The sequence below is a fragment of the Affinundibacterium fentianense genome (assembly GCF_018139545.1).
GTDB lineage: Bacteria > Pseudomonadota > Gammaproteobacteria > Burkholderiales > Burkholderiaceae_D > Undibacterium > Undibacterium fentianense.
On the sequence record NZ_JAGSPJ010000003.1, the window covers coordinates 173,014 to 288,356 of the forward strand.

Annotated in this window: 92 protein-coding genes and 2 pseudogenes (2 of these 94 only partly in view); 67 read left to right on the top strand and 27 right to left on the bottom strand. The window is 47.1% G+C overall.

Annotation, left to right across the window (positions count from 1 at the left end; translation table 11 throughout):
• Positions 1 to 959 carry the 5' portion of a lipid IV(A) 3-deoxy-D-manno-octulosonic acid transferase gene (gene waaA / locus KDM90_RS08530; RefSeq protein WP_212675181.1) on the bottom strand. 334 nt of this gene lie to the left of the window's left edge, so 959 of the gene's 1,293 nt are visible here — the first part of the coding sequence; it begins with the start codon at positions 957 to 959; the stop codon falls past the left edge of the window.
• Positions 960 to 1,377: 418 nt separating this feature from the next.
• Here waaA and KDM90_RS08535 point away from each other — a divergent pair, with 418 nt between their 5' ends.
• The 8 genes from KDM90_RS08535 to KDM90_RS08570 all read left to right on the top strand — a co-directional run bounded on the left by KDM90_RS08535 (position 1,378) and on the right by KDM90_RS08570 (position 10,042).
• The gene (locus KDM90_RS08535; RefSeq protein WP_212675182.1) at positions 1,378 to 3,036 is read left to right on the top strand and encodes an AMP-binding protein; all 1,659 of its coding nucleotides are present in this window, start codon (positions 1,378 to 1,380) and stop codon (positions 3,034 to 3,036) included.
• Positions 3,037 to 3,038: 2 nt separating this feature from the next.
• Positions 3,039 to 5,432, top strand: coding sequence for a bifunctional salicylyl-CoA 5-hydroxylase/oxidoreductase (locus tag KDM90_RS08540; RefSeq protein ID WP_212675183.1), 2,394 nt, complete (start codon positions 3,039 to 3,041; stop codon positions 5,430 to 5,432).
• 1 nt (position 5,433) lies between these two features.
• Positions 5,434 to 6,219: an SDR family NAD(P)-dependent oxidoreductase gene (locus tag KDM90_RS08545; protein WP_212675184.1), complete on the top strand. Its 786-nt coding sequence runs from the start codon at positions 5,434 to 5,436 to the stop codon at positions 6,217 to 6,219.
• A complete protein-coding gene (locus KDM90_RS08550) occupies positions 6,219 to 6,740 on the top strand; it encodes a MarR family winged helix-turn-helix transcriptional regulator (protein WP_212675185.1) in 522 nt (173 codons plus the stop codon). Before KDM90_RS08545 ends, KDM90_RS08550 begins: the two co-directional genes overlap by 1 nt.
• A 15-nt stretch (positions 6,741 to 6,755) precedes the next feature.
• Complete coding sequence (locus tag KDM90_RS08555; RefSeq protein ID WP_212675186.1) at positions 6,756 to 7,610, top strand: enoyl-CoA hydratase family protein; 855 nt, start codon at positions 6,756 to 6,758, stop codon at positions 7,608 to 7,610.
• 390 nt (positions 7,611 to 8,000) lie between these two features.
• Positions 8,001 to 9,188 (top strand): acyl-CoA dehydrogenase family protein, encoded by a 1,188-nt coding sequence (locus KDM90_RS08560; protein ID WP_212675187.1) that lies wholly within the window; start codon positions 8,001 to 8,003, stop codon positions 9,186 to 9,188.
• Positions 9,185 to 9,604: an acyl-CoA thioesterase gene (locus KDM90_RS08565; RefSeq protein WP_212675188.1), complete on the top strand. Its 420-nt coding sequence runs from the start codon at positions 9,185 to 9,187 to the stop codon at positions 9,602 to 9,604. The genes KDM90_RS08560 and KDM90_RS08565 overlap by 4 nt, the downstream gene beginning before the upstream one ends.
• Before the next feature lie 45 nt (positions 9,605 to 9,649).
• Complete coding sequence (locus KDM90_RS08570; RefSeq protein WP_212675189.1) at positions 9,650 to 10,042, top strand: RidA family protein; 393 nt, start codon at positions 9,650 to 9,652, stop codon at positions 10,040 to 10,042.
• Positions 10,043 to 10,288: 246 nt separating this feature from the next.
• Here KDM90_RS08570 and KDM90_RS08575 read toward each other — a convergent pair whose 3' ends face one another.
• The 3 genes from KDM90_RS08575 to KDM90_RS08585 form a co-directional block, all read right to left on the bottom strand.
• The gene (locus KDM90_RS08575; protein ID WP_212675190.1) at positions 10,289 to 11,761 is read right to left on the bottom strand and encodes a pyridoxal phosphate-dependent decarboxylase family protein; all 1,473 of its coding nucleotides are present in this window, start codon (positions 11,759 to 11,761) and stop codon (positions 10,289 to 10,291) included.
• A gap of 193 nt (positions 11,762 to 11,954) precedes the next feature.
• On the bottom strand, positions 11,955 to 14,195 hold the full coding sequence (locus tag KDM90_RS08580) for a putative bifunctional diguanylate cyclase/phosphodiesterase (RefSeq protein ID WP_212675191.1): 2,241 nt from the start codon (positions 14,193 to 14,195) through the stop codon (positions 11,955 to 11,957).
• A gap of 323 nt (positions 14,196 to 14,518) precedes the next feature.
• Positions 14,519 to 14,782, bottom strand: coding sequence for a DUF2164 domain-containing protein (locus tag KDM90_RS08585; RefSeq protein ID WP_212675192.1), 264 nt, complete (start codon positions 14,780 to 14,782; stop codon positions 14,519 to 14,521).
• Between the two features lie 175 nt (positions 14,783 to 14,957).
• On the opposite strand from KDM90_RS08585, the gene KDM90_RS08590 reads away from it, so the two are divergent.
• Both KDM90_RS08590 and KDM90_RS08595 read left to right on the top strand, forming a co-directional pair.
• Complete coding sequence (locus tag KDM90_RS08590; RefSeq protein ID WP_212675193.1) at positions 14,958 to 17,831, top strand: M16 family metallopeptidase; 2,874 nt, start codon at positions 14,958 to 14,960, stop codon at positions 17,829 to 17,831.
• 17 nt (positions 17,832 to 17,848) lie between these two features.
• Positions 17,849 to 18,781, top strand: coding sequence for a peptidylprolyl isomerase (locus KDM90_RS08595; protein WP_230409698.1), 933 nt, complete (start codon positions 17,849 to 17,851; stop codon positions 18,779 to 18,781).
• A 57-nt stretch (positions 18,782 to 18,838) separates the two neighbouring features.
• Here the strand turns inward: KDM90_RS08595 and KDM90_RS08600 are convergent, their stop codons facing one another.
• On the bottom strand, positions 18,839 to 19,759 hold the full coding sequence (locus KDM90_RS08600; protein WP_212675194.1) for an AAA family ATPase: 921 nt from the start codon (positions 19,757 to 19,759) through the stop codon (positions 18,839 to 18,841).
• A 173-nt stretch (positions 19,760 to 19,932) separates the two neighbouring features.
• Between KDM90_RS08600 and KDM90_RS08605 the strand changes: the two genes are divergently transcribed.
• The 18 genes from KDM90_RS08605 to KDM90_RS08690 all read left to right on the top strand — a co-directional run bounded on the left by KDM90_RS08605 (position 19,933) and on the right by KDM90_RS08690 (position 39,743).
• Positions 19,933 to 21,636, top strand: a complete 1,704-nt coding sequence (locus tag KDM90_RS08605) for a GspE/PulE family protein (RefSeq protein ID WP_212675195.1) — start codon at positions 19,933 to 19,935, stop codon at positions 21,634 to 21,636.
• Positions 21,637 to 21,644: 8 nt separating this feature from the next.
• Positions 21,645 to 22,874, top strand: coding sequence for a type II secretion system F family protein (locus KDM90_RS08610; RefSeq protein WP_212675196.1), 1,230 nt, complete (start codon positions 21,645 to 21,647; stop codon positions 22,872 to 22,874).
• A gap of 138 nt (positions 22,875 to 23,012) precedes the next feature.
• A complete protein-coding gene (locus KDM90_RS18285; protein WP_212675197.1) occupies positions 23,013 to 23,471 on the top strand; it encodes a pilin in 459 nt (152 codons plus the stop codon).
• Between the two features lie 197 nt (positions 23,472 to 23,668).
• Positions 23,669 to 24,184, top strand: coding sequence for a GspH/FimT family pseudopilin (locus KDM90_RS08620; protein ID WP_212675198.1), 516 nt, complete (start codon positions 23,669 to 23,671; stop codon positions 24,182 to 24,184).
• Between the two features lie 37 nt (positions 24,185 to 24,221).
• Positions 24,222 to 24,746, top strand: coding sequence for a type IV pilus modification PilV family protein (locus KDM90_RS08625; RefSeq protein ID WP_212675199.1), 525 nt, complete (start codon positions 24,222 to 24,224; stop codon positions 24,744 to 24,746).
• Positions 24,747 to 24,756: 10 nt separating this feature from the next.
• Positions 24,757 to 25,590: a PulJ/GspJ family protein gene (locus KDM90_RS08630; protein WP_212675200.1), complete on the top strand. Its 834-nt coding sequence runs from the start codon at positions 24,757 to 24,759 to the stop codon at positions 25,588 to 25,590.
• 7 nt (positions 25,591 to 25,597) lie between these two features.
• The gene (locus KDM90_RS08635; RefSeq protein ID WP_212675201.1) at positions 25,598 to 26,095 is read left to right on the top strand and encodes a hypothetical protein; all 498 of its coding nucleotides are present in this window, start codon (positions 25,598 to 25,600) and stop codon (positions 26,093 to 26,095) included.
• A 65-nt stretch (positions 26,096 to 26,160) separates the two neighbouring features.
• Positions 26,161 to 29,235 (top strand): DUF6701 domain-containing protein, encoded by a 3,075-nt coding sequence (locus tag KDM90_RS08640; RefSeq protein WP_212675202.1) that lies wholly within the window; start codon positions 26,161 to 26,163, stop codon positions 29,233 to 29,235.
• Positions 29,236 to 29,368: 133 nt separating this feature from the next.
• Complete coding sequence (locus KDM90_RS08645; RefSeq protein WP_212675203.1) at positions 29,369 to 30,319, top strand: type IV pilus biogenesis protein PilM; 951 nt, start codon at positions 29,369 to 29,371, stop codon at positions 30,317 to 30,319.
• Positions 30,316 to 30,996, top strand: coding sequence for a PilN domain-containing protein (locus KDM90_RS08650; RefSeq protein WP_212675204.1), 681 nt, complete (start codon positions 30,316 to 30,318; stop codon positions 30,994 to 30,996). Before KDM90_RS08645 ends, KDM90_RS08650 begins: the two co-directional genes overlap by 4 nt.
• Complete coding sequence (locus KDM90_RS08655) at positions 30,993 to 31,697, top strand: MSHA biogenesis protein MshJ (RefSeq protein WP_212675205.1); 705 nt, start codon at positions 30,993 to 30,995, stop codon at positions 31,695 to 31,697. The genes KDM90_RS08650 and KDM90_RS08655 overlap by 4 nt, the downstream gene beginning before the upstream one ends.
• Positions 31,682 to 32,056 carry an MSHA biogenesis protein MshK gene (locus KDM90_RS08660; protein ID WP_230409699.1) on the top strand — a complete coding sequence of 125 codons (375 nt, stop codon included), beginning with the start codon at positions 31,682 to 31,684 and terminating at the stop codon, positions 32,054 to 32,056. Before KDM90_RS08655 ends, KDM90_RS08660 begins: the two co-directional genes overlap by 16 nt.
• 91 nt (positions 32,057 to 32,147) lie before the next feature.
• The gene (gene mshL, locus KDM90_RS08665; RefSeq protein WP_212675206.1) at positions 32,148 to 33,884 is read left to right on the top strand and encodes a pilus (MSHA type) biogenesis protein MshL; all 1,737 of its coding nucleotides are present in this window, start codon (positions 32,148 to 32,150) and stop codon (positions 33,882 to 33,884) included.
• 91 nt (positions 33,885 to 33,975) lie between these two features.
• Complete coding sequence (locus KDM90_RS08670) at positions 33,976 to 34,896, top strand: ExeA family protein (RefSeq protein ID WP_212675207.1); 921 nt, start codon at positions 33,976 to 33,978, stop codon at positions 34,894 to 34,896.
• Positions 34,897 to 34,907: 11 nt separating this feature from the next.
• Positions 34,908 to 36,254, top strand: coding sequence for a tetratricopeptide repeat protein (locus KDM90_RS08675; RefSeq protein WP_212675208.1), 1,347 nt, complete (start codon positions 34,908 to 34,910; stop codon positions 36,252 to 36,254).
• Positions 36,255 to 36,479: 225 nt separating this feature from the next.
• Positions 36,480 to 37,415 carry a ribosome biogenesis GTPase YlqF gene (gene ylqF, locus KDM90_RS08680; RefSeq protein WP_212675209.1) on the top strand — a complete coding sequence of 312 codons (936 nt, stop codon included), beginning with the start codon at positions 36,480 to 36,482 and terminating at the stop codon, positions 37,413 to 37,415.
• A gap of 30 nt (positions 37,416 to 37,445) precedes the next feature.
• Positions 37,446 to 37,976 (top strand): BRO-N domain-containing protein, encoded by a 531-nt coding sequence (locus KDM90_RS08685; RefSeq protein WP_212675210.1) that lies wholly within the window; start codon positions 37,446 to 37,448, stop codon positions 37,974 to 37,976.
• A 129-nt stretch (positions 37,977 to 38,105) separates the two neighbouring features.
• Positions 38,106 to 39,743, top strand: coding sequence for a M28 family peptidase (locus tag KDM90_RS08690; protein WP_212675211.1), 1,638 nt, complete (start codon positions 38,106 to 38,108; stop codon positions 39,741 to 39,743).
• Positions 39,744 to 39,983: 240 nt separating this feature from the next.
• Here the strand turns inward: KDM90_RS08690 and KDM90_RS08695 are convergent, their stop codons facing one another.
• Positions 39,984 to 40,646 (bottom strand): GntR family transcriptional regulator, encoded by a 663-nt coding sequence (locus KDM90_RS08695; RefSeq protein WP_212675212.1) that lies wholly within the window; start codon positions 40,644 to 40,646, stop codon positions 39,984 to 39,986.
• 370 nt (positions 40,647 to 41,016) lie between these two features.
• Positions 41,017 to 41,142, bottom strand: coding sequence for a hypothetical protein (locus tag KDM90_RS18145; protein WP_268977738.1), 126 nt, complete (start codon positions 41,140 to 41,142; stop codon positions 41,017 to 41,019).
• Positions 41,143 to 41,391: 249 nt separating this feature from the next.
• Here KDM90_RS18145 and KDM90_RS08700 point away from each other — a divergent pair, with 249 nt between their 5' ends.
• The 4 genes from KDM90_RS08700 (at position 41,392) to KDM90_RS08715 (ending at position 50,244) form a co-directional block, all read left to right on the top strand.
• Positions 41,392 to 42,171 carry an AraC family transcriptional regulator gene (locus KDM90_RS08700; RefSeq protein WP_212675213.1) on the top strand — a complete coding sequence of 260 codons (780 nt, stop codon included), beginning with the start codon at positions 41,392 to 41,394 and terminating at the stop codon, positions 42,169 to 42,171.
• Between the two features lie 283 nt (positions 42,172 to 42,454).
• Complete coding sequence (locus KDM90_RS08705; protein WP_212675214.1) at positions 42,455 to 45,607, top strand: amidohydrolase family protein; 3,153 nt, start codon at positions 42,455 to 42,457, stop codon at positions 45,605 to 45,607.
• 62 nt (positions 45,608 to 45,669) lie between these two features.
• Positions 45,670 to 47,088 (top strand): amidohydrolase family protein, encoded by a 1,419-nt coding sequence (locus tag KDM90_RS08710; protein WP_212675215.1) that lies wholly within the window; start codon positions 45,670 to 45,672, stop codon positions 47,086 to 47,088.
• Between the two features lie 225 nt (positions 47,089 to 47,313).
• Positions 47,314 to 50,244 (top strand): bifunctional diguanylate cyclase/phosphodiesterase, encoded by a 2,931-nt coding sequence (locus KDM90_RS08715; protein ID WP_212675216.1) that lies wholly within the window; start codon positions 47,314 to 47,316, stop codon positions 50,242 to 50,244.
• A gap of 141 nt (positions 50,245 to 50,385) precedes the next feature.
• On the opposite strand, the gene KDM90_RS08720 is transcribed toward KDM90_RS08715, so the two are convergent.
• A complete protein-coding gene (locus tag KDM90_RS08720) occupies positions 50,386 to 50,751 on the bottom strand; it encodes an energy transducer TonB family protein (RefSeq protein WP_212675217.1) in 366 nt (121 codons plus the stop codon).
• A 474-nt stretch (positions 50,752 to 51,225) separates the two neighbouring features.
• On the opposite strand from KDM90_RS08720, the gene KDM90_RS08725 reads away from it, so the two are divergent.
• The 5 genes from KDM90_RS08725 (at position 51,226) to KDM90_RS08745 (ending at position 58,364) form a co-directional block, all read left to right on the top strand.
• On the top strand, positions 51,226 to 51,954 hold the full coding sequence (locus tag KDM90_RS08725) for a hypothetical protein (protein WP_212675218.1): 729 nt from the start codon (positions 51,226 to 51,228) through the stop codon (positions 51,952 to 51,954).
• Between the two features lie 253 nt (positions 51,955 to 52,207).
• A complete protein-coding gene (locus KDM90_RS18290; RefSeq protein WP_212675219.1) occupies positions 52,208 to 55,570 on the top strand; it encodes a S41 family peptidase in 3,363 nt (1,120 codons plus the stop codon).
• 128 nt (positions 55,571 to 55,698) lie between these two features.
• On the top strand, positions 55,699 to 56,772 hold the full coding sequence (locus KDM90_RS08735; protein ID WP_212675220.1) for a glycosyltransferase family 2 protein: 1,074 nt from the start codon (positions 55,699 to 55,701) through the stop codon (positions 56,770 to 56,772).
• Positions 56,773 to 56,792: 20 nt separating this feature from the next.
• Complete coding sequence (locus tag KDM90_RS08740) at positions 56,793 to 57,497, top strand: NAD-dependent epimerase/dehydratase family protein (protein ID WP_212675221.1); 705 nt, start codon at positions 56,793 to 56,795, stop codon at positions 57,495 to 57,497.
• 369 nt (positions 57,498 to 57,866) lie between these two features.
• The gene (locus tag KDM90_RS08745; protein WP_212675222.1) at positions 57,867 to 58,364 is read left to right on the top strand and encodes a hypothetical protein; all 498 of its coding nucleotides are present in this window, start codon (positions 57,867 to 57,869) and stop codon (positions 58,362 to 58,364) included.
• Between the two features lie 124 nt (positions 58,365 to 58,488).
• On the opposite strand, the gene KDM90_RS08750 is transcribed toward KDM90_RS08745, so the two are convergent.
• The 5 genes from KDM90_RS08750 to KDM90_RS08770 all read right to left on the bottom strand — a co-directional run bounded on the left by KDM90_RS08750 (position 58,489) and on the right by KDM90_RS08770 (position 65,848).
• Positions 58,489 to 61,266: a TonB-dependent receptor gene (locus KDM90_RS08750; protein ID WP_212675223.1), complete on the bottom strand. Its 2,778-nt coding sequence runs from the start codon at positions 61,264 to 61,266 to the stop codon at positions 58,489 to 58,491.
• A gap of 569 nt (positions 61,267 to 61,835) precedes the next feature.
• Positions 61,836 to 63,191, bottom strand: a complete 1,356-nt coding sequence (locus KDM90_RS08755; protein ID WP_212675224.1) for an NAD(P)/FAD-dependent oxidoreductase — start codon at positions 63,189 to 63,191, stop codon at positions 61,836 to 61,838.
• Complete coding sequence (locus KDM90_RS08760) at positions 63,188 to 63,442, bottom strand: (2Fe-2S)-binding protein (protein WP_212675225.1); 255 nt, start codon at positions 63,440 to 63,442, stop codon at positions 63,188 to 63,190. The genes KDM90_RS08755 and KDM90_RS08760 overlap by 4 nt, the downstream gene beginning before the upstream one ends.
• A 165-nt stretch (positions 63,443 to 63,607) precedes the next feature.
• The gene (locus KDM90_RS08765) at positions 63,608 to 64,807 is read right to left on the bottom strand and encodes an NAD(P)/FAD-dependent oxidoreductase (RefSeq protein WP_230409700.1); all 1,200 of its coding nucleotides are present in this window, start codon (positions 64,805 to 64,807) and stop codon (positions 63,608 to 63,610) included.
• Between the two features lie 87 nt (positions 64,808 to 64,894).
• A complete protein-coding gene (locus KDM90_RS08770; protein ID WP_230409701.1) occupies positions 64,895 to 65,848 on the bottom strand; it encodes a 4-hydroxyproline epimerase in 954 nt (317 codons plus the stop codon).
• A 384-nt stretch (positions 65,849 to 66,232) separates the two neighbouring features.
• Between KDM90_RS08770 and ltaE the strand changes: the two genes are divergently transcribed.
• Positions 66,233 to 67,246 (top strand): low-specificity L-threonine aldolase, encoded by a 1,014-nt coding sequence (ltaE, locus tag KDM90_RS08775; RefSeq protein ID WP_212675226.1) that lies wholly within the window; start codon positions 66,233 to 66,235, stop codon positions 67,244 to 67,246.
• Positions 67,247 to 67,338: 92 nt separating this feature from the next.
• On the opposite strand, the gene KDM90_RS08780 is transcribed toward ltaE, so the two are convergent.
• Positions 67,339 to 68,484 (bottom strand): hypothetical protein, encoded by a 1,146-nt coding sequence (locus KDM90_RS08780; RefSeq protein ID WP_212675227.1) that lies wholly within the window; start codon positions 68,482 to 68,484, stop codon positions 67,339 to 67,341.
• A 504-nt stretch (positions 68,485 to 68,988) separates the two neighbouring features.
• Here KDM90_RS08780 and KDM90_RS08785 point away from each other — a divergent pair.
• The 5 genes from KDM90_RS08785 to KDM90_RS08805 all read left to right on the top strand — a co-directional run bounded on the left by KDM90_RS08785 (position 68,989) and on the right by KDM90_RS08805 (position 74,361).
• Positions 68,989 to 69,618, top strand: a complete 630-nt coding sequence (locus KDM90_RS08785; protein ID WP_212675228.1) for a glutathione S-transferase family protein — start codon at positions 68,989 to 68,991, stop codon at positions 69,616 to 69,618.
• A gap of 71 nt (positions 69,619 to 69,689) precedes the next feature.
• Positions 69,690 to 70,385, top strand: coding sequence for a LysE family translocator (locus tag KDM90_RS08790; RefSeq protein ID WP_212675229.1), 696 nt, complete (start codon positions 69,690 to 69,692; stop codon positions 70,383 to 70,385).
• 149 nt (positions 70,386 to 70,534) lie between these two features.
• Positions 70,535 to 72,598, top strand: a complete 2,064-nt coding sequence (locus tag KDM90_RS08795; protein ID WP_212675230.1) for a TonB C-terminal domain-containing protein — start codon at positions 70,535 to 70,537, stop codon at positions 72,596 to 72,598.
• Positions 72,599 to 72,740: 142 nt separating this feature from the next.
• The gene (locus KDM90_RS08800; RefSeq protein ID WP_212675231.1) at positions 72,741 to 73,643 is read left to right on the top strand and encodes a TIGR01777 family oxidoreductase; all 903 of its coding nucleotides are present in this window, start codon (positions 72,741 to 72,743) and stop codon (positions 73,641 to 73,643) included.
• 73 nt (positions 73,644 to 73,716) lie between these two features.
• Positions 73,717 to 74,361 (top strand): tRNA-uridine aminocarboxypropyltransferase, encoded by a 645-nt coding sequence (locus KDM90_RS08805; protein ID WP_230409702.1) that lies wholly within the window; start codon positions 73,717 to 73,719, stop codon positions 74,359 to 74,361.
• A 15-nt stretch (positions 74,362 to 74,376) separates the two neighbouring features.
• Here KDM90_RS08805 and KDM90_RS08810 read toward each other — a convergent pair whose 3' ends face one another.
• From KDM90_RS08810 to KDM90_RS08830, 5 genes are all read right to left on the bottom strand, one after another.
• The gene (locus KDM90_RS08810) at positions 74,377 to 76,365 is read right to left on the bottom strand and encodes an OPT family oligopeptide transporter (RefSeq protein ID WP_212675232.1); all 1,989 of its coding nucleotides are present in this window, start codon (positions 76,363 to 76,365) and stop codon (positions 74,377 to 74,379) included.
• Positions 76,366 to 76,474: 109 nt separating this feature from the next.
• Complete coding sequence (locus tag KDM90_RS08815; protein WP_212675233.1) at positions 76,475 to 87,169, bottom strand: tetratricopeptide repeat protein; 10,695 nt, start codon at positions 87,167 to 87,169, stop codon at positions 76,475 to 76,477.
• 307 nt (positions 87,170 to 87,476) lie between these two features.
• Entirely contained in the window at positions 87,477 to 89,123 is a 1,647-nt protein-coding gene (groL, locus tag KDM90_RS08820) for a chaperonin GroEL (protein WP_212675234.1), read from the bottom strand.
• 211 nt (positions 89,124 to 89,334) lie between these two features.
• Positions 89,335 to 89,625, bottom strand: coding sequence for a co-chaperone GroES (gene groES, locus KDM90_RS08825; protein WP_189346449.1), 291 nt, complete (start codon positions 89,623 to 89,625; stop codon positions 89,335 to 89,337).
• Positions 89,626 to 90,004: 379 nt separating this feature from the next.
• The gene (locus KDM90_RS08830) at positions 90,005 to 90,979 is read right to left on the bottom strand and encodes an integron integrase (RefSeq protein ID WP_212675235.1); all 975 of its coding nucleotides are present in this window, start codon (positions 90,977 to 90,979) and stop codon (positions 90,005 to 90,007) included.
• 173 nt (positions 90,980 to 91,152) lie between these two features.
• Here KDM90_RS08830 and KDM90_RS08835 point away from each other — a divergent pair, with 173 nt between their 5' ends.
• The 22 genes and pseudogenes from KDM90_RS08835 (at position 91,153) to KDM90_RS08940 (ending at position 106,134) form a co-directional block, all read left to right on the top strand.
• A complete protein-coding gene (locus tag KDM90_RS08835) occupies positions 91,153 to 91,599 on the top strand; it encodes an SMI1/KNR4 family protein (protein WP_212675236.1) in 447 nt (148 codons plus the stop codon).
• A 119-nt stretch (positions 91,600 to 91,718) separates the two neighbouring features.
• A complete protein-coding gene (locus KDM90_RS08840) occupies positions 91,719 to 92,147 on the top strand; it encodes a hypothetical protein (protein ID WP_212675237.1) in 429 nt (142 codons plus the stop codon).
• Positions 92,148 to 92,235: 88 nt separating this feature from the next.
• On the top strand, positions 92,236 to 92,823 hold the full coding sequence (locus tag KDM90_RS08845) for a hypothetical protein (RefSeq protein WP_212675238.1): 588 nt from the start codon (positions 92,236 to 92,238) through the stop codon (positions 92,821 to 92,823).
• A gap of 73 nt (positions 92,824 to 92,896) precedes the next feature.
• On the top strand, positions 92,897 to 93,241 hold the full coding sequence (locus KDM90_RS08850) for a hypothetical protein (RefSeq protein ID WP_212675239.1): 345 nt from the start codon (positions 92,897 to 92,899) through the stop codon (positions 93,239 to 93,241).
• A gap of 93 nt (positions 93,242 to 93,334) precedes the next feature.
• Positions 93,335 to 93,610 (top strand): DUF6959 family protein, encoded by a 276-nt coding sequence (locus KDM90_RS08855; RefSeq protein WP_212675240.1) that lies wholly within the window; start codon positions 93,335 to 93,337, stop codon positions 93,608 to 93,610.
• Positions 93,611 to 94,070: 460 nt separating this feature from the next.
• Positions 94,071 to 94,460 (top strand): hypothetical protein, encoded by a 390-nt coding sequence (locus tag KDM90_RS08860; RefSeq protein ID WP_212675241.1) that lies wholly within the window; start codon positions 94,071 to 94,073, stop codon positions 94,458 to 94,460.
• A 102-nt stretch (positions 94,461 to 94,562) separates the two neighbouring features.
• Positions 94,563 to 94,973: a hypothetical protein gene (locus KDM90_RS08865; protein ID WP_212675242.1), complete on the top strand. Its 411-nt coding sequence runs from the start codon at positions 94,563 to 94,565 to the stop codon at positions 94,971 to 94,973.
• Between the two features lie 396 nt (positions 94,974 to 95,369).
• Positions 95,370 to 96,068 carry an alpha/beta fold hydrolase gene (locus KDM90_RS08870; RefSeq protein ID WP_212675243.1) on the top strand — a complete coding sequence of 233 codons (699 nt, stop codon included), beginning with the start codon at positions 95,370 to 95,372 and terminating at the stop codon, positions 96,066 to 96,068.
• A 467-nt stretch (positions 96,069 to 96,535) separates the two neighbouring features.
• Positions 96,536 to 96,760, top strand: coding sequence for a transposase (locus tag KDM90_RS08875; protein ID WP_212675244.1), 225 nt, complete (start codon positions 96,536 to 96,538; stop codon positions 96,758 to 96,760).
• Between the two features lie 193 nt (positions 96,761 to 96,953).
• On the top strand, positions 96,954 to 97,325 hold the full coding sequence (locus KDM90_RS08880; protein ID WP_212675245.1) for a VOC family protein: 372 nt from the start codon (positions 96,954 to 96,956) through the stop codon (positions 97,323 to 97,325).
• Between the two features lie 596 nt (positions 97,326 to 97,921).
• Positions 97,922 to 98,017, top strand: a pseudogene (locus tag KDM90_RS18455) (transposase); the annotation flags it as partial.
• 216 nt (positions 98,018 to 98,233) lie between these two features.
• Positions 98,234 to 99,448 carry a radical SAM protein gene (locus tag KDM90_RS08890; RefSeq protein ID WP_212675246.1) on the top strand — a complete coding sequence of 405 codons (1,215 nt, stop codon included), beginning with the start codon at positions 98,234 to 98,236 and terminating at the stop codon, positions 99,446 to 99,448.
• Between the two features lie 639 nt (positions 99,449 to 100,087).
• Positions 100,088 to 100,183 (top strand): annotated as a pseudogene (locus tag KDM90_RS18460) (transposase); the annotation flags it as partial.
• Between the two features lie 212 nt (positions 100,184 to 100,395).
• The gene (locus KDM90_RS08900; RefSeq protein WP_438947430.1) at positions 100,396 to 100,914 is read left to right on the top strand and encodes an NMCC_0638 family (lipo)protein; all 519 of its coding nucleotides are present in this window, start codon (positions 100,396 to 100,398) and stop codon (positions 100,912 to 100,914) included.
• A gap of 93 nt (positions 100,915 to 101,007) precedes the next feature.
• The gene (locus tag KDM90_RS08905; RefSeq protein WP_212675248.1) at positions 101,008 to 101,436 is read left to right on the top strand and encodes a WapI family immunity protein; all 429 of its coding nucleotides are present in this window, start codon (positions 101,008 to 101,010) and stop codon (positions 101,434 to 101,436) included.
• A 78-nt stretch (positions 101,437 to 101,514) separates the two neighbouring features.
• Positions 101,515 to 102,129 (top strand): DUF6988 family protein, encoded by a 615-nt coding sequence (locus tag KDM90_RS08910; protein ID WP_212675249.1) that lies wholly within the window; start codon positions 101,515 to 101,517, stop codon positions 102,127 to 102,129.
• A gap of 84 nt (positions 102,130 to 102,213) precedes the next feature.
• Positions 102,214 to 102,978, top strand: coding sequence for a lysozyme inhibitor LprI family protein (locus KDM90_RS08915; RefSeq protein WP_212675250.1), 765 nt, complete (start codon positions 102,214 to 102,216; stop codon positions 102,976 to 102,978).
• A gap of 122 nt (positions 102,979 to 103,100) precedes the next feature.
• Positions 103,101 to 103,646 (top strand): YcxB family protein, encoded by a 546-nt coding sequence (locus KDM90_RS08920; protein ID WP_212675251.1) that lies wholly within the window; start codon positions 103,101 to 103,103, stop codon positions 103,644 to 103,646.
• 58 nt (positions 103,647 to 103,704) lie between these two features.
• Positions 103,705 to 104,034, top strand: a complete 330-nt coding sequence (locus KDM90_RS08925) for a hypothetical protein (RefSeq protein WP_212675252.1) — start codon at positions 103,705 to 103,707, stop codon at positions 104,032 to 104,034.
• Positions 104,035 to 104,199: 165 nt separating this feature from the next.
• Complete coding sequence (locus tag KDM90_RS08930) at positions 104,200 to 104,415, top strand: DUF4287 domain-containing protein (RefSeq protein WP_212675253.1); 216 nt, start codon at positions 104,200 to 104,202, stop codon at positions 104,413 to 104,415.
• A 223-nt stretch (positions 104,416 to 104,638) separates the two neighbouring features.
• Complete coding sequence (locus tag KDM90_RS08935; RefSeq protein ID WP_212675254.1) at positions 104,639 to 105,616, top strand: DUF2750 domain-containing protein; 978 nt, start codon at positions 104,639 to 104,641, stop codon at positions 105,614 to 105,616.
• 11 nt (positions 105,617 to 105,627) lie between these two features.
• Complete coding sequence (locus KDM90_RS08940) at positions 105,628 to 106,134, top strand: GNAT family N-acetyltransferase (RefSeq protein WP_212675255.1); 507 nt, start codon at positions 105,628 to 105,630, stop codon at positions 106,132 to 106,134.
• 106 nt (positions 106,135 to 106,240) lie between these two features.
• Here KDM90_RS08940 and KDM90_RS08945 read toward each other — a convergent pair whose 3' ends face one another.
• A complete protein-coding gene (locus KDM90_RS08945; protein ID WP_212675256.1) occupies positions 106,241 to 106,504 on the bottom strand; it encodes a DUF2249 domain-containing protein in 264 nt (87 codons plus the stop codon).
• A 307-nt stretch (positions 106,505 to 106,811) separates the two neighbouring features.
• Here KDM90_RS08945 and KDM90_RS08950 point away from each other — a divergent pair, with 307 nt between their 5' ends.
• Positions 106,812 to 107,222: a diacylglycerol kinase gene (locus KDM90_RS08950; protein WP_212675257.1), complete on the top strand. Its 411-nt coding sequence runs from the start codon at positions 106,812 to 106,814 to the stop codon at positions 107,220 to 107,222.
• Between the two features lie 242 nt (positions 107,223 to 107,464).
• On the top strand, positions 107,465 to 108,301 hold the full coding sequence (locus KDM90_RS08955) for a hypothetical protein (protein ID WP_212675258.1): 837 nt from the start codon (positions 107,465 to 107,467) through the stop codon (positions 108,299 to 108,301).
• An 85-nt stretch (positions 108,302 to 108,386) separates the two neighbouring features.
• On the opposite strand, the gene amaB is transcribed toward KDM90_RS08955, so the two are convergent.
• The 7 genes from amaB to ubiV form a co-directional block, all read right to left on the bottom strand.
• Entirely contained in the window at positions 108,387 to 109,925 is a 1,539-nt protein-coding gene (gene amaB / locus KDM90_RS08960) for an L-piperidine-6-carboxylate dehydrogenase (protein ID WP_212675259.1), read from the bottom strand.
• Positions 109,926 to 110,000: 75 nt separating this feature from the next.
• On the bottom strand, positions 110,001 to 110,468 hold the full coding sequence (locus KDM90_RS08965) for a GNAT family N-acetyltransferase (RefSeq protein ID WP_212675260.1): 468 nt from the start codon (positions 110,466 to 110,468) through the stop codon (positions 110,001 to 110,003).
• A gap of 53 nt (positions 110,469 to 110,521) precedes the next feature.
• Positions 110,522 to 111,427: a 5'-nucleotidase gene (locus KDM90_RS08970; RefSeq protein WP_212675261.1), complete on the bottom strand. Its 906-nt coding sequence runs from the start codon at positions 111,425 to 111,427 to the stop codon at positions 110,522 to 110,524.
• Between the two features lie 91 nt (positions 111,428 to 111,518).
• Complete coding sequence (locus tag KDM90_RS08975; protein WP_212675262.1) at positions 111,519 to 112,790, bottom strand: cysteine desulfurase-like protein; 1,272 nt, start codon at positions 112,788 to 112,790, stop codon at positions 111,519 to 111,521.
• A 202-nt stretch (positions 112,791 to 112,992) separates the two neighbouring features.
• Positions 112,993 to 114,138: an NnrS family protein gene (locus KDM90_RS08980; protein WP_212675263.1), complete on the bottom strand. Its 1,146-nt coding sequence runs from the start codon at positions 114,136 to 114,138 to the stop codon at positions 112,993 to 112,995.
• 204 nt (positions 114,139 to 114,342) lie between these two features.
• On the bottom strand, positions 114,343 to 114,786 hold the full coding sequence (gene ubiT, locus KDM90_RS08985) for a ubiquinone anaerobic biosynthesis accessory factor UbiT (protein WP_212675264.1): 444 nt from the start codon (positions 114,784 to 114,786) through the stop codon (positions 114,343 to 114,345).
• A gap of 103 nt (positions 114,787 to 114,889) precedes the next feature.
• Positions 114,890 to 115,343, bottom strand: partial view of a ubiquinone anaerobic biosynthesis protein UbiV gene (gene ubiV, locus KDM90_RS08990; protein ID WP_212675265.1) — the 3' portion only. Its footprint extends 455 nt past the window's final position; 454 of the gene's 909 nt are visible here — the last part of the coding sequence; the start codon falls outside the window, past its right edge — the gene reads right to left on this strand; the stop codon is at positions 114,890 to 114,892.

The following is a 115,343-nucleotide window of genomic DNA, read 5'->3' on the forward strand; positions in this document are numbered from 1 at the left end:
TACATTTCACCCATGCTGTCGCCCAATAAGACCTGGGTGTCAGCCGCAATCGGCGAACTAGCTTCATTCAAGTTAAGCGATGAACGGCGCACAAAACGCAATTGATAGTCGGTCAATAGCGCGGCCACCTGATCAAATCGCTGTGGATGCCTAGGAGTAATAATGAGCAAGGCACGCGGTAGCTGAAGTTGGGTGAACGCATCCAGAATTAATGCTTCTTCGCCTTCGCGTGTGCTAGCGCAAATGAATACCGGCCGATCTGCAAAAGATGCACGAAGCTTTGCCCCGCGCTCGGCCATGAGTGGGGGAGGGCTTACGTCAAATTTCATATTTCCCGTCACGCACAATGCTCGGACACCAAGTGAACTTAGCCGTTCCGCATCTGGGCCCGATTGCGCCGCAACAAAGTCGATTGACTTTGCCGCTGGGACCATTAATGACGATAAACGTTGTGCTTTGCGCAGAGATTTTTCAGATAGGCGCGCATTGACCAAGGTGACAGGAACTTGCGCAGCCTTACATTGCGCAATCAGATTTGGCCAAACTTCTGTCTCGATCAAAATGCAGATGCAGGGGGAAAAGTGACGCAAAAAACGCCGAATCATCCAATTGATGTCGTAAGGGATAAATGCTTGTGTTAGACGCGTATCGATATTTGCAAACAAACTTTGCCCTGTACTGCGACCGATTGGCGTCATGTGGGTCAATAAGATGCGATGTTGCGGATACTTGTTGAGCAGGGCTCTGACGATGGGCTCTGCCGCCCGAGTTTCACCCGCAGATACAGCGTGTACCCATATAAATGGCCGTGCAATCGGATCACGTTCAATATCTTGGTACCAGCCTAATCGTTCTGCAACATGTTGGCGATAGCCGGGTTCTTGTTTGCCACGTAACCATAAACGCAAGAGAATGATAGGTAAGGCAAGCGTCCAAACCAAAGAGTAAAAGAGGCGCATTAATTTTTTATACAGAAAACGGGATTCTCTGCTGAATGGTGAAATAGGTGCTGAATATACCCTAATTTCTGTATGGAATTGCATGATTTCCGCGCATATCTTCGCCATGTTTCGATTTTGGATTCCATGCGCTTGGTCGAATTTGTCTTGTCTCGAGAATTTAGTCGATTCAGCAAAATGGCCTTCTGTTTGTTTTTCCTTAGTCAAAGTATCGACACCGTTGAACAAGACGGCGCCGGTATTTGTTCGCACAACAGCGTTTCAGTGTGTAAATTTATTACTTTACCTTTAAATAGTTTAGGTTTAAAGTAATTATTCACTATTGCAATCAAGTTAACACAGCTTTATTCCTTACAAGAATGGCGATGTGCGATTAGGTAATAGGGAAGGTCACTTTAAATCATGTATGGAGCGTTTAATGCCTCTTCATTTTCCGCAATCTGCACACATCGATACGTTCACTTTTCAACACTTGCCACCGCCGGAACAGTGGCCGGAACTGCTATTCGACTTGCCTGAATTGCAGTATCCAGAGCGTTTGAATTGCGCGAATGCTTTTTTAGAAGATATCGCCGCTCAAGGATTTGCCGACAAAATTGCAATCCGCAGTGCTAGTGCTCATGCTAGTTTGAAATGGACCTATGCCGAGCTATGCGCCAAAGTGAATCAAATTGCGCATGTCATCGTGGATGAGATGCGTCTAGCACCAGGCAATCGCGTGTTATTGCGTGGTGCAAATAATCCCATGATGGCAGCTTGTATTTTGGCGGTGTGGAAAGTCGGTTGTGTCGCAGTACCGACCATGCCTTTGCTGCGTGCGAAAGAGTTGAGTGTGATTATCGATAAGGCGCAAATTTCCGCTGCGCTGTGTTCTGCTGCCTTGCATGAAGAATTAGAGGTAGCGCAGAAATTGAGTCCGGTTTTGCAACAGATCAAATGCTTTAATTCTGAGGAAGTGGGTTCTGTCGAACAATTGATGCAGTCTAAACCGACGAGTTTTGCCGCAGTCGATACGCACGCCGAAGATGTATGTTTGATTAGCTTTACTTCAGGCACGACCGGTATGCCGAAAGGAACTATGCATTTTCATCGCGATGTGTTGGCGATTTGTGATTGCTTTCCGCGTTCGATCTTGCAATCGCAGACTAGCGATATCTTCATTGGTACGCCACCATTAGCATTTACGTTTGGTCTGGGCGGCTTGTTGCTGTTCCCTTTGCGGATTGGCGCGACAGCGGTGTTATTAGAAAAACTCACGCCAGAAACACTGCTCAAATCTATCGATGAATATCAAGCGACGGTTTGTTTTACGGCACCTACTTTCTATCGTCAAATGTTGCCGATGGTGCCGAATTTTTCCTTAAAGTCGCTGCAAAAAACCGTGTCAGCGGGAGAGACTTTGCCAGCCGCCACGCGTGAAGCTTGGCAAGCTGCGACTGGACTCATCATGATAGACGGCATAGGAGCTACCGAGATGTTGCATATCTTTATTTCCGCAGCAGGCGAGCATGCGCGTTCTGGTGCTACGGGCAAAGCGGTGCCTGGTTATCAAGCTTGTGTGCTGGATGAACAGGGAAATCCAGCGCCCGTAGGTGTGACAGGCAGATTGGCAGTCAAGGGGCCGACCGGTTGTCGCTATTTGGCTGACGACAGACAAAAGAATTATGTCTTGAATGGATGGAATCTAACCGGTGATGCGTATGAAATGGATGCCGAAGGCTACTTCCATTATCGCGCGCGTACCGACGACATGATTATTACCGCGGGTTACAACGTCGCAGGTCCCGAAGTCGAAGAAATCATTTTAAAGCATCCCGCGGTCGCTGAATGCGCGGTGGTAGGTTTGCCTGACGAAGAGCGTGGGCAAATCGTCAAGGCTTTTGTGGTCTTGCGTGACGCCAGTAAGGTCAGTGACCCTTTGGCCAGTGAGGCCTTGGTTAGCGAGATTCAACAATTCGTCAAAGCGAATGTCGCCCCGTATAAATATCCCCGCTGCATAGAATTCAAAGATGCTTTGCCGCGCACGGAGACCGGTAAAGTGCAGCGCTTTAAATTAAAAACGACTACGGCAAAATAATTATGAACATACTTTGCATAGGCGGCGGTCCCGCTGGTTTGTACTTTGCTTTGCTGATGAAGAAGCAAAATTCCGCACATCGTATCGTAGTGGTTGAGCGCAATCGTCCTTACGATACTTTTGGTTGGGGCGTGGTGTTTTCGGATCAGACTCTGGGTAATTTGGTGAAAGCAGATGAACCCACTGCCAAGACCATACTGCAAGCCTTTAATCACTGGGATGACATCGATGTGCATTTCAAAGGGCAGGTCGTCACATCGGGTGGACATGGTTTTTGCGGCATTGGTCGCAAACGTTTACTGAATATTCTGCAAGAGCGCTGCGAACAATTAGGTGTGGAATTGGTCTTTGAAACCGACGTACAAGATGACCAAGCTTTAGCGCAAACCTTTGACGCTGATCTGGTGATCGCCAGCGATGGATTGAATAGTCGAATTCGCACGCGCTATGAATCGACCTATCAACCCGATATTGATACGCGCAAATGCCGTTTTGTTTGGCTAGGTACCAAAAAATTATTCTCAGCCTTCACTTTTGCATTTGAAGAAACCGAACATGGCTGGTTTCAAGCACACGCCTATCAATACGATGGTGACACAGCGACCTTCATCGTCGAGACACCGGAAGAGGTGTGGTTGAAAGCGGGTCTCGATCAAATGGATCAGGCGCAAGCGATCGCATTTTGCGAAAAATTATTCGCCAAGTATTTGGATGGCAATGCCTTGATGAGCAATGCCAGCCATTTGCGGGGCTCAGCGAGTTGGATCAAATTTCCTCGGATAATTTGTCAGCGTTGGGTGCATCAGAATCAGATTAATGGCAAAGACGTTCCTGTGGTCTTAATGGGTGACGCGGCACATACCGCGCATTTTTCTATCGGCTCGGGAACCAAGCTGGCACTGGAAGACGCGATAGAGCTCGCTAACTGTTTCGCGCAACATGGAGAGCATGGTATGCAAGCGGTGATGGACGCGTATCAAGACCTACGTGCAATAGAAGTGTTGAAAATACAAAGTGCAGCGCGTAACTCGATGGAGTGGTTCGAAAACGTGCAGCGATACACTGCGATGCAAGCACCGCAATTTGCCTACTCGATGTTGACGCGCAGTCAGCGTTTATCACACGAGAATTTGCGTCTGCGCGATGCAAATTATGTGCGTAGTTTTGAATCCTGGATTGCGGAACAAGCTTTTGCTAAAGCTGGTATTGACATGCCTAAAATCAAGCAAACGATTCCACCGATGTTCACACCATTCAAGGTACGCGACGTGGTTTTAAAAAATCGTATCGTGGTGTCACCGATGGCGCAATATTCAGCGGTCGATGGCATCGCTGGCGATTACCACTTAGTGCATCTCGGCAGCCGTGCGATGGGTGGAGCAGGATTGGTATTTGCCGAAATGACTTGTGTCTCGGCAGAAGGCCGAATTACACCGGCTTGCCCCGGCTTATATGCACCAGAACACACGCAGGCATGGAAACGCATCGTTGATTTCGTGCACGTCAATAGCGACGCCAAGATTGCTGTGCAACTTGGACATGCAGGTGCCAAAGGTTCTACCAAGCGCGCTTGGGATGGTATTGATCAGCCTTTAGATGTTGGTAATTGGCCCTTGATTTCAGCGTCTGAACAACAATATTTACGAGGTGTGTCGCAAGTCGCCAAAGCTGCGACGATAGCGCAAATGAGGCAAGTATTGAATGAATTCGTCGCAGCGACCATTGCCGCCAATCAAGCGGGTTTTGATTGGTTGGAATTGCATTGTGCGCACGGTTATTTTCTATCGAGTTTCATTTCTCCATTATCCAATCAGCGCAGTGATGAATACGGCGGTAGTTTGGAAAATCGTTGCCGATATCCATTAGAAGTATTTGCTGCTATGCGCGCCGTTTGGCCAGTGCATAAGCCGATGTCCGTGCGTATTTCCGCCCACGATTGGGTGGAGGGAGGCATTACGCCAGATGATGCTGTGGTAATTGCTAAGCTGTTCAAACAGGCGGGTGCCGACATGATCGATTGCTCGTCGGGTCAAGTCAGTAAACAAGAAAAGCCAGTGTATGGTCGTATGTTCCAAACGCCGTTTTCGGATCGTATTCGGAATGAAGCGCAGATTGCAACGATTGCAGTGGGTGCGATTTTTGAAGCCGATCATGTGAATAGCATTATCGCCGCGGGTCGTGCTGATTTGTGTGCGATTGCTAGACCGCATTTAGCTGATCCAGCGTGGACTTTGCACGAAGCAGCCAAGCTTGGTTTCACCGACATCAGTTGGCCTAAACCCTACATCGCTGGCAAGTTGCAATTGGAGCGCAATCTCGAACGCGAGCGTCAAGTGGCAGCGGCAAGTCGTGGCATGAGCCCACAAGAAATTGCAGCAAAATTATTGGAAGGCTGATATGAACTTCTTTCATCCAGCATTAGTTGGAAAACACGCCGTCGTCACTGGCGGTGCGATCGGCATCGGTTACGCGATTGCGCAGGCACTCTTAGCGCAAGGTGTGAAAGTCACCATCACCGGACGTACAGAAGCAAATCTACACACCGCGCAGCAGCAGTTAAACGATGCTGGCTTGATGCAGACCATAGTGATGGATGTCAGTGACAGCGCGTCTGTCAGCGCGGGTTTTGCGCAGACTGTCGAGCGCTTTGGCACGGTCGACATCTTGATCAATAATGCGGGACAAGCCAGCTCTGCTGCATTTTTAAAAACCAGCGAAGCGCAATGGCAGCAGATGTTGGCTGTCAATTTGACTGGGACTTTTTTGTGTACACAACAAGTCTTGCCCGCGATGCTGGCGCAATCTTGGGGACGTATCGTGAATGTGGCGAGTACGGCAGGGCTGAAGGGTTATGCGTATGTCGCAGCCTATGCTGCCGCAAAACATGGCGTGATTGGTTTAACCAAATCCCTCGCTTTAGAAGTGGCACAAAAAGGTGTGACGGTGAACGCGGTGTGTCCGGGCTATACCGAAACAGACATCGTGCGCGATGCGATAGCTAATATCATGGCAAAGACGGGTCGCAGCGAAGAACAAGCGCGTGCCGAACTCGCAGCGGCTAATCCGCAACGGCGTTTGATTCAACCTGAAGAAGTTGCTGATGCCGTGTTGTGGCTGTGTTCGCCAGCGAGCGCATCGCAAAATGGTCAATCGATTGCAATCGCTGGTGGTGAGGTGATGTGATGCGTCAGCACGAAATCGCAAACGACACGATCGATCTGGAAACCCGCTTAACCCAAGATCATCATCAATCTTTAAAATTATGGCTGCGGATGTTATCGACCACAGTCATGATAGAAAACGAAATTCGCAATCGCTTGCGTGCCGAATTTGATATTACCTTACCGCGCTTTGATTTGATGGCACAGCTTGAGCGTCATCCAGACGGTTTGCGCATGGGTGAATTATCTAAACGCATGATGGTCACCGGCGGCAATATCACGGGTATTACTGATCAGTTAGAGCAAGAAGGCCTGGTGATGCGCGTGACGGATAAACAAGATCGCCGCGCTTACAGCGTAAAACTCACGCCAGCCGGACGCAAAGCATTTAAAACCATGGCGAGCGTGCACGAAGCTTGGGTTGCTGAGCTATTTTCTGGATTAGATGCAGAGCAAAAAAGCCAAATGATTGGTTTGTTATCGAGCGTGAAATCAGATTTGAGTGGGAACTTTGGTGCTGGTAAACAGAATGAGCATGAATGAGAGAATAAAATTACTATGAATTACCTTACAGGAAAAACCAGCGACTTACCTGGCAATCATTTATCACTAGCAAATTATCAATCCACACATTTTGCCTATCAAGTCAAAGATAAAGTCGCGACAATTACGCTGAATCGGCCCGAGCGTAAGAATCCTCTGACCTTTGATTCTTATGCAGAATTACGCGATCTGTTTCGTGCGATGTGCTATGCCGACGATATTAAAGCCATCGTGATGACAGGTGCAGGTGAGAATTTTTGTTCGGGTGGTGATGTGCATGAAATCATTGGACCACTCACTCAACTCGATATGCCCGGCTTACTCCGCTTCACCCAAATGACGGGCGATTTAGTCAAAGCTATGCGCGCTTGTCCTCAACCGATTATCGCTGCTGTCGATGGGATTTGCGCAGGCGCAGGCGCAATCATTGCGATGGCATCAGATATTCGGATTGCGACTAGTCGTAGCAAAACGGCGTTTTTGTTCACCCGTGTCGGACTCGCCGGTTGCGATATGGGAGCCTGTGCGATCTTGCCGCGTATCATTGGGCAAGGCCGCGCCTCCGATTTGCTGTACAGCGGACGCAGCATGTCAGGCGAAGAGGGCGAGCGTTGGGGATTTTTTAATCAATTAGCGGAACCAGAACACGTGATCAGCGCCGCGCAATCCTACGCCAGCAATCTCGCAAATGGTCCCACATTTGCGCATGCGATGACCAAAAAAATGCTGCATGAAGAATGGGACATGAGTGTCGATCAAGCTATCGATGTAGAAGCCAAGGCGCAAGCGATTTGCATGATGACCAATGATTTCCATCGGGCTTATCATGCGTTTGTGAAAAAAGAGAAGCCAAAGTTTGAGGGTAATTAAACATAAATCCAATTGCAGGGCGCATTACAGCGTTGCAAATCCTTGGAATTGAATTTCTCTGCGTAGGTTGATGATGAACTTAAGATGTAGGGCGGGTGCAACCCGCGCCGCTAAAGCATAGAGCGCCTCTGACCGATCTATGGAATACGTTTTAAACTCCCTCTCCCGCAAGCGGGAGAGGGTTGGGGTGAGGGTAGTTCAGAGTTGTGAATAGCGCATTACGAATTAAAAAATGGATTGTTGGAATTGAATGAACTTTGCGAGTAACTGAAGCACCCTCATCCCCGCCCCTTCTCCCGCTTGCGGGAGAAGGGAGATTAAAGTCAGAAACAGAATGCATGCGTAAATGATGTGCAGTCATTGTTCGCTTAAACAAATAACAGGAAACACATGTCAGACATTGCATACCTAAGCTGGCCCTTCTTCAATGAAGAACACCGCCAATTACAAACAAAATTAGACAACTGGGCGAGCCAGAATTTGCAACAAACTCATGGCAGCGATGTAGATCAAGCCTGTCGCGATTTAGTCAAACAACTAGGTGACGCTGGCTGGCTCAAACATGCAATCGGCGGTAAAGCCTACGGAGCAAATCAAGACGTCATTGACACTCGAGCGATTTGCCTCTTGCGTGAAACCTTAGCACGCTATTCTGGCTTAGCCGATTTTGCGTTTGCGATGCAGGGATTGGGAACGGGTGCAATTAGCTTATTCGGAACCGAGCAACAAAAATCGCACTATTTAGAAAAAGTCGGACAAGGCAAATTAATCTCCGCCTTTGCTTTATCCGAACCGAACGCGGGTTCGGATGTCGCCGCGATGCAATGTAGCGCTAATTTAGTACACGATGCGCAAGGTGATTACTATGTGCTGGAAGGTGAAAAGACTTGGATCTCAAACGGTGGCATCGCCGATTTTTATGTGGTGTTTGCGCGTACAGGCGAAGCGGAAGCTTCACGCGGTATCTCAGCTTTCATCGTTGACGCGAACATCGAAGGATTTGAAATTGCTGAGCGTATTGATGTGATCGCACCGCATCCTTTAGCACGTTTGAAATTCAATCAATGTCGCGTGCCAGTCAGTCAGCGCATAGGTGACGGCGGGCAAGGATTTAAAGTCGCGATGGCGACGCTTGATGTGTTCCGTACCTCGGTTGCCGCGGCAGCTTTAGGTTTTGCACGTCGCGCTTTAGACGAAGCGATGGCACGCGCTACCAGTCGTCCAATGTTTGGACAAACGCTGGCGGATTTTCAATTGACACAAGCTAAGTTGGCACAGATGGCAACCACGATTGATAGCGCGGCTTTGCTTGTGTATCGCGCAGCGTGGCAACGGGATCAAGGGCAGCGTGTCACCAAAGAAGCTGCGATGGCGAAGATGGTCGCGACTGAAGGCGCGCAACAGGTGATTGACGCCGCAGTACAAATGTTTGGCGGCATGGGCGTGATGAGCGAAGTACCAGTCGAAAGACTGTATCGTGAAATTCGCGCACTACGGATTTACGAAGGCGCGACCGAAGTGCAGCAATTAATTATCGCCCGTGAAATGCTGAAAGAACATAAGGATGCCAAGCTATGAGCTTAGTGTTTCGCACACCGATCAGCATACGATTCGCGCATTGTGATCCTGCCGGTATCGTGTTTTATCCACGCTATTTTGAATTGATCAATGGCGTGGTCGAAGATTGGTGTGCGCAAGACTTGGCAATGAGCTTTCATGAAATGCATATGGTGCAAGGCATAGGATTGCCGACCGTGCATATAGAAACCGATTTTGTGAAAACCAGCGTGATGGGTGACGAACTGCTTGCGGAGTTACGCGTCATCAAACTAGGACGCGCATCTGCGACGGTAGAAATCCGCATGCTGGGGCAAGACCAAGATCTACGACTCACAGCTCGACTGGTATTGGTGATGGCGCAGGTACAAGAGCGCAAGGCGATTGCCTTACCTAGCGCATTACGTGAACAAATGCGGAAATATTTAGTATCGTAAGCGCGCTAGTGCCAGCGCAAAGAATTTATTTTGAAAGGAAAGACGATGGACTTCTTACAACCACCTGGCTGGGTTCGACCTCGCGGCTATTCGAACGGTGTTGCTGCCAAAGGTCGTACGATTTGCGTGGGTGGCATGATAGGTTGGGATGGACAAGAGCAATTTCATTGTGACGATATCGCAGGACAAACACGCCAAGCATTGCAAAATATTGTCGAAGTCTTGGCTGAAGGTGGCGCCAAACCTGAGCATATCGTGCGCATGACGTGGTATGTGATTGATAAAAAGGAATATGTCGCCGCGTATAAAGAAATCGGTGCCGCCTACCGTGATGTGATAGGCAAACATTTCCCCGCGATGGCGGCGGTACAAGTGGCGGGATTGATAGAGGATAGGGCGCGAGTTGAAATTGAAGTGACTGCAATCGTTCCGGAATAATTTCAGTCTAATTATTTGAGAATCGCAAATAGACTTGGGTCGTGGGAAAAGTGAAATGATGTCGATTTGTTTTGAACGAGATGTCAAAAAAAGATGCAGCAAAAAAGCGAATGCAAGGCGTTGACTGATTTTATGGCGACCTTGTCGGCACTACTTAGTTGAGTCATCCCTCAATACGTGCTTGGCTCAGTGAAAAGAAAAGGGGGAAACTTGCCCCCTTTGCTTGATCAATTGGGATTCTTGATTTTAATCCGCGTGTTGCGAAGCTGACGCCCTTAGGTGCTGTGCAACATCACGAATGACTTCGAGTAAATAATCGATTGATGCCCGTGTTTTTCGATGATTGATGATGCAAGCGCGTAGAACAAACTCCCCTCGCAGACGTGTACCTGTAATGAAAATTCTGCCATCTTTTTCTAAGGCGGCAATCAGATCTTGATTCACCTGCTTGATTTGATTTTCGTCGAGACCTTGGCCGATATAGCGGAAGCAGGCAATTGCTAAGTCGCTACGTGATTTCAATTCAAAATCTGGCGAGTCGAGAATTTGCTGTTCCAAATAGCGCGTCAAATCCAAGTCTTTTTGCATCATGGCTTGAATTTTCTGGAATCCGTACGCTTTTAAGGAAAGCCAAACTTTGAAGGCTTTGGCATTGCGTGAGAGTTGAAAATAATGTTCGTTGAATTCTAATCGATCACTTTTCGCTTCTAAGGAGGTGTCTAGATAGTCCGCTTGCTTGAAGTAAGATTCGCGCAGTAAGTCCCAATTTCTGACCAATGTGCAGCCAATTTCAAATGGTTGGTATAGCCACTTGTGAAAATCGAGAGCGATCGAGTCGGCTAGTTCCATTCCCTTATATTGTTCTTGTAGAGAGGGCAGTGATGATACCAAGCCGCCATAGGCACCATCGACGTGAAACCACATGCCATGTCGCTTCGCGATGCTTGCGAGTTGGGTAAGATCGTCGATTGCACCTGTATTGACTGTGCCAGCATTTCCCACGATACAGAATGGTTCCAGCCCATCTTTGATGTCCTGCTCAATTTGGCGTTGTAGCGCGCCAAGATCGATCTTGAATTGGTCGTCAGTTGGAATTTTTCTCAAATACTGTGTGCCAATTCCTAACAAAGCAACGCTTTTGTCGGTGCTACTATGCGTTTCGGTGCTGCAATAAATGGTCAGAGGGCGGAGCCCAAATAAGCCGTGTTTATTCACATTGTGTTGACGTAAGAAGACATTACGCCCGACCGTAAGACCGGTTAACGTTGCAGCAGAACCACCACTGACCATTACACCGCCAGCGTCGGGCGTATAACCTAGCATTTCTGCTGTCCACTGGATAACTCGCTTCTCAATTTCAGTCATGGCAGGACCGAGATGCCATTTAGTCGCATTTTGATTGATGGTAGACGTTAAGAAATCGGCGATTGTCGATATTTGATTTCCGCCTGCCATCACATACGCATACATATTCGGACCAAGATTTCCCGTCGCGCTATCCAATACTTGTTGCTTGACCTGTTCTAGCAAGGTGATAGGATCGTGCCCCAGCAAAGGAAGCGGTTCGTCAAACCAAGCCGCGACATCCTTTTGCGAAATCGCATGAAATCCTGCTTGTTGATCGACCTTCGCATACTGCTCAAGAACAAGGTCGATCGTTTTCTGCAAAATGTTAGCGAATTCTTGCTCTTGGAAATCGAGGCTTTGATGTTGATTCATAGTCGTGGTCCTAATAGTATGCCTTTATGATGGATGGCGATTCATAGCAATGATGTTGATACTCTTTAACTCTCTATGTTGGTCTGGCTGGCTGCGAATTTGATCTACCAAATCAATCTATCAAATCAATCTATCAGTTCGATCTACCAATTCGATTTGCTATTTACGTCGACAAATCACGAAACCTTCTTTATCAATTGATCTGATCGAGCAACAATTGATCCGCAGGAACCGGCATGCCGAGGCCGAAGCCTTGTGCATAATGTACGCCTATACCTTGCAACAATGCGAGAATTTCGCGGTTCTCGACGAATTCAGCGACAGTTTTCTTACCCATTAAACAAGCAATTTCGTGAATCGATTTCACCATCGCCAAATTGATAGGATTGGTCTCGATATCTCTTACGAACTGGCCATCAATCTTGAGAATATTCACATCCAGATTTCGCAAATAGGCAAAAGAAGACAGTCCGCTGCCAAAATCGTCGAGAGAAAATCGACAGCCCTTGGCGCTGAGTTGTTGCATAAAATTTTTTGCCATGGTGATGTTGGCGATCGCAGAAGTCTCGGTGATTTCAAAACATATTTTTTCGCAAGCGAGTCCTGAACTCTCGATTGCTAAACTCACGAATTCAAGGAAATGTGGATCGCCAAGACTCTGTCCCGATAAATTGATGGAACATAATTCAATCTGATCCTCATGCTTCTTCATCCAAGCAAGCGCATGTTTCACGACCCAAGTATCGACACGTGCGGAAAGATGGTAGCGTTCGACTGCTGGCATGAATGCGCCGGGCGGAATGATGCCACCATGATGGTCCTTCATTCGCAATAAAAATTCGCAATGCAAGCCCTGATGTCCCTCTGGTTTGGTGTCAACAATTGCTTGTGCATACAGCACAAATAAATCCTCTGCCAAGGCTTTTTCAATTCTACTAACCCATTCCATCACGCCGTAACGCTGTGCTAGAGCGGGATCATCGCTGGCATACACATGGATGCGACCGCGTCCTGCATCTTTAGCGACGTAGCATGCACTATCCGCCGATTGCAACAAAGCACCCACACTCTCACTATGCTCATTGAGTACAACCATACCGATACTGACGCCAATGGCGAAGGATCGATCCTGCCACTGAAAGCGGAAATGGTGTAGCTGCTGTTGTAAGCGTTCAGCGATTAAGAGCGCTTGCTCAATCGATTGATGATGCAAAATGATCCCAAATTCATCGCCGCCTATCCTGCATAGATGGTCATCTGCACGCAGGACGCTACTAAATTTATTTGCAATTTGACGTAATAATTCGTCTCCTGCAGCATGACCGCAAGTATCGTTAATGACTTTGAACTCGTCGAGATCAAGATAGCAAAGTACATGTTGATGCGGCGCGTAGCGGGTCGCGTCAAATAGTTGGTTTAGGATGTGTTCAAATGCGCGGCGATTGCCTAAACCTGTTAATTCATCATGGGTGGCTTGAAATTTGATAATGTCTTCTACCGCCTTACGTTCTGAAATATCTTTGACTGTCGCAATATAATTAATTATTTCGCCTGCTTTATTGCGTATGACAGAGGGATTAATCGTGACCGGAAAACGTTCGCCGTTTTTGCGCACGAAATTGAATTCATATTCTCTGAAATGCCCTTGTAGCATGTCGTTCAGGGCGGCTTGAATACGATCGGTCTCTTCGACAGGCCAATAGGGGAACGGTGGCATGCAATGTAGAAGTTCTTCTTTGCGAAATCCCGTCATTTTGCAAAAGGCTGGGTTGACATCGGTTTGCTTTCCGGTGCTGTCTAGCACCGAGAAACCGTCTTGCATCGCATGTATTAAACTATTCGCAAATTCAACCGAAGCATGCAATGCATCTTCGGCTTTTTGTCTGGCGTTAATGAATTGGACGCGATCAATCGCCACGGCAATGTGGCTTGCCATAGCCTGCATAAACTCGAGCTGCCAAGCTTGAGGCGGGCGGACGCCTTCGTCATCGCCAATCGTACCCATACCGAGTGAGCCGATTTTTTGATCCACTAAAACCAGAGGTACATTAATAATGGTGCGATTGTGGATTAATGCAACCATTTCTTTGTTGGTACGTGGGTCAATCCGTGCATCGTCGACCACCACCACGTTTTGTGCCCGCATGATTTCTTCGATCATCAAATCGCCAGCCATCGGGATTTCGATATTTTGGATCATGCGTGTCGTGTCCGACTCTTGGCCATTTGTTCGAAAATTAATGACAGAGACAAAACCAGGTCGCTCATTAAAAATCGATAGCCAAGCATGGGGGTAGCCAAGAATTTCGGTGGCAACTGGCGCATAGGCGTTGAGAATATCATCGATTTTCCAAGCGCTTTCTAGGCGTTTACAAAGCTGTAAAAGCGCTTTTATTAACTGATCACCGTCAGTATTTTTATGGGTGCCTGACATGTTGTTTAGTTGATGCAAAAAATTGATTAAATTACTGTCTCGAGAAAGACGATCCACTCACTTTGTTTGTGGGGATGGCTTTGACAATATAGGCACGTTTAGAGTATCGGCCAGACTTGAGCGAACGTCAAGGTAAGTGCAGAGTCGAGGGCGATGCCCTGCAATTAATTACGTGATTGTTTGATAATTTACAAAAAGTCCTTTTGAATCTGGGCTTTGAGCTCGATCTTCGGCCTTCAAGCTTTACCCCTTCTCAGCAATTGCACTAATCAAATGAGCGATATGCTGATGATGCCGTCCTCGCTCATTGTTTGAACAAAAAATTAGCGACGTTTTTTTTGCTTACTCCAATAGCCGAATTCTTCAGCATGAACATCAATGTCGAGGTCTTGAACTCTAGCAGTCAAGTGGAGTTGTGCATCTGCGATCGCCTGATTGTAGATACTTGGGCCGATTTCTTCGACGAGAAAATCGAGTAGGGCATTGGCCTGAAGATTGCCTAACGACTCTTCCATTTCGCTCGTGAAATAGCGTTGCAGGGATTCTAATGCTTGTTGCCTGATCTCAGGTTTGAGTTTGATGTCCACGGTGTTCCTATAGTCGATAATTGAGTGAGATGGATAATGAGTGAGATAGATAGGAGTGTAATGGATTGTTACTGGTTTGCGCTGCTTGAATAGGTTTGTCGATTGAATAATTTATTTGTTATTTTTACCTAGATCAGGTAAGTTGATCGCTCGATTCTTAACTCAAGCTAAAGCGATGCGGCAACTTATAAAATCATTCCTACTTGTGCATGGCTTGGCTCTGTTACTTTGCGTTGAGGCATCAGCGCGCGTTGACTTTCCTTTGCATGAGCGTATTCCCTATTCACCTAGTTTGGCAAAAGGACAATTGCCAAATGGCCTTACCTATTACATTCAAAAAAATGGCAAGCCTGAACAAAAACTTGAATTAAGATTAGTCGTTAAAGCTGGCTCCATATTGGAGGATGCAGATCAGCTTGGACTTGCCCATTTTGTCGAGCATATGGCATTTAACGGTAGTGCGCATTTTAAGAAAAATGAATTGGTATCTTTCCTCGAATCCATCGGTGTCAAATTTGGCGCTGACCTGAATGCTTATACGGGATTTGATGAAACGGTCTATATTTTGCCAATTCCAACAGATCGACCAGAAAATGTTGAGAAAGGTATGATGGTTTTGGCCGATTGGGCATACGGTTTGCGCTTTGATCCCACTGAAATCGACCGTGAACGCGGAGTCGTTCTGGAGGAGGCAAGACTAGGAAAGGGCGCAGCGGATCGACTTCAAAAAATTATCTTGCCCAAAGTTTTGCATGGTTCACGATATGCGGAACGTTTGCCAATTGGCAAAGAAGAAAATTTGAAATCGTTCCGTCACGCTGCGCTAAAGCGGTTTTATCAAGATTGGTACCGTCCCGATCTCATGGCAATTGTCGTCGTCGGTGATCTTGAAGTGCCGGTGATTCAAGCCTTACTCGAGAAATATTTTTCAACAATGAAAAATCCTCAGAAGCCACGAAAACGCTTGCGAGCGAGCGTGCCTTTGGAGAATCAAGAGTCGGTCGTGATCGCAACCGATAAGGAGGCAAATCTCGCCAGCGTGAGTATTAGTCAAGGGCGCATGCATCAAGTGAATGACGGTCGATTTGCTAGTTATCGTCAACGTAGAATTCAAAGTTTTTTTAATGCAATGCTGAATCAACGTCTACATGAATTGACGCAGGTGCAGGAACCTCCTTTTTTAGCGGCAAGTAGTGGTATCTCCTCACTCGTCGCTGAATATAATGAATTCAATTCTTCGGTTGTGATTGGCAAAGCAGGCGTACAAGCGGCAGTTCAAGCGCTGGTCGCGGAGAATCAACGGCTTGCGCAGTATGGATTCAGTCAAGTGGAGCTCGAACGGGTTAAGTTAAGCACATTACGTTACATGGAAAATGCTTTTAACGAGCGAGACAAAAGCCAATCCGCAGAGTTTGCGGCGGAATTTGTTCGAAATTTTTTGACAGGCGAGGCTATTCCGGGAATTGAAGCAGAGTATATTTTTCACCGTGAATTTGTTCGAGGAATTTCTTTAGAAGAAGTCAATCGATTCGCCCAATCTGTGCTCTTAGCGCGTTCGCCTAAACTGATTGTTTACCAAGGTGGAACCCAACAGGGACAGCGGACTCCTTCGAAATCTGAACTGGCGTCGTGGATACGTCAGGCTGAACAAAGTAAGTTGGGAGTGTATCGAGAACAGACGGTGACGCGTGCGTTGATCGATACCAAGCCTACGATTGGGTCGATCCTTCAAGAGTCGCGCAACGCTGTCTTGGGCACCATAGAATGGACATTGAGTAATGGAGTGCGGGTCGTACTTAAGCCTACGGATTTTAAAAATAAACAAATTTTATTGAGTGCAAGCCGACCGGGCGGCTTGGGTATGATTGACGCCTCGGATTATTCACAAGCGATGTACGCAACATCCGTTGTCGGCGCGATGGGAATTAAAGATATTACGCCAATTGAGTTAGGTAAGTATTTAGCCGGTAAGAGTTCCAGCATGTCGACAAATTTTAGCGACGTTGCGGAGGGAATCTCAGGCTCATCGACACCGGAAGATTTTGAAACCACACTTCAGATCCTCTATTTGTTGATGACATCGCCACGTCGAGACCCAGATTTGTTTCGATCATACGTCACTAAGCAACAAGATGTATTACGAAATCAGATGGCGACGCCATCTGCGATCTTTCAGAAGGCTTATTTGCAAACCAGTTATCAGGACCATCCCCGTCAACCCAAACTAGCGACTCCCGAAGATTTACAGGCGCTCGATATGGATCGGCTGATAGCCATTTATCAGTCGCGTTTTTCAAGTGCAGATAAGCTGACTTTTTTTATAGTCGGTAGTTTCGAGCCAGAGAAGATTAAGACTGTGTTGTTGACCTATTTGGCCAATTTGCCAGTGCACCCAATTGAATCCGGCTTGCCCGATCATGGACTGCGACTCGTAAAGGGGATCGTTCACAAGGAGGTCTATGCTGGAAAGGAGCAACGCAGTTTAGTGACTTTGCAGTTACACGGTGAACGTCCAGTCGGTGCCAGTGATGAATTGCGCTTTTCTGCACTGACCGAGATTTTGCAATTACGTTTGACTGCGAAGATGCGTGAAGAATTAGGAGCGGTTTATAGTCCACGGGTAACAGCACAAATCAAGAAAATTCCTTTTGGCTCGTATTCCATCGTCCTGGTTCTTCCTAGCGGTCCAGAGCACGTGGAAAAGCTGCTACAAACCAGTCGCGCTTTGTTGGAAGAGATGAAAAGGCATGCTGTCACCGAAGAAGAATTGCATAAAGTAAAAGAAAACTGGTTGAAGAACAGAAAAGAAGAAGTCAAAACCAATGAGTTTTGGATCGGTGTATTGAGCGACGCGAATTTCTTACAAGAAGATGCTGCCAAAGTATTTGATTATGAAAATCAAATTCAACAATTAAAACCCGAAGATATACAGCAAGCAGCACGAATTTATTTTGATCTGAGCAATCAAATACAAATTGTGATGTATCCAGAAAAAACAGTGTTACCTACGTCGATATCCATACCAACACCTATTCCCAAAGGACGATGATGAAGTTGAAGAAAAATATGATAACCGCAGTGTTACTCGCATTAAGTTGTGGAACGTCCTTTCCAGTCATTGCATCGGCGGAAAAAGGCAAGATTGAAAGAAAAGAGCCTAGCCAAAAAGTGATGCACACGTATCGCAGTATGGGCGATATTTTGAATCAATCAAAAGCGGAAGATTGGCGAGCACTTGATCCAGCGAATACGCTTTATTTGGAAACGGAGAAAGGTCGGGTAGTGATCGAATTGGCGCCGGAGTTTGCGCCCAAAAATGTTGCAAATATACGGGCTTTGGTGAAAGAAGGATATTTTGATGGTTTGGCGATGATACGATCGCACGACAACTATGTGGCGCAATGGGGCGATCCAAATGAGAAACGCGAGTTCAAAAAAGCAGCAAAAAAAGTGGATGGCGAATTTACAGTGAAATTCAAGAGCGATGCATCGTTTACACGACTGCCAGATAGCGATGGTTACGCACCACAAGTGGGACATGTCAACGGTTTCCCTGTCGCCCGTGATCCAAAAACGCAAACGACTTGGCTTACTCATTGCTATGGGGCGGTTGGCGTGGCGCGTGGGAATGAGACGGATAGTGGAAATGGCAGTTCACTGTATGCCGTGATTGGTCACGCACCTCGTCATCTCGATAGAAACATCACCGTTGTGGGACGGGTGATGTTTGGGATCGAATTGCTCGCTAGTTTGCCTCGGGGGAAAGCACCTTTGGGTTTTTATGAGACCGAAGAGGAACGCACGCCGATTAAGTCTGTACGACTGGCTGCGGATGTGCTTGAGTCTGATCGGACCAAGTTAGTGGTCTTTAGGACGGATACAGCGAACTTTCAAGCCTTGATTGAAGCGCAAAGAAATCGTGGTGGGGAGTGGTATAAATTTGCCGCGAATCATATTGAATTATGTAATGTTCCAATTCCTGTGCGATTGATACCGTAAAAGGCAGGCCTAAGCGAACTTCGCGGTGACCTGCTCCTATGACGTCGACCCATCCAATCATACCGGAATTTTTCGCATTAATTGGGTGAGTAGGTCAGCGCTAGCGCTGGCTTTGCTGTGAACCGCGTTGATGGGGCGTAAACGATGGGCAATCACTGGCACGAGAACGGCTTGCACATCCTCAGGAATGACATGATCACGGCCTTCCAATGCGGCCCAAGCGCGAGCTGCTTGTAGTAGCGCGAGTGCCGCGCGTGGGCTCATTCCTTCGGCAAAGAGACTCGCGTCGCGTGTGCTTTGTGCGAGCTTTTGAATGTAATCGATCAGTGCGGGGGAAGCGTGAATTTGTCGCACTGCCGTTTGCACCGCCAGTAACTCCTCCGCGCGCATCAGAGCAGGTAAGGTCTTAAGCAAGTTCCTGCGGTCTTCACCCATTAATAGTGCGCGTTCTGCGGCAGCGTCAGGATAGCCAAGTGAAAGACACATCAAGAATCGATCTAATTGTGATTCTGGGAGACTAAACGTTCCAACCTGATGAGTCGGGTTTTGCGTTGCGATGACAAAAAAAGGCTGAGGCAGCGCGCGGGTTTGACCTTCTGCGCTCACTTGCTGTTCTTCCATTGCTTCGAGTAGCGCAGACTGGGTTTTCGGGGTGGCGCGATTGATCTCGTCAGCGAGCAAAACTTGTGTGAAGATGGGACCTTGATGAAAAACAAATTGACTTTTCTCGCGCTCAAAGATGGAGACACCGATTACATCCGTCGGTAAAAGGTCGGAAGTAAATTGTAAGCGATTGAATTGCAGTCCCAAGGAAATGGCTAAGGCGTGGGCGAGCGTGGTTTTGCCGACACCCGGAACGTCTTCAATCAGCAAGTGCCCACCTGCGAGGAGGCAGACGAGAGATTGTTGAATTTGACGTTCTTTACCAATAATCACTTGGTTCAGTTGTTTTGCGACCTCATGGACTTTTAAAAACATGTGTATTTCCCATAGAATCAAGTCAAGTTAGCTTGCTTTGTGTTGTAAGTGTGCAAGACTAGCACAGACCGCTGCTTCTCTGCAGTAGTCCCCGTGAATCTGATATAGTGAATCGGCTCTGCCGTGGGTATTAGCACGCAATAATGGAAGTAATTGAGGAGTAGAGGATAGGCATGGCACGACCAGAAAAAATTCGATTGGGCGAAATTCTTTTGCAGCAAAAGCTCATGACCGATGAGCAATTGCAGTTTGCCTTGGCAGAACAAAAGCGCACTGGGCGTAAATTAGGTCGCCTGTTTGTGGAAAATCGCTTTGTGACTGAGGACCAGATTTCAGAGGCGATGGCGCGCCAATTGAATATTAGTTTCGTCAATTTGAAGCAATACAATATCAAGCCTGATCTTGTAAAAAAATTACCTGAGTTGCAAGCGCGACGTTTTCGCGCGATTGTTTTGGAACAAAGAGACAATGGGTATTTGGTGGCGATGGTCGATCCGACCGATTTGTTTGCCTATGATGAAATTTGCCGAATCCTCAAAAGTGCCATCCATTTGGCGGTGGTCAATGAAAACGATCTTTTGGCAGCGATTGATAATCTTTACCGGCATACTGAAGCGATAACCGACCTCGCACGTGAACTCGAACAGGAGTTGACGGATGCGAATATCGACTTTGGTAATTTAGTGAGTACAGCGGGCTCTGAAGACGCGCCAGTCGTGAAGTTATTGCAGTCAGTATTTGATGATGCGACCCAAGTACGCGCCTCAGATATTCATATCGAACCACAAGAAAAACGCTTGCAAATTCGTTTTCGTATCGATGGCATGCTGCATTTGCAGACGGAAGCCGATATGAAAATTGCCAGTGCCTTGGCTTTGCGTTTGAAATTGATTTCTGAAATGGATATTTCTGAGAAACGTCTTCCGCAAGATGGACGGTTCATTATTAAAGTTCGTCAACAACAAATCGACGTGCGGATATCGACCATGCCGACTCAGTATGGTGAGTCGATTGTGATGCGTCTATTGAATCAGAGCGGCGGCATTTTGAATCTCGATAAAATTGGCATGCCACCAGAGATGTTGGCACGCTTCCGGGCTATTATTCAGCGCCCAAATGGACTTGTTTTGGTCACTGGCCCAACGGGAAGCGGTAAAACCACGACTTTGTATGGCGCTCTCTCGGAACTGAATCGAGAAGATAGAAAGTTAATTACGGTCGAAGATCCGGTCGAGTACCGTTTGCCGGGTATTAATCAAGTGCAGGTCAATGAAAAGATCGATTTAAGTTTCGCGAAAGTCTTGCGCGCATCCTTAAGGCAAGATCCAGATATCTTATTGTTGGGCGAAATGCGAGATCAAGAAACAGCGCAAATCGGAATGCGGGCAGCCATGACGGGGCATTTGGTCTTGTCAACTTTGCATACGAATGATGCAATTAGTACGCCAATTCGTTTGCTTGATATGGGGGTGCCGCGTTATATGATGGGTAGTTCTCTCCAAGCAGTATTAGCGCAACGTTTGGTTCGGGTGGTTTGCGAGAGCTGCCATTCGGAACATCGTTTGAGTCCGGCAGAACGGGAATGGCTCGGTCAGGATATGGGGGAGACGATAGACTTACATCGTTATCATAGCGGTAAAGGATGTGGACATTGTAACGGCACAGGCTATCGCGGACGCATTGGTGTTTATGAATTGTTAGAGATGACAAAGCCTGTGATTGATGCAGCCCATAGTGAGGATAATGCCTATTTCATGGACGTCGCGAAGCGCCAAATGGGAGGAAAGACACTGCGCCAATATGCGATTGAGTTGGTCTTGAGTGGTGTGACGACGGTCAGTGAAGCGATGCGTATCAGCAATCAGATGGATGATTAGGAACGAATATGCCTTTTTTTGCATATAAAGCGAGAAATTCGCGTGGCGATTTAGTGGAAGGTGTATTGGAAGGGGCCGATCGAGACGCCGTTGCAGGTCAATTGTTTGGACAAGGGATTTCACCCATTCAGATAGAGATCACGCAAAGCGCCTCGGGTGATCAAGAACTCAATTGGTGGCAGCGGATTTGGGAGCGAAAAGTCCAAGCTTTGGATGTGCAACTATTTAGTCGCCAACTGCATACTTTGATCAGGGCGGGGGTGCCCATTATGCGCGGCCTCACAAGCTTACAAGAATCTGCGATTAGTCGTAGTTTTAGGAATGTGATCCGTGATTTGCGTGAGTCACTTGATTCCGGCCGTGAATTGTCCGCATCAATGCGACGTCACCCAGCGGTTTTTAGTCTGTTTTACGTCAGTATGATTAAAGTGGGCGAGATGACAGGGCGCTTAGATGCGATCTTTTTGCGTTTGTCCGAGCATTTGGAATTTGAGAGGGAAATGCGCAATCGCGTCAAAACGGCGCTGCGTTATCCGATGTTTGTGATTATTGTGATGTTTTTCGCCATCGTCATTGTGAATATTTGGGTCATTCCCATGTTTGCCAAAGTGTTTGCGGGGTTCAATGCTGAACTTCCCTTGATGACACGCGTGCTGTTGAACACCTCGAATTTTTTTGTGGCGTATTGGTGGGTCATGCTGTCGCTTGGAGTTGGGGCTGCAAGTTTGTTTCGTTCGTATATCAAAACAAAAGATGGTCGCTTTTGGTGGAATCGTCAGATTTTGCAATTTCCGATTTTTGGTCGCATTGTTTTAAAAGCGACCCTTGCTCGTTTTGCTCGAAGTTTTGCGATTTCCAGTAAAAGTGGCGTACCGATAGTGCAGGCTTTGAGCGTGGTGGCAAGCACGGTGGATAATGCGTTTATTGCGAGCAGGATTGAGCAAATGCGCGATGGAGTGGAGCGCGGCGAGAGCATCCTGCGTACGGCAAGCACGGCGAATGTATTCACGCCTGTTGTTCTGCAAATGATTGCGGTGGGCGAGGAGACCGGTGCAATCGACGAATTGATGGATGAAATCGCGATTATGTATGAAGGGGAAGTGGAATATGAGCTGAAAAACTTATCGGCGAATATTGAACCCATCTTGATTATTGCACTGGGCTTTATGGTTTTGATTTTGGCACTTGGAATTTTCTTACCGATTTGGGATTTGGGACGAGTTGCACTGAGAAAATAAAAGATGTTGTATTTCTCTAGGGGCAAAGCGCAAGTTTACCGGGTTTTTCGACGATATTTGCTATGATGCAAGTAATTGGAAGATTTTTGTGCCTACGCTGTTGGTGTATTGGAATTATTAACTTTTTTTGGAATCGCTATGAAAAAGAATCAAACTGGCTTTACCCTGATTGAATTGATTGTCGTGATCACGATTTTGGGCTTGTTATCCGCGTATGCGTTGCCTCGCTTCGCGGCATTGCAAACTGAAGCGCGCATCGCTAAGATGAATGGTGCTTTGGCCTCATTAAAGTCGGGTGCCGCCTTGGCGCGATCAATTCAATTAACCCAGCAACTTGCGGCGAATACCTCAATTGTCATGGAAGGCGCGACGATACCCATGGCGAACGGTTACCCAACGACTGCATTGACGGGCATTCCAGTGGCGGCGGGTTTGGCGACACCGGATTTTGTATTGACTGTGACCTCAGCAACGGTGTTTACGGTCTCCTCCGATGCGAATCATCCTAATTGTTCAGTGACTTACACCGTTCCTGTTGCGGCGGGTTCTCCCCCAACTTATAGCAATACTGGCTTAACAGCCGCAAACTGTGCTTGATTGGCGAGTTAGTCGGAACCTTTTAATCGAGCAGATTGAGAGGGCAGTACTTGTTTGCTTGAGATGGCATGTAAGTCACGCTTGATTTGCAGTGGAGCCTGTTGCGGAGCAATACGCAGCAGGCTCTGATCGCTTTTGCTAGCCTATGCCTTGCTGTGCACAGAGTCTCTCAATGTATCGAATCGGCGTGGAATATTATGCAAAGTCAAGGAATCTCACTGCGGCATTTTCAGATTAGTCAAACGCAGTCCCATGGTTTCACGATGGTCGAGCTGATTTTGGTCATTTTGCTTTTCGGCATATTGTCGGCGATTGCTATACCAAAGTTCACCGCAAAGACCGATTTTGATGCGCGCGGTTTCTACGATCAAACCCAAAGTATGCTCCGCTTTGCGCACAAAACAGCGATTGCACAACGCCGCCCTGTTTGGGTGCAAATTAGTCAGGCTGCGGGGATCATGTGCTTGACTTATGTTCAAGTAAATGTCAATTGTCAATCGGATGGCGGCGCACCCGTGTATGCATCAGGTGAATCGAATTGGTATGTACAAACGGCACCCACCGATTTGCGCTTTGGCAGCTCGCCCAATTTCTCCTTTGACGCATTAGGACGAATCAGTACAGGCACAACCATCAATCTTTCGATTTTTCAAAATTCGAGTACCTTAGTAGGAACCATCATCATCGAAGCTGAGACGGGTTATGTGCATTGATACCTTGAAACTCACTAAAACGAGACCTCTTCTCGGTATGCAAACTGGAGTTACTTTAGTCGAATTGATCATGTTCATGGTGATCATCGGCATTGCCGTGGTTGGAATAATGCGAATTATGAGTTTAACCAGTCTTGCTAGCACCGATCCCCTGCGCGAGAAGCAAGCACTCGCAGTAGCGGAGTCGTTACTAGAGGAAATTCAATTGCAATCGTTCACGTACTGTGATCCAGATGATGCGAATGCGATGACTGCACTCAATCCAGGCGCTTGTGCGAGTGGGCCGCAAGGCTTAGGGCCCACTGCTGGCGAAACACGGTATGGTGTTCCACGCTTTGATCATGTTGCGGATTATCATAATTTTGAAATGAATCCTGCAGATCCGGTGAAGGATATGCAAGGAAACGTCATTGCTGGGCTAGAAGCTTATACGGTCAAAGTAACTGAAACCGAGGACTTAGGTGGAGATAGACTACAGATAGACATCAATGTGAGCATCGATAATATTACAGTCAAATTAACTGGTTATCGGTATCGATACGCGCCAAGGGCAATTCCTTAACATGAGCTATATGTCGAAATATCATCTTCAAGGTTTTACTTTAGTCGAGGCGATCATTGTGATTGTCTTGACTGGAATTTTGTCGGTGATCACCGCGAAGTTTATCACTCGGCCGATCGAGCAATATGGCGATTTGACGCGACGTGCCGAGTTGACTGATGCGGCGAATTCCGCCGTGCGTCGAATGTCCCGTGATTTGCATTTGGCCTTGCCAAATAGTTTGCGGCAGCCGGGAGGTGCGTGTGTTGAGTTTTTAATGACCAAAGACGGAGGCCGATATCGTGCTGGCAGTCCAGGCAATGTAATGAGTTTTGACGCAACATCAGGAACGCAGTTTGATGTGATCGGTGGACTGAATGCGATTCCCGATAACGGTGATTTTATTGTTGTTTATAACTTGGGAATTCCTGGTGCAGATGCTTATGTCGCAAGTTATCGCGGTGTGGTCGACGGTAGTGCCAGCACACTTAACAGTATCAAGTTGTCGACCGCGATTCAAAACCCAATCGAATCACCTGCGAAGCGTTTTTTCGTGTTGTCGGGGAGTAGTCCAGCGGTCAGTTTTGTTTGCCAGGGGGCAGGTGTTGACGCGAAAGGCAATGGCACTGGGAAATTGTATCGCCAGGCAAATTATGCAGTCGCACCGGTCATCGCAGGTGCTTGTCCGACTTTTCCTGCGAACACAACGACAGCATTGTTATCGGAAAATATCGCCAGTTGTAGCTTCAACTATAGTAGCGGGGTGATGCAGCGAAGCGCGGTATTGTCGATACGCCTAGGTCTGCAAAAAGCAGGCGAGCTGGTGACGCTCTATCAAGATGTGAATATCAATAATGTTCCCTAAGTTAGAAATGAATATCACTTTCACAGAATCGAAACGCACAGCACGGCAGAGCGGATTTTCTTTGGTGTCGGCGATTTTCTTATTGGTTATTTTTGCCGCACTAGGTCTGTTTATGCTGTCAATTTATTCCAGCCAACGTTCCACTGCAAATCAGGATGTGCGCGGTGTATTGGCTTATCAAGCAGCCAAGGCCGGACTAGAGTGGGGGAGTTATCAAATTCTTTCTTTGGAAAATGCGCAAGTGGTGAATGCACTGTATGCTAATTGCAATCCTAGTATGGGAAGCCCAAGCTTTGCAGGCGCTTTAAGTAATTTTTCAGTTAACGTTAGTTGCGTGCAGACTTCCACTATTGAAGACGGAAATACAATACGGGTGTATACCTTAACCTCAACGGCGAGTGCGGGTACGGCGCCATCCAATGATTTCGTGGAGCGCCAAATGAAAGCAAGCATCAGTACTTGTCGATTAGGCGTTGCGGGATTGCCAGGGGATCAGCCTTGTTAATCGCGCGCCGAGATGTCATATTAGTCACGCAATTGTTTCGATTTTTAGGTCTAGGTGCAACTAAAATGAGACTGACGAAGGCTATTTGCCTACAGCGATGTGTCGCGCTGCCATTTTCTCTGCTGTTTTGTGTAGCTGCCTTGTTCGGATCCCATACTGCTTGGGCTCAGACGATTGAGTTTAATAGCACGGGTGGTACGACCACGACTAATGGCTTGCATTTTTATATCGATCGGTCGAGTAAGATGCAGGTGCGTCGTGCAAATAACACAGGTCAAGTTTACAACCCCAATTCGACTCCTACATCAAGTTTGACTAGTTTGGATAATGGCGTTTTTATTCGCGCAAATAATCTACTGTACGGCCCAACTCACACTGTTACAACATTTAATCCCACTGGTGGCATGTATAGTAGTTATAGCATCACGGCCGCGAGCCCCGCTAACCCATCCACGCCAGGTGTGCAGCAAACAGCGACAAATTCGCTCGGGATCACGAATGGTCCGCAAGTTTCCATTATTTGGAAATACACGACGCCGCTCGATTTTTTGACCGCAGAAGTCACTTTGACGATTCCCGCTGGCTTTGCAGTCAGCGCATCCAATCCGGTGCGTTACTACCATGTGTTCGACACCTATCTGGGCGGCAGTGATAGTGGTTGCGGTGTGAATGTGGCGGGGAGCAAACGTATCGTTGGAACCTATTCAAGTTTGGGGAATCCAACACCTTGTCCCGTCAGTACGTCTTTACCGACAGCGGGAACCATTGTTGAATCATTTCGAGAGCGTACGCCACCCAGTGCAGGCCCAGGCGTCATCGCGGTGAACAGCTTTAGCAGTTATTGTGCTGCGGGTTGGAGTACATTCTTTGTGAATGGTAGCCCTTATTGCTCGATGTTACAGCTGACCACGCCAACTTCAAGTACAGGGGCGATGAGTCAAACGATCACCACGACTTTGCAAGATACTGGGATTGGCATTGCGTATGATTTTACGGCACCAGGAACCTATGTTTTCAGTTATGACTTTGTGATCGGTTCGACCGCAGTTCCGCCCTACGACCATCTTGAAATTCGTCATGATGGTAGTATCAATTTGTGCCCAGAAAATTTGCAAGTATTAGCCTGTCTGTCTTCAACAGTGCCTTGTCCAGCTGGTAGCGAACTGAATTCTGGAACATTAACCGGGGCAATTGCCTTATCGCCTGCGGCGTCAGGCGTGACATTCACTCCAAGTACTTTTTCGATTGGTGGAAGTAGTAGTACGTCGGGCAGTACCGCAAATATCATTTTGCAAGCGACGGCCGCATCCGCTGGTACATACAATCTCATCCCGACCGGATTGAGTGATACTCCTTTAAATGGAACACGTTGTGTTGTGAATGGTGTCGCGCAGTCGAACTGTCAACTGACCATCACTAATACGCCGTGTGTGAGTAATTTCGAGTGTATGGAAACTGGGGCCAGCTACAATAATCCGGTGACAGCGACGAATCGAAATCCTCTCTACACTAAATTAGCGAATCGTGGTTTTCGATTTGATGTTGTGGCGTTACAAACGGGAGGCGCGATCGCCAATACCTACGCGGGGAATGTTGTGGTTGAGCTATTCGATAGCAATGCTGCCCCATCCTGTTCGGCCGCGACCGCTATCACTTCGCAAAATCTCAGTTTTGTGGCGGCTGATAATGGTCGAAAAACCCTAGGATCCGATTTACTCTTAGCGGACGCCTACAAAAAATTGGGATGTCGTGTGCGAACGACTTCAGGCCCCGCTGTGACTGCTTGTTCTTCCGATCAGTTCACGGTACGCCCCCAGTCTTTTTCGACTATTAGCTCGAATGCTAATGCAGATAGTATTGGTGCCAGTGTGAGTGCAACGCCCATCGTATTGGCTGGTAACGATTTTAGTTTATTCGCAGATACTGGCGTGAAAGGCTATGATGGATTGCCGAAATTAGCGCCGAATTTAATCGACTGGCCAAATGTTCCTAGTGTTACTAATGGGGGAAGAGCTGCCCCCGGTGTGGGTAGTCTGACGGGGAATTTTAGTGTTGCAGCCAATCCGACGACTGGCAATGGTGCAAGTGGTGCGAGCTTTAAATATGATGAAACTGGGTATTTCCGCTTGCTTGCGCAGGCTGTGTACGACGATACTTTTGTTGCCAATTCTGGTTCAGCTGATAGTACAAATAATGACTGCACGAATGATAGTTCGAATACTTTGGTCGGTGGTAAATACGGTTGCAAGTTTGCGAATATCTCATCAAGCAATCATTTTGGACGATTTATTCCACATCATTTCAAGATAACGACTTCGGCATCGACTCTAACGGAAGCTTGCCCTTCTGCCACGGGGTTTACCTATTTCGGTCAAGACGGATTTTCAACGAATTTTAGTATCACTGCTGAAAATAGTAGCGGTAACAAAACGCAGAACTATACGTCAACGTTTGCAAAATTGAATACCACTGTGTATTCCAATTACCAATTTACAATTGTCGGTGCGCCTGCTGGTGCGAGTCTCACAGCAGGAACCCCAGCACCAAGTGGCAGTTGGCTAGCAGGAATGGTGAATGTCACCGCGAAACATCAAATATCACGTCCATCAGCCATCAGTAATGAAACGCTCATTGCGCTGATGGCGGCGCCGACGGATGGGGAAGTACCCGCTGCGTCAGCGACAAGTATTGCAAGTACAAGACAACGATATGGTCGTTTAAAATTGCAAAGCGCATATGGCTCGGAGATGCTAGATTTGCCGGTTCCTTTCATCGCTGAATACCGCAACTCCAACATTTGGCTTAAAAATGTTGATGATAACTGTACACCAGTTGTTGCGCCCGTCGATGGACTAGGTGCGATCTTCTATTCACCTGAAACCGCGACGAATCATTTAAGTGCAGGAGAGACGAATGCGAGTGTGAGCGCGACTGGCAAATTCCTCAATGGTGACGGGAAATTGAAGTTTTCAAAACCAGGTTCTGGAAATAGCGGCTATTTGGATCTCGATATCAATGTGCCTGATTGGTTAAAATTTCCATGGCGGGGTGGCGTGACGCCAATAAATCCGACAGCAAAAGTACAATTTGGTACGTACAAAAAATCTAATCAAATTATCTATACACGAGAAATACATTAAGGTTTTAACACGATGTTTGCGACAACTTGCGAAGATTATTGAAAACAATCCGACAACAAAAATAAGCTCAATCATTGACAAGATGCTCTTATTATCTTAACGTCAAGCAATATTGCTGAATTGGATTATACGCATGGGATTCTTCTCAAAGAATAAGAAAAAGACGGACTTGATGGCAATTCGCATTGCGAATGATGGCGTGTATTCTGCTTGTATCCGTCATGTGACAGGTAGTTTGCCAGCACTCGATTTCTTGGCGTTTTATCCGAATGACCAACAAACACAGGCCGCCCTGCTAGAACGTTTGGCGCGCGAGTCCCCCGCAAAACAAAAACGTTGTTTGTTGCAGCTGAATTCCCGAGATTATCAGTGGTTCGCGATTGATCATCTCAATGTTCCCGACACAGAATTACGCAGTGCGATGCAGTGGCGTTTGAAGGAACTCTTGGACTACCCAGTTGAATCAGCGTATTTTGATGTGCTTAAAGTGCCCGGTGATGTGCAAAACGGTGGCCGCAATCAATCGCTTATTGCTATTGTGGCTGCGAACCAAACGCTGGCGAATTTTCAGCAATTATTTCATACCGCTAAGTTACCACTGGCTGTCATCGATGTCGCAGAACTTGCACAGAGAAATTGGTCGGTGTGCCTTGAGTCGCCTGGCCGAGGCTTAGCAATGCTAAGCTTTGATCAATACGGTGGCATGCTCACAGTGACTTTCAGTGGCGAACTTTATTTAGCGCGTCGTTTAGAAATTAATTTGTCTGACTTACAGCACGCTGATGAATCCGAGCGCACCGCGAGTTATGAACGGATTTCATTAGAATTGCAGCGATCATTGGATCACTTTGATCGTCAGCATAATTACATTACGACCGAGAAATTAGTGCTAGCTCCGTTGGGACAGAGTGCATCGCCTTTGCGTGATTTTCTGACTGCGAATATGTACTTGCCAGTGGAGATTCTTGATCTATCCAGTTTGGTGCAAATGGATACGATTCCTGAACTTAAAGATGCGGCGCGGCAGGCCGCTTTCTTCTCGATCATTGGCGCAGCCTTACGTCAAGATGAGGTTGTAGCATGAGTCAACAGATCAACCTCTTGAATTTAGCACTGCTGAAGAAAAAAGATTTTTTTTCGGCGCTGAACTTAGTAATTGCTGCAAGCTTGAGCATAGGCCTCGTGGCGGTGATTTTTTTTGTGGTTCAGAAACAAACCGCCGAAGCAAAGCGCATCAGTACGCAGTCGACAGCACAGCTAGCAAATTTAAACGAGCAATTGAATAGTTTGCGGAATGCTGCGATACCGAAAGTCAAAAATCCCACTTTGGAAAAAGAACTCAACGCAATTGAAGCCGCGTTATTGCGTCGTCAGCAAATCGCCCAGATGTTGCAAAATAGTGAATTTGGTAATACCGATGGTTATTCGGCCTATTTGGCTGCGTTGGCAAAGCAAAGACCAGAAAATCTGTGGCTGACCGGATTTAGCATAGAGGGTGCTGGGCATGATTTAGTGATATCTGGACGTACTTTGGAGCCTGAATTGGTGCCACAATATGTGACGCAGCTCAAACGCGAAAAGATCATGCAAGGGAAGACCTTCTCTACGCTACAAATGGAGCGTCCGCTGTTGCCATTACCGCCATCGACCAATCCTAACGACGTCAAGAAAACACAGGAGTCAGCGATTTATCTTGAGTTCCAGTTGCACTCTACCGAGCTAAAAGAGAAGCAGGACACATCAGGAGGGAAAGTGAAATGAGTGCATCCCTCAAATCCTTGCTGCAAAAAATCGATGCGCTTAGTCTGCGGGAACGCGTGATTTTGTTTATCTTGATGAGTCTAGGCCTTGTGCTACTGGGCTATACGTTTTTGATTGAACCTCAGCAGAAGTTACAGAAATCTCTAAAGGCAGTACATCTGTCGAATCAACAGCAAATTGCGATCGCACAAGAAGAGGTCAATCAACGGTTAGCAGCGCTCAAAATCGACCCGGATGCGGAGCTAAAGGCGAAGATCACGGAAGCGAAGCTGCGTTTGACCATGATGGACCAAGATTTATTAAAGCTTGAAGATAACTTGGTGCGACCAGACAAAATGGACGGACTATTGAGCGATATGTTCAAGCGGAATAAGAAATTACAATGGATTTCGACGAAAAGTTTGCCCGTCGTGAATTTGATGGAATTGCCGAGTATTCAGGAGGCGTCGATTGGGTCGGAGGGCGCTGACTCCAACCCACGGACGATTGCATTAGATGACCGTAGTATTTATAAGCACGAGGTCGAATTGGTTTTACAGGGCAATTATTTGGATATGTTGGCGTATATGCGCGCACTGGAAGCAATGCCACAAAGAGTCTATTGGGGACGGAGCAGTTTGACTGTGCTTGAGTATCCTAAGGCAAGCTTAAGTCTGCATTTATTTACATTGAGTCTGGAGAAAAAATGGCTCAATTTATAAACTTCAGGCAGATCGCGGTGTGCTTACCGTTGTTGTGTGGGTTGGTTTGCTCAGCCAACGCTGGCGTCATGCAGGAATTGTCAGACCCAACACGTCCCCCGAATCGGGTATTGCAATCGGGGATGGGACTTACCGTTGCGAGTGGTCCGATTTTGCAATCGATACTGATATCGGCAAACCGAAAGTTAGCGATCATTGACGGAAAAGCAGTTCGTTTAAATGGCAAATTTGGCGACCAAACATTGATTCGTATGACAGAAAACGAAGTCGTTTTAAAGCGAGGTAAGCAATTGCAGACCTTGAGTTTACATCCGGATTTAAGCAAAAAACCTGTGACTGGGATCTTGAAAAATAATTGAAAAGTTTGGATTGCGTGCTCAGATTTCCAATTTTTTCTGGCGTAGGAATAAAAGAAATGATCAAACCAAGTTGCATCATGAAGGTTATAAAATGAAAAAAATAGGGCTAACAATCTTGTTGCCTGTATTGATTGCGGGCTGCGCCATGCCTCCTTCAAGACAGGAAACTTACGACCTCATTAAGAGTGAGATGAGCAAGGCGGCTGCTGGCAATGTTAAGGCGGCGGAACCAGAAACAGTATCAGCTTCCTTGTTGCCTGCACTTAATAGTGATTTGCCCCCGGTGAGAAAGCCGTTGGAAGAGCGATTTAACCTCAGTTTTAGCAATGCACCCGCCTCTCAATTTTTTATGGGTATCGTTGCAGGGACTCCCTACAACATGTTGGTGCATCCAGAGGTGACAGGCAATATTTCTGCGAACTTGAAGGATGTGACGTTGTTCGAAGCGCTCGATGCCATTCGGGAATTATATGGCTATGAGTATAGGGTTGAGGGAACGCGCATTTATGTGAAACCACTGACCTTACAAACCCGAGTTTTTCAAATTAATTATTTGGCCTCGATTCGTAAAGGTAGTTCCGATATTCGTGTGACTTCAGGTTCGGTTGCAGATGCTTTGGTGCCGTCGAATTCAGGTGCCAATTCGCAAACCACGCCACAAAATGCGCCCAGTCCGAGTTCGAATGGCGGAGCAGTGCAGGCGTCGACTTCAAGTAAGATTAATACTAGCTCCAATAATGATTTCTGGGCCGAATTGAAAGCCTCGCTCGACATCTTGGCTGGTGGTGGACAAGATGGGCGGCAAGTCGTGATCAATCCACAGTCGGGTGTGGTGGTTGTACGAGCGATGTCAGATGAAATACGCAATATCGCTGCCTACTTAAAGGCGACCCAACTCTCTGTGGATCGGCAAGTGATTTTGGAAGCCAAGATTCTCGAAGTTGAATTGAATGATCAATACCAAACGGGCATTAATTGGGCGTCTTTTGCCTCCCTGAAATCTTCGCCCGATAGCGCCTCATCTTTTGGTTTTTTGACGCCAGGGACGACGCTCAGTACAACCCGTCAGATTACCGATGGGAGTGGTATTAGTGGCATAACGGGTTTGAATTTAGGTGCGAGTGCGCGTGCAGCAGGTTCTTTGTTTGGGTTGGCTTTTCAAACTGCTAACTTTACAGCACTGCTATCTTTCCTTGAATCTCAGGGTAGTGTTCATGTGTTGTCCAGCCCTCGAATCGCGACCCTGAATAATCAAAAAGCGGTGTTGAAAGTCGGCAAAGACGAATTCTTTGTGACGAGTTTAAAAACAACGCCAGGCGTTACTAGTACTGCGGGCAATACTGCACCAACTGTTAGTGTCGAAGTGCAGCCCTTCTTTTCAGGGGTTGCTTTAGACGTGACGCCACAAATCGACGAAGCGGGAAATATTATTTTGCATGTTCATCCTTCAGTCAGCAAGGTCAGCACGATCGAGAAAACAATCAATGCGGGAAGTGCTGGGTCTGTCGTTTTGCCTCTTGCCTCCAGCGTGGTCTCGGAGACCGATAGTATTGTTCGTGGGCAGAATGGACGAATAGTTGCTATTGGTGGTTTGATGCGGCAGTCGAATGCAGATGATCGGTCACAAGTCCCAGGCGTCGGTGAAGTGCCGGTGTTGGGTGGTTTATTTCGAAATACGAATCAAGTGTCTCAAAAGCGCGAGTTAGTGATACTCATTCGGCCAACCATAGTCGAAAATGATGCGTCTTGGGAGAAGGATTTGCTGGAAAGTCAGAAACGAATTGAAGAGATGACACCACGTAGCCGACTTGAGAAAAAAAATCAATAACGCACGGTTCCTATGCTGTGCTTGTTTTTTTGCGTCAGCCAATAGTCTTTCTAACGATCTATGCAATTAGCGGCGCGCGCGGAATTAATTTATGGTCAAGATCAGCAAATACAAATCGCATTTTGGATTGCATGAAACGCCATTCGGAATTACACCCGATACCAGTTTTTTCTTTTCATTCGGCAATCACTTAGAAGCGCTGAATACCTTATTGGTCGCGGCGCAGAGTGGTGAAGGCTTTATTAAGATCACTGGCGAAGTCGGTACAGGTAAGACACTACTTTGCCGACAATTTCTCAAATTATTGGGAGATGATTTTGTATCTGCATACATTCCAAATCCGTTTCTTGAGCCGCGCACCTTATTACTAGTGCTCGCTGATGATTTGGGCATCCCGCAAGAGAAAAATTGCGAACAACACGAAGTTCTCAAAGCCATCAATTTGCACTTGCTTCACTTAGCTCGAGCGGGAAAGCGCGTCCTGCTATGTATAGATGAAGCTCAGGCTTTACCCATAGAGACTTTGGAGGCGATTCGACTTTTGAGCAATCTTGAGACTGAAAAGCGCAAATTGCTGCAAATCGTACTATTCGGCCAGCCAGAGCTCGATCGTCGGCTGGCACGCGAAGAAATTCGACAATTGGCGCAAAGAATCAGTTTTCATTATCGCTTGCGTCCGCTGAATTGGGACGAGACGCACTTCTATATTCAACACCGCCTTCGCGTGGCGGGCTACAGTGAATTGCGTTTATTTACTCGCTTTGCTGTCGCAGCATTGTGGTTCGCAAGTCATGGCGTCCCTCGAGTATTGAACATTTTAGCTAGCAAGGCGATGATGTTGAGTTATGGCGGAGGGCGACGTGAAGTGGGTGTGCGACAAGTGATAGGCGCAATACGTGATACCGAAGCAACGCCTTTGATAAAAACGACCAGTCGTGTTTTGAAAGTGGTCAGTGTGTTGATCGTTGCAAGTGCGGCAGTCTTTATCGGCCTTGCCATCAAACAGGGATAAAAGAAGACTCTATGAGCTTGATCAACCAAATGCTACAAGATCTCGAAAAGCGCGGTGCGGAAGAATCGGAGCCGATGGCAGGGCGTTATTTGCAATTAGGCTCATCGGCGATGGGCGAGCCACGTCGCTTTACAAAGTGGTTTGTGGTACTGACCTTATTTTTTTTCGTTGTAGCAGTAATCATCTTGTTGGCTGGGAAGCAAATTTGGCAAGCATTTTCCCCACACCTGAAGACATCCAATTCTATTGTGACGGTGAATCCGCATGTCGCGTCGGGACTGGCGTTGCAGGCTCAGAGCTCGCCGAATGTAGCATTGACTCGGAGTACAAAAACAAGCGAGCAAGAAGCGGAACTGGTCGCGCCACAGATGAGTGCGGGAGCGAACATCCCAACTTCTGCCAGCTTGCAATTGAAAATGAGCACAGAAGTGAATCAAGCCTTGCTTCGTCAGGATGAGTCGTTGAATGACGCATTAGCGAAAATAGCACCGAGAACACAGCCGGAACTTAGAAACAAAAATGAAGAAAATAGCAAGGGCACAGGGCAAGTGCTGGATGGAAGACTTCAAGCAAATCGGAAGCAGATAATGCCGAGGAAGGACGAGCATCTCAACGCCGTCAACCAAGTTGAATCACAAGAGAGTCACAAACAAGAGAGTCAAAAACAAGACAGTAAGACAAATAACCGTGAGGATCTCAAGAGCAGGGTAAGCGCAGGGAAAAATGCTAGCTCATTGAGTGTGGTTTCGAATGGTGGTCCTGTTACGATGATTAAAGAGGTATCGGTACAGCAACGCGCGGAGGGAGAATATCGGCAAGCGACAGTTTATCAGCAACAGGGGCGTGTCAATGAGGCGATTAGTGCATTGGAAAATGCATTAAAGTTGGACCAGAATCATGCGCCAGCTCGCCAGTTGTTGATTGCATTGTTGATCGACAGTAAGCGACAAGAAGATGCCATTCGTGAATTGCGTATGGCTTTGAGCTTGGATCCAGCACAGATCAATTTTAGTATGATGTTGGCGCGCCTCTTGGTTGATCGCGCCAAGTTGAATGAGGCGATTGACGTATTGCAGAAAAGTTTATCAATAGCGAATGAACGACCTGAATATGTTGCGTTCTTAGCGGCCTTACAGCAAAAAACAGGACACCATAAAGAAGCTATTCAGTTGTATCGGCAAGCATTAAAAAGGCATACGCAAAATGGTATTTGGTGGATGGGCCTTGGTATTTCTTTACAAGCAGAGATGCAAAATCAAGAAGCAATTGAGGCCTATAAGCAAGCAAAGCAACAAGGCGGCTTGAGCGCAGAATTGCATGCTTTTGTTGATCAAAGAATAACTCAAATTGCAAAATAGACTAAGCGAGTAGAGCAAGGACTGATTCTAAGATACCTGTCGAATCCAGTGGTGTTCTTAGACTAAATGCCATCGAGATAGCAATTTATTCACCTTTTTTATCGAGGTTTTGATCTAAATATTCAATAAATCGTTAAGAAAGGCACGCTGAAATTCAACTATTTTCATCGAACTGTGTGTAAGTCCGTAAAATAGCGGTTTGTAATTCACCAAAGAAGAATAAGTATGTCTATACAATGGTTCCCAGGTCATATGAATGCGGCACGCAAGAAAGCCGCCGAAACCATGGAAAACACCGATCTGGTCATTGAAGTTCTCGATGCCAGAATTCCCCAAGCAAGTTGTAATCCTATGGTCGAACAGTTACGCCAGTTTCGGCAACGACCCTGTTTAAAAATATTGAATAAAAGTGACTTGGCTGATCCACACGCAACCAAAGCTTGGTTAGATTTTTATAATGCTCAGAAAGGCGTGAAAGCCGTTGCGATGAGTTGTAAGAAGCCAGCCGATGTTGCAAAAGTACCGGGATTTGCTCTGGAAATGGCACCCCATCGTGGCGTTCCGACAAAGCCATTACGCATGATGATCATGGGTATTCCCAATGTCGGAAAGTCAACTTTGATGAACGCTTTGCTCAAAAAGCGGGTTGCGAATGTGGGCGACGAGCCTGCGGTGACGAAGGTGCAGCAACGCCTGTACCTAGGGAAGAATATGATTTTGACCGATACGCCTGGGATGCTGTGGCCGAAAATTGAACATCCAACCGACGGTTTGATGCTTGCCGCCAGTCATGCCGTTGGTGTGAATGCCCTGATTGAAGAAGAGGTTGCGACCTTCTTGGCTGAGCTACTACTACAACGATACCCACAGTTCTTGGTGCAACGCTACAGCTTGTCTGTCGACTCTATCGATGCGGTGGGGGTAATTGAAGCTGTGGCTAAGAAGCGTGCGTATCGTTTGAAAGGTGGTGATTGGGATTTTGAAAAAGCCGCACATACTTTGTTGCTCGACTACCGTAGTGGCGCATTAGGACGGGTCAGTCTGGAAACGCCACAGAGCCGAGAACATTTGTTGGCGACTTATGTGCCGCCTGTCTTGTTGGGGCAGGGAAAGAGTGTCGATACCGGCATGATGGAAGACGCAAGGGATGACGAGAATTAATTTTTATTACCGCTACGAGTTCAAGCCAATATGCTGAAGTTGTTGGCAAAGATGATCGTGACGTTTGGCCTGTGCTATCTAGGCTGGAATTTTTTTGAGCGTATGCGCGTCGGATACGGGCCAATAGGCTTATTAATTCCATGTATGTTTTTGGTGCATTTATACCCACGAGATTTGATGAATATAGTTTCGTGGATCAAGCGTCGCGCGTATCATTCGGCAGTTTTTCAATGGCATGGGAAGTACTATAGTTTTGATGGTCATCAGATTCGATTTTATTTGATTGAACAAGTCGTTTGGATGCCATTAGTCGATGTCGAACGGATATTGGAACCCAAACTGCAGGCGCACGAAATTTCAATGCTTGGGAACGCTTGCCAAAGTATCCCAGAGCATTCCATGCGTGGATTGACTGAGGAGGCGTTGATGCGATTATTGGTGACGCGCACTGAAGGTGGTCACACGAATTACAAAATGATTCGCTTTAAACGCTGGCTTTTGACCAGTGCTTTGGATAACGTGAAGCGTTTGCCTAAGTCTGCAATAAAAAATCTTCGTTAGCGCCTATTTTTTATGAACAATCGTTTTGTGCGATTTATTTGAAGCCATTCGTTTCGACGTTGTGTCGCATCGATTCTTGCAATCTTTGTTATGACGTCGGTCTCAAACCCAATTGAAAGGACTATTTGTATGCGTCGATGTATCGTCTCATTGTTGGTGCTCATTCCCTTGTTCAGTCATGCGCAAAAAAATCTCGCACCAAACATCAAAGAGCCGATTTTACGCAGCCATCTTGCATTTTTGGCTGATGATTTATTGGAGGGCCGAGGAACTGGGCAACGTGGCGGTGATTTGACTGTGCGCTATTTAGAAACACAGGCCGCTTTGATCGGTTTACAGCCTTTGACGTCTGATGCCGCGTTTCCGTATAGGCAGGCATTAGACCTATCTGGTTCGCTGACTTTACCTGATAGTCGTATTAGCTTTAACGTAAATCAACATACGATTTCACCCACTTTGGGATCGGATATTTTATTGAGCGCGAATAATGGCCGCACGTCCAATCAAGTTGATGCCGATATGGTATTTGTTGGCTATGGCGTGAAAGCTCCGGAAGAGCAGTGGGATGATTTCAAAGGAATGGATTTACGTGGCAAATTAATCGTGATGATGGCGAATGATCCACAGCCAACCAATTCAGAACCTGCGCGATTTGCTGGTAAAGCAATGACTTACTATGGTCGTTGGACATACAAATTTGAAGAGGCACTTCGCCAAGGTGCAGCCGGTGTTTTGCTATTACATACAAATGAATCCGCATCGTATGGATGGAATGTCCCGCAGGCGAGTTTTAGTCATGAGCGTTTCAACCTCGCAGGCAAAGGAAATGCGCTTGAAGGATGGTGGAAGGAAGAGAGTGCTCGTGAATTTTTTCGGATCGCAGGATTCGATCTAGACGACTTAAAGGCGAAAGCAGAGCAGCGTGATTTTCGCCCGATACCAATTCCCGCGCGTGTCCAAGCACAAGTCCAGAGTCAGATCCGCACGATCCGTCAATACAATGTCGCTGGTTTTGTGCAGGGAACGGATCCGATTCTGAAGAAAGAAGCCGTGATTTATTCAGCACACTGGGATCATTTGGGGAAAGTAGAAGAAGAGGGAAAGCCAGCGCAAATTTGGAATGGCGCAATCGACAATGCGAGTGGCACGGCAGCCCTGTTAGCAATGGCACAAGAGGCGGTGAAGCATCCGACTAAGCGTAGCCAGATATTCTTGTGGCCCGCCGCGGAAGAGCAATACCTGCTGGGGAGTTTGGCGTATGTGCAGAATCCTCTTTGGCCACTCGAACAGACGATTGCGGATCTGAATCTCGATAGTATGAATTTTGTCGGGAAAACCCGTGATATTGGTATTGCTGGAAGCGAGCGGAGCAGTTTGCATGAAGTGGCCAAGCAAGTGGCAGGTGCTATGCAGATGCGCATTGCGCCCAGTGTGCCGGATCTAGGTGGCGCTTATTATCGCGCGGATCACTTTAATTTTGCGCGGAATGGGGTGCCAGCGTTCAATGTTGGTTCGGCGGTTTTTTCAGGTGATGGCCATTTTGACTACTTGCATGAGGCCGAAAAGTCAGCCTTGATCATGAAAGAATTTAAGAACGATTACCATACACCGCGTGATCGTTACCATCCTGAATGGGATTTGAGCGGCATGCAGCAACAAGCACAGTTCACCCTTGAATTGGGGTATCGTTTAGCCAATGCAAAGCAAAAACCAACTTGGCGAGCGGGCGATCCCTACGGAAATTTGGCGCGAACCAAGCTGCAATAGGCACGACTCGCTTGGCGCTTTCGGAATGTTTTGCAATCCGAATAGTCAGTGTTGCGTCGGACTTTATCGATAAAAAAACGCACGATTTGTCGTGCGTTTTTTATGATTCACCCAGGTGAGTATTGAATCATTGGCTGAAACATCGTCTGAAGTGTCGACTTCAGCCCGTGATTCGACTTCAATTATTTCACCTAGCCGATAAGATCAGGCTGCAGAGACACCTTGTGAAGAACAAGGAACCTAGCCGTTGATGACCTTGCGAGTGTAGGACTCAAGATAATTCATTAAATTATCCGCCCCATTTGCTGCGGCTTCTTCATTGCCATCGGCAATCCCTTGAGCGAGTAACATGTGGCAGCGTGCTGCCTCGTGCATGTCGCCTTCATGCTGATAGGCGTACCAGAAACGGCGGCATTTGATGATCAGTGGAATCACTGCTGTTACCGCAGATGGATTGCGGCTAGCTTCGTGAACCACGTGGTCAAGTGCTTGATCGGCTGCCATGAACTCATCGAGTTGCCCGTTGTTGGCAGCAGCCACCATTTTTTCGCCGCAACTAAAAATGTCTTGGCGTAACTGTGGACTAGCACGACGCGCGGCACTGCTCGCAATTAATCGCTCAATGACCCGACGAGTCTCGATCAAGGTGACATGCTCTGCTGCCTCGATGTCTTTCACAATAAGGCCACGTCGAGGCAATTGGACAATTAAGCCATTCGATGACATACGCATGAGAGCTTCACGCAAAGGCGTGCGTCCAAGTCCAGTGATTTCTATCAGTTCTGATTCGACTATCGGAGCTCCGGGTTTGAGCTGCAAAGTCACGATCATGCTTTCAATCGCATCGTAAGCGATGTCAGCAGCACGCATTTTGGCGGGCGTAGTAACTTTTAGTGATTGCATACAATGATTGTTGTGAAATTTATCATTGGATTATAAGTTATTTGTGCAATTTTCCTCAATTTTCTTTTGAATTTAGCGCCTTTTTTCATACAAAAAAAGAGACAAGCGCAAGCCCATGCGAACACGTTGTGCGATTGTCAGAAAAGTTGAGGCTAAAATGCATGTGAATTTGCTACTAATGGCGGAACTTAAAGTTTTCTACTTCTTCACTAGAGCAGGACGAAAGCAATTGACTGTGTGTCTTAGCGAAATGGGAGATGAGGCACGGGATTGTAATAGATCGGGCTTGGTAGTTGTAAGGCGTTGGCTATTCTGCTTAGATCGACGTTGACTTCGTGTGAGCTGTTTGCGGACGAATCCGAAGGCATGGTCATGAATTCCAGAGTTCTTGAATGCCTGCATCGATTTGAAAAGAACACAGCCATTCCTCCGCAATTGGATCAGGCGCTTCGCTTGCTTTGAAACGTGTGATGACAACTGGAAAAATACGCTCCATTTTGGAATAGTTTCCTTGCATTGAATTTTCTCCAATTTGATTGAAATAGGAAATACGAGTAAGGGCGATCAGCAGTCGGCAAAATGAAACAAACTGATCTTTATTTCAATAAGCGCTGAAAAAAATGGAAAAAATTGCGTGCGTCCTCGACATTTTAGGATAATATTTATTGAAATTTAAATAATCAATTGCCTGTTTATTAATTTCAGTAAGAGTTTCTTTGAATACCATTTTATGCTGCTGACCACCATGCATACTCAACTCAGTTCGCCAGAGCAAGCCGATAAACGCCAGATGGCGGAACGCATACACGATGTTTTTTTTGCCGAACCCTTGTTTGATGCCATGCCTGACTTAGTCTTTTTTGTCAAAGACCTGTCAGGACGGTACGTCGTTGTGAATCAAACCTTAGTCAATCGCTGTGGCTTAAAAAACAAAGATCAGTTAATTGGTAAAACTGCGCAGGACGTTTTTCCCGAGAACTTGGCTGTTAGCTACCATGAACAGGACCAAATGGTACTGCATCAAGGCTTTGAGGTGAAAGATCAATTGGAACTCCATCTTTATCCCGATCGGGATCCAGGCTGGTGCTTAACCAATAAAATTGCTTTGCGCGACCAGCAACATCGCATTGTTGGACTTAGTGGAACGTCAAGAGATCTTGGGATGCCTGATCAGAGACATCCCGTTTACCACCGAATCGCTGCAGCTGTGCGCCATATTCATACCCATTTCGGGGAGAATGTTCCGATGATTGAATTGGAGCAAATCACGAATCTCTCGATTGCACAAATCGAACGATACTTTCAAAAAATCTTCTCTTTGACACCCCGCCAATTCATGATCAAAGTGAAGCTCGATGCAGCGACGGCGATGCTCGGAGATCGGCAGCGGAGCATTACAGACATCGCCGCAACTTGTGGATATCAAGACCATAGTGCGTTTTCACGTATGTTTAAGGCGACCGTTGGTATGACTCCATCAGACTATCGCGAGCTACTTTTGCGCAGCAAAAAATATGATGATTGATTATTGATATTTCATATTTTTTTCGCAGGATTGACGTCGCCATTGAATTCACAATGTAGCTGCAATCGGTCGCCATTCGTACTTATTTTCCTATTCCTTTACGTTGAGGGCGCGTCAATACGCAGCAATAGGGTAGCATCGCTTCTTTGTCCTGAAAAATAATTCGTTTATTCCGTGTCTGTCGGGAATTTATTTGCCGCTCGGCATGTCATAACGCGGCTAGGCCATTTTTTCTGACTTTTTTGTCATTATTCATAACAACAATTTAATAAGAGGAGCGTGTATGCAATTGCCGTGGCAACTCAGACCCCTTTCGGGTCTTTTATTTTGCACCCTAGGGCTGGTCTCAGCGTTTAGCAGCGCGCAGGTTGGCACTGCTCGGATCGAAGGTCTTCGCGAGAGTCATCCAGGTTGGCATGTCTTGACGGGTGCTCGCTTGGTGATCGCGCCTGGCAAGGTCGTTGAAAATGGAAATCTAGTGATGCGCGATGGGGTCATTGTTGCTGCTGGCGCAAATGTGACGATTCCAGTGGGCGCAAAAATTTGGAAATTGGATGGACGTACGGTGTATCCAGGGTTTATCGATATGGGGAGTCAAGTTGGCGTCCCTAGTGCTTTACAAGCAGCACCGACCGGGCCAGCTGCTCGTACTGCGCCACCTCGAGTCATCAATGGCCGAGCGTTGGCAAGCGAAAATCCGCGTTTACGTCCTGAGCAAAGTGTCGCAAGCCAAATCGAAATAAGAAATGACGAAATCAAGTCAGTTCGTGAACTTGGTTTCACAACCGTACTTGCGACCCCTGCGGCGGGCATCTTCCGAGGGGAGAGTGCTTTATTGAATCTCAATGGGAGTGATAATGCGAAATCCTTAGTTTTGAACCCCCATACCGCACAGCATATTGCGAACGAACTAGAATTTGGGCGCGGTGGTGGATATCCAAGTTCATTAATGGGTGTGATTGCGCAAGTTCGTCAAACTTTTTATGACGCGCAATGGTATCAGCGCGCATTTGAATCAAAGCTGCAGACGGAGCGCCCGCAAATTAATCAGTCGCTTGCAGCGCTGAAGCCAGTTTTAAGTGGTCAACAGCCGGTCATTTATGCAACGGATAATGAGCAAGCTTATCAGCGTATTCAGAAAATTCGTGATGAGTTTAAGCTCAGAGTGATCTTGCAAGGGAATGGTTACGAGTATCGTCGCATCGCGCATCTTAAATCGAGCAAAATGCCAGTGATTGTTCCTCTGCTTTTCCCCAGCACTCCTGAAGTCGAAAATCCCGATACGATGTTAGACACTTCACTTGAAGGCTTACAGCACTGGGAACAGGCGCCCTCAAATTTGGCTGCCTTGGACCAAGCAGGAATCGAATTCGCCATTACCGCTGCTGGGTTGAAAGAACCAAAGAAAGATTTTTGGCAACGCCTACGCCAATCGATTCGACGCGGCTTGAGCGCAGAACATGCTTTGGCGGGACTCACAACGATCCCAGCAAAACTACTCGGAGAACAAAAACGCTTAGGCAGCTTGACTCCAGGAAATTTGGCGAATTTGGTGATCGCGAGTGGCGATATGTTTGTCGATGAAAAAGCCAATATTGAATTGACTTTTGTCGACGGCAAACCATTTGTCACTGACAATTACCAACGATTCGATGTTCGTGGCAATTGGACTATCAATACCGCAGGGAAGAATCAAACTTGGAATATCACTGGAAGTACTGCAAAGCCGACTTTGACAATCGATGGCGTAAGTGTTGAATTGACATTGAAAGACAATCAATTGCTCGCTCGCTATGGCGATACCGTCGTTGTCGCCGAAGGGCGCGGCGATCGTTTGCAAGGAAGTTTGCAAATCGGATTACAAGCAGCGCAAGCGTGGTCTGCGGTCAGAGAAAAAGCCGCTGTGCCTGATAATGTTCCCGTTAAACCAGAAAAAACGGTCGCGCGTTGGAATCAGCTTTATCCAGCGGGTCCTTATGCTGGACAAATTCCAACTCGATCAAACGCGACTTTGATTCGCAATGCAACCATTTGGACGAGTGCGCAAGCGGGTAAATTGCCGCAGTCTGATATGTTGATTGTCGACGGCAAAATTGCTGCAATTGGACAAAATTTGAAAGCGCCAGCGAATGCTGAAGTGATCGATGCGAGTGGTAAGCACCTGAGTCCCGGCTTGATTGATGCCCATTCCCATACAGCCATGATGCAAGGGATCAATGAGGGTACTAGCTCAATTACCGCTGAGGTGCGAGTGGGCGACGTGATCGATGCAAGTAGTATTAATATCTATCGTCAATTAGCGGGTGGGGTAACGACGGCAAATATATTACATGGCTCAGCAAATACGATAGGTGGACAAAATCAAGTCATTAAAATGCGATGGGGAGATGATGCAGAGGGCCTGAAGTTAAGCGGTGCTTTTCCCGGAATTAAATTTGCGCTTGGCGAAAACGTCAAGCAATCGAATTGGGGCAATGAATCGACTGGACGCTATCCGCAAACGCGTATGGGCGTCGAACAAATTCTTCGGAGTGCATTCCTAGCTGCGCGTGAGTATAAGAACGAGCGTGAAGCGTGGCGCAAATCTCCGAGCACGATGATCGAGCCGCGTCGCGACTTACAAATGGACACGCTTGTGGAATTACTTGAACGTCAACGGATGATCCATATTCACTCATACCGCCAAGATGAAATTTTAATGTTCACGCGTATTGCGAAAGAATTTAATCTTTTAGTCGGTACCTTCCAGCATGTCATGGAAGGCTACAAAGTTGCTGACGAAATTGCTGCTCTGGGGGCTGGAGGTTCGACATTTTCAGATTGGTGGGGATACAAAATGGAAGTCAGCGATTCGGTCCCGTTCAATGGAGCACTGATGCATCAGGCAGGTGTCGTAACGAGTTTTAATTCAGATAGCGATGAGTTAGCACGGCATCTGAACACGGAGGCTGCGAAAGCGGTGAAGTATGGCGGCTTATCTGAGACAGAAGCACTCAAATTTGTCACTTTGAATCCAGCAAAACAATTGCGCATCGATTCGAGAACGGGATCGTTGGAAGTGGGTAAAGACGCTGATTTTGTCATTTGGAACACCAGCCCATTATCCAATTTCAGTCGTGCTGAACAGACTTGGATCGAGGGGCGGCGTTATTTTGATCTTGCCACTGATGCTCGCTTGCGCAGTGAAGCGCAACAAGAGCGCCAAAGGATAGCGGCAAGCATATTGAGTAATCGAACCAACGCGCCCAATCCGCGTGGAAAAGATAGTTCGACAGAAAAATCGATGGAAAAGGTGAGTACGCCAAAAACAGCATCGGAATTACTTGATGCAAATCGCGCCTATTTGGAAATACAGCATTGGATGCACATGATGAGTAAGCACCGGACCGCTTACTGGATTGGTGCCGAAGAGCATGAATGCACAGGAGAAGAATAATGCGATCTCATATTTCATCTTTTTTGTTGAATTCGACTGATCATCTGATCCGAAGCAAAAACATGCTACCTGCTCAAGATGCCTTTAAGAGTCTATTTATGAATATTGCTTGCATATCAAATTTTCCGCACATTGTGCGCATGTTGGGCCTAGGCGTCGCGCTCGCAGGATCAGTACATCAACAGGCGGTTGCGTCAGACAATGTTCCCGCTGCCGCGCAAAAGCAGGCGATTGTATTTAAGGGCGCGACTTTGCATCCTGTCACGGGGCCAGCCATTCCGAATGCAGTGATGCTAGTCGAACGAGGGCGCATCGTTGCACTCGGAACGGATGTGGCGGTACCTCCCAATACAAGGATAGTCGATGTGAGTGGCAAACATATCTATCCGGGTATGATTGCGGCAAATACCGTGATCGGACTCGCCGAAGTGCAGTCGGTTCGAGCTACTTTGGACTACGCCGAAGCGGGTGCAATCAATCCTAATGCACGCGCTTTGGTCGCTGTAAATCCAGATAGCGAATTGATTGCAACTGCGCGTGCTAATGGTGTGTTGGCTGCATTATCTGTACCTGCTTCTCCTGCTGGTTTGATCACGGGCACTTCTGCCTTGATTCAACTTGATGGTTGGACTTGGGAGGATATGTCGATACAGGCCGAGTTGGGCTTACACATCACTGTGCCTGCTATGCGGTTTAATCCAGAACTGTACCCAGCTCCTTTTGACAGTCGTTTAGAGGAAATGCGAAAGTTAAGTGTGCAGCGAATTAAGATGCTGGAAGAAGCATTTGATGCCGCACTGGCTTACCGTGAGGCACGCGCGCAAAATCTCGCAGGTAAACCAGAGGCGACTAAAGTTGATGTGCGTTGGGAAGCGATGTTGCCGGTGTTGAGTGGGCAACGTCGTGTATTTTTCCATGCACAAGATGTGAATCAAATTCGGTTTGCGCTCAATTTTGCACAGCGTTACCAACTCAAAGCCATCATCGTTGGTGGTGCTGATGCGGCAGAGCTTGCTGACAATTTAAAGCAGCAAAATGTCCCCGTGATTATTACTGGTATTCATAAATTGCCGCTTCGACGTGGCGCTGATTATGACGTGTACTATTCACTAGCTGCCAAGTTAGCGAAAGCAGGTGTGTCGTTTTGTATTGCGCGTGCAGGGACGGATGACGATGCGCCGAATGAACGCAATCTTCCTTATGAAGCTGCGGTTGCTGCGGCATTTGGATTAGACCCTCAGGAAGCCTTGAAAGCCATCACAATTTATCCTGCGCAAATTCTTGGGGTCGCGGATAAGTTGGGATCACTTGATGCTGGTAAATTCGCAAATTTCTTCATCACTGATGGCGATCCTTTGGAGACGATGACGAATGTTGAACAAGTGTATATTCAGGGACGCAAAGTGGATATTAGTACTAAACAATCCCGTTTAACGGATAAGTATCGTCAAAAATACCTGCAAAAATCGCAAGCGGAATAAGTCAGCACCTTGGGCGGCTCTGCTATCCATGATGGACCGCGCATATGAAATTGACCTGAAGCTGTCGTAAGACACTTCAGGTTTTTTTTGCGGTATTTTCTTGAATAATGGTATGCTTTCCAACTTGTAATTCACCCACTAAGATGCGTCTCAAAATTTGGCTTGATGACAGTAGAAATACCTCGAATACTGTCTCCATCGAATCAGCTATGAAGAAAAGAAATAATGCCTAACTCGCTTCTCCATCTTGCGCAATTAATTAACGATCGATCGCTTCATCATATTTTTCCTGAGGGATTGTTATTGTTATCAGCCAGCGGAAAGCTTACGCAACTGAACCTCGCAGCGAGGGAAATGTTGCAAGCTGATCCTGTACAAGAGATAGACGCAGCGCACGAATTGAATGATCTGAAAGAGTGGGAATTCGTCGATCTACTAACGTCAACAAGTCGCACTGTGTTTTTAGCCGCATTGCCCACTTTGATTGAGGGACAGCGGCAAATTCTAGAGTTGGAATATCGTGGATGGCAAGGCAATCTCGGTTGGGCAGAATTTAAGTTTTGTCCGATTCTAGATCTCGATAAAAATCTCATCGGGATTTTTGTCATTGCAAGAGATATCAGCAATCAAAAGGAAATCGCGCTCTCGTTGCAGCAATCTGAACAGCAATTTCGCACTTTAATTGAAATCATTCCTCAACAAATTTGGACCGCTGATGCGCTTGGAAATCTCACCTTTGCGAATCAACGCACCTTGGAATATTTTGGCGTTCGACTAGATCAAATTACTGGTTTGGCGTGGGAAAGTTTAGTGCATCCAGATGATCGCCAACATGTTGTTCAGCGTTGGCGACATAGTATTGCAACCGGCGCTGCATACGAAGTGGAATTTCGCCTTCGCAGAGTGGATGGCGCTTACCGCTGGCATATTGGCTTGGCCTTGCCTTTGCGCGACCAGCATGATCAGATTCAGCAGTGGTTTGGTTCTAGTACCGATATCAATGTCAGCAAGCAAAACGAAGTCGCGTTACGTGAGAGTGAACGTAATTTGGCGGCGGCACAAGCGCGGGCAAAAATGGGCAGTTGGCAGCGCGATCTAATCACCCAGAATACAGTCTGGTCGGCGGAGCTTTATCGTATCCTCGGATTCACGCCAGGTTTGAATACGCCTGGAATTGAAGAAGTGCAGGCGAAAGTATTTGCTGAAGACCGTGATGCCTTTGCGAAGATGTATGAGGAATATTTGCTCGGCGGAAGTAAACAACTCGATTTTCGTTATCCAGGGAAAAATGGCGATTGGATTTGGATCGAAGCGAAAAGTGAAACTTTTTATGATGGTGCAGGAAATGCGATTGCCTTGACGGGAACAGTGCAAGATATCACGGAGAGAAAGCAGCTGGAGACTGCAATCGCGACCTCTCGACAATTGCTAGCGGAGTGTCAGTCAATTGCGCAAATTGGTGGGTGGGAAATTGATTTACGCTCTCGAAAATTAACATGGACCGACGAAACCTATCGCATTCATGACACGACGCCGCAAGAATTTAATCCGAGCGTAGAAGCCGGGCTTGATTTCTTTGTGCCAGCGTCGCGTCAATTGATCGAAGAAGCATTACAGCGTGCGATCAATTTGGGGGAGCCATATGATCTTGAGTTGGAAAAAATTACGTTGAAAGGGCGTCGCATTATTGTTAGAACGACTTGCAACGTCAGTATGCACGATGGAAAAGCGATACGATTGACGGGCATTTTTCAGGATATTACGGAACAAAAGGCGGCTCAATTAGCGCTGAAAAATGCCTATGCAGAGTTAGAGCATTCAAACAGTATGTTGGAGCACATCGCCCATTATGACGCCTTGACCCACCTGCCGAATCGAGTCCTTCTTGCGGATCGCATGCAACAAGCGATGCTTCAATGCCAGCGACGTGGCAATTCTTTGGCTGTTGCGTTTCTCGATTTGGATGGTTTTAAGAGCGTAAATGATGTCTATGGACATAGTGTCGGGGACGAATTATTGATCCAGATAGCCGCCCGTTTGCGTGCCGCCTTGAGAGAGGGGGATACCTTAGCACGTCTCGGTGGCGACGAGTTTGTTGCGATTTTATCGGATTTAGAAAGAAGTCAAGACTGTGAGCCTGTGTTGGCGCGCCTGCTTCTGGCAGCCTCCGAGCCAATTGAATTGCATCATGCGAAATTACAAGTCAGTGCAAGCATTGGTGTGACGATTTACCCTCAGGATGGCGTTGACGCAGAGCAGCTGCTGCGCCATGCAGATCAAGCCATGTATCTGTCAAAGCAAACTGGGAAAAATTGCTATCACTTGTTCGATGTCGCGCAAGATGCCGCAATTAAAGTTCAACGCGATGATTTGACCCAAATTCAAATGGCGCTGATCCACCAAGAATTTGTTTTGTATTACCAACCCAAAGTGAATATGCGCACGGGGCAGGTTTTTGGGGTGGAGGCTCTGATTCGATGGCAACATCCGGCGAAAGGCCTATTGCCACCGGCAAGTTTTTTACCAACGATCGAGAACCACGCTTTTAGTATCGAATTAGGTGAGTGGGTGATGGCGACCGCGATGGCGCAAATCGCACATTGGCAAACATTAGGCTTAGATTTAGCAGTCAGCGTTAATGTAGGTGCTTTGCAATTGCAGCAAGCTGACTTCACGCAACGATTAGAAAAATTACTCGCGCCTTACCCACGGTTTTTGTTGGAAAGACTGGAGCTGGAAATTCTAGAGAGTAGTGCACTAAGTGATATTGAGCAGGTGACGAGGGTGATCGAGCGCTGCCAATCGCTTGGAATATGCTTTGCTTTGGATGACTTTGGTACTGGCTATTCATCGTTACGCTATTTGAAGCAACTGCCAGCGCAAATCCTCAAGATAGATCAAAGTTTTGTGCGCGACATGCTTGAGGATGATGGAGATCTAACGATTATTAAAGGCGTGATTGGATTGGCGTCAGCGTTTCATCGTTGTGTTATTGCAGAGGGAGTGGAGACTTTGCAGCATGGCGAAAAATTGTTGTCGATTGGATGTGAAAAAGCGCAAGGGTACGGTATTGCAAAGCCAATGCCCGCGCAAGAAATTCCAATTTGGATCCAGCAATGGACGGTGCGATTCGCTGAAAAAGGGATGCATGGATAGGCGAATCGTAGAGATAGTCGCTAGCTTCGCTTTATCGATTCATTTGATTTATACAAGGAAATAAGTACGAACATGCCTGAGCGATGATCGTACTTTTTTCTTACGTCATTTGCAAAACGAGAATGTGAATTAGGATCGAATTCATTTAATCGACCAAGCAAACGTAATGCGCTTTGCATTTTGTGCTTCGGCAGATTCGGCGATCGCGGCATTGCTTGCGCCATCGAAGCGGCAGTTCTTCAGCGCAGCAATCGAAGCGCGATCCAGTTTCACATAGCCACTAGACTCTTCAATTTTTGCATCAATAACCTTGCCACTGGCGTCGGTGGCAAAGCGTAATTTGACCGTGCCTTTTTCATCTCCACGTAACATGCTTCCGTCGTATTCTGGCATGCTACATGCGTTATTTAACCATGGATTTTTTGTCTCATTTGCGTGGGAATGCATAGCGCCAGCAGACAAAGCAATGGCGATAACAAAACGAGAAATAGCGTGAATAGTTTTCATAGCAGCTCCAATAAGGTTGAGGATCGGGCGACTCCGCAGAACTTGTGATTCCAATGCGTTGTCGATGGAGTCAATATACGTGTTGAAATGTCGTCTTCAAAATTGTTATTTTGTATGGGTATTATTTCGAAATCGTATAAAGTGCAAAGCTGTTTTTAGAGTGTGCTCGCATGGTGCAACGTGCATTTTTTTGGCGCAAATTCTTCACGATTTCCGTGCAAAGCTCAGATCAAATTGAGCCTGATTGGAGCATTTGCATCGTGATAGATTGGTTTGTGTTAATTTGGTGCGCAGCAAAATATTTCGACAAATTCTTAGAAATCTGTGTTTTTTTCGGAACAGGGATCGCGGTCTTGACGCAAAATTGCCAGGTCTGTGGTGCAAGCCACGGATTTTGTTTGTCCCCATGTTAGGCTGTAGGTGATTGTTCAATGAAGAATAAAGTGAAGTATGGAGAACGTGGGTTTGGAAGTAATGAATGCAAAAATAGACGAGGGTGTCGCAGTCGATCGCCGCTTGGACTGGCGATTTTGGGTGGCAGAGAGCTTAATCCTTTTGTTGACGCTCGCTCTTATTGGTATCCGTTCCTACCGTGTTGTGAATGATGAAAGTCGCTTACATCTTGAGGGGGAATTGAGTTTGGCCAGCGTAGAATTGATTCAAGACGCGTTGAAAAAAAACAAAGGCGTTTTTAATACATTGCAATTTGAGGATTCGCCCGGTGCAGGCGCGGCAGCGACGATTATTCTCGACAAAATAGAAGCTTTGATACAGCAACATCAGTTGCGCACTGAAGCGATAGGGCGTTGTGCTTCTGCCTGTGCCGCCGCATTTTTGTTGGGATCTAGTCGGAGTTTATTGCCGACTACAGATAATGCGCCGACTTATTTGATGATTCATGCGGTTCGTCATTTTCGAACCCGTGAAGTGAACTATGGTAAAACTGAACAGATTAATCAGAAAATAGCGAGCAAGAGTCTCGGTAAGTTTCCCTTAAAGCTATTGAACCGAATTTTCGATGACCAAAAAGGAACAGGTGACGGTGAGATCTATATCTTTCGTGAACCGCAACGAACACCGCAAGGTATGCATCAAGTGTTTGTCTGTGATGGTCGTCCACATCGCTTAATTAGTGAATGTGAAGCGTTGCCCAAAGTCACACCACAGTCCTTGGGGATTCGTGTTGCTGACGCGAGCCCGTAGTAGTTGATTGTCGCAGTTGTTGATTGTTTATGTCGTGGTGTTGTCTCGCAGTTGAATCTAGTGTCAAAACTGGGAACTCATTCGTCTTCTCATAGTCAATCAGGAGTGTGGCATGACGCATCAATTGATTAGACTGACAGATAAGGGCCAGTAATGCAGGATTTTCGATAGAAGAGTCGAGCCAAGAGTGTCAATAACAGCCATAGAAAACAAATAATTTTTGAACTTACCCACGCCAGCAGAGGAGCAAACTGTGAGTCAACTTAAACAATTCAAGCCCAAATTAGTGAAATTGTGCCTTTCCGCGACTTTTGTTGGTGCACTTGTGCCAATTTTGCCAGCAAGTGCAAGTTCCGAGCCGATAGCCGCGGAGGGGACAACAGAAACACGTTTACTCAGACAGCCCACAGTGTCAAAAGATCACTTGGCTTTTGTTTATGGTGGCGATATTTGGTTAAGTGATCGTGAGGGCAAAGCGGTCAAGCGCTTGACGCAACATCCAGCAAACGAATTTGCACCTAGTCTTTCGCCTGATGGACGTTGGATTGCTTTTTCTGCCGCCTATGACAGAAATATTGATGTGTATGTGATGCCAGTTAGCGGAGGTGAAGCACGTCGCTTAACTTGGCATCCAGGTGCGGATGTGGTGGTAGGCTGGAGTCCCGATAGCCAACGCATCTTATTTTCATCTGGACGGGAGATTGCAGTTAGTCGTAGTACCAATTTATTTGAAGTCAGCCTGCATGGTGGTGCCGAACAAAAAGTGATGGACGCCATTGCATTTGAAGGCAATTGGTCAGCGGACGGAAAGTATCTTGCTTATCGACCATTTCCACAAGCGTACTCAGGATCTAGCGGTTGGCGGCAACATCGTGGAGGTACGACCCCGCCAATTTGGATTATCGATTTGAAAGCCAAAGAATTAGAAAAAATACCGCATGTTAATGCGAGTGATAAGTCGCCAGTTTGGATTGGTGATGATATTTATTTTATTTCTGATCGACATGATGGTGCCGCGAATTTGTTTGTTTATCATCGGCGCAGTAAGCAGGTTCAACAATTGAGTAAAGAGACACAATGGGATATTCGTAGCATGAGTGCTTTCGAAAAACGCATTGTGTATGAAGCGGGCGGTGTATTAAAAGAGTTTGATACGCAGAGTGGACAGACTCGGACTTTAAGCATCGATTTGAGTTTGCAAACGGCACAGGCAAATCAGGTTCGCCCACAGTGGAAAGACGCAAGTCCGAATTTGACATCGGCTAACTTGTCACCGACCGGGAAGAGAGTGCTGGTGACAGCCCGTGGTGAGGTCTTCACAGTCCCCGTCAAGGATGGATCGGTTCGTAATTTGACTGAGACCTCTGGGATACGGGAAAAAGACGCAATCTGGAGCCCCGATGGCAAGCAGATTGCGTATCTATCTGATGCAGGTATCACGCACACCATTGTCATCAAGAATCAGACTGGCGAAGGCAAGCCGAAGACCGTCGCATTGGGAAAAACTGGTTATTTCACGTTGCTGGAATGGTCTCCAAATAGCCAGCAAATCGTTTTTCAAGATAACCACCTGCAGTTATTCGTACTCAATCTCGCGAACTCGAAGGTCAGCAAAATCGATGAGAGTGCGAGACGGGCGGCATTTAGTACTTCGTTTTCCAGTGATAGTCGCTGGCTAGCCTATACCGTCGTGGGTGACAATCATTTTTCGCAAATTAAACTTTTTGATTTTGTGACAGGTAAGAGTACGACCATCACAGATGGATTGAGTGATGCGGATCATCCCGCCTTTGCTGCTCAAGATTATTTGTACTTTACCGCTTCGACCAACGCTGGCCCAACTCATGTTGGGTTGGATATGTCGAGTCAAGAAAGACCACTACGTCATGGCATCTATGCAGTCGTGTTAGCAGCCGATGGTAAGTCTCCGATGCTACCGAAAAGTGGTGATGAGGAAGTAAAGGTGGATGTCAAGCCTGCGATAGAGAAAAAGCCAGAAAGCGCGAATGAGTCGAAAAAAGACGATGCCTCTAAAGCGATAGTGAAAACTGTCAAGATTGATCTCAAGGGAATTGAGCAAAGAATCGTTGCTTTACCTGTGGCGGAGCGGAATTACTCTAATTTATTGGTAGCCCATGATGGGGCATTATTTTTTCTTGAACAACCGCAACCAGGCGCGAGCAATGAGGTACCCACTGAGCGTACTCCAAATACAGCAAATTTGATGCGATTTAATGCGGAAGAAAAGAAAGTTAAGTTGGTCCGCGCTGGGATTCAAGAATATGGTTTAAGCGCAGACGGTAAGAAATTACTCCTGCAATCGGCTGGAGCTAAATTGGAAATAGCCGACGCTTCTGAGAAAATTGATGCGAAACCTGTCAGCCTCGCAGGATTGAAAATGCGCGTTGATCCGCGTGCAGAATGGCAGCAAATTTTTAATGAAACCTGGTGGATGCAGAAAGAGTTTTTTTATGACGCAAACCTACATGGCTTGGATTGGAATGGCATCTATCAACGCTATGCCGATCTGTTGAAATACGTACAGAGAAGAGAGGACCTAAACGAATTACTGGTTGAAATGATTGGCGAGTTACAAGTAGGACATAATCGTGTGGGGGGAGGAGATATTCATCAAGAGACTGCGGTCTCGGTCGGCTTACTTGGCGCGGATCTAGTTCTTGAAAATGACCATATGAGAATTAAGACGATCTATCAAGGGGATCGTTGGAATCCTTTCGTCCCTGCGCCTTTGGCAATACCTGGCTTGGACGTGAAAAGCGGTGACTATATTGTCGCGATAGATGGAAAGGCTGTGGATCGTAATACAAATATTTACGCCTTACTTGAAAATAAAGTGGGCAAGCAAGTGAATTTGTCGATTGTACGTGATCTACAGGCTAAGCTAAGTCATACCATTACTGTGCAACCAATTGCGAATGAGGCTGAACTACGTCAATGGCATTGGGTAGAAAAAAATCGTGACTACGTGCAAAAGAAGACTGACGGTAAAGTCGCCTATGTCTATTTGCCAAACACGGGAGGAGAAGGCTACCAATACTTTAACCGTATGTTTTATGCCCAAGCGGACAAATCGGCATTGATTATTGATGAGCGCCGGAATGGTGGTGGGCAGGCAGCAAACTACATTACCGATGTCTTGAGTCGTCCTTACTTAGCGGGCTGGAAAGACCGCGATGGCATGATTTACGAAACGCCGGGAGCAGCCATTTATGGTCCGAAAGCGATGCTGATTGATCAAGATGCAGGCTCGGGAGGTGACTTTTTACCTTATTCGTTTAAACGCTTGAAGCTGGGGGATTTGATAGGGAAGCGCACTTGGGGAGGCTTAATTGGTATCTCCGCTAATCCAGCCCTAATTGATGGCGGAAATCTCGTTGTGCCATTTTTCCGGTTTTTTACGCCTGACAATGCTTGGCGAGTTGAGAATGAAGGTGTGGCACCGGACATCGATGTTGAACTTGATCCTTTGGCCGTCAATCAAGGACGGGATCCGCAATTGGACGCCGCCATCGACAATGTTTTGACCAAGCTGAAAAATTATCGCGACGTGAAATTACGGGTGGCACCGCCGATGCCGACGAAGTTGGGACAATAAACCCCACCGTCCGCGGTTTTCATTTAAAACCCGTACTTTGTTGACAGAGTACGGGTTTTTGTTTGGTGCCGATATAATAGCCGCTTAGCCTGAGCGAGTTAGCGTCGCCGAATCACTATTTGAAATACATGAAAAATTTGAAAATTGCTGGAATCATTCATTGTAAAAACGATTGGGCGCTGTGCGCTGTTTCGATCTCCTATGCCTTATTGAATCACGTGGATGAGGTGTTTGTATTCAACCAAGGAAGTAGTGATGCAACTGCTGAAGGTTTAGAGCATCTACGACAGTATTGGGGAAATCGATTGCATGTATTCCATATCCCTGATCAAAATGTGGAGCAAAGCATTGTTGCGAATACAATGATACAGATCGCGGCACAGGTGAAGCCAGATTGGGTCTATGTATTCGATGCGGATGAATTTTTATTGCTTGGAGATGGACTCCAGTCAACGCGTTTGCATGATTTCCTTGCCACCGTCCCAAGTTCACAACGAGCTGTTCGCTATACGTTGAAAAATTTTATTTCGATGCATGATTTTGATGAATGCGACTTGCAACACTATCGTCGATTGCGATTTGTCTCGGTTCCACACTCTGAATACAATCCCAAGAACGCTAGTCAAACCATGTATAGCGGTGAAAAAACATTCTTTGATTTTGAATTTCCAAGCAAAATCATTTGTCGCTACTCACATTTCCTAAAATTGAATACCGGGGCGCATACTGCCACGCATTTTGGTGGTGGTGCCAACGCTGAGCGTAACGAGCCTATGCTGTTTGCTGCCCATTTGCCGATGCTTACCAGAAGCCGTTTAGACAAACGCGCAGAACATGGAAAAAAATTGATGGATTTGGGTAATCCTTGGTATGCAGGATGGCAACAGCAACTTGTTTATCGTTTGCAGCAAGAAGACCGACTGGATTGGTTTTGGAGTCAGCATTCAATTGATTCGAAAATGAGCGAACAAGCAACGCGTCAAAAAGCAAAAACTGATGACTGTTTGGTGCGAGCACTCGAGAGTACTTTGGGTTTGTTAGAACATATTTTCGAGTCGACTCAGCTACACCATTTTCGAGGTCGTCCTATTCAATCGCAAGCTGCCAATGAGACCCACTTGCCCTTGAGTCAGGTATTGGCTCTCACGGGAGTATTTCAGAGACAGACGGAAATTAGCCTTGCTGCGTTGCAGCGAAAGTAAATTTGGATTTTGGCGGAAAGATGATTGTTGGTCATGGCTTGATTGCACGTAGTTTTGCATCGTATTTAAAGGATTCCGCTGATATATGCTTATACGCAGCAGGTGTTTCGAATTCTTCCACCGATGTAATTGTAGAATTTGAACGCGAACGTCACACTTTGTTGAGTGCGATCGCTGCATTGGATTCGCAGCAGCACATTATCTATTTGAGCACCTGTCATCTGGTCGAAGATGGGGCAGCGCAAACACCTTATATGCGACACAAGTTGGCGATGGAAGAAATTGTCCAGACTTGTCCATCTTTTTTGATTGTGAGGTTGCCACTGGTTGTTGGCTATTCCAATAACCCGCACACCTTGTTAAATTATCTGGCGAATCATATTCGAAGATCATATCGCTTTACAGGATGGACGACGGCACGTCGTGGATTGATCGATGCAATGGACATGGCGCGTATAGTCAACGCAATTGTACAGAATCGATGGGCGCACAATTGTATTTTGAGCTTAGCAGGTCCACAGATCTACACCGTACCAGAGATTGTTTCAACGATGGCGGAGGTCATTGGGCGTGACGCCCTCGTCGACTGGCAGCCTAAAGTGTCAGATTTTAAATTGAATCCGCAAGTGACCTTAGATTTTGCTGACAGAATTGGCATGAAATTCGGCGAAAACTATCTCTTCAATACTCTGCACAAGTACTATTCGACCATGTATGCTGAGTGACTACTTAAATTCAGATCATTTGAATGGGGATGTTGAAGGTCGGCAGGCACGCTCGGTTATGTCATGCTTGCGATTTTTCGATGGCAGCTTTCCTTCGCCCATTGAACAGCTAATTGACCTGTTCTAATCCCGTTGGCTGAACCGTGCATTTCCTCTTTTGATCCAAACGTGTCATTGTACTTTTTTTATTTCAAGCTTATATTGTAGTCGGCTATTCAATCTCGTGACTTGAAATCACGACATGTCGACGGGAACTTGCCCTACCGTTGAATAAAATTGACACGGTTGGCGTGTCAACGCTGCAGGATGTATTGCACGATGCGTCATAGAATTACATTCGCTACATCACTCACCATCGAGGAGCAATCCATGATTCGACAATTTTCTGGTTTCGTTTTCACCGCTCTATTTTGTACTTCACTCGCCGCTTCGCCGGGCACACCGATTGGCGGGATCATTGTGAAGGGAGGCAAAAATCCTGGTGGTCAGATGATACAGCGCGCATTGACAGATAGTAATGGGCAATTTCAAATTGAGTTTTCAGAAGGGGGGGAATACCGCCTTAGTTTTGAGACGGGAGACTCAAAAGTCGAGGCGCGGAATAGTTTTGGCGAAAAGCTCAATGCTGGTCTTGCGCTTGACTACACTGTGGTGAGCAAATCGACTGCAGGCCGGCATACACCGTTCCACAACAAAGTGACAAATGGAATGATGTTAGTGACTGTGCCCGAGGGAGGAGGGAGTATGCGTGGGGTATTAAGCTCAGGCGACGCAACGAGTGCAACTGCATCACCAAGTTTGGACCGTGCTATTAATGAATCCGGTATTAGTGTGAAATCTGAGCCGAAAAAAGGCGTCAAAAAATGAGGGCATAGACCAAGCATCTTCATCATTGATTGGTCTGGTTTTGATCATTAACTAAAATAAAAAAAGGCGATGCTTTTACGCACCGCCTTTCTTTTAGTTCAGGTTAATCGGAACTCGATTATGCTTAGAACTGATAACGCGCACCGACTTTGAAGTAGCGGCCAATTGCACCGCTTGCATCCATCGGATTGTAGCTCAATCCACCGTAAGTCAGCGGATCCAATGGCGCGATCTTGTCTGTCAAGTTTGTAATGGATCCGAACAATTGCAACTGCTTGCTGTAGTTCCAGCGAACTGACAAATCCAAGGTTGTGAAGGAAGGCAACACGCAACCATTTGGTGCATCGCTACCATTTGCAAATTTGGATGCGCACAAGTCACCCGCAAATGCGACGTTTTTCATGTCTGCACGATAATTTGCTGTCGCTGTGACATTCCAATCGCCCTTGTCCCAAGATGTCGTGAAATTGATCTTGTCCTTCGGTGTTCCAGCGCAATTTGACGTATCGCAGTTACCATGTGTGCCTGCAAATTGGTACTGAACTTTCTCCGATTCAGCACGCAACCAAGAAGCAATATGGGTCCAAGTCAGCCCCATAGTCGCGCGACCATATTCGCCCATATTGACACGATATTTTGCATCCAAATCTAAACCTTTGATTTCGGTATAGCTAGAGTTGCGATACGGCGCCTTGGAAATTAACAGTGTGCCTGAATTAGGAACAACAACACCATTGATCACCAAATTATTATCCGCGCGAATTGCGGTTGGCAAAGCAGCAGCTTCGTTGTACGGCAATGGATTAATTTCATTGCTACGCTTAATTTTCCATGCATCTAATGACATGGATAAATTGTTGACAGGTTCCCAAATCATACCCAAAGTGTAACCTTTAGATTTTTCTGGTGACAAGTTAGGATCGCCGACTTTTACTGCTGCAACTGATGCTGCACAATCCGTTGCAGTTGCGCCAGGTGCGGGTGTGCCGTTTGGACAACGAATCGGATCACGTGCAGTCGCCGTACCAGTACTTTGGCTTTCTGCGCCAGATTCAGCTGGTCCTGGAGCACGGAAGCCTTCGGAATAAGTGCCACGCAAAGCGAAGGTTTTGCTAGGAGTCCATTTTGCGCCGAGTTTCGGTGTAGTCGAGCTGAAACGATCGTATTTGTCGTAACGCGCTGCAGCTGATAACTCTAAATCTTTGATGATCGGTGCAGCCAATTCGACGAAAACCGCAGAAACTTTGCTATCGCCCTTGGCAGCAACATAACTAGCATTGATCGCACCGTTTTCTGTTCCACTCAAAGAAGGATTGTTGAGTTTTTCTTGACGGTGTTCTGCGCCAACCGCTAAGCCCAACATACCGCCAGGCAATTCCATCAATTCACGTGAAGCCTTGACGTCGACGATATCAAGTTGTGTGGTTGATTCGGAAGTTGCGGTACGTACCATTGCTGAGTACAAAGAGCTAGGATTCTTGCTAGCTTGTGCACCGATATAGTAAGGGAAGTAAGGGCTCGTTGCATCGCCCAAGCCCGCCTTCACCACGGCCATATTCAACATATTGGTATAGGCTAAGTGTAATTTGGATTCAGAATGGACAAATGCTGTATCAAAATCCCAACCCGCAGCCACACCTTTTAAACCGACAACAAAGCGATTAAATTCGTTGTTTGCATTACGTGTGCTTGGACCCACATCAAATGCGGAATAACGTACACGAACTGGTACGCCATAAGGATTTTGTGGATGATTTGCGGCTAATACAATGGTCGTGCCAGCACCTGAACCATAGTTGATGACTCCACTAGGATTACTTGCATTCGGAGGGAATGCGACGGTTGGGGTAATGGATGGTGGAACCAAAGTAAATGCTGTGTCACGTTTTGAGTAACCTAATTCCGCATAGGCTTGTAAATCATTGTTGAGTTGCCATGTGCCACGAGTGTAGAGATTGACACCGTCGATTTGTGGTTGCATAGAGCGGAATTGGTCAGCGTACCATAGGCAGCCGCCTTTAGGATCTTGTGGGCTCGCAACAGAGAAAGATGCGCAACCTGGCAGGCTGACATAGGCCTTGGAAACAGGATCCAACAAGGAGCCTGTTGGGCTTGGCGAACCTGAGGAGGTGATGTGTCCTGCTGCAAATTGGGATGCCATTGCATAACCCCATGGACGAATATCGCCGTGGCCAATCCACGCGCGATCTGCACGATCCTTATTGAGAATTTCGTCAGACTTATAGACTTCCGCATTGACCAAAATATTGTAGTTATCTTTATTGAGGTCGCCGAAGCCCACAGTCAAAGAGCCTTTTGCTTGATTCTGGTCAGAATATTTTGAAGTGCCGTAATTGCCTTTCAAAATGACGCCTTGGAAGTCTTTGCGCAAAATAATATTTACCACACCTGCGATCGCGTCGGCACCGTAAGTCGATGATGCGCCATCTTTCAAGACTTCAATGCGATCAACTGCTTCCATTGGAACAGTCGATAAATCGGTAAAGCTTTTTTGTCCATCGTCAGCGCGCGCGAAGGGTGCCATACGACGACCATTCAACAGGACTAAAGTCGATGTTGCACCTAAGCCGCGTAATGAAATTGCTGTAGAACCTGCAGCAAAACCATTTCCGAAACCTGTAGGTAATGAGCCAGCCCCATCCGCTGTCAATGTTTGCAAATATTCTGCAACGGTTGCTTTGCCTGATTTTGCTAATTCTTCGCGACCAATGACTTGGATAGGTGAGGCTGTTTCTGTTTGTGTCCGTTTGATACTTGAACCCGTCACTTCAACACGTTGCGGTGCAACCGTGTTTTGAGCGAGTGCTGTTTGTGCCATGCTGGCGATCGCCGTCGCGAAGGCGAGGGAAAGTGCCTGTGCTAATGCAGTTTTCTTGAACATAGTGAACTCCAAAGGAAGGTCTTAAAAATCAATATTTTTAAATTGAAAATAGCTTTGAGAGCCTGATGGGGAAATCAGGTTGCGAGCAGCTTATCGGGGCTATTTCAACTATTTTGACTAATATTTTTACTTAAAGTTTTAAGTTGTGAAAAATATTTATCACGGGGGCGTATCAGACCACTTTATGAAGTGAGTTGTCAATATGAAACAATGATGGACTATCTTAAAACAACACTGCGAGGCAATTTACTTGTCATTTCAAGCCATTTTTTTTAATGAAAGCTCGTATGGAGATCGATTCGAGCATGGAGGAAGTAGAGACCAGTTAATGATGTAATGTATTCATTGAATTACTTAAACTATCCGACCACTTAGGTGCTATCAATTCCCGAACAGGAACGAATGAGTGGCCGTGTGCCAGACTGGTTCAGACTGTCTCGGGGCTATTGAGTTCCCCGAGGTTGGTGTTTTTGTCTCTCGATGCGATGTTGACGTCGGTATAGTCCTTGGCAGTTTGTTGCATGCATGGTGCATCGTATCGGCGTACCGTTGCTGTTTGACTGAGTGTCTTATTCCACGGAAATTGACTCTATGCTTTCTATTCTGCTTGCGAACAACGGCAAGCGGCCTGCATCCCGTTCCCACCCAAACAGAAAACGATTAGCACCACCACAGACTCTGCCTTGGCAGGCGCCCATACCGCATCGTGTATGGAGTTTTGCTGCGCGCCAGTTCTTTCGCTCTTGGAGCTGGGTATAACGCACATCTTCGCATCGACACACTATCGTGTCGGCTTGGCACAAGTGTCGAAGTTCGTCTCTCAATCGGAAGCAGTGGTCAAGTTGGGCTGCAAATTTTTGCCATCGCTTGCGTTCGTTTGCGAATGATTTTGCTTGCTCATCTTGTCCGGTCGCTGCATAGCCTGCAATGCGTGCTTCGACCAGCGCGAGATCGACACCGCCGACACCGCAGATTTCCCCTGCGGCGTAAAGGCCTTGCACGGAAGTCTGTTGTAGCGCATCGACAATCACTCGTGGATGGGCGCTGAGATGGTGTGATTTTTTCTCTGTCGCATCGCTCGGCAATGCTGCGTTGCATGAGGCTGGGTTATCCGTGCTGAGTTCACAACCGAATGCGGCACCCAGGTCACTATTCGGTATTAAGCCAAACCCGCAAGCGAGATAATCGCATTCAAGGGTAATTTGTTGGCCCCGCACTTTTGCAACAAGCTGTTTGATTTCTGTGTCGCCATGTGCCGAGACGACGTAGCTATCATAAAGGTATTGTGTGCTTCGTAAGCGTAGCGCAAGTTGAAGTGCTTGCCAGATTTTGCTTGGCGTTGCGAGCAAATGCAGAGAAAATTGACGCAATTGGCTCAAATTGCTTTGTTCTAAAATATGTGTCACGATCGCCCCACGCTCGATCAAGCTCGCTGCGACTGCGAGCAATAATGGCCCGCTGCCCGCGACGACGATCCGTTTTCCAGCGACAGGGTAACCCCCTTTTGCCAGAGCTTGCAGTCCACCTGCACCGGTCACGCCAGCGAGAGTCCAACCAGGAAATGGCAGCAATAATTCACGCGCACCGGTACACAAAATGAGTTTTTGCGCATGAAAATGTTGTGTCCTCGCGCCAGCTTGCCCTTCGGTGATGACATCAAAGCTGCCATCGGAATTCCGAGCAACATGTACGACTTTCGATTGAAAGTGAAAATGGATTTTCTCGTTGTTGCTGGTTTCTTTCCACAAAGTTTGCGCACGTTGATCCGCCTGTTTGTCAGCGCCACCACGCCAAATTTGACCGCCCGATCTTGGGTTGTCATCGATGACGTGGATGGCGCAGCCGCTTACTGCCGCGGCCGCGGCTGCGGCAAGTCCTGCAGGCCCAGCACCGATAATGAGTAGAGGGCATTCGATTGTATTCATGCTGGCACTCCGGTCTGTATTTGCATTTGATCAGCGCATTCTGTTTGGCATGCGAGTTGGTGTGGACTTTGATTAATGGTGACGCGACATTCCTGACAAATACCCATACCACAAAGCGGTGAGCGCGATTCTCCTGACACAGAGCGTCGAGTGTGCAGTACGCCGCAGTGCGCTAGAGCTGCCGCGACAGTGATCCCAGTGGGGACTTGGAATGGGCTACCGTTGATATAAAGCGTGATCAGGTTTTTCATCTGTAAACTTTGCGCGATGTGAACGAATTAAGTTGATACGTTGTTCGTACTGAAAAAGTAAATGGGCCGAAGGTAGGATTGCGATACGAATTATTTATTTTTCTGCTATCAATGCTTAAAAATTGATCGAAATTTTTTAGAAGTCAAGAGAAGCATTCGGGAAATTCATCGGCTATTTGATTGACTCGTCAATGCTGTCAATTTGGGAAGCATCCGATCTGGCCAATATGGCTGAATGGGGATTTTGCTTGCTTCGCCGCAGATTTGATTTGTGAGTATTTCCGCTGTTGCGAGTGAGGTGGTGATACCTAGGCCCTCATGTCCAGTGGCGACCCAAACATGGGGGCGGTTCGGATGAGCACCAATATACGGCAAGCCATCGGGTGTCGCCGCGCGAAAGCCAGTCCATGTTCGGATAGCACGTAATTGGCTTAGCGCGGGAACGTAGCTAGTTGCTTGACGTAACATTTTGGACAAAATCCCGATATCGATTTCTTTGTGTTGCACGTCAAATTGGCGTGATGAACCGATAAAAACTTGCCCAGTGGGCCGCGGCTGCAAATTGAAAGCAACGCTATCGCCATCGCTCGCATGGGCGTTCTTGATATAGGCAAGCTCGACCAATTGATGCTGGATGAAATTGGGATAACGATCGGTGATCAGCAAATGCCCTTTTTTGTAGCGCAAGGGCAAATCGTCAATCAAGGACATTGCTGCGATGCCGTTCGCAACCACTATTTCTCTGCCACGCACGCTTCGACCATCATCGAGCATCACCGCACCATCCTGTAATGCGGTCACTTTTGCTTGGCAAATCTGTGCCCCTGCTTGGATTGCGCGTTCGAGCAAGCATTCCGCACTTTTGGGTGGATAGACCAAGCCATCTTGGTGTACCAATAAGCCGCCAGCAAGACCCGTTCGTAATTCGGGCTCTAAACGATACAGCTGTGCTTGATTTAATATTTCACAACTGATGCCATGCTCTTGTAATAGGCGCTGTTTGGCGGTCGCTGCGTGCATTTCTTCTTCATCTGCTGCAACCCAAATCGTTCCACACTGACTGTATTCGTGTGCACGATGTCGTTGTGGGTCTTGTCCCAACATATTCCGCCAAAGTTCGAGTGAATAGCTGCTCAATGCCAGTTCAGTCGGATTATCATCCATGACGACGAGGTGTCCCATGCCTGCTGCAGTCGCGCCACCACCGATGGTGTTCGGCTCAATTACGCAGACGGCCAAGCCATTCGCGGATAAGCTTGCGGCGCAAGCGCAGCCAATGATCCCCGCTCCGACGATAATCACGTCGAACTCTGTTGTGTCAATCATTGTGTCGGACATCATTGCGGCAATTGCCAAATGTGGCATCGTGTTGTTGATTTCATGGTGTGGTGCATTCGATAGTTGGTAAGCCGAGCGAAAACTTGGAAGAATAGCGAACGGTGCGTAGAGATCTTACCGAATTCCAAATACAAACGGATCGTCTGGATGGAGGATCAATTTTGCCTCTGCATTCACATAGGCCGTGCCACGTATGCTTGGTTGAATTTTTCCTTCCTGCGAGCTGGGTTGGAAACTGCCTTCAAACACGCTTCCGATGATGCTCTCTTGACGCCAGATTTCGCCTGCTTTTAATTTTCCATCCGCCGCGAGGCAGGCAAGTTTAGCGCTAGTTCCCGTGCCGCATGGAGAGCGGTCATAGGCTTTGCCTGGGCACAGGACAAAATTTTGACTATCGTTCTCGATTGAGGTGGCGGCTCCGAATAACTCGATATGATCGATCTCAGCGCCATCGTCACCGTGAATTCCAGCGACCTTGAGCGCCTCTCGGACACGCCAACTAAAACTGGTAAGCGCTTCGACATTTGCGAGGCGCATATCTTGTGCATGATCCGCAACTAAAAAGAACCAGTTTCCTCCCCAAGCAACATCACCTGTGACGGGGCCATGACCTTCTACTTCGACCGTGACGGCATGTCGCGCGCGATAGGCTGGCACGTTGTGGACGGTCACGCTATGGTCTGCATGCAGTTCCGCTTCAACTATTCCAACTGGCGTATCGATAAGATGGCGTCCAATAGAAAGTACACCTTGGTAAGCCAAAGTCGCGACTAAGCCTATTGTTCCATGCCCACACATGCCGAGATAGCCGACATTATTAAAGAAAATCACACCGACCGAACAATCTGGATGATACGGTTTGCATAGCAAAGCGCCGACTAGCACATCTGAGCCGCGCGGCTCACAAACGACGGCGCTGCGGACATGATCGAATTGCTCTTTAAATATTGCGACGCGTTCCGCCAAGTGACCACTGCCCAGTTCAGGTCCTCCTGCAACGATTAACCGCGTTGGTTCGCCGCCAGTGTGGGAGTCGATAATATGGATAATTTGCGGTGTTGCTGACATAGTCCTATTTCCTGATGAGTTTGATTTCAGTTGGGATGCGGGTTACATTCGATTGTTGAGTTAAGCATCACCGTCGTTTCTATGGCGAGTTTTGCTCAATTCGTGAGAATGGCACTTGAAAAATGAAAGTGTAATCCCTGAAAAAAGGCTTGTCTTGCTGGAATGCCACATCGTGGATGCCGATTTGCGCACAGTGAAAGGACTTAGTATTCTTGACAATTGAAGCGCTAAAGTGATGACTAGGAAAATGTTGTGCTGTTGAAGTGGCTTCATTCAAGCGGATAAATTGCTTGAGTTTGAAGGGGAACCTAATGCAGAGTGGCGCGTCCAAAGTGCGGTTATCCGTTGAATTCGTCAACAAGAAGAGAATACAGGAAGAGAAGAATGATCGATTTTCGTAGTGATACAGTGACACGTCCAAGCCTCGCTATGCGCGCCGTGATCGCCCAAGCAGAGGTGGGGGACGATGTGTATGGTGATGATCCGACTGTGAATGCCCTAGAAGAAAAAATGGCAAGTTTGCTTGGGATGGAATCAGCGATGTTGGTTGCCAGTGGTACACAGAGTAATTTAATCGCGCTCTTGACCCATTGTGGACGAGGCGACGAGTACATTGTTGGACAGCAGTACCATACTTATCTTTATGAGTCGGGTGGCGCTGCGAGTTTGGGGAGTATTGTTCCACAGCCAATTCCCGTGGAAAGTGATGGCAGTCTAGAACTTCAGAAAATTGCCGCTGTAGTCAAACCAAACGATATTCACTATGCAAAGTCCACGCTTTTGAGCCTAGAAAATACCCATCACGGAAAAGTTTTAAGCAATGAATATTTGCACCGTGCAGTCGAATTAGCCCATAGTTACAAAATGGCAGCACATTTAGATGGCGCGCGGATTTTTAATGCCGCTGTGGCACAAGAAGTCCCAGTTCGCGCAATTACCGAGGTATTTGATACGGTCTCTGTGTGTTGTTCGAAAGGGCTGGGCGCGCCGATTGGTAGTGTGCTGTGTGGCTCGCAAGAATTCATACAGAAAGCGCGGCGTTGGCGCAAAATGGTCGGAGGAGGAATGCGCCAAGCTGGATTGATCGCGGCTGGAATCGATTATGCGCTCGACCACCATGTCGCAAGGCTTGCGGATGACCATGCCCATGCACTCTTACTGCAAGAGTCACTCCAACAGATTCCGGAATTAGAAGTTGAAACAGCGCATACAAATATGCTGTATGTCGAGTTCGCTTCCCATGAAGTTGGCCTACAAGCCGGGCATTATTTGCGCGAGCGTGGTATACGCATTTCTGCAGGGAAGCGTGTACGATTGGTGACCCACCTAGATATTAGTCGAGAGGATATCGTCCAATGTGTTGCGGCGTTTAAATCATTTTTCCACAATTTGCATTGATTCTTCAGCACGATCTTGACGCAGCGATGTTGGAGGTCGTCCGACCCAGTCTCAATCTCGATAGAAATGGGGACTGCGGATCAGAATGCCTCTCATACAACCAGATCGACTTGCTGCAAACTCTTGACCTGCCCATCTTCGCTCAACCAAATTCCAGATGAGCGAATTTGGCCATTGAGTTGTTGCTGGCTATCGATCACATCAAAGGGGGTAGAGGCATTACCCAAATAGAGCGCTCCGACATTGGCCTGTTTGAGTGATTGCAATTGGTCCTTGCCTTGCGCGTCCTTGGTCCAAACTTGGAGGCGTTGAAAAACAGCATCATTCTCATCGATCCATTGATTGCCGTCCTGGTCGAAGGCAGCGAGCTCATTAAAACCGTTACCCGTGCCAGGTCCGAATAATTCGCTACCATTGTTGACTTTGCCATCTCCATTCTTATCGAGGACCACGAAACCCGCACCTTTGACGAAGGAAATAGAGTCTTGTTTGCCGTCAGCGTTTAAGTCGAACGAAAATTTTTGTGAAGTCAATTGCGCGCTGTTACCAGAAAAGTTGAGAGCCAGCGGATCGACAAGTTTTGCGTCGCCAGCACGAAGTTGTTGGTGGCTTTCCTCGGTATGACTTCGCACTAATTCAAATTGTAGATCGATTTGAATTTGTCGATGATCAGCCGTCGTGATGACCCCACTTGCTTGGAATTGGGTTTTCTCCGTTTCAGTCACGCGTTGATGAATATCGATTTCCACTCCCCAACCTTGGCGCGGCGGCGTGGTTTGGGACTGCTGCGGTCTCGCGTTAGGGGGCGCTGTATTCGGCATATTGTCTGAAACAGAATTGTCTGGCTCGAGATCAGCCATGCTAATCTGGTCGATTGTTTGTCCGGTCAATTGTTCGACCAAATAGCGAATCAAAAGCATGCGAGGATCTTGCTCGATATCATCTTGAATCTTTCGGATAGCATTAATCGATTGCGAGGCACGCGCTGAAGGGGATTCTTCATATTGTGCCTTCAACGCAGCTGATGATAAATAAACTAGATTCGTATCCGCTTGAGCCGTATTCTGTGTTTTTATGGTTGATGTTGCTTGAGGCGAACTGCTTCGACTCTGTTTTTCAAGCGCATCAAAATCGGGGCGTTGATTGCCTTTCCATATGCGTGTTTTTTCTTGCACTTCTTGGCGTTGCGTGACAGCGTGTTGTGCTTGTAATTGGATATCGGAAGACGCGATTTTCATAGAATCCCCTACTAAGATGGGTGAATAAAATACGTTGATAGCGACCAGCAATAGGGAAAATCAGCACCGTTGATTCTCTACAAATTGCCGTGCCAAGACACCCCAAAATTTTGTCCCAGATAGCACGATAACAAGAAGCGATCATTGACGGACTCGTTGTTTAGAGAAAGTGCGATGGACGAATGGCGTAGTGGGGGTAACGGATGTTTATCGAAAAGCTTGATTGATTTGCTTAGATCAATTCGATTTAAACAAGCGAAGAAACTAAGCTGTTCTTGTCTTTGCATACTTGAAGCGTAGGGTGAATGGTAATTGGCGAGAAATTAGGCGAGATTGTTCATTCGACGTCTTGAGATCTGCGATCACCCAGGTCATCAGACGCCTGCATGTCGACCCAAGTCCTTTTGCTTTATACTAAGAGCAAGTCTTGCGAGCCGTCTGCGTTCACGATGGCTTATTCATCGATTCATCTGCATTTTTAAACCGATTTTCAAGCGACATGGCATGCTAAAAATTCTTGGTAAAACATCTTCAATCAATGTCCGCAAAGTACTGTGGACTTGCGCTTTGCTTGAATTTCCCTTCGAATTGCAAGAATACGGTGCTGGTACCGCAGGTTCGGTGAATAGCCCCGAATTTCTGGCGATGAACCCACATGGCATGGTTCCAGTCTTAATTGACCAGGGACGCATCTTAATTGAATCGAATAGCATTTGTCGTTATCTCGCGAGTCAGGCTGGTCGTTCTGATTTGCTGCCGCAAGTACCGTTTGCGCGTGCGCAGGTTGAACGTTGGATGGATTGGCAGATTAGTGACTTAAATAACGCATGGCGTTATGCCTTTATGGGCTTGGTGCGGCAAAGTTCTGACCATCAAGATCTCTACTTGATTCGACAAAGTCGAGACCAATGGAACCAGTCAATGACCCTGTTGGAAAAGCATATGGAAGTGTCTGGTCAGGAGTATTTAATTGGAGCGACGTTTAGTTTAGCGGATGTCGTGATCGGCTTGTCTGTCCATCGGTGGCGTTCGACCCCGATGGAGAAACCTGATTTGCCAGCACTCGAGTGTTATTTTGCACGGTTGGCGAATCAAGCGGGTTTTGCTGAGTTTGTCGCCAATGGTTACCCCTAAATCGAGCTCGCGATGAGGCTTGTGGAGGGAGCTCTTTTGAAATTTTCATGCATTTTTGAAAGGTTGTAGGGATGAATTTTGCAACATGGTTTTCGTTTTTTTGCGCAGCTTGTTTGATCGCTATTTCACCGGGCTCGGGCGCGATTCTATCGATGTCGCATGGGCTTGCGTTTGGCGTCAAGCGCGCGAGCGTGACGATTTTTGGACTGCAGTTAGGATTGCTATTGGTACTCTTTATTGCGGGTGCGGGTGTCGGCTCATTATTGCTTGCTTCCGAGACCGCATTCAATGTCGTTAAGGTTCTTGGGGCTGTATATTTAATGTATCTAGGCGTGACGCAATTTCTAGGCGCATCAAAAATTGGTCAAGCTAGCTCAGCGCCTGATGACAATCCAGAGGCTGCGCCAACTTCAAATCCGATATCTGCGAGCACAACTGCGTTACTTCCGAGTGTGAGACGGCGCATTTTGACGGGCTTTATAACGAATGCGAGCAATCCTAAAGGGATCGTGTTTATGGTTGCCGTGCTGCCGAATTTTATCAATAGTGAAGCCCCACTTTTGCCACAACTTGGCATCTTGGCTGTCACCATGGTCTTTGTCGATACGACAGTGATGCATAGTTATGCACTCTTGGCGGCCTCGTTGCAACATTGGATGCGAGAAGCAAGAGCACAAAGAATACAGAATCGTTTATTTGGTGCGATTCTTATTTTGATTGGCGCAAGCTTGTTTTTTGTGAAACGTGAACAGTCTGTGAGTTTGTAATTTCCTCATAATCAAGGTTTATTGACGTTTCATTATGCTTAAATTGTCGCAAGATTCTGACGTTCTCGATTCTCTCGATGAACTTGCAAGAGAAAAACAGAAAATCTGGGATAATGATTATTCATTGTTTTCTGTGAATGATTCTTTGCATGCAATTTGATTTGATCACTGACGATCCACCACAAGCGAGCGCCGATGCATTAGCAAATCGACGTCTAATCGGTGGCATCTTGGTGTCCTTATTTTTGCATGCGCTGATTTTGTCCTTGCATTTTGGTATCCCGGGTTTGGAACTGCCGAGTTTAGAGGCACCATGGAAAGAGCGCAGAAAACCCGTTGAGGCGTTGCGAGTGGATATCGCAAGCCCCGCACCGAAAGCCTTACCCGTTCCGCCGACGCCGACTGTGACCGTGCCGGAACTATTTAAATTACCGACGCCTATTCTTCCAGCACCGACGCCGAAAAAGAGCGTGGTGAACCCTGGTGGGATTGTCGTGTTGGCACAGCCCCAAGTCATCTTGCCACCAGATGCAAGCAAAACAAAGAAGAAGACGAAGCTTAAGCCGCAAACACCAATATCTGAATTAGCTGCCCCGAGGCGAGTCCCACCCCCGACCGAATCGCCGACTCGCATCATCGCTCAAGATCAAATTAAAAACGATGATTTCGTGGTTCCCTTGACGAGCGAAGAAGAGTTGGAACGCGATCGCCACGATCAAAAAGAGCAGAAGAAAAAATTGGAAGCGATACCGGAAGATGCCGTGATCGATAAGACAGCTGAGCTCGCCCTATTAGCGGAGGAAAAGCTTCAAGAAGAATTGAAACAAAAAAAGATCGAGCAAGAAAAAAAGGCAGCTGAGCAATTAATCCAACAGCAAAAAGCACAAGAACAGAAGGAACGCCTACTACAACAAATCGCAAAAGCAGCAGAAGAAAAATTGCGTGAGCAAGCCGAATTCGCGGCTGAACAAAAGGCGATTGAACTTAAACGTCAGCAGGCAGAGCAGATTCAGCAGCAAAGATTGTTAGCGCAAGAAAAGGCTGCGCAAGCCCAAAAGGAGCGTGAACTCGCGATGGAAGAAAGTTTGCGCGAAGCAAAGCGGCAAGAATTGCTGACACAAGAAACGCTAAAGCAAGAAGAACAACGACGTCAAGCTGAGCAAAAGAAACAACGGCAACTCGCCCAAGAACAAGAATTGCAACGCCAAGAGGCGTTGGCGCAGGCGCAGCTAAAACAAAAGCAAATGGAAGAGCAGGCTCAAAAGAAACGCGTACTTGAGATTGCAGAGCGTCAAAAGAGAGAAGCACTAGAAGCACAAGAGGCATCACGTCTGGAAGTGCAAAGACAGGCGCAAATTGCAGAACAGCGCTTACAAGAACAACGGTTGCTTGAGCAGAAAATAGCCGAGCAGAAAATAGCCGAGCAGAAGTTGGCCGAACAAAAAGCGTTGGAACAAAAAATTGCGCAGCAAAGAGTCTTAGAGCAGCGGCTCGCGGAGCAGCGGCTCGCGGAGCAGAAATTAGCCGAACAAAAATTAGCGGAACAACGAGCCGCTGAACAACGAGTCGCTGAACAACGACTCGCAGAGCAGCGCGCATTGGCTGAATCCAAAATCACCGCCGAACGGGAAGCCGCGCTCGCTGCACAACGCGCTGCAGCGGCCAATAGTTTTGATGCCTTTGGTCAAGGCAAGGGCGGGGCGGGTGCTGGTGCAAGTGCAGCAACGCCAAGTAGCAGCGCCAATCGGGGTGATCTGGCGAGTCGTTTGCGAGAACAGGCGCGCAATGGTGATTTATTGAAATCGGCATCACCGAACACGAAAGCGCTGGATGAAAAAGCTGCACGTCGTCGCAGTTTCCTCGGTGCCTACGACAAAGAAGTACCTCTGCGGATGTATGTGGATAGCCTCAAGCAAAAACTAGAGCGAAATGGTAATTTAATTTATGAAAAACGCAGTCTAAGCAATGTCGAGCACAATGTTCTGGTGAACATGGTAGTACGCAGTGACGGGAGCATCGAGGAGGTCGTGATCTTGCGTAGCAGTGGGTCGCGTGCAATCGACGAAAAAGCGCGTAACATCATTATGGCAAACTCGCCATTCGGCGCCTTTCCACCGGCTTTAGCCCTGAAATATGACGTGATCGAAATTCAACGTGTTTGGAGCTTTGGCGATCGTTTACATATTTTAGAAAACTTACCTACTGCATTTTAGATCAGGAATATCTTTTTGCTGTAGTGATTCGGTTTGACTCGGAAAATCCACGCTCAAATTGCGCAATGGATGCTTATCCATGCGATCATTTCAGTGAACATGTCCAAACGCACAAAATGAATACGGAAGGAAAAAATTCCTCATGGAGATATTAATCACCGGTGGGACAGGGCAAATAGGGCGTCGCCTGTGCGCTGCCTTGATGGCACGTGGCGATCACTTAACAGTTTTAAGTCGACAATCGACTTCACAGGTGCAGCGACTTTGCGGCAGTACCGTGTCCCACATGCAGCGTCTGGACGAATGGCGACCAGAAAAATATTTTGATGCCGTCATCAATTTGGCCGGTGAACCGATTATTGATGCCGCATGGACTGCGCAACGTCGACAACAAATTCGTGAAAGCCGCATTGGACTCACGCAAGCTTTGTTGAAGAAAATGGCGGAGGCGACCCGGGCTCCGACGATACTCTTGAGTGGATCAGCGATTGGCTATTATGGTCTCGTCGCAGAAAAAGAGTTGGCAGAAGATGCCCCGGCTGCTGAGGATTTTTCGGCGCAACTTTGCCGTGATTGGGAGCAAGTCGCTAATCAAGCGACAGCGTTTGGTGTTCGTGTCGTCTTATTGCGAACTGGCTTGGTTCTTGATCCGCTCGGTGGTATTTTGAAAAAAATGCGCTTGCCGTTCCAAATGGGGGTAGGGTGTCGTTTAGGGAATGGCCAACAATGGATGAGCTGGATTCATCACCAAGACTATCTCCGTGCGCTGTTGTTCTTGTTGGATAGTAAGGACGCACACGGCGCATTTAATATGACGGCGCCGACACCAGTTAGGAATAGTGAATTCACGCAAGCTTTGGCTGCCAGTTTGCACCGCCCAGTATGGTTGGTCGCACCCACGCCGATCCTGCGAATGGTGATGGGCGAACGGGCTGACTTGCTATTGGGTGGACAGAAAGTGTTGCCGCGCGCTTTGATTCAGCATGAATTTAAGTTTGCGTTTGCAGATTTACCAGCTGCGTTGCAAGATATGCTCGGCCCCTAAGGATGCGATTTTCCCAAATGCTGGCGTGCCGTGGGTAGAATAGTTAGAGTGTTTGGTGATGGTGGAGAAGGCGTTGAGTTCCCGTTCTATTTGTCCAGCATGTTTGCGTGCCCTGAAGGCCTGCATCTGCGTATGCGTTAAACAGGTTGCGACCTTGACGGAAGTCTTGATTGTGCAGCATCCCGCTGAGTCAAAACACATCAAGGGTAGCGCCCGACTTTTGCATCTTTGTTTGCCGAATAGTCGATTGTGGGTGAGTCCTCAGGGTGAAAGCGGGGGCTCGACGGCACATGAGGAATTGACGCAGATTCTGCAAGTGGACGATAAGCAGAATGTTTTATTGTATCCCGAGACAGACCGACAAGGTCTTGTGGCGCTCGAGCATGCTTCACCAACATTGGGGCAGCCCTTAAGGTTAATCGTGATTGATGCGAGTTGGCGGCATAGTTTGCAAATACTCAGGCAATATCCACTCTTACAAGCCTTGCCACGCTTTGCTTTGCGTCAACCGCCGACATCCCGTTATACGATTCGGCACGCGCATGCAGAGCACCAATTATCGACGATGGAAGCGGTCACCTACGCGCTCGCCGAGTTAGAACCCAAGCATGACCCGCAAAACACGTCAAGTTTGCTGAGCGCATTCGAAGCATTTAACCAATTGCAGTTGGAATTTGGTGTGCACCGCTTGCAGCGCCCCGCGCACGCATCAAAGTAATGCGAATCGCAAGGATCACATCAGGACATTGAGCATCGCGTTACCGATGCCGATTAGCGCCGAACCTGCGAGTAGTCCTGCGGCGACAGCCTGCATTCCATCAATCCAGACCCGGTAACCGATGCTGTCGGTGGCTTGCTGTCGATATTTGCGTTCCATCATCCAGAAAACAAATGCACCAATCCACATTGCCAGGACTGACTCTGGTGGCAACACCACCCCTAGTCCAATTGAAATCGCTGATAGTGGGAAACGTGCTTTACTGACGATGCTTGCTAACTCAAATACGATAGCGGCCAGCGCCGCAATCACGATCGAGATGATGACACTATCCGATAGATTGCTAAAACCATGACCGATCAGTTCTGCCACGCCTTTCCATTGGGTTGCAGCGGGAAAGGCAAATTGATCCGAAACAATAGTGGTCGTGTCGCGTAGTCCGTTTGCATCGGGTGGGAGAAACAAGAGAAAATAAACAGGAATACATGCAAGTGTGCCCGAGAAAATGCCGATTAAATGGCCAAGCACTTGATGTCTTGGCTTAGCGCCTAGCATGTATCCTGGCTTAATATCCGATAAGAGGCTTGCTGCGCTGGATGCCACTTCGGCAGACATTCCGGCAGGGATCAAATTGGTGGCAGGGTTGCTACGATCTAAGGCTCCCATTGAAAATTGCGTGATTTTCGAGAGTCCGCTCGTTGGTATCCAAGACGTTAATGCCATCGAATTGATACAGATGACAGTCAAGAGATAAACCAACGCTAGGGAAATGAATGCGAACAGCCATGGAACGCCAAAGAAATGATGGCTTGCCCAAACACCCAATAGACTAAAAATCGGGATTCCCCAGTAAGAGATCCAAAGCGGAACCTCGATGTGAGCTAGCACGTCGCGGTGTTGATCACTCGCTTCGTTGCGTTTGAGTAGACGCGTGAGTCCTTTAAATATGTCAGGTTTGGCAAATAGGCTGATCAGCGCTGCGACAACCATGATGACGATGCCCCACCATAATGACCATTGATTGAGAATTTCTATTCGTGAAAGCGGCACAAGTTTGCCATCGAGTCCCATCCTTGGTGCAATTTCGCCACGTTGTATCATCCAAGGCCCTAAGATCGCAAAATTGAGTAGTGCGCCAATCAAACAACTTGTTGCGACCCGAATACCCATTAGCGCACCAACCCCAAGCATGGCCGCATCGAGGGTGAATCGTAAACCTAAAGTGCGAAAGTCCACACCCAGTATTTTGGGTATCCACCAATCGAATTTGACTGCCGCTAGATAGTAATACGTGTCGAGTCGTTCTTTTAAGTACCAAGGTTCTGACCAACTGGCCCATTGATCCAGTCGCAAAATTTTGAACTGCAGAAGTTTCATCCAACCGTCGCTGAGCACGATTTGTAAGGCTGCAGTCCAAAGCCCGACTTTGGCTAAGAGTTTAGCTTTAAAAATGCCGCTGGCTGCGTCACCGTTATACAGCGTGTCGAGGACGACGCCGCAAGCATTTCCTTCTGGGAATGGTAATTGATCTTCATTGATGAAGCGACGTTTGAGAGGGAAGGCGAGAAGTACGCCTAGAATCGCGATAATGACCATCCAGATCAGCATGTGCCACCATTCTGGAATACGCTTGGTGATCATCATGTAGGCGGGGAGACATGCGACCAAAGGCATGGTCATATAGCCAGCCGATGTGGCGATGGATTGGGTGCAGTTGTTTTCTAAAATCGTAAAATTTTTGGCGAGACCAAGGTTTTCAAAAGCTTTGAATAAGCCGAACGCTAAAATTACCGAGATTAAATTGACACCAATCGAAATACCTGTTTTTGCGCCAATGTACATGGCTGTTGAGGACAGGATGCCTCCCAGCAAAAAACCTGTGATGCCAGAGCGCCAACTTAATTGCGCCATATTGCCTTGATAGATATGGTCGAGCCACCATTGGTCTTTTTGTTGTCGCGACCAATGCTTCACCTGCTCCTCGTTGAGCTGCACAATTGCCACGGTCATCCCCTAGATTTTTATTGTCTAGGAAGTATCAGTGGCACTTAATCCCTTGTCAAGAAAATGTCTGAATTGGAAACGATTCTCAGATGCTGCCGTGTCCTTAATCTCATTGAAATTGTTGTTTCAGTGCCGCATTGACTTGTTCAAGCACATCTTCCCAATCGGCGACTCGCGTTTGTCGGAACAGACGCACGCTAGGATACCAAGGACTATCATCGCGCTCTAGCATCCAGCGCCAGTCTGGGGTGCTTGCCAATAAAATCCAAGTGGGTTTGCCGAGTGCCGCGGCGAGATGCGCGACGCTCGTATCGACCGTTATGATGAGATCCATTTGCTCACACAGAGCCGCTGTCTCTTCAAAATCATGCATTTGTTCGGGAAACCAGTGCAGTCTTGGCGTGTTTTCTAAGGTGACAAGATCTTCAGGACGGACTTCTTTCTGTAAGCAAAAGTAATCGACATCCTCAGACAAATGCGGTACCAGACTTGCGAGTGGGAGACTACGTTGGCGATCATTGCTGTGCTGTGGATTGCCACTCCAAACCAAGCCGATTCTGTGCCGTACTTTTGTTCCTAATTGCGTCGCTAACAGGGATTGCCAACGTGTGCGCACCGTCGGTTCTACGGTCAAATAGTGTGGATTCGCGGGGATGGTTTGCAACGAGGTGTTCAACGCCAAAGGCAAGGACAGCAATGCGCAGTGATAATCAAATTCGGGGATGACATCGCCAGTACTAATGACGCGGTCAATGCCTGATAGACGGTGCAAAAATCGCTTGAGTGGAGCTTGCGCCAAGAGAACCACTTTGGCCCCCCGATTTGCGAGTACTTGCACGTAACGGCTAAATTGTATCGTGTCACCTAAGCCTTGTTCAGCATAAAGTAGTATGGTTTTACCTTGTAAGCTTTGCTGACCACTCCAAGCAGGCTGATCAAACCGTAAGCTACGCATATCCTCACGTTGCCAACGCGCTTCGTAGAGTGGCCATGCAGCTTGCAAATCGCCATTTAATAGCAAAGCGTTTGCCTTATTAAAACGCGCTGTGGTCAAATTCGGTGCAATGCTCAAGGCGCGATCATAATGCATCATTGCTTGTTCGAATTCTCGCAAGTCGACTAATATGTTGGCGACATTCACCCAATTCTCGGCACTACTATTGTGTAGTTCTAATGCGCGTTGATAATCTGCTAGTGCTAATTTGAATTCGCCTTGGTCTCTGAAAGCTTGTGCGCGCAAAGTATACGCTTGCGCGCAACTAGGATCTTGCTGCAGGATCGCGTTGAGTTCGTGGATGACATCGGATGATAGGCGCAATTCGCGCGCGAATACGACACGGAGAAGACGCGCTTCAAGATTGTGCGGGTCGTGAGATAAAACTTGCTCAATCTGTTGTTTCCCAAGTTCCCATTGTTTGCTACTACGGTAGCATTTAGCGAGATAAATCAAAGCTGGAAGATACGCTGGCTTTGCCGCGATGGCGCTTTGCAGTGTTGCGATTGCTTCGGTAGGTCGATTGAGCGCGAGTAAGACTTGTCCACGTTCCGCGAGGGCTTCGATATAGTCAGGTTTGTGTTGCAAGGCTAAATTCAGGCTATCTAAGGCTTCCGCAAAACGCCCTAAGGTCGATAGACTCTGTGCCTGACGCAGTCGTGCACTGACTAAATTTGCTTGGGATCGAAGAACGATGTCAAGACTTTGCAGCGCGGCCTCATGCTGGTTCATTTCAGCCAAACACAGTGCCCGATTCATATGCGCCCCGGCATGGTCTGGCTTTTGTTGCAGTGCCTGTTCAATCAGCGATAAAGCGGCCGCAAAATCACCGATCTGGGATAGCAAATTCGCCAGTAAATTAAGGCATTCAAAATGCTGCGGCTGTGCAAGCAAAATCTGTTCGTACGCTGTTCGTGCTTGATCGAGATGTCCGGCCTGATGTAAAGCCACGGCTTTTTTAAGCGCCAAATTAGTCGCCGTCGTCACTGCTTGCGCTGAGGCTTTTGCTGGCGCTTTTTCTGCGTGTTGTTGCTTAGCTGCTGGAAGTGGTGCAGCGAGCCCTAGCGCGGATTGTTGTAGCGCGGATAGATCTTGAGCGACCTGCGTCAATAGGGGTTGCCATTGGTAGTCAGCAGATTGACGATAAAGTTTAACGGATTCATACCATGGGCTATCTGATCGATCTAATAGCCAGCGCCAATCCGGTGTATGTGCGAGCAAAATCCAGGTCGTTTTGCCCATTGCTGCGCTGAGGTGCGCAACACTGGTATCGACTGAGATGACTAAATCCATACAAGCAATCAATGCGGCTGTATCGATGAAATCGCGTAGCTGTTCGCCGAAATGACGCAGCTTAGACTGTTGCGACATAGTCGTTGAATCATCCCCGCGTAATTCTTTTTGTAAACTGATGTACTCAAAACCATCGGGCAAAGATGCGATTAAATCGCACAATGGAAGACTGCGATTGTGATCATTTTTGTGAATTGGATTGCCGCTCCAGACGACGCCTATCCTAGGCTTTTGTTGGGGGCCAAGGCGTGTTTTCCAAGCTTGAACCAAAGCCGGCTTTGCATGGAGATAAGCTTGACTTAATGGGATAGTTTGCAAAGTCGTTTTGAACGCCAGGGGCAAGCTCAATAGTGGGCAATGTAGGTCAAACGGAGGCAATGGATTGCCATTGGCAACGATGTGATCAATCCACGGCAAATCTTTCAGAAGCCTGACGACGGCATGTTGAACATCAAGAATCACCTTTGCGCCAGCCTGTTTCGCCAACAGTGCATAGCGGCAGAATTGTATGGTATCCCCGAGTCCTTGTTCGCTATGCAGTAAGATGGTTTTTCCATGCAAGTCCGTCTCGCCTAGCCAGAGCGCTTGCGTGAATTGTCGCGGGGGCGTAGCCTCACGATGCCAGCGCCATTCATAATTCTTCCAGCCGTTTTCATAGTCACCTACGAGACGCTGCATCATCGATAAATTGTAGTGCGCAAGCGGGTAGTCCGGCAAAATCGAGATCGCGCGCTGAAAGCTGGCGTCTGCCTTGGCAAACTCATGCATATCCATGTAGGTGTTGCCTAGGTTCGAATAGATCTCTGGAACATTGGGTTTGATTTGTAAGGCCGTTTCAAAATCGCGTATCGCCTGTGGGAAATTTCGCAATACTTTGTGCACGTTTCCGCGATTTGAAAATGCATCTGAAAAGTCTGGTTTCAGTTCAATTGCTCGGCTGTAAAATGCTATCGCTTCCTCGTAGCGCTTGAGTCCATTCAGTGCAATACCGCGTTCAGACAGGGCTTCTGGGAAGTTGGGGCGAAGCTTTAAAGTCAGATCAACGCATTCAAGCGCTTCTTCAAATCTGCCCAATTCGCGCAATATTCCTGCTTTTCTGAGATACGCATTCGCATAATCTGGCTTGAGGCGAATCGCAATATTGATGCTGTCTAATGCCTCGGTTAATTGTTTGCCCTCATGCAGACAAATTGCACGATTCAATTGGGTGTGCGGATGCTGGGGATTAATTGCAACCGCGCGGCTGACCAACTCAATCGCTCGTTCGTGATGTTCTAACTGTGTACATAATCCAGCCAGCAAATTTAAGGCTTCAAAATGCTTGGGGTCGCGCGCGATGATTTCTTCGTAAATGGCACCAGCTTCGGCAAATTGTTGTGCTTGATGGAAGCGAATTGCCTGTTTTAAACGCGCCGCAGTGGCAGCGGGTGCAATGGCATTTTTATCTCGACCAGGTTTATCTCGACCAACTTGCGCCTTTTTCACCTGCTTCTCGGCCTTTGCAGGCAATTGGGGATAGTCAGAACGCAAATCGCTGGCAACTTTTTGTAAAACTGAATCCCACGTGCGGTCGTTTTGCTGGCGATATAAATGCATGCTCGCATACCAAGGACTATCGTCGCGATCGAGTTGCCAGCGCCAATCAGGATTGAACGGCAGTAATACCTTCGTTGGTATACCGATTGCGCCAGACAAATGGGCAACGCTGGTGTCGACCGAGATAATTTGATCCATACAGACGCACAAGGCTGCGGTCTCGCTCAAATCCTGCAATTCATCGCCGAAGTGACGAATCAATGATTGCCCTTGAAATGCGGCCAAGTCCTCTGGGCGTATTTCTTTTTGCAGGCTAATGTAATCGTATTCGGTCGGAAGTTGTTTCAATAGTTCTGTGAGACGAAGACTGCGATTATGATCGTTTTTATGGGCAGGATTGCCGCTCCAAACAAGACCGATGCGAGGTCGTGTCTTGATGCCGAGTTTGTTTTGCCAGAATTTTGATCGCTTCGTTGGCGCCTTTAAATAGGCATTTGGATAGGGTATCGAATCCAGCGTGGTCTTGAATGCCAATGGCAAAGACAAGAGTGGATAGTGCAAATCAAAATGGGGTAAGGCCGTCCCCTTCGATATGACCTGCTTGATTCCTGGCAAATCTTGAAATAGGCTCACAAGAGAACTCGGTACTTCGAGTAGTATTTGAGCGCCTTGCTTCGCGAGCAAATGGATGTAACGGCTAAACTGAATCATATCGCCAAGGCCTTGTTCGCCATACAGTAATAGGATTTTTCCTTGTAAGGATTCCGTACCTGTCCATGCAGGCTGTGTGAATACTCTCGCCTGTGCCCCGGTTTTTTTCCAGCGTGATTCATGTAATTGCCAACCTAATTCGTAGTCACCAAGGAGGCGCAAGATGAACGAGCGGTTGTAGAGCGCATCGGCGTGATCAGGCTGGATCAAAAGTACCTCGTCGATACATTGTAGGGCTTCGTCAAAGCGACGTAGATCTTGCAAGATCGCGCTTTTCCTTAACATCGCCGAAATCCTTTGCGGCGCGATCGTTAGGGATTGCGTAATCGTTGAAAGCGCTTCCTCCCATCGTCCTGCCTCATGTAAGCAGATCGCCTTTAGCAATAAAGTTGGTGCATGGTGCGGCTTTAGCAGGCACGCGCGCTCCAGAAAACTCAGTGCGACATCGAACTCGCGTTCTTCAGTCAACAAGCTAGCGATTAAGTTGAGTGCGTCAAATTGATTTGGCTCACTCTGCAAAATATCTTGGTAGCATGTCTTTGCCGCATCACGCTTACCTTGTTTTTGAAGATGTATTGCTTGTTGCAGACGTTCTTGAACTGTTGAATTTGCTGTGCCTGTCTGATTTTGCCTCAGATCGCGCTGATCGCCCGAAGGATTCGCTGTTCCTAATGTCGATGCAAGGCTTTTAAAAACTTGTTGAAAAACTGGGGGCCAGGTGTGATCAATACTTTGACGGAATAGACTGACAGAGTCATACCATGGGCTATCGGTGCGCTCGAGTAACCAACGCCAGTCGGGTGTATAGGCGAGCAAAATAGAAGTTGGCCTGCCGAGTGCCGCACTCAAATGCGCGACGCTTGTATCGACGGTCACAACCGCATCGACTAAACAACATAAGGCTGCGGTGTCAGCAAAGTCCTTGATATCGTCGCCCAAGAAAAGAATCTCAGAACGGTCGAGCGCAGCGCGATCCGATTCGCGAATTTCTTTCTGCAAACAGATATAGTCAAATTGTGGTGGAAGGTGAGGAATTAAATCCGCAAGTTGCGCGCTACGTCGCCTATCATTCTTATGTACTGTTCCGCCACTCCATACCAAGCCGATACGTGGCTTTTGCTTGGTGCCCATGCGACCTGACCAAGATTCGATTTTAGAAGGATTTGCTTTTAAATAAGGCTGCTTGCTTGGGAACTGATCTGGCAGGCTTTGTAAAGCAAACGGAATCGATAGCAAAGGACATTGGAAATCAAACTCTGGAAGCGGTTCGCCAACGACGACGAGTTGATCGACCCCCTCAACATCTTGCAAGATTGACGCAAGTGGCGGTTGGACCTCAAGTATGACAAAAGCACCCAATGCTTTGACCATTTTTGCATAAGCACAAAATTGGATGGTATCCCCAAGGCCTTGTTCAAAATGTAGCAATACGCGTTGACCGCGGATGGATTCTTTCCCAGTCCAACGTGGGTGCTCATGATGGCGTTGTTTTTGGTCATTGGTTTTCCAGCGCCATTCATATAATTCCCATGCTTCGGCAAATCGTCCTGCTTGCAACAACGCGATAGACTTATTCCAATAGGCTTGTGCATTGCTGGGTTTTAAAGTGATCGCGCGATCAAAGCTGGCGATGGAGGCGTCGATTCGTTTGAGTTCGCGCAAAATATTGCCACGATTCGAATAGGCCTCTGAAAAATCTGGATCGAGCTCTAACGCCCGGTTTACACTGGCTAGTGCCGCATCAAGTTGATTGGATTCACGCAAGGCGGTTGCACGATTTGAAAAAGCGCCAGCGTAGCCTGGTCTTAATCGAATTGCTTGATCAAAGCTAGTGAGTGCTTCCGGCAAGCGACGCAGTTCGGTCAGTGCGACGCCACGATTTGAATAGGCTTCAGGATAGTTCGCTTGAATCTGCAAGGCTTGATCAAAACTCGCCAGTGCTGCGTCAAATTCTTTATTGTCGAGTTGGCTAATGCCTCGGTTTAATAGCACATCCGGTTTGTTGGGAACAAGACGCAATGCTTGATTGTAGCTAGCAATTGCCTCTGGAAATCTTCTTAAATTTCGCAAGGTGATACCGCGATTCGCATAGGCATCCGCGAAATTGCTTTGCAAAGCAATCGCACGGTCAAAACTGGCGAGTGCAGCAGTGAATTGCTGGAGCTTATCGAGTGCGATGCCACGGTTCGAATACGCGACAGCGTGCTCAGGATGGATGCTAATTGCATGATCGAGTAACTTCACTGCAAGGGGATAATCTTGTTTTTGCGCTGCGATTGTTCCGAGTAAAGTGAGGGATTCGACATGGCGTGGATTTTCGCACAGGATCGCTTCATAGATCTGCTTCGCGCGCTCAAGCTGTCCAGCTTGATGAAGTTGAAGTGCCGTGTCGAATTGTTTTTTGAGTTGAGCTTGATGCATACTTAAATCATTAGGCGATGGGGGCTTCATAGGCGTCATATCGTGTGCAAGTTGCTGCTGCAGCTGTTGCAAGCAAGACGTCCATTGATTGAATTCTGTCTGTCGAAACAAGCGAAGACTCGGATACCAAGGGCTCGTTGCGCCATTCTGCAGCCAACGCCAGTCCGGCACAAAAGGAAGCAGAACATAGCAAGGCTTACCGATCGCGCCAGCGAGGTGGGCGACACTGGTATCAACGCTGACAATCAGATCCATATACGAACAGAGTGCCGCCGTGTCGGCAAAATCGTGGAGCTGCTCGGTGAAATGGAGAATCTCAGGATGATCGTCAAGGCAGCTGCGGTCCTCTGCACGTATGTCTTTTTGCAAGAGAACGATGCGAACATGATCGCTTTGTAGCGGCAAGTAAGGCAGCAAATCACGTAAGGCAATACTGCGATGCCCATCGTTTTGATGTTGCGCATTGCCACTGCAGACTAGTCCAATCCAGCGGGTGTTGGGCGCGCTATTTAACTTGCGCTGAAGTTGCTGGAGCCGATCACGCCAGATTTCGCGTAATGCAGGGTCTGGGCTTAAATAGTTGACCTCTGCTGGAATAGTCGATAAACGCGTACCGAATAATCGAGGTAAGGACAACAAGGCGCAATACAGAGCATAGTCGGGGCGTACTTCGCCTGGTTTGAGCAAATGAATGGTGTCACCACACCCTTTGAGGGTTTGCAATAAGCGATGCAAATTGGCGGGCGCTTCAAAAATAACTTTTGCACCGCGTTCGACCAATAGTGGCAAGTAACGACAAAATTGTAGACTGTCTCCCAAACCTTGCTCGGCATAGACAAGAAAGATTTGGCCGGTCAGTGATTCTTCGCCGTCCCAAGCTCGCGCATGCGGCAGCGCTTGAAATTGTGGCTGGCTCGGTGGCAATTGCTGGAGACGTGACTCATAGAGATCCCAAGCTGGCGCAAAATCACCTTGAAGTAAATAGGCGATACCAAGATTGAGTTTTGCCAATTCAAAATGTGGGGCTATGGTGATGCACGCTTGATAATCGCGGATTGCCGCATCGAGCTGCCCAAGTTCCTTATAGGCTATGGCGCGATTGTAATGGGCTAGTGCATAAGCATTTTGGCGTGCAATAGCAGAGTCTAGGTCAAGGATCGCCTCATTGAACTGATTTAAACTCATACGAGCCGTCGCTCGGTTGAGATAAGCCTCGGCTTGTCCATCATCCAGACTAATGGATGTGGTCAAATGGTCGATTGCTCGTACCAGATCGCCGGCTTGCTGCAATGCGGTCCCTAAATTAAACTGCGATTTAGCGTCCTTAGGCGCCAGTTCGCAGGCCTCGTAAAAGCAGTGAATCGCTGCCGCAAAATCGTGCTGTGCAAGCTTCACTGCACCTTGTCCATTGATCGCATTGAGTCGATCGAGGGGATCGGACGCCAGCGCGTAACAAATGTCAAAATCCTCAGACGATAGTGCGAATTGTCCCATGCTCAAGTAAGCATGTGCACGATTGTGGCGTGCTGCGAGATAGTGTGTATTGTGCTCAATCGCCTGCGAGTAAGATGCAATCGCTGCTTCGATCTGGCCAACTTTTTGCAGTACATTGCCCAGATTAAAGTGAGCTGGCTCGTCATCTGGATGGTGCGTCACCAATGTTTGGTAATGCATTAAAGCTTCATTCGTCTTTCCTAAGGCATTGTAGGCCACGGCGAGTTGAAACAAGGCATCGCGATGAGCGGGATCACGCGACAGTAATACTTGAAAATGTTCGATGGCTTGCAGGTAGTCTTGTTCTTGCATGCCTATCATGCCAAGTAGGTAGCGCGCGTTTGCCGCGACTTGATCGGTTTCGCTCTTAGTCGTAGGCGGCGCGTTGAGTAGCGTCTGATAGAGCAAGCGGGCTTCTGCTAATTGACCCGATTGATGTAACTGTTTTGCCTGCGCAAAGACTGTCGTCGCTGAGGACAGTTTAGCGCTGCTGAGATTGGCAGGCGGAGTTGGAAAAAACTCGCTGATGAGTGCAGATGCGACAGACTTGAATACCGTGCTCCAGTCGTTGGCGTTGGTTTGCCTGAACAGCCGCGCGGAAGCATACCAAGGGCTGTCGTCGCGTTCTAACATCCAACGCCAATCGGGGCGTTTTGCCAAGAGTATCCATGTGGGTTTGCCCAAAGCCGCACTGAGGTGGGCCACGCTCGTATCAACACTGATGACACAATCCAAGTTCGCGCAGAGTGCGGCAGTGTCGTTAAAGTCCACCAATTCCTCGCCAAAGTGGAGGATGTCAGGGTGTGAATCCAAAACAGCCTGATCCTGCCGACGCACCTCTTTTTGTAAGCTCACATAAGTGAACTCCGGGGGTAAAAACGGTAAGAGTTGGCTGAGCATCAAACTGCGATGATGATCATTGGTGTGTTTGGGGTTGCCACACCAGACCAAACCTATCCTTGGCTTGGAGCGAGGACCTAGGCGAGATTCCCACTGCGCTTGTCGATCGGAATCCGCAAACAAATAGGGTTGTGCCGTCGGGATTGATTGTAAACTTGTAGCAAATGCATGCGGCAGCGACAACATCGCGCATTGCAAATCAAAGTCGGGGAGGGGGGAGCCCGCCGGAATAAACTGTATGGCATCCCCTGAATCTTGAAATTGCAGCGCTAAAAATGAGTGTAGTGGTGCTTGGACTTCACAGATGACGCGAGCGCCGCGAGCGGCCAAGAATGGGAGATAGCGACAAAATTGCAGGGTATCGCCCAAGCCCTGTTCCCAATAGACAAAAATTGTTTTTCCAGCGAGGTCGGCGTCTCCGTTCCACGCAGCTTGCGCAAAGTGGCGCCGTTGTTGGCGCAATTGACTGGTTTCCCAACGCGATTCATACAGCGGCCAAGCCTGTGCCAAATCACCACGTAGCAAGTAGACCAAGGATTGATTATGTCGTGCTGAATGCAATTGCGGATTGAGTTGGCGTGCTGTGTCAAAATCAGCTGATGCGAGATCAAATTGTTCTGCCTCAAAGTAGGCTGAACCGCGATTCAGATACGCCTCGGCATAGTCAGGACGCTGCTGTATTGCGACATGTAGACTCTCAATCGCTTCAGGGTAACGTTCTAATAACTTAAGGGTATTGCCGCGATTTGAGTAGGCGGCTGGATAGACCGCTTGTAAGCGTATTGCTTGTTCAAAATCTTCGAGTGCTTCGACATAACGCTTTCTATCTTTATGTAATACGCCGCGATTCAAATACAAGGGTGCGACATCCGGCCGTAATTCGATCGCATGATTCAAATCATCCAACGCCTCTTTCCAATGCCTTAATTCTCGTCGCGCATTGCCACGATTCGAGTAGGCTTCGACACGATGCGGTGTTAGTTTTAAGACCTGATCACAATCAGCAATCGCGAGCTCTAAAGCTTGGGTTTGTTTGTAAGCAATCGCACGACCTAAGAGATAAGCGCTGAATTGTTGGTCATCTTCCGACTGATCGCGCTGCGCAATGAGGTCGGAATACAAAGAAATTGCCAATGCATGATTCTTAAGTGCGACATGCACATTGGCGAGTTGATACCGTGCTTCCCGATGATCAGGGTGTTCGCGCAATATGTCCTCGTAAAGGGTTCGCGCTTGTTGCCAATGTCGCCGCTGTTGTTCACGCTGACCTTGCGTCATTTTTTCAACGAGGTGGCGAGTGGAATTAGTCGGCATTGGTTCAATCGTGAAACTTGGAAAAAAACAGTGAAATAGATGCGTCACGCTACCAGTGCCCGGCACGCCAAATATATTCCTAACGCGCTGTAGACCAATAGGTAATGAAGCAAACCACATCATACTATTGATGCGAACCATGGGCAAAGCAGAATTGTCCGGTGCAGCCTTGAAATGCCATGGCGCAAATCAAAGTAGGAATGAATTCAGTGGGCGTTTGAGGATCAATATACAAAATAAAAAAGCCTCGAGACCGAAGTCGCGAGGCATTTCTATTTTGTGTGTAGTGTGTTGCTTATTTTCTTAAGCAGTTTCGAACTTAGTTTCTAACTTAGTTTCTAACTTAGTTTCGAACCTAGTTGCGAACTAAATTCAGTACTTCGTGTAGTGCAATCGACGATGGACCTTTTTGGTTTAAGCCCAAGATCCATCATCGATCGACAGCTTTTTACATCATGCCGCCCATGCCACCCATACCGCCCATGTCATGACCGCCCATTGGTGCAGCTGGTTTGTCTTCTGGTAATTCTGCAACCAATGCGTCGGTTGTCAAAATCAAACCAGCCACAGACGCTGCGTTTTGCAATGCAGAGCGTGTTACTTTAGCTGGATCGAGAATACCCATTTCGATCATGTCGCCGTATGTGTCGTTCGCTGCATTGAAGCCGTAGTTACCAGAGCCACCAACTACAGCATTGATCACAACACTTGCTTCGCCACCAGCGTTCGCAACGATTTCACGCAATGGCGCTTCGATTGCTTTCAACACCAACTTGATACCTGCATCTTGATCAGCATTGTCGCCTTTGATCACGCCAGCTGCTGCACGAGCACGCAACAAAGCAACGCCACCACCAGGAACCACGCCTTCTTCAACTGCAGCACGTGTTGCATGCAATGCGTCTTCTACGCGTGCTTTTTTCTCTTTCATTTCAACTTCAGTTGCTGCACCCACTTTGATCACTGCAACACCGCCAGCCAATTTCGCTACGCGTTCTTGCAATTTTTCACGATCGTAGTCAGATGTTGCTTCTTCGATCTGCGCACGGATTTGTTTTACACGTGCTTCGATGTTGATCGCTTGACCTGCGCCGTCGATTACTGTGGTGTTTTCTTTGCCGATTTCTACGCGTTTTGCTTGACCCAAATCTTGCAAAGTTGCTTTTTCCAAAGTCAAACCAACTTCTTCAGCGATCACGTTACCGCCTGTCAAAATCGCGATATCTTCCAACATCGCTTTACGACGATCACCGAAACCAGGTGCTTTCACCGCTGCTGTTTTCAAGATGCCACGGATGTTGTTAACAACCAAAGTTGCCAATGCTTCGCCGTCTACATCCTCAGCGATGATCAACAATGGACGACCCGCTTTTGCTACTTGTTCCAATACTGGGAGCAAGTCACGGATGTTGGAGATCTTCTTGTCGAACAACAAGATGAATGGGTTTTCCAAAATCACAGATTGTTTTTCTGGATTGTTGATGAAGTAAGGAGACAAGTAACCACGGTCAAATTGCATACCTTCGACGATATCCAATTCATTGTCCAAAGACTTACCGTCTTCCACAGTGATCACGCCTTCTTTGCCCACTTTGTCCATTGCTTTAGCAATGATGTCACCGATGTTTTGGTCAGAGTTTGCAGAGATAGAACCAACTTGTGCGATTTCTTTGTTAGTCGCTGTTGGGCGAGACAAAGTTTTGATTTCAGCGACCAATGCTGTTACCGCTTTGTCGATACCGCGTTTCAAATCTGTTGGGTTGAAACCTGCTGCAACATATTTGAAGCCTTCGCGAACGATTGCTTGTGCCAAAACTGTCGCTGTAGTTGTACCGTCACCAGCGTTGTCAGAAGTGCGAGAAGCTACTTCCTTAACCAATTGTGCACCCATGTTTTCGAGCTTGTCTTTCAACTCGATTTCTTTCGCAACAGACACACCGTCTTTCGTTACGGTAGGTGCGCCATAAGAGCGTTCCAATACAACGTTACGACCTTTAGGGCCCAAAGTTACTTTAACTGCATTCGCCAAAACGTTAACACCGTTAACCACTTTTGCACGTGCGTCATCGCCAAATACGACTTGTTTAGCTGCCATGTTTATATTCTCCGAATAAGGATGAAATTCTGAATTTGTTTGTTAAATCCGCGCAAAAAAAGAAGCGCAAATTTGATAAATAAATACTGTGTAAAGAAGGTATGAATAAGCGTAGCGAGCAGTTGAAGCTTGAGTCGAGAAGCGCAATCGTACAAGGGTACGATGAGCATCGCAGGCTCAAGATTCGGCTGCGCAGTAGCTTAGTCGTACCTTATTTTTGGACGATTGCGAAAATATCTTCTTCGCGCATAACCAATACTTCATTGCCATCAACTTTGACAGCTTGACCAGAATATTTACCGAACAATACGCGGTCGCCTACTTTCACTTCCAAAGCACGCACTGTACCGTTGTCCAATACCTTGCCGTTACCGACAGCCAGTACTTCACCTTGATCTGGTTTCTCTGCTGCTGCGTCAGGCAAAACGATACCGGATGCTGTTTTTGTTTCTTGATCCAAACGTTTAACGATAATGCGATCGTGCAGGGGACGAAGATTCATACTAACTCCTAAAAAAATTACAAAAGTAAAATTACCAAAGTAAATAAAATTGCAAAATAAATGACTTAAACCTATCCAGCTTTGCTCGACTAAGTACGTCCAGCGCACTAAATAAGAGCAGAGCAAGTCTTTTCAAGTCCTATTTCGCCAGAAAAATCTTGCTAGAGGAAATTGCAAACAAGTCGATCAGGGATACTGAATCTGCATTGTTAGCACTCTCTCTCGCTGAGTGCTAATTATATGGGCGGGGGTGGGCTTTTTCAAGGAAGAAAGTGGAAAAAAGCAGTTTTATTTTAAAAATCATGGGCTTAGCTTAATTTTTTTGGAGCTGTGCGGGACTAAGCTGTACGCTAAAGGAGGCGTTTTTTTCGGCTTTGTCCTAGATTGTTAGGTTATCCATTGGACTCTTGACGCCAGCACCTCCAATTTTTAAGACGTGCGTATAGATCATGGTCGTACTCACGTCTGCGTGACCCATAAGCTCTTGGACTGTTCGAATATCGTAACCTGATTGAAGCAAATGTGTCGCAAATGAATGTCGTAGAGTATGGGGTGAGGCGGGTTTATGAATCTGCGCAGCCTCCTTGGCTAGCTTAAAAGCGCGCTGAAACGTGCGGTCATAAAGATGATGGCGACGAATGACTTTGCTGCGTGGATCAACAGAGACAGTCGCTTGAGGAAATACCCAGTGCCACGCCCAAGTTTGGCCAGCAGATGGATATTTTCTTTCGAGCGCATAAGGCATTTCAACCCCAGACTGATTGTTTGCGCGGTCTTTTGTCCAGAGTGTCTTGGAATGAATTAGCTGTGCCTTTATGTGTTCGATTAAGCTTAGCGGCAACATTAAAGCGCGATCTTTGTTCCCTTTACCAGCTCTTACAATGATGGTTTTATGAAGGAAGTCGATGTCTTTCACTCGTAGTTGTAGCGCCTCATTGATACGCATGCCGGTGCCATATAGAAGTTGCGCTAATAAAAGGTGTTCGCCAGATAAACGAGAAAAGATCGCCCGAACTTCATCAACCGACAGCACGACAGGCAAGCGCCGTGCAGTCTTTGGTTGGCCGATCTCTTTTAGCCAAGGTAAATCGATACAAAGAACCACTTTATACATAAATAAAATGGCAGAGAGCGCTTGACGATGAGTGGAAGGGGACACTTGCTTATGGTTTGCTAAATAGCTCAGGAAGGCCTCGACTTCTGGTGCTCCCATCTCGGTTGGGTGGCGCAACTTGTGAAATCGGATGAAATAGCGGCACCAATACACATAGACTTTCTCAGTGCGCAAGCTGTAATGCTTATAGCGAATTGCTTCCTTGACACGATCAAGAAGCTTGGTAGAATGCAGCTCCATTGCAATGACGCTTTCTGTAGAAATTTTAATACTGTACAAATATACAGTATAACTCTGGAAAGCTAATGTACAAAAGACTTTGTAGAGGATCTATGAAAAGTATTATGCGACAAGTTGCTTTTTCGCCCGTCATTTCGCCGTCTATATCTAGTTAAGCATCAAATGGTAACTAAATGGAATTCGTAGAATCTTGTAGATCAATTAGTCCAATAGACTTGATCGAAGTAGAAAATAAAATTGGTTATCAACTGCCGGAAGAGTATAAATTATTCCTGCTAAGCCATAATGGTGGCCGACCTGTTCTAGATGGTGTGCGCCATGAAAATGAGCACTTTGATTATGTTGGTTATTTCTATGCAATACGTGGAGAAATGTACCACGATGATTTGGTTCGCCAAATTGGTGAGCACAAAGATATGATTCCGGAAGGTTACTTACCAATAGGTGAAAGTCCTGGCGGAGACATTTATTGCATATCGTTAAAAGAGCCAACAAAGGGTTCTATATTTCACTGGGACCACGAAGAAGCTAACTACGATGGTGAGCCGTGGGAATATAACATGACCAAATTGGCTCCATCACTTACAGCTTTTTTAGAGGGGCTGTGTATCGGCGAGTAAAATGCTTAACAAATCAATCAAACTGATGGTTTTTAAGTCGCCATTTTGCGCATGGCTTCGCCATTATTGCGCAAACAGTCAACTTAAAAACCACAGTTTATCTCAGCGTTAGGCGAAATATGATCCAGCTATTACTTATTCCCGGTGCATCAGTTGGTTCAATTTCAATCGGAATGTCACGTGAGTCTGTTTACGAAACGACAGGCGAACCTGATTCAACTTTTTTGAAGTCACGTTCCTCAACGAACCCAGTTGAGGTTTACAATTTGTTTGGTTTGCATGTGTATTACAGTTCAAATGGGTGCGTTGAATTCATTGAATGCTTTAAAACAAATGAAACTCAGCTCATGCTAGGAGGGACGACATCGGTTTTTGATACAGATGCAAACTCCCTAATATCAACTTTCACGGAGGCTCTTACTCTGATAGAAGAAGAGCCTGGGAGTTGTTATATTTCCAAAGTACATGGAATTTCTTTATGGCGGCCTACTGATGAAGAAAGATATTTTCAAGCCATTGGCATTGCAAATGGCGCCTACTTTGCGTAACTATCGCCTAACCAGTCATTCAAGTTCGCTACACTTCGTTCCGCCGGACGCGCTGACGCGCGCCGCTTAATTCCGCGTTAGATTCTTCATGCTCACACAAACAGACTTGGTGGCATCCATTGGTGCATACGAGAAAGAGATTCAAGAGGCGCTTCGTATCGCCAAGACCCTCACTCTGCCCGAGCCAATAACGTTATCTTTTCGACTTTCCAATTTAACAGTAACGGAAATTGAAAGATTGGCTGCAGCCCTTCCTAGCGGGCATCGGAAGGAGGACAAGGATGCGGAATACATATATGTATTTACGTTGGCCGATTCCAGTGCAGATTTACTGGAAGAAATGCTTTCTGCTTTCGATGAGGCTCGTGAATTTCAAGACACAGATGAATACGATGGAAAAAAGAATCTGTGCAAACCAAACGCAATCTCAGAGGCAACGCGTGCAATTTATGTAGGACGCTCATACAGACCACGCGATCGACTAAAGCAGCATCTGTCAGAAAGCAGCTCTGGGACATATGCAATTCACTTTGCCATGTGGGCATCTGAGCTGAAGGTTGATGTGAAATTTAGTCTTTACAGATTCGCCGGGCTTGGTAACCGTGTTATTCAAGTGTTGGAGGATGGTTTGTGGGACAACCTGCAACCACTTTTAGGTAAACGAGGAGAAAAATGAATCTAACTATTCATTCCGCCGGACCTGCGCGAAAAGCCGCGCAGACCGGTGAATTCAAACGTTATATGCCAAGATGAAAACACACCCTATTCAAAACAGCGACGGCACTTTGAGAGGCTTTGAAATTTCAAGTACTTGGGTTTTATTTTGGCCACTGTTAAAAGTTCTGAAATCTGTTGAGGGTGTGTCTGAAGTCAAACGGCAATGGTTTAACGAAGATCGAGTAATATTTAAGTACTTTAACGTTCCCGCAGTTATTAACGAGCCTTGGGGGGACAACAGTAGATATTGGGTTGGCTTACAAGAACCTGATGTCCATCCCAGCATTGATATCTCGCCGTTAAGGCTGGCTTTTGAAAACTACTCGGGCTTTACAATTTTTTATCTAACTAAAAAGGTGCCAAGTAATGGCATATAACAAGCCGCTCAAATCGCTTCCTTCGGTCGCTCGGACTTTGCTACGCTACGCTTCGCAAAGCCTTTTAGCTCGGCGTTACGAGTCAGTACGCGTATGAGAAAAGAATTAGTCGAAATACTGTCTGATGCGTCGAATAATGCGGTGCTCAGACACCCGAATAGGAGTTTTCCAGGATCGCTGATTCAGGGCGACTCTTTACATGCGCTAATTTGTGACGTGGACGAAGCCAAGCGTGAACTGAATTTGAAAAATTTTGAAGAAGTGTCAGAAATTTTGGGCGGCATTTCGGAAGCTTTACATGAGCGCATGAGGGTCTATAAAGCGGCATTGAAGGAGAACAGCATTGCTCTACCATTTAACGACTCATAACACGGCGCTCGACGCCCACGCGCTGCGTGGGTCAGCTTGGCGTTGTGCACCAAACCAATAACTAACACTTAATTATTTGGAGGGTAAAATGAGTTTTTTAAAAAAAATTTTCGGTTTTGCTTTTTATGTACTCATGGGGTATATCTGGATTAATTGGTCCTGGTCTAATCAAGATAAGTGGTGGGGTACTCCAGTAATATGGTTTTTCATTTTTATGTGGTTCATCGGATTCCCATGGCTTTGGTGGGAAGAGGGTAAGGAAAAGAGGGCATTTAATCGAGAACAACGAGAATATAAAAAATGTAATTGGTGCAATAAGCAATTTCAATGGATTGATTCGGGGTCTCGTTACCACTGCTGTCAACGCTGCGAAATAGAGAGTTCCAAGCGTTAGAGGACATGCACAACTCAACAATCGACTCGGACGTTTTGCGCCCGTCATTTCTACGTTAGATTGCTCATGAGAATCTCGTACGATCAGACTTTTCAAACACCACTAGCTGATATTGGCGCGGAACTCGTACGAATGATCAAGGACCGCGACTACATTCTGATTGCAGAACGCTTTGGTTACGCGAAAGCGTTTGATAGGCCGCTCGCTGAAGCAATTGCTACCGATATTGATTTTTGCCATATTGAAGAAGGACGAACCGCGGTTATCAGCCTAGCTAATGAAGCACGCATACTTGTGAAGTATTTTAAACAGCCAAATAGTTCTAATCTCTTCGGGCTGGTGGAGTGTTTCTTGCCGCTCGAGCAAGACGCTGGTGAGTTGTTGGCAGAACTCATTATTACTATCAAAGACCAAGAATTTTACGTGTGTCTCGAAGATGTCTCGTATATAGCCTAACAGGATAGTCGACCAGACTGGCCATAGTCTGGTTCAGTATGTTGTTAATTTGTGTGTGGCCATCCGCTCACTGTTGCGTTATATCTAAAGGAGTAAACCAAAATGCCAATGATTCCGAGTTTTTTTGCAGCGGCAACATACACCGCTCTTAAGTTGGGGGGATATTACTGCTTTGGAACGGTGGCAAATAAAAAACTAGAACAGAATTTTCCACCGTTAAAATTTGCGTTTATTAAAGTGGCGAGCGGATTCGTTGGAGGGTTCCTTTTTTTGCTGGCATTTTCCGCACTTGTTGGAAAGCGTGATCCTTCTGACTTTGAAATGCTTTTAATTCTATTTCCAGTCAGATATATTATTTGGCTCATTGTCTTAGGGCGTTGTTATAAGCTATTTGAACGTAGGTTGATTTTGGTTTTCGCCAGTTTATTGGGAACTTTTGTCTCTTATTTCCTCGACTTTATTATGTGGGTGTTATTCGGCATATTACCTGGAATGGAGATGGGGATTTGTTGAGGTACTTTTCGAATCACTTAAAATCATTACGGGTGCACAATTCAACATTAAGTTTCAATGAATCCAAATGAGTGATCTCAAAAAAAACAAAATTACTTGGACTTGGCAACGAGTTTTTTCCGCAGTGCTTGCCTTATTGGGAATTGTGCCAACATTGATCTTTCTTAGTCATGTAATCGTCACCGGAACTTGGCCTTCCTTAACAACTATTTGGGTCAGTTTCGTTGCGAGCCCGGTGGGATCGTATTTTTTTGGATGTTACGCATTAACTGGAATCCTTCCGAAATTTATGCAACATAAAAACATAACAGGTCAATCCAGAGAGAATCGCACATGACTAATTTACATAGATTTTTGACCGTCGTGGCGATCTCGTCCTTTAAGCGTTAGATGGCAATGCCAACGCTAGTACTACTTCCAGGGATGGATGGAACAGGCGATCTGTTCGCACCTTTCTTGGAAGCTCTTGGAGACCAATTCAAGACTCAAGTCGTCCGCTATCCGACTGACCAGGAGCTTGGCTACGACGAGCTGTTGGCGCTCACGCGGCGTTTTCTTCCTATCGACGAACCCTACATCGTTCTTGGTGAGTCCTTCTCTGGTCATATTGCCATCTCACTCGCTGCGGAGGCCCCTCCACTTTTGCGCGGGCTCATCCTGTGCTGCACTTTCGTCCGTAATCCTCGCCCCGCGTTAGAGCCACTCAAGAGTCTTCTTCCGTTTGTTCCGCTCCACTGGTCGCCATCCGCCGCACTCGGTTGGGCTTTGCTCGGCTCCTTTGGGTCAATCGCTCTCCGTGCTGCAATTGCGGGCGCCGTGCGGCGAGTCGCGCCGAAGGTTCTTCGAGCGAGGCTGCGTTCAGTTGCTTCAGTCGATGTGTCGGCCATGTTGGCTACTGTAAAGGTACCGTGTCTGTATTTGCGGGCGTCCCGTGATCGTATGGTGCCGGCTAGCGCCTCAGTGCATATCCAGGATGTATTGCCATTGGTCTCGGTGGTACAAATTAATGCGCCGCACTGCCTATTGCAGGCAGAGCCAGCACAGGCCGCTAGGGTCGTTTCATCGTTTGTCAGCGAGGTTCAAGGCGCCCTCTGACCAGTCGTATATGGACTCTCCCGAAAGTACAAGAAATTGATCAATAGATTTTTCGCTTCGAATAAGCCTGCTTCGACTATCCGGCATCTAATGTGGAATCTATTGTGTTCCGTGCCGACATGGAATCTGCGTGATCATTGCGCCACTCGCTAGTTTAAGAAACATCGGGGAGGAGAGAAGCTGCGGGAAGCGCAGTTTAAGCATGATTGGCGCTCAATGATCTGGTTGCGTTCCGTTGTGCCATGATGGGTACAATCTCTACGCAAAGCTAGTGGGAAATCATTCCCTCAATTCTCAATGGGTGATTTAAGCTGGCATTGCAAACGAAGTCCTTTCTAATTTTTTATTCATACGTTGTATGGTTCCGTGGTCCTCGCCGTCACGTAGTGTTGTATAAGAAATGCTGACCAATTTATTGGCTAGTAGAGACGCCAATAGCGATCTTCCACAAAATTCAAACACTCCCGATGCGCTATACCAAAGCATTGAAGCGGCGAATCGATAGCGTCGACGGTCGCAAACAATACAGTCGAAGACTCGCAACCGTAGAACCTGTATTTGGCAATTTTCGCTACAACAAAAAGCTCGATCGTTTTACGCTACGTGGACAAAAGAAAATGAATACGCAATGGCACCTTTACTGCCTCGTTCATAACATTGAAAAATTAGCGCATCATCGATACGCGATGTGAACAGAGAGGTTGAGAAGAAAGCTCAAATTGCCCGCAGACTTGCCTCAGATAGCTGCTTTGTGGCACATTGCCACTTATGAAATTAAATTTTTACTAATCCTATGAAAACTTCAGAGACGCCAGTGCATGCTTTGCTTGGTTTCTGGGTTTTTATACAGCTTCGTTGGGCGTAAAAACAGAAAAAAGGAAATATATGGAAAGTCGGAAAGTAAATAATTTAACTGTTTTTATCCCATCAAAAGACTTCTCAATAAGTTGTAAATTCTATGAAGATTTGGGTTTTCAAAAGACAGTTAGCAATGGCAACGCTTTTCGTTATGAAATAGATGGTTTTGGTTTCTGGCTACAAGATTATTACGTAAAAGAATGGGCTGAAAATTGCATGCTTTGTTTGTATGTTGAAAATATTCAATCTTGGTATGAAAGAATTAAGCAATTGAACCTACCCGAAAACTACGCTGGGCTTGCAAAGGTATATTCGGAACCGCATCAAGAACATGGGAGTTTAATCATGAATCTTGGTGATCCCTCGGGAGTTTTGTGGCATATATACCAAGGTGCCTAACAATTTGTATATGGACTCCTACCAAAGTACAAGAAATTAATCAGTAGTTTCGGCGCGTGAAATAAGCCTGCTTCGACTATCCGGCATCTAATGTGGAATCTATTTTGTTCCGTGCCGACATGGAATCTGCGTGATCATTGCGCCACTCGCTAGTTTGAGAAACATCGGGCAGGGGGAACTGGCTGAGGCGCAGTTTGAACATGATCGGCGTTCAATGACTTGCTTGCGTTCCGTTGTGCCATGATGGCTACAATCTCTACAGCAAAAGCTGTTGGGAAATTATTCTTTCAATTTGTTAGTGGTGATTCAAACAAGCATTGCATACGAAGTCCTCTCTAATTTTTTATTCATGCGTTGCACGGTTTCGTAGCCTTCGCAGTCACGCAGTGTTGTATAGCAAATGCTGACTAATTTGTGGGCTAGTAGAGACGCAAATAGCGATCTTCCACGAAATTCAAACACTCCCGATGCGGTATACCAAAGCAAAGAAGCGGCGAATCGATAGCGTCGATGGTCGCAAACAATACGGTGGAAGATTCACAGTCGTCGAACTTGTATTTGGCAATTTTAGTTATTACTAAACGCTCGATCCCTTTACGCTGCGTGGGCAAAAGAAAGTGAATACGCAATGGCACCTTTACTGCCTCGTTCATAACATCGAAAAATTAGCGCATCATCGATACGCGATGTGAACAAAGAGGTTGAGAAGAAAGCACAAATCGCTCCCATACTTGCCTTAGATAGCAGCTTTGTGGCACATTGCTTTTTATGAAATAAAATTTTGTTCATCCCGTGAAATCTTCAGAATCGTCAGGATTTTGTTTGAATAGCTTTTGGGTTTTTTACAGCTTCGTTAGTCCTCGTTGGGTAAGTCTCTCGCAATCCACATGTTAAAAGGGAACATCATTATGCCAAAGCGCAACATCCCCATCGAAGCGTCTGAATTAAGGCCAGCAGCGCAGATAAAAATTGCAACAGAGTCGTTTGAGCGAAGCGCTGAAAATGTGGACACTTATGCCACAAAGTACGGCTACGAGCCATGGCGCGTGAGGGTAATGGACGCCCAACGTTCGTCAGTTCACTTCGTGAATTTGATCAACAAAGATCCGTCGGAGTTGGCCTCTGCAACCTTACTTTTTCAGGCGAATGGTTACTCGTTTTCTACTGCCCACAACGCTTCGTGGAAGGATACGAAAGCCAAGATAGTTACACCTTACTCTGTGTTGATTGATGGAGAAGATATTCGTCCGTTAAGGAGGCGTTCAGCACAGCTCCTCTATGGGGAGATGCCGATTCATGCCTTCGATAGCTTTAGGTTGTTCGACATTATGTCCGCAGTCTCGCTCTGGTACTTTGAGAGGCGTGATTACGATGGAACACCTCTCCCAGAGAAAATATTCGTCAATCCCGTTCTGGGTTGCACTCTCCGTTGCAAGTCGTGTTCGAGGCTTCAGTTCCTAAATAGAACCACCGAGTACTCTGAAAACCTTGAGAAAATTACCGCCGAAATCTCAGCACAGATTGAGAATAAAGACGATCTGAAAGTAGTGAATATTTCCACTGGAGCATTGCCAACTGCTGAAGAAGACCTCGAAATGTTTACAGCGATAATTGAAGCATTCCGTCGAAAGGAGTTTCACGCTGCTCGCTTCAGCATTCAAACCGCAGCACTTTTTACACAGACTCAATTAAATAAGCTTAGGTCAATTGGCGTAGATAGATTTTCAGTAACCATGGACGGGACATCAGACAACGTATTGAAGCGGTTGTACAAGGCAAAAGGGCCTCAGACGATAGATGGCTATTCCAAGATGATTGAAGTTCTAGAAGATACATTTCCGAAGGTCGGTATACATATGATCCTAGGGCATGATTCAATGGACACGATAAAGCGAACGTCTGAGCGATTGGCGAGCCAAGGGAATGCGGCAGTTCACCACTACATCCCTAGAATCTTTCTTCCTAGTCAGTTCGCAATATTACATCCTGAAGCCATCAACATGGGGCTCGAATACTACGTTGCGATGAAGCGTTTTATCGACGACCTAAACGACGCTAGGATGCCCAAGATGGATCTGTTGAATCCCTTCTACGGCCTCCAGCCAAACGAGTTTAGTGAATAGCCTAGTTGCCTTAACAGAAGAATGTACCGTTCTGGTGTTGGCAAGCGAAACGAGTCCTACCCTACAATACATGGTCCCTCCAAAAAAAAGTACAAAAAATTAATCAATAGATTTAGCGCTTCGAATAAGCATGCTTCGACTATCCTGCATCTAAAGTGGAATCTATTGTGTTCCGTGCCGACATGGAATCTGCGTGATCATTGCGCCACTCGCTACAAGCGACAGGCTTAAAGCTGCCGGAAGGGTTATCGGCGTTCAATGATCTGGTTGCGCTCCGTTGTGTCATGATGAGTACAATCTCTACGCAAAAGCTGGCGGGAAATCATGCTCTCGATTCTCAATGGGTGATTTAAGCTGGCATTGCAAACGAAGTCCTTTCTAATTTTTTATTCATACGTTGTATGGTTCCGTGGCCCTCGCCGTCACGTAGTGTTGTATAAAAAATGCTGACCAATTTATTGGCTAGTAGAGACGCCAATAGCGATCTTCCACAAAATTCAAATACTCCCGATGCGCTATACCAAAGCAATGAAGCGGCGAATCGATAGCGTCGATGGTCGCAAACAATACGGTGGAAGATTCACAATCGTCGAACTTGTATTTGGCAATTTTAGTTATTACTAAACGCTCGATCCCTTTACGCTGCTTGGGCAAAAGAAAGTGAATACGCAATGGCACCTTTACTGCCTCGTTCATAACATCGAAAAATTAGCGCATCATCGATCTGCGATGTGAATAAAGAGTTCGAGAAGAAAGCTCAATTCGGCTCCCCACTTGCCTTAGATAGCAGCTTTGTGGCACATTGACACTTATGAAATTAAATTTTTACTAATCCTATGAAAACTTCAGAGACGCCAGTGCATGCTTTGCTTGGTTTTTGGGTCTTTATACAGCTTCGTTAGATTTCACGGAGGTTTCCCATGCTCAGAATTATCGCCGCAATACTCATGCTCGGCCTAACGTCAAATGTTTGCTTCGCCGGCGAAGGGGACGATCAGGCCAACTCGTTCGCCAACATTTACGCATCGCTTTGCCTGAAGAACCTGTCGAATCTTGAGGCTCTCCGAGAAAAACTGAAGCCTATGCCAAAGCTTCCTCCGGAAAAGGCCGCGATGTTCCTCGCTGGTAACCCCGGCGACGCTTGGCCCGTTCCGGACAAACACGGAACGTTTGTGCTTGCTCTTCCGAGTGGCAAAAATCTGTGCGTGGTGCATGTGAGAAGGGCAAACACAGAGGCCGTAAAGAAGCTATTCGCTGGACTGGTTTTAAACGCGCCATCCCCGCTTGTCGCTAAGCAAGTACGGAATGAGCAAGCGCAAACCATCGCAAATGGTCAGACACAAACCGTCGCCTATGAATGGTCAGTTCCAAACGCTCCCCGAAAGATGTTGTTCACTCTCACCACTGCTGCTTCGAATACCGCACAACTACAGGTGCTTGCTTCAGCCGCAATCATCGGCCAGTGAAATCTAACATGGCGTTCAACCTCGCTCCATTCGGTCGCTGGACGCTGCGCGATAAAGCCGCGCAGCGCCGGTTAGCTCTACATTAAATATCATATGAACGTTATCCACTTCGGCTCGCAGTCCGAGTTTATTGCGATTGAACTTCCTAAGTCATTTTCGGATGAAGGATGGGCACAGATTGATGTTGAAATTGCTGTGAACTGCTTTCGCGGCAAAGTAAGGCCGTGGGTTGATGATGGTGATTTTGAGCGATTCACGAAAGCTCTACGCATTCTGTATGACACTTTAAAAGGTGAAGCCGAATTTACACCGCGTGAAGGGCAGTTTACGTTAAAGATGGTCGGAAAGAGTGGCGGTCGTATTGAAGTTTCGGGTGAAGCATGGTCACAAGCGACCTATGAAAATAAATTGGAGTTTACGCTAGATCTCGATCAAACGTATTTGCTTTCGCCTTTAATTGAATTAGAAAGTATCATGGCTCGGAACATGAGAAAAGATATTCAACATGATTCCTTAAAATGACGGAACTATGCTCTTTTGAGTTTCTTTTTTTTGACAGTCGTTGATCGCTGTCGGGATCGAATTATTGTGAGAGTTTAAATGGATTTAAGTCGTGCTGAAGAGCTACAAGAGGTTCTAACTTCGATTGTTGATTTTCCAATCAGAGACTGTTCTCCAAAAAGCCAACTCAGTAAGACACTGGCTGTCAGTTCTCTGCAATTTGCGGCTGCAATACGTGTTTTATGTGGTTCTGGTTTGGTATTGGGGGCAGGTGTTACGTTGCGCGCTCAGTATGAGGCAATTGTTCGCAGTGTTTGGGCTTTATATCGAGCCACCGAGAGTCAAGTTCAGCGTTTATCTGCGGATCTTACGCTTGAGTCTCAACAGGCGAGTAAGAATATTCCAACGGTTAATGCGATGATTCGTGAACTTGAGAATGTTCCACAACTGGAAAATCTATTAATTTCGTTGAACGAATTTAAATCTAGCTCTTGGGGGCCGCTAAATTCATTCGTACATTCGGGAATACACGTGGTGCATTGGACAAAAAATGGAGCGCCGCCACAGCTACTGGAAACTATTTTTCGTTCAAGTAATGGCCTTACTCTTATTTCGTTCCAGCTACTAGGTATTTTAACGGGGCGACAGTACATACAATCTGAAATTTTCTCAGCTGCGACCAGTTATGGCAATATTCTTCCTAATGCAAAGTAATACTTCTAATCAGTAAATTACCTTCGTATCTTAAGTGCGGGATAGTATTTTGCTGTGCTGATTGATCGAGGAACAAAGGATCACATGAAGAATCTAATTTTCATCCTATTCGCGCTATCTGCTGGCATGGTCGAGGCTGCGAGTTTTAATTGTTTGCTCGCAAAAACCGTAGTCGAAAAAATGATTTGTGCTAATCCCACAATTTCGAAGGCGGATGAGTCTCTTTTTTCTTTGTATGGGAGTATAAAAAGGGAAGCCAGATATCCGAATGATTTGATCAAAGACCAAATCGCTTGGCTAAAAAAGCGAGATGCTTGTGCGACAGATGTTTGTTTGATCGAAAAATATCAGTCTCGAGAATCCGAGCTAAATGATTGGCCGCAAAAAGAGGCAGAAAAAACTAAAGCCATAGAAAATTGTACCGATCGTCCTGAGTGTTGGCCCGAGGGAAGTGCCATGCATACCGGTCTTACTTTAGTGGCGACACTGCAGAAAACGTCGGCGCAATTGAGATCTAAGCATCTCGAACTCATTGATTTGCTGACGCAGTCGCCTGATTATAACGGCGAGAAATATCCGGATTCTCGTGTGATTGCTGCTTTAGAAGCACAGCAAATCTCATGGGAAAAGTATCGCTCTGACGAGTGTGAGTTGATAGGCTCGCTGACCGGGGCAGGGGGATCATGGCCATCGACCTACGCAAATCGTTGTGAAGTGAATTTGACTGAAACACGTCTCCGTCGCATCACGTCAGCGATCCGATGTATTCAAAAAATCCCTTTAGAAAATCGTTGGATGGAGCAAGCAGCTTGCTTACAGCAACTCGCACCCTTGGCCAATAAACTCTAAGTATGCAATGGGTCGCTACGGCTTTACCATTATCACACATGGTCACGCATAGTCACCCATTCCTATGTTAAGCAATTTACATTAGACCATTTTTACCAAGATTTTCAGATTCGACAATGCCGATGCTAGCAATTCACACCACCCTGACAAAGAACGACATCACTAGAGCGGTTTTCGTGCGGCTTACTCGTCCGCGTGTCCTCTTTAAGGTATGGCTTGGTTGGACTTTGTTTGTTGTGGTCTTGCTTGCCGTTGTTCGTGGCATGCCAGCTACTTTGATCGACTTGTTTGTCCTCAGTGTATCAGCAGTGGGTGGGGCTTTTTTTTCTGTGTTGATATCCGTAATCTTCACGCTGGTGCGTATTCGTAGTGCGATTCAGCTTGGCGACGGTATCCTCGGTGATCATTATTACGCTGTGACGGAACAAGGTCTGATGGAACGTACTTCAGTCAATGAAACTCTGATTAATTGGAGCGGGGTAAAGCGTGTTGAGAGGGATAAACAGAGTGTGCTGATTGAGTTGGTCAGTGGTGCATTTCATCTTATTCCGAAAAATGCATTCACTTCAATCGCAGAAGAAAATGCATTTGTCTCTGCGATTCAATATTATTTGCAAGGCGATCTTCAACACCGTGTTCAAGATAATGCAGCAGGACGTTCAAAATAATACGATAGAATCAGTATGGAATAATTACAGACGTTGAAGTTAATCGTGAGGATGATGTATGAGTCTCGCCCATTTCATTTCGCTTCAAAATAAAGACCCTGGTTTTGACACTTTTGTGAACGGCAAGGCGATCGCTCATGCTTCCGATGCGTTGGAGAGGATCGCAGAACAAGAGCAAGTCACATCGATCATGTCGTTTTATGGAAAAAAATGGTATGAAGCCGATCAAGGCTTACAAACTGTGCGCGCATTGATGGAATATTTGAAGACCAATCCGACCGCTGTCGAGGATGCTGATGAGGTGATTGAGGATTTGAAAGAGTGGGAAGATGTCTTACTCAAAGCGAAAACCGCTGGTATCAAATGGAAAATGAAAATTGATTATTAAGCGTGCGCGATACCGCATGAAATTAGTTTTTTGATGATAAGAGGTAGCTCGTCTCGATCCTTGTCGTGTTGATCTGTGTGGTGCGTGTTTCCCAATTTTGTGGATGGTTGTGTGCGATTGGTCGATGGGAAATCGATTGTCTGAAGTTTGAGAAAGGAGTGTTCTATGGGTGCGAATGAAGTTGTCAAAGGTCCTGCTTCGTATTTTCCATCAATCGAGAAGAAATATGGAATGCCGATTAGCCATTGGCTAGATTTATTGCAATCAAAGAAAACCTTGAAGCATATGGAAATGCTTGCTTGGCTCAAGGCCGAGTATCAACTTGGGCATGGTCACGCAAATGCGATCGTTGCCTATTTTCGTCAACAAGAAGGACTATGATTTTATTGCTATGGGTGGGCTCATAGCATTCTCTGTAAGTTGGGAACAGGTGTTGATTTGTTTGTCAGCTTGCTGGTTCTACCGCATAAAAATGCTTCCTAGCTATATGGATGATTGATTCGAGCGTAGAATAGGGCACATCGGTGAGGCATTGCGATAGATTAAATGGGAATCGCGCATCGAGTGCTAAGCTGTTTTGACGAACAGGGTATTTTAGGATTGTATGTCTCAAGGAATTTCTCAGATTGCTCAATTTTACGGCGAACTACAAACTACTGTTTGTCTGTATTTGATCAAAAACGCCGCGAATGCGGTCTTGCTGTTGCAAGGCGAAGATGGGCTTGTGATGCCTATTTGGTCCTCGGAAGCGCGCTGCCTGCAATTTCTTCAACATCACCCGCAGCATGCTGAATTGCGAACTGTGCGGGTCGACTGGCATGATTTTCAACAAACTTGGTTGAAAGAGTTAAAAGCTAAGCATTGCAAATTGGGAATCAATTGGCAAAATCAGCCCGATCTCGTCGGTCAGCAGGTCGCGGCTCAGCAGACCTTGTTGAATCAGGAAGAATTTTTGCTAGCAATGGGATATCTTGATCAACGATCTTTGCATCCAACTTTGTATGCATTCATTATGTCGAAAGAGGAGCGGGCTCTGTTTGAAGGTCTCGCTGCGACGTCGCGATACTATTTAGAGTTTGGCATGGGCGGTAGTACATTACATATGATTCGCCATTCTAATGCGCAAATTTATTCGGTCGAATCGAGCGAGGAGTGGATCGAGCAAATGCGTCGGTACCAAGTCTTGCGCGAAGCAGAATCATCGCGGCTGCGGATCGTCGGGGTGGACATTGGTCCTGTTGGAAAGTGGGGCTATCCCGTCTCCACTGAATATCAGAACAACTATCCAGCGTACTCAGAGCAGGTGTATCGTATCCTTGATTGTACGCAGCTCGATCTCGCCCTGATCGATGGACGGTTCCGCGTCGCTTGCGTTTTAAAATTGGTGATGCAATGTGGTGCCGGGCATCCAGTCAAAATTGTTATTCATGACTTTTGGAATCGACCGCAATACCATGATGTTTTACGTTATCTCGATGTGATTGCCAAAGCAGATACGCTCGGTGTGTTTAGTATTAAGAAAGAAATCGATTCGCAAGCGCTGGCGAGGGACTATGTGCAGTTTGCCGCGAACCCAGAATGAGATGGAATAGGATGGCTGAACTTATTTTACGTGACGCAGTCGAGGCAGATTTTCCTAGCATTCTTGCGATTAATCATATTGAAGAACAAAAGACAAGCGCAATGGATGGGGCGCGATTAGCCGAATTACGCGGTATGGCGCACTATTGCTTGGTGGCGGAAATCGATGGTGAGGTCGCAGCATTTGTACTTGCTTTTCGTGAGGGTGCTGCATATCAGAACGTCAATTACGAGTGGTTTGCCGCCCGCTATCCACGTTTTATTTATGTGGATCGAATCGTTGTCAGTCGTGATTTCGCCGGACGAAAAATTGGGGCTCAGTTGTATTCCGCATTGTTTGCCGATGCCCAAGCGAAAGAGATCCCCTACATCACATGTGAATACAATATTCAACCTCCCAACCCCGCCTCACAAGCTTTCCATGACAAATTTGGTTTTCAGGAAGTCGGGAGCCAATGGGTGGCGAATGGCAGCAAGCAAGTATCGCTACAAGTTGCCTCGGTACCCGACCAAGCCTAGATCAGATTGGGATCAGGCTTCGGTTTGTCCCGTTCCTTGCACCTATCTAATATTTAATCGGAATCGATACGAATTATTCGACAACACCGCGAGGTTGCCGAATTAATTAGGGATGCACTAAGAAATCAATCACGATCTCGCCTGGTTCACGTGAAATGTAGGCCATCTTAATTTTGTCACCAAACAGATCGCCGATTTGATGGAGCAAAGGAATAGGATCATGATCATTGCAAAAACGCATGGTTTCCCCTGGCATTAATGCAGACAGCGCACCAAAAATCGCCGCGTGTCGAAAACGTTTCGCGACGCCGCGTGCATCGAATGCATAGATACCTGCTTCGGTTTGTGGACGTGAACAATCGTGTGACATATGAACTCCTTTAGAATTGGTGTAGACAACGTGAACCTTGAGATAGCTTTCTCGTATTGGGTGATTGAGTGAGTCGCTAAGTGCTGTTAAGTCGACTTTTTGCTCGCCAATTGAGGATAGACTTTGACCGATTTGTGGGCGAGAAAAAGATCATTTGTCGATCGAAATTCTTGATGCACATCAGCAATTAATTCTACGTTCAAGCTCGGTCAAATGATCAATTTGTGCTATTCCGCTGCTAGAATTCGCTTTGGTCAGTGTAGTCAGTGACGATGTTGAATAATCGCGTAATGAAAGAAATAAAGCTATGAGCAATCCTTCAGAGCAGCAGGGCGAAGCAGTCAGTGAATTCAAAAGCAAAAGTGGCTTAAAGCGCATTTTTTCGGCGTTTTTCTATTCCCTCGATGGCTTAAAAGCAGCATGGCGTCAGGAACACGCTTTTCGGCAAGAATTGATTTTGGTTGTGATAGGCGCGGTGATTGCCTTGAGCTTACCGGTTTCCGGTTTTGAAAAATTAATGATGATTGCGGTTTTGGTATTGATGTTGATTGTTGAATTGCTCAATTCTGCAATCGAAGCGGTGGTTGATCGCGTTTCTTTAGAGCGTCATGCTTTGTCAAAAAATGCAAAAGATTTTGGTAGTGCCGCAGTATTGCTGACTTTTTTGTTAGCCCTTGCGACTTGGACCGTTATTTTGTTTGATCGTTTCTATTATTGATGCCGACTGTTGATGTCGACTGTTGGTGGTTTCCCCCACGATATGAAGGTTTAAAGTGGCTAGGCGTGATTGCTTAGCCCTTGTTCGGCATGATTGGATAGTCGCTGTAGCATGATTGGCCACTAGCCACAGATCGCGAGTGGATAGGAGGCGCGACCTCACAGCGATTAAATTTGGAATCGGTACACCAAATCATTTTTCAATGCGTTATGGAAGTACATTCACTTCCTAGCGAGTTGATCATGCTACTGCAAAAAATCTTTATTCGAATTGGCCTTGTGCTGGGTCTGATGTTGACCTGTTTGCATCCAGCGTGGGCGCAACGCGACGATGGCGATTATCAGATCTTACAGGCGCGTTATGGTACTGAAGAACGGAATGTCGATGTCACGGATGTCTTGAAACAATTGGCTCGCCGTGATCGCCTATTTCGTATGGAAAACGAAGTGTTTGGCGTCGACCCGCATCCAAGACGTGTCAAAACCTTGCATATCTATGCCCGTAGTGATCGAGGTGATGTGCGAACATTCGAATATCGCGAAGGCAGTATCGTGGATGGCGCGATCTTTCAAGGCTGGGGTGGCGGGCGATGGGGGCGTGCGAACGACTATCATGGACGTTGGGATGACCGTAAGGAATTCGCTGAACGTGATGATCGCGGCCGGGCACAGTGGCAAGATGATGGATTATTTTTAATCATGAATGCACGCTATGGCACGCATGAGCGCAACATTGATGTCACAGACCGTTTGAAAGACTTGGCGCGTCGTGATCATCAGTTTCGAATGAACAACCGTAGTTTTGGTTTTGATCCACATCCTAATCGTTTAAAGACCTTGACGATTTATGCTCGTGGGCCACGCGGTGAAATGCGGACCTTTGAGTATATCGAAGGTAGCGTTGTCGATGGTAATCTGTTTAAGAGTTGGAGTCGTGGTGAATGGGGGCGCAATGACGAATTCCGTGAGCATTCTCGCTACGACGAAGGGCGCTACGGTGCGAATGATCATTACCGCGATAGCGAAGAGGAACGTGAGCGTGATCGACGTGTAGACTGGGGCCGTCGCTCAGAAATTTAAATTGTAAAAAACGGATTCATGGCGCATGAATCCGTTTTTTATTCAGCAAAGTTGTGATGACTTTGGATTAATGGACGAGCTCGGTTCAACTTTGAATGTCAAAACTAATTCCTTGTGCGAGTGGCAAGGCGTGACTGTAATTCACTGTGTTGGTCGAACGGCGCATATAGGCTTTCCACGCATCGGAGCCAGATTCACGGCCACCACCGGTATCTTTTTCTCCCCCAAAGGCACCGCCAATTTCCGCTCCTGATGGACCAATATTGACGTTTGCGATGCCACAATCACTGCCAACATCGGATAAGAAAAGTTCGGCTTCGCGTAGATCGGTCGTGAAAATACTCGAAGATAAACCTTGTGGCACTGCATTATTCCAAGCGATGGCTTGGGCTAAATCGGAATAACGCACAATGTACATAATCGGGGCAAACACTTCATGATGCATTTGCTCGGTTTGCGTTGGCATTTCGATCAGGCACGGGCGAACGTAGTAAGCAGCGGCAGTGTTCGTTGGAGTCACTCGCTCGCCACCAGTGACCACACCTTGCTCTTTTTGCGCGGCGACGATCGCTGCTTGCATTCCATCGAAGGCCGCTCGATCAATTAAGGGCCCCACTAAGGTCGTTTTGTCGAGTGGATTGCCGATGGGCAGTGAGCTGTAGACTTTTTTCAAGCGGGGAACTAGCGTGTCATAGATAGAATCATGCACAAACAGGCGACGTAAGGTCGTGCAACGTTGACCCGCTGTTCCCACTGCCGAGAACGTGATTGCCCGTATGGCCATCTCTTGATCAGCACTCGGCGCAACGATCATTGCATTGTTTCCTCCTAACTCCAGTATGGTGCGCGTGAGACGACGGGCACAAACTTCCGCAACTTGGCGACCCATGCGGGTACTGCCTGTCGCTGAAACCAAGGCGACGCGATGATCTGCCACCATTTGCGCGCCGGCTTCCCGTTCTCCAATGATGAGTTCGGCCAATCCAACGGGTGCGTCGATTCCTTGTGTTGCATTGTTTTGCGCGTTGAAATGCATCATTGCTTTCAAAAACAGCGCTTGGGTCGCGAGTGCGGTAAGTGGGGTTTTTTCTGAAGGTTTCCAGACAACGGCATTCCCACACACGAAGGCGAGTGCCGCATTCCATGCCCACACAGCAACGGGAAAGTTGAACGCGGAAATGACGCCTACAACGCCGAGTGGATGCCAGACCTCCATCATTCGATGACCAGGTCGCTCGGATGCGATGGTTAGACCGTAGAGTTGACGAGATAGGCCGACTGCGAAATCGCAAATATCGATCATCTCTTGCACTTCACCGAGTCCTTCTTGCAGAATTTTGCCTGCTTCCAAGGTGACTAATTCACCGAGCTGCGTTTTGTGCTGACGTAACTCTTCACCAAATAAGCGAATCAATTCACCTCGACGTGGCGCGGGAACTTGACGCCATTGGCGTGCTGCTAACTCTGCGCGTTCGAGTTTTTGTTCGATTTGTTTGCCGCTATCAATGCGTAGACTGGCGAGCAATGCACCGTCGATCGGAGAGTAACTATGGAAATCTTGTCCTTCAAATTCTTGAAGGTTGACACCGAGTTGACGTAATAAGGTTTGAATATCTGGTGGCATGATTTGAGTTTAGTGAAGTTAAATTGACACGATAGGATAGTGCGCAGTACGAGAAGCAGACCTGTCGCGTTGCGTTTATAAAGTGATCGTCATGAAAGTACTCAGCGGATCGGGTATATAGTCTGCAAATGGGCCGCACTCAGTGAAACCGAATTTGTCATAGAGTCGGCGCGCCGCAACGAATTCGATGGTGGATCCGGTTTCTAAACTAAGTCTTTGGTATGAGCGTTCTTTGGCGACTTGCAGAATATGTTGGAGCAATTGCGCGGCAACCCCTTGGCCGACATAGGCAGGTGCAGTGCGCATGGATTTGATTTCCCCATGTTGCGCATCGAGCTCCATTAGCGCACCACAACCAGCGAGTTGTTCGCCATCCCATACACTCCAAACCGAAATATTGTCTTGCTTGAGGGTGTCAACGCTAAGCGCATGACAACTCTCAGGCGGTGACACTGATGCCATATCGTTCAGGTGAAAAGTAATGAGATCGCAAATTGCTTGCCCACTCAAGTCGTCGAGTTGAATACGAAAATTGCTTGTCATAGTGATGTCTTTGAATAAAATGCAGAAAGCGATTGATCTGAAAAGATGTTCTTTTAGGTCGATTGTCGATAAGGCACACGTCCCGTTGGCACGACATTGGCGGCACGTTCGCAGTGCCCATGTTGATCATCAAAAAACATGTGTGGCTTGAAGGCGGCTAGGACTGCCGATTTATTGACACCTCCCATAAAGAAGGTTTCGTCGATAGCGATGTTCCACGCGCGTAGTGTGCGGATGACGCGTTCATGCGCTGGCGACGAACGGGCGGTGACCAATGCGGTGCGAATAGGCAGTGCGTGTCCATCGGGTGCTTTGAAGTTGTGTTGGATGTACGACAGCGCAATTAAGAGCCGTGCAAAGGGTCCTTCTGGTAATGGTTTGCAGGCATTCTCGCGTTCATGACGTTCAAATGCCTCGATGCCTTGCGTTTGATAAATGCGTTCTGCGTCATCCGAGAAAATGACCGCATCGCCGTCGAAAGCAATTCGAATTTGTTCAAGATCATCGACTCGCTCTGGCATCTTATACAGCAGGGCAGCAGCGACGCCTGCGTTGATTGCGGCTTGGACATCGTCTTCGTGAAGTGACAGAAATAGGCTGACATTAAACGCTTGCAAATACGGCGCAAGTTGCGCTCCACCAGCCAGAACCGCTCGGCTGATATCCAGTCCATAGTGCTGGATTGAATTGAATATCCGTAGTGAGGTCTCCGAAGAATTACGCGACATGATGACGACCTCAACCAGACGCTTACCTGGTGGTAGTTGGTTCAGTTTGAGTAGTGCTTTTACCAAGGCGAATCCGGCACCAGGCTTGAGAATTTGAGCTTCGTGGTCTAGCTGGTGCTGGCGATACGCATCAAGGCCTTGGTCTTGAAAAATGGCTTCTTCGACTTCAAGATCGAATAAAGCTCGCGAGGAAATCCCAATGACCAACAAATTATCGAGAGAGTAAGGCATCGTTGTTGTTCCGAATTTGAATGTATGGTTGGTTAGGCGTGCAGGTGTCGAACGATCGATTGAATTCGAGCGCCGGTCTACAGCGCCTAGTCTATTTTAATAGCTCATCGAAATGCTGGATCAACTGGTCAATTTCATCGAGGGTATTGTAGTGCGCGATGGAGACACGCACGACGCCTCCGTGTTTTTCTAGATCAAGCGCTTGAATTAAATGGCGCGCATAAAAATCACCAAAGCGTATGCCAATTTGATATTGATCGATGTGGCGAACAATCGTTTCGGATTGAACATCTGCAACCACAAAGCTAATCGTAGGGACGCGTTGATAGATTCCTTCGCTCAAGGACTCCATGCCAATGATCTTTACCCTATCTTTGCAGCGCAAATAGGACAACAGACGTTCCGCTAAGGCATTCTCATGGGCTTCAAACCGATCAAAAGCACATTGCATCAATGCGCGTCTTGTGTGGGAAGTCTTGTCATCAGGGCTAAAATGCTTGCCCATCTCGACCAAATAGTCGGCAATGCCGGCACAACCATAGGACAATTCGAAATTCACATTTCCCGGTTGTAGCTTGTAGGGCAGGTTGTCATCGGGAATAAAAAAATGATTGAGGTTGGCAAATTCTAAAAGTAAGGGAAAGCGGCCCCACATCACCGCATAGTGAGGACCAAAAACTTTATAAAAACTAAAGACCACGATATCCGCGCCAGACGCTTGCACATCGACCAGGCGATGTGGTGCATAAGCGACGGCATCAACACATAGACGGGTACCGTTCGCATGTACTATTTGTGCGATCTGTGGGATGGGGTTGATGGTGCCGAGGACGTTTGAAGCATAAGTCATCGCGAGCCATTTGGTGCGAGGTGTTAATAAGCTTCGTAAGTCATCCAATTCCAACTGGAAAGTTGCGGGATTCACTTCCCAAATTTTGATGATTGCGCCAGCTTGTCGCAAGCGTTGCCAAGCGCCGATATTCGCCTCGTGATCGGTGTTGGTGAGGATGATCTCGTCCCCTGCTTGTATCGATGGATAAAGTGCTTGAATCAATAAAAACAGTAATCCTGTAGTGGAACCTCCCATCACCACTTCACGGTCGTCTGCGGCGTTGATGAGTTCGGCAATATCGCGTCGTGCTTGCAGAACCCGTTGACCGGCTAGTTGTGAGGTCGCGTAGCTGGCACCAAGTTGTACGCTCGTATGCAAGAGGTAGTCATAAATACGATCGGCAACACGACGTAGAACCTGTGAGCCGCCAGCGTTATCGAGGAAAGTAATTTGGGAGTTGATTTGTAAAGCGGGGAACTCAGCGCGCACGAGGCAGAGTTCCGCATCCGACATGGTAGAGACGACAGACATGGTTGAATAGATAGGCAAATTGAGCAAGCCATAAACATACCATGAATTACAGCGCAGATTCAGGTCGACGTGAGCTTGATGAGGTCGGTCTTCCTATCTATCGCATTTTGGGGTGCAGATACTGCGATGAATGAGACCGATTTGAGGGAAGGTATCTCCTTCCCTCATCGGTCTCCATAGGCGATTTCAATATTTGGCGCTACTAGCCAGCCTGTCCATCCGCGCGAGGCGTCAAGTAGATTGGCAACATTAATCCAATCCATGCCAAGATCAGCAGAAGCCAAATGGATGCCGACCACTGCAACATCTGAGGCGTTGCGGTGACACTGGCGACAACGCGCAGTAGCGCAGCGATATGCAGCGCGAGGTAAATGCACCACAAGGCGTTGCTTGCTTGTAAAGGACGACCACTATGACCAAAACTCACACGACTAACAAAACCCACTAACATGGTGCCCATAAAACCAAGTGCAAGCGCGTGTATCATGGCAGAGCCGATCGGCACGCCGAACGCACTGACTGCTTGCAAGGCAAAGACCACGGATAGCCAAGCAAAGGATAAATGCAACATGGCTAGCAGACGGTTTTCTAAACTACGAAACAATCCCCAGCGCCACGAGGTATTGGCAAAACTAAGGCTGAGCATGCTGGCTAAAACGGCTTCGACGACATGCCATTCCAATATTCCCGTGAATGCCAAGGCCCAACTGCTGCCTATCCAGAGGTTTAATAGCCAGTAGGGACGCCACACAGTGTAGGAACGAATGACGTTACTACTGAAAAAAGGCAACATGCGATGACATACGGTCAAAAACACTGGCAGCAAGAAAGCAAAAAACGCCATTTGTCGCGCCGCAACCCAAGCTTCACGCACGCCAGCACTCCAAAAGAAAGCACAAGCGAGCGATAAAATTCCACCCGTCATGGCGAAAAGGAGTGCTTGTGCATGATTTTTATCTTTAACAGGGCTAAGTAGGATTAAGCGTGCCCAACGGAATGTCACGGCACACCAAGCTGCCAACATGAGTGCAAAGCCCGACATGCGTAAGGGATTGAGTCCCCAAGTTGAAGCAAACAAGGCAAGGAGTAAACCCGAAAAATAGGTTCCGCCATGGAGCAGAAAATTGTGCGGTGGCTCGTTCAACGACAACCATTTAGGCCCTGCCGTAAAGGTAAAGCCGAGAATGAATAGAGGGAATACGCCCAATGGCATTAAGACTGCATGCAAAGGCATTTCAATTGGACGTGGACTTTGCAATTGCCACCACCACCAAGAAAATAAAATTGAGACGGCGAGAGCACCCAGAAAGAAGTAGAGGCGGTGGGGGGCATGGGCGAGGCGTTTCATAGCAAGAATAGAGATAGGTCAAACAAAAAGTGAACAGGCGTCAGCTTAGCTTTGAACCTTGTTTCGATTTTTGATCGAAAGCAAGGGATGGCTTCAAAGTGTACGCGCCTCGCTATTCTTTGCTAGAGAAGCGCATGCGCAGTTGAAAAAAACTATTTCTATATCAATTTTTTTAAAAGTTCGAATGGAATCGGATGCGATGCCTTACGCCAGCTCAGCATTGAATTTTGCCGTGAGTTGTTGCAACCACGCAGGGCGTTCGCTCGCATCAATCCAGTATTTCACGGCGATGCCCAGCTCGGTATCTCCCTCGATTTTTAGACGACGCCGAAAGAATAGCGTATCGGCATCTTCGACTCCGGTAGCGAGGCGCAGGTAGTCAATTGCATGTGCGGTGAGTTTGACCTCGCAGTTTTGCGCATGGATCGATTTGAATTTCCCTTCTTCACAGCGGAAATAGAGGTGGAGCCCAAGATCCTCAACGACGATATTAAAACTGTGGCCATATAAGTGATCAGGCGCGACCAGCCAGTTTTTTTTGCGTGCGAGTGCGAGCAACAGTATAAATGGCGTATTCGCAATCGGAGCTGGCAATTTTTGCCCCAATTGTCGAATAAAAAGGGGGAGTTGAATGTCTTGTAAATTCATCGTTGTGCTCCGAAATCCGAACGCGATTTGTTCGTGAGTGTGTATTTGGGTGATGGTGCGCATGTGCGAGTCAATGCACTTGTACTGCATCGTTTGCTAGGCTTCATGAGATCGCGTGGATTGGTATGCTATGCCACTGCATGCCCGATTTTCCCGACCAATAGCCATTGCAGGCTTGCGCGTTAGGCGGCAATAAATGTGCGTCCAACTGTGCGGCTTGTTGACGACGGATTGCTGTATCGAAAGCATGGACGATTTGTTCCATGCCTTTTGATTGCACTTGCAGGCGCAAGTAGTCAACACCGAGTTGTTGGAGAGCGGGGACTTGGGGGCCAAGATCGAGACAATGAGCACTTTGTGTTTGAATCCCATTCACCGTGAGGAAATCGGCTTGTTCGCGGGTTCGCATCGCGAGGCCATCTGGATAATGCTCGCAACTGAATTCACAATTGTCTTTGCGTAGGCGATGATGTCGGGCTGTAAAGCATCGCGAGGAAAATGCAAGATGCATGCGACCCCAGACTTGCACTTCAGTTTCTAGCCCCGCTGGACGGTGG

Bases quoted from the DNA above. Each gene is read 5' to 3' on its own strand.
- KDM90_RS08685 (WP_212675210.1), top strand. From the start codon at position 37,446: ATGCTGAAGTTGTTGGCAAAGATGATCGTGACGTTTGGCCTGTGCTAT.
- mshL (WP_212675206.1), top strand. From the start codon at position 32,148: ATGAAAAAAATAGGGCTAACAATCTTGTTGCCTGTATTGATTGCGGGC.
- KDM90_RS08710 (WP_212675215.1), top strand. From the start codon at position 45,670: ATGCTACCTGCTCAAGATGCCTTTAAGAGTCTATTTATGAATATTGCT.
- KDM90_RS08540 (WP_212675183.1), top strand. From the start codon at position 3,039: ATGAACATACTTTGCATAGGCGGCGGTCCCGCTGGTTTGTACTTTGCT.
- KDM90_RS08840 (WP_212675237.1), top strand. From the start codon at position 91,719: ATGATCCAGCTATTACTTATTCCCGGTGCATCAGTTGGTTCAATTTCA.
- KDM90_RS08935 (WP_212675254.1), top strand. From the start codon at position 104,639: ATGTCTCAAGGAATTTCTCAGATTGCTCAATTTTACGGCGAACTACAA.
- KDM90_RS08555 (WP_212675186.1), top strand. From the start codon at position 6,756: ATGAATTACCTTACAGGAAAAACCAGCGACTTACCTGGCAATCATTTA.
- KDM90_RS08770 (WP_230409701.1), bottom strand. From the start codon at position 65,848: ATGTCAGCAACACCGCAAATTATCCATATTATCGACTCCCACACTGGC.
- KDM90_RS08905 (WP_212675248.1), top strand. From the start codon at position 101,008: ATGAACGTTATCCACTTCGGCTCGCAGTCCGAGTTTATTGCGATTGAA.
- KDM90_RS08880 (WP_212675245.1), top strand. From the start codon at position 96,954: ATGGAAAGTCGGAAAGTAAATAATTTAACTGTTTTTATCCCATCAAAA.
- KDM90_RS08890 (WP_212675246.1), top strand. From the start codon at position 98,234: ATGCCAAAGCGCAACATCCCCATCGAAGCGTCTGAATTAAGGCCAGCA.
- KDM90_RS08690 (WP_212675211.1), top strand. From the start codon at position 38,106: ATGCGTCGATGTATCGTCTCATTGTTGGTGCTCATTCCCTTGTTCAGT.
- KDM90_RS08795 (WP_212675230.1), top strand. From the start codon at position 70,535: ATGCAATTTGATTTGATCACTGACGATCCACCACAAGCGAGCGCCGAT.
- KDM90_RS08545 (WP_212675184.1), top strand. From the start codon at position 5,434: ATGAACTTCTTTCATCCAGCATTAGTTGGAAAACACGCCGTCGTCACT.
- KDM90_RS08950 (WP_212675257.1), top strand. From the start codon at position 106,812: ATGAGCAATCCTTCAGAGCAGCAGGGCGAAGCAGTCAGTGAATTCAAA.
- KDM90_RS08875 (WP_212675244.1), top strand. From the start codon at position 96,536: ATGCGCTATACCAAAGCATTGAAGCGGCGAATCGATAGCGTCGACGGT.
- KDM90_RS08630 (WP_212675200.1), top strand. From the start codon at position 24,757: ATGTCGAAATATCATCTTCAAGGTTTTACTTTAGTCGAGGCGATCATT.
- KDM90_RS08845 (WP_212675238.1), top strand. From the start codon at position 92,236: ATGCTCACACAAACAGACTTGGTGGCATCCATTGGTGCATACGAGAAA.
- KDM90_RS08760 (WP_212675225.1), bottom strand. From the start codon at position 63,442: ATGAAAAACCTGATCACGCTTTATATCAACGGTAGCCCATTCCAAGTC.
- KDM90_RS08640 (WP_212675202.1), top strand. From the start codon at position 26,161: ATGAGACTGACGAAGGCTATTTGCCTACAGCGATGTGTCGCGCTGCCA.
- KDM90_RS08850 (WP_212675239.1), top strand. From the start codon at position 92,897: ATGAAAACACACCCTATTCAAAACAGCGACGGCACTTTGAGAGGCTTT.
- KDM90_RS08900 (WP_438947430.1), top strand. From the start codon at position 100,396: ATGCTCGGCCTAACGTCAAATGTTTGCTTCGCCGGCGAAGGGGACGAT.
- amaB (WP_212675259.1), bottom strand. From the start codon at position 109,925: ATGCCACCAGATATTCAAACCTTATTACGTCAACTCGGTGTCAACCTT.
- KDM90_RS08695 (WP_212675212.1), bottom strand. From the start codon at position 40,646: ATGCAATCACTAAAAGTTACTACGCCCGCCAAAATGCGTGCTGCTGAC.
- KDM90_RS08835 (WP_212675236.1), top strand. From the start codon at position 91,153: ATGGAATTCGTAGAATCTTGTAGATCAATTAGTCCAATAGACTTGATC.
- KDM90_RS08595 (WP_230409698.1), top strand. From the start codon at position 17,849: ATGATAACCGCAGTGTTACTCGCATTAAGTTGTGGAACGTCCTTTCCA.
- KDM90_RS08565 (WP_212675188.1), top strand. From the start codon at position 9,185: ATGAGCTTAGTGTTTCGCACACCGATCAGCATACGATTCGCGCATTGT.
- KDM90_RS08720 (WP_212675217.1), bottom strand. From the start codon at position 50,751: ATGAAAACTATTCACGCTATTTCTCGTTTTGTTATCGCCATTGCTTTG.
- ylqF (WP_212675209.1), top strand. From the start codon at position 36,480: ATGTCTATACAATGGTTCCCAGGTCATATGAATGCGGCACGCAAGAAA.
- KDM90_RS08740 (WP_212675221.1), top strand. From the start codon at position 56,793: ATGATTGTTGGTCATGGCTTGATTGCACGTAGTTTTGCATCGTATTTA.
- KDM90_RS08620 (WP_212675198.1), top strand. From the start codon at position 23,669: ATGCAAAGTCAAGGAATCTCACTGCGGCATTTTCAGATTAGTCAAACG.
- KDM90_RS08705 (WP_212675214.1), top strand. From the start codon at position 42,455: ATGCAATTGCCGTGGCAACTCAGACCCCTTTCGGGTCTTTTATTTTGC.
- KDM90_RS08670 (WP_212675207.1), top strand. From the start codon at position 33,976: ATGGTCAAGATCAGCAAATACAAATCGCATTTTGGATTGCATGAAACG.
- KDM90_RS18285 (WP_212675197.1), top strand. From the start codon at position 23,013: ATGAAAAAGAATCAAACTGGCTTTACCCTGATTGAATTGATTGTCGTG.
- KDM90_RS08965 (WP_212675260.1), bottom strand. From the start codon at position 110,468: ATGACAAGCAATTTTCGTATTCAACTCGACGACTTGAGTGGGCAAGCA.
- KDM90_RS08755 (WP_212675224.1), bottom strand. From the start codon at position 63,191: ATGAATACAATCGAATGCCCTCTACTCATTATCGGTGCTGGGCCTGCA.
- groES (WP_189346449.1), bottom strand. From the start codon at position 89,625: ATGAATCTTCGTCCCCTGCACGATCGCATTATCGTTAAACGTTTGGAT.
- KDM90_RS08660 (WP_230409699.1), top strand. From the start codon at position 31,682: ATGGCTCAATTTATAAACTTCAGGCAGATCGCGGTGTGCTTACCGTTG.
- KDM90_RS08655 (WP_212675205.1), top strand. From the start codon at position 30,993: ATGAGTGCATCCCTCAAATCCTTGCTGCAAAAAATCGATGCGCTTAGT.
- KDM90_RS08745 (WP_212675222.1), top strand. From the start codon at position 57,867: ATGATTCGACAATTTTCTGGTTTCGTTTTCACCGCTCTATTTTGTACT.
- KDM90_RS08600 (WP_212675194.1), bottom strand. From the start codon at position 19,759: ATGTTTTTAAAAGTCCATGAGGTCGCAAAACAACTGAACCAAGTGATT.
- KDM90_RS18145 (WP_268977738.1), bottom strand. From the start codon at position 41,142: ATGGAGCGTATTTTTCCAGTTGTCATCACACGTTTCAAAGCAAGCGAA.
- KDM90_RS08860 (WP_212675241.1), top strand. From the start codon at position 94,071: ATGAGAATCTCGTACGATCAGACTTTTCAAACACCACTAGCTGATATT.
- KDM90_RS08945 (WP_212675256.1), bottom strand. From the start codon at position 106,504: ATGTCACACGATTGTTCACGTCCACAAACCGAAGCAGGTATCTATGCA.
- KDM90_RS08790 (WP_212675229.1), top strand. From the start codon at position 69,690: ATGAATTTTGCAACATGGTTTTCGTTTTTTTGCGCAGCTTGTTTGATC.
- KDM90_RS08830 (WP_212675235.1), bottom strand. From the start codon at position 90,979: ATGGAGCTGCATTCTACCAAGCTTCTTGATCGTGTCAAGGAAGCAATT.
- KDM90_RS08925 (WP_212675252.1), top strand. From the start codon at position 103,705: ATGAGTCTCGCCCATTTCATTTCGCTTCAAAATAAAGACCCTGGTTTT.
- KDM90_RS08735 (WP_212675220.1), top strand. From the start codon at position 55,699: ATGAAAAATTTGAAAATTGCTGGAATCATTCATTGTAAAAACGATTGG.
- KDM90_RS08750 (WP_212675223.1), bottom strand. From the start codon at position 61,266: ATGTTCAAGAAAACTGCATTAGCACAGGCACTTTCCCTCGCCTTCGCG.
- KDM90_RS08955 (WP_212675258.1), top strand. From the start codon at position 107,465: ATGCTACTGCAAAAAATCTTTATTCGAATTGGCCTTGTGCTGGGTCTG.
- KDM90_RS08855 (WP_212675240.1), top strand. From the start codon at position 93,335: ATGAGAAAAGAATTAGTCGAAATACTGTCTGATGCGTCGAATAATGCG.
- KDM90_RS08610 (WP_212675196.1), top strand. From the start codon at position 21,645: ATGCCTTTTTTTGCATATAAAGCGAGAAATTCGCGTGGCGATTTAGTG.
- KDM90_RS08700 (WP_212675213.1), top strand. From the start codon at position 41,392: ATGCATACTCAACTCAGTTCGCCAGAGCAAGCCGATAAACGCCAGATG.
- KDM90_RS08785 (WP_212675228.1), top strand. From the start codon at position 68,989: ATGCTAAAAATTCTTGGTAAAACATCTTCAATCAATGTCCGCAAAGTA.
- KDM90_RS08645 (WP_212675203.1), top strand. From the start codon at position 29,369: ATGGGATTCTTCTCAAAGAATAAGAAAAAGACGGACTTGATGGCAATT.
- KDM90_RS08765 (WP_230409700.1), bottom strand. From the start codon at position 64,807: ATGCCACATTTGGCAATTGCCGCAATGATGTCCGACACAATGATTGAC.
- KDM90_RS08870 (WP_212675243.1), top strand. From the start codon at position 95,370: ATGCCAACGCTAGTACTACTTCCAGGGATGGATGGAACAGGCGATCTG.
- KDM90_RS08650 (WP_212675204.1), top strand. From the start codon at position 30,316: ATGAGTCAACAGATCAACCTCTTGAATTTAGCACTGCTGAAGAAAAAA.
- ltaE (WP_212675226.1), top strand. From the start codon at position 66,233: ATGATCGATTTTCGTAGTGATACAGTGACACGTCCAAGCCTCGCTATG.
- groL (WP_212675234.1), bottom strand. From the start codon at position 89,123: ATGGCAGCTAAACAAGTCGTATTTGGCGATGACGCACGTGCAAAAGTG.
- KDM90_RS08625 (WP_212675199.1), top strand. From the start codon at position 24,222: ATGCAAACTGGAGTTACTTTAGTCGAATTGATCATGTTCATGGTGATC.
- KDM90_RS08635 (WP_212675201.1), top strand. From the start codon at position 25,598: ATGAATATCACTTTCACAGAATCGAAACGCACAGCACGGCAGAGCGGA.
- KDM90_RS08780 (WP_212675227.1), bottom strand. From the start codon at position 68,484: ATGAAAATCGCGTCTTCCGATATCCAATTACAAGCACAACACGCTGTC.
- KDM90_RS08910 (WP_212675249.1), top strand. From the start codon at position 101,515: ATGGATTTAAGTCGTGCTGAAGAGCTACAAGAGGTTCTAACTTCGATT.
- KDM90_RS08535 (WP_212675182.1), top strand. From the start codon at position 1,378: ATGCCTCTTCATTTTCCGCAATCTGCACACATCGATACGTTCACTTTT.
- KDM90_RS08800 (WP_212675231.1), top strand. From the start codon at position 72,741: ATGGAGATATTAATCACCGGTGGGACAGGGCAAATAGGGCGTCGCCTG.
- KDM90_RS08725 (WP_212675218.1), top strand. From the start codon at position 51,226: ATGAATGCAAAAATAGACGAGGGTGTCGCAGTCGATCGCCGCTTGGAC.
- KDM90_RS08590 (WP_212675193.1), top strand. From the start codon at position 14,958: ATGCGGCAACTTATAAAATCATTCCTACTTGTGCATGGCTTGGCTCTG.
- KDM90_RS08930 (WP_212675253.1), top strand. From the start codon at position 104,200: ATGGGTGCGAATGAAGTTGTCAAAGGTCCTGCTTCGTATTTTCCATCA.
- KDM90_RS08980 (WP_212675263.1), bottom strand. From the start codon at position 114,138: ATGAAACGCCTCGCCCATGCCCCCCACCGCCTCTACTTCTTTCTGGGT.
- KDM90_RS08560 (WP_212675187.1), top strand. From the start codon at position 8,001: ATGTCAGACATTGCATACCTAAGCTGGCCCTTCTTCAATGAAGAACAC.
- KDM90_RS08675 (WP_212675208.1), top strand. From the start codon at position 34,908: ATGAGCTTGATCAACCAAATGCTACAAGATCTCGAAAAGCGCGGTGCG.
- KDM90_RS08570 (WP_212675189.1), top strand. From the start codon at position 9,650: ATGGACTTCTTACAACCACCTGGCTGGGTTCGACCTCGCGGCTATTCG.
- KDM90_RS08715 (WP_212675216.1), top strand. From the start codon at position 47,314: ATGCCTAACTCGCTTCTCCATCTTGCGCAATTAATTAACGATCGATCG.
- ubiT (WP_212675264.1), bottom strand. From the start codon at position 114,786: ATGAATTTACAAGACATTCAACTCCCCCTTTTTATTCGACAATTGGGG.
- KDM90_RS08915 (WP_212675250.1), top strand. From the start codon at position 102,214: ATGAAGAATCTAATTTTCATCCTATTCGCGCTATCTGCTGGCATGGTC.
- KDM90_RS08605 (WP_212675195.1), top strand. From the start codon at position 19,933: ATGGCACGACCAGAAAAAATTCGATTGGGCGAAATTCTTTTGCAGCAA.
- KDM90_RS08815 (WP_212675233.1), bottom strand. From the start codon at position 87,169: ATGGTTCGCATCAATAGTATGATGTGGTTTGCTTCATTACCTATTGGT.
- KDM90_RS08580 (WP_212675191.1), bottom strand. From the start codon at position 14,195: ATGTCAGGCACCCATAAAAATACTGACGGTGATCAGTTAATAAAAGCG.
- KDM90_RS08865 (WP_212675242.1), top strand. From the start codon at position 94,563: ATGCCAATGATTCCGAGTTTTTTTGCAGCGGCAACATACACCGCTCTT.
- KDM90_RS08550 (WP_212675185.1), top strand. From the start codon at position 6,219: ATGCGTCAGCACGAAATCGCAAACGACACGATCGATCTGGAAACCCGC.
- KDM90_RS08575 (WP_212675190.1), bottom strand. From the start codon at position 11,761: ATGAATCAACATCAAAGCCTCGATTTCCAAGAGCAAGAATTCGCTAAC.
- KDM90_RS08975 (WP_212675262.1), bottom strand. From the start codon at position 112,790: ATGTCTGTCGTCTCTACCATGTCGGATGCGGAACTCTGCCTCGTGCGC.
- KDM90_RS08940 (WP_212675255.1), top strand. From the start codon at position 105,628: ATGGCTGAACTTATTTTACGTGACGCAGTCGAGGCAGATTTTCCTAGC.
- KDM90_RS08920 (WP_212675251.1), top strand. From the start codon at position 103,101: ATGCTAGCAATTCACACCACCCTGACAAAGAACGACATCACTAGAGCG.
- KDM90_RS08970 (WP_212675261.1), bottom strand. From the start codon at position 111,427: ATGCCTTACTCTCTCGATAATTTGTTGGTCATTGGGATTTCCTCGCGA.